General features: G+C 46.0%; 86 protein-coding genes and 1 pseudogene (1 of these 87 running past the window's edge). 69 read left to right on the top strand and 18 right to left on the bottom strand.

Features of this window, described 5'->3' with window-relative positions; genetic code table 11:
* Positions 1 to 571, top strand: partial view of a beta-glucosidase gene (locus tag ABIC22_RS21540; protein WP_354483633.1) — the 3' portion only. 1,700 nt of this gene lie to the left of the window's left edge; only the last 571 of its 2,271 coding nucleotides appear in the window; its start codon lies beyond the left edge, outside the window; it ends in the stop codon at positions 569 to 571.
* 98 nt (positions 572 to 669) lie between these two features.
* On the opposite strand, the gene ABIC22_RS21545 is transcribed toward ABIC22_RS21540, so the two are convergent.
* Positions 670 to 1,611: a DMT family transporter gene (locus tag ABIC22_RS21545; RefSeq protein ID WP_354483635.1), complete on the bottom strand. Its 942-nt coding sequence runs from the start codon at positions 1,609 to 1,611 to the stop codon at positions 670 to 672.
* Between the two features lie 170 nt (positions 1,612 to 1,781).
* On the opposite strand from ABIC22_RS21545, the gene ABIC22_RS21550 reads away from it, so the two are divergent.
* A complete protein-coding gene (locus ABIC22_RS21550) occupies positions 1,782 to 2,270 on the top strand; it encodes an NUDIX hydrolase (protein ID WP_127536793.1) in 489 nt (162 codons plus the stop codon).
* 568 nt (positions 2,271 to 2,838) lie between these two features.
* Here ABIC22_RS21550 and ABIC22_RS21555 read toward each other — a convergent pair.
* The gene (locus ABIC22_RS21555; protein ID WP_127536795.1) at positions 2,839 to 3,390 is read right to left on the bottom strand and encodes a TetR/AcrR family transcriptional regulator; all 552 of its coding nucleotides are present in this window, start codon (positions 3,388 to 3,390) and stop codon (positions 2,839 to 2,841) included.
* 215 nt (positions 3,391 to 3,605) lie between these two features.
* Here ABIC22_RS21555 and ABIC22_RS21560 point away from each other — a divergent pair, with 215 nt between their 5' ends.
* The 4 genes from ABIC22_RS21560 (at position 3,606) to ABIC22_RS21575 (ending at position 6,164) form a co-directional block, all read left to right on the top strand.
* Positions 3,606 to 4,370 (top strand): carboxymuconolactone decarboxylase family protein, encoded by a 765-nt coding sequence (locus tag ABIC22_RS21560; RefSeq protein ID WP_354483638.1) that lies wholly within the window; start codon positions 3,606 to 3,608, stop codon positions 4,368 to 4,370.
* 29 nt (positions 4,371 to 4,399) lie between these two features.
* Positions 4,400 to 4,813 (top strand): cupin domain-containing protein, encoded by a 414-nt coding sequence (locus ABIC22_RS21565; RefSeq protein ID WP_336781910.1) that lies wholly within the window; start codon positions 4,400 to 4,402, stop codon positions 4,811 to 4,813.
* A gap of 175 nt (positions 4,814 to 4,988) precedes the next feature.
* Positions 4,989 to 5,528 carry a GNAT family N-acetyltransferase gene (locus ABIC22_RS21570; RefSeq protein WP_354483640.1) on the top strand — a complete coding sequence of 180 codons (540 nt, stop codon included), beginning with the start codon at positions 4,989 to 4,991 and terminating at the stop codon, positions 5,526 to 5,528.
* 48 nt (positions 5,529 to 5,576) lie between these two features.
* The gene (locus ABIC22_RS21575; protein WP_127536799.1) at positions 5,577 to 6,164 is read left to right on the top strand and encodes a GNAT family N-acetyltransferase; all 588 of its coding nucleotides are present in this window, start codon (positions 5,577 to 5,579) and stop codon (positions 6,162 to 6,164) included.
* A gap of 18 nt (positions 6,165 to 6,182) precedes the next feature.
* Here the strand turns inward: ABIC22_RS21575 and ABIC22_RS21580 are convergent, their stop codons facing one another.
* Positions 6,183 to 6,968 carry a helix-turn-helix transcriptional regulator gene (locus ABIC22_RS21580; RefSeq protein WP_127536800.1) on the bottom strand — a complete coding sequence of 262 codons (786 nt, stop codon included), beginning with the start codon at positions 6,966 to 6,968 and terminating at the stop codon, positions 6,183 to 6,185.
* A gap of 86 nt (positions 6,969 to 7,054) precedes the next feature.
* On the opposite strand from ABIC22_RS21580, the gene ABIC22_RS21585 reads away from it, so the two are divergent.
* Together ABIC22_RS21585 and ABIC22_RS21590 are read left to right on the top strand one after the other, a co-directional pair.
* Positions 7,055 to 8,239: a DUF2264 domain-containing protein gene (locus ABIC22_RS21585; RefSeq protein WP_483312558.1), complete on the top strand. Its 1,185-nt coding sequence runs from the start codon at positions 7,055 to 7,057 to the stop codon at positions 8,237 to 8,239.
* A gap of 240 nt (positions 8,240 to 8,479) precedes the next feature.
* A complete protein-coding gene (locus ABIC22_RS21590) occupies positions 8,480 to 9,556 on the top strand; it encodes an ABC transporter substrate-binding protein (RefSeq protein ID WP_354483645.1) in 1,077 nt (358 codons plus the stop codon).
* Positions 9,557 to 9,675: 119 nt separating this feature from the next.
* Here the strand turns inward: ABIC22_RS21590 and ABIC22_RS21595 are convergent, their stop codons facing one another.
* Entirely contained in the window at positions 9,676 to 10,149 is a 474-nt protein-coding gene (locus ABIC22_RS21595) for a hypothetical protein (RefSeq protein WP_354483647.1), read from the bottom strand.
* 324 nt (positions 10,150 to 10,473) lie between these two features.
* Between ABIC22_RS21595 and ABIC22_RS21600 the strand changes: the two genes are divergently transcribed.
* The 4 genes from ABIC22_RS21600 to ABIC22_RS21615 all read left to right on the top strand — a co-directional run bounded on the left by ABIC22_RS21600 (position 10,474) and on the right by ABIC22_RS21615 (position 15,610).
* The gene (locus ABIC22_RS21600) at positions 10,474 to 11,214 is read left to right on the top strand and encodes a LytR/AlgR family response regulator transcription factor (protein WP_154893894.1); all 741 of its coding nucleotides are present in this window, start codon (positions 10,474 to 10,476) and stop codon (positions 11,212 to 11,214) included.
* A gap of 1 nt (position 11,215) precedes the next feature.
* On the top strand, positions 11,216 to 12,514 hold the full coding sequence (locus ABIC22_RS21605) for a GHKL domain-containing protein (protein WP_354483649.1): 1,299 nt from the start codon (positions 11,216 to 11,218) through the stop codon (positions 12,512 to 12,514).
* Between the two features lie 113 nt (positions 12,515 to 12,627).
* Positions 12,628 to 14,679, top strand: coding sequence for a serine hydrolase domain-containing protein (locus ABIC22_RS21610; protein ID WP_354483651.1), 2,052 nt, complete (start codon positions 12,628 to 12,630; stop codon positions 14,677 to 14,679).
* Between the two features lie 175 nt (positions 14,680 to 14,854).
* On the top strand, positions 14,855 to 15,610 hold the full coding sequence (locus tag ABIC22_RS21615) for a class I SAM-dependent methyltransferase (protein WP_354483653.1): 756 nt from the start codon (positions 14,855 to 14,857) through the stop codon (positions 15,608 to 15,610).
* A gap of 441 nt (positions 15,611 to 16,051) precedes the next feature.
* Here the strand turns inward: ABIC22_RS21615 and ABIC22_RS21620 are convergent, their stop codons facing one another.
* Positions 16,052 to 17,677 (bottom strand): PucR family transcriptional regulator, encoded by a 1,626-nt coding sequence (locus ABIC22_RS21620; protein ID WP_354483655.1) that lies wholly within the window; start codon positions 17,675 to 17,677, stop codon positions 16,052 to 16,054.
* A gap of 204 nt (positions 17,678 to 17,881) precedes the next feature.
* On the opposite strand from ABIC22_RS21620, the gene ABIC22_RS21625 reads away from it, so the two are divergent.
* The 8 genes from ABIC22_RS21625 to ABIC22_RS21660 all read left to right on the top strand — a co-directional run bounded on the left by ABIC22_RS21625 (position 17,882) and on the right by ABIC22_RS21660 (position 26,921).
* Complete coding sequence (locus tag ABIC22_RS21625) at positions 17,882 to 19,102, top strand: amidohydrolase family protein (RefSeq protein ID WP_354483657.1); 1,221 nt, start codon at positions 17,882 to 17,884, stop codon at positions 19,100 to 19,102.
* Between the two features lie 61 nt (positions 19,103 to 19,163).
* Entirely contained in the window at positions 19,164 to 20,360 is a 1,197-nt protein-coding gene (locus ABIC22_RS21630; protein WP_354483659.1) for an amidohydrolase family protein, read from the top strand.
* Positions 20,361 to 20,712: 352 nt separating this feature from the next.
* Positions 20,713 to 21,645 carry an ABC transporter permease gene (locus ABIC22_RS21635; protein WP_354483661.1) on the top strand — a complete coding sequence of 311 codons (933 nt, stop codon included), beginning with the start codon at positions 20,713 to 20,715 and terminating at the stop codon, positions 21,643 to 21,645.
* Positions 21,646 to 21,654: 9 nt separating this feature from the next.
* Positions 21,655 to 22,545 (top strand): carbohydrate ABC transporter permease, encoded by an 891-nt coding sequence (locus ABIC22_RS21640; protein WP_430197119.1) that lies wholly within the window; start codon positions 21,655 to 21,657, stop codon positions 22,543 to 22,545.
* 56 nt (positions 22,546 to 22,601) lie between these two features.
* Positions 22,602 to 24,086 (top strand): ABC transporter substrate-binding protein, encoded by a 1,485-nt coding sequence (locus ABIC22_RS21645; protein WP_354483665.1) that lies wholly within the window; start codon positions 22,602 to 22,604, stop codon positions 24,084 to 24,086.
* Between the two features lie 16 nt (positions 24,087 to 24,102).
* Positions 24,103 to 25,062 (top strand): amidohydrolase family protein, encoded by a 960-nt coding sequence (locus ABIC22_RS21650; RefSeq protein WP_354483667.1) that lies wholly within the window; start codon positions 24,103 to 24,105, stop codon positions 25,060 to 25,062.
* 192 nt (positions 25,063 to 25,254) lie between these two features.
* On the top strand, positions 25,255 to 25,905 hold the full coding sequence (locus ABIC22_RS21655; RefSeq protein ID WP_354483669.1) for an HAD hydrolase-like protein: 651 nt from the start codon (positions 25,255 to 25,257) through the stop codon (positions 25,903 to 25,905).
* A gap of 83 nt (positions 25,906 to 25,988) precedes the next feature.
* Positions 25,989 to 26,921, top strand: coding sequence for a copper amine oxidase N-terminal domain-containing protein (locus ABIC22_RS21660; protein ID WP_354483671.1), 933 nt, complete (start codon positions 25,989 to 25,991; stop codon positions 26,919 to 26,921).
* Between the two features lie 111 nt (positions 26,922 to 27,032).
* Here ABIC22_RS21660 and ABIC22_RS21665 read toward each other — a convergent pair whose 3' ends face one another.
* Complete coding sequence (locus ABIC22_RS21665) at positions 27,033 to 27,884, bottom strand: helix-turn-helix transcriptional regulator (RefSeq protein WP_354483673.1); 852 nt, start codon at positions 27,882 to 27,884, stop codon at positions 27,033 to 27,035.
* 173 nt (positions 27,885 to 28,057) lie between these two features.
* Here ABIC22_RS21665 and ABIC22_RS21670 point away from each other — a divergent pair, with 173 nt between their 5' ends.
* Both ABIC22_RS21670 and ABIC22_RS21675 read left to right on the top strand, forming a co-directional pair.
* Positions 28,058 to 29,464, top strand: a complete 1,407-nt coding sequence (locus ABIC22_RS21670) for a family 4 glycosyl hydrolase (RefSeq protein WP_354483674.1) — start codon at positions 28,058 to 28,060, stop codon at positions 29,462 to 29,464.
* Positions 29,465 to 29,782: 318 nt separating this feature from the next.
* Entirely contained in the window at positions 29,783 to 30,706 is a 924-nt protein-coding gene (locus tag ABIC22_RS21675; protein ID WP_354483676.1) for a bifunctional helix-turn-helix transcriptional regulator/GNAT family N-acetyltransferase, read from the top strand.
* Positions 30,707 to 30,812: 106 nt separating this feature from the next.
* Here ABIC22_RS21675 and ABIC22_RS21680 read toward each other — a convergent pair whose 3' ends face one another.
* From ABIC22_RS21680 to ABIC22_RS21700, 5 genes are all read right to left on the bottom strand, one after another.
* Positions 30,813 to 31,382 carry a class I SAM-dependent methyltransferase gene (locus ABIC22_RS21680; protein ID WP_354483678.1) on the bottom strand — a complete coding sequence of 190 codons (570 nt, stop codon included), beginning with the start codon at positions 31,380 to 31,382 and terminating at the stop codon, positions 30,813 to 30,815.
* 26 nt (positions 31,383 to 31,408) lie between these two features.
* A complete protein-coding gene (locus ABIC22_RS21685) occupies positions 31,409 to 32,509 on the bottom strand; it encodes a sensor histidine kinase (protein WP_354483680.1) in 1,101 nt (366 codons plus the stop codon).
* Positions 32,502 to 33,182 carry a response regulator gene (locus ABIC22_RS21690; RefSeq protein ID WP_336781888.1) on the bottom strand — a complete coding sequence of 227 codons (681 nt, stop codon included), beginning with the start codon at positions 33,180 to 33,182 and terminating at the stop codon, positions 32,502 to 32,504. Before ABIC22_RS21690 ends, ABIC22_RS21685 begins: the two co-directional genes overlap by 8 nt.
* 83 nt (positions 33,183 to 33,265) lie before the next feature.
* Positions 33,266 to 33,832 carry a class I SAM-dependent methyltransferase gene (locus ABIC22_RS21695; protein ID WP_354483682.1) on the bottom strand — a complete coding sequence of 189 codons (567 nt, stop codon included), beginning with the start codon at positions 33,830 to 33,832 and terminating at the stop codon, positions 33,266 to 33,268.
* A 65-nt stretch (positions 33,833 to 33,897) separates the two neighbouring features.
* On the bottom strand, positions 33,898 to 34,389 hold the full coding sequence (locus ABIC22_RS21700) for a DedA family protein (protein ID WP_354483684.1): 492 nt from the start codon (positions 34,387 to 34,389) through the stop codon (positions 33,898 to 33,900).
* A 611-nt stretch (positions 34,390 to 35,000) separates the two neighbouring features.
* Between ABIC22_RS21700 and ABIC22_RS21705 the strand changes: the two genes are divergently transcribed.
* The 10 genes from ABIC22_RS21705 to atzF all read left to right on the top strand — a co-directional run bounded on the left by ABIC22_RS21705 (position 35,001) and on the right by atzF (position 45,602).
* Complete coding sequence (locus tag ABIC22_RS21705) at positions 35,001 to 36,203, top strand: glycoside hydrolase family 5 protein (RefSeq protein WP_354483686.1); 1,203 nt, start codon at positions 35,001 to 35,003, stop codon at positions 36,201 to 36,203.
* 216 nt (positions 36,204 to 36,419) lie between these two features.
* A complete protein-coding gene (locus tag ABIC22_RS21710; RefSeq protein WP_354483688.1) occupies positions 36,420 to 36,959 on the top strand; it encodes a GNAT family N-acetyltransferase in 540 nt (179 codons plus the stop codon).
* A gap of 338 nt (positions 36,960 to 37,297) precedes the next feature.
* Complete coding sequence (gene biuH, locus ABIC22_RS21715) at positions 37,298 to 37,981, top strand: biuret amidohydrolase (protein ID WP_354483690.1); 684 nt, start codon at positions 37,298 to 37,300, stop codon at positions 37,979 to 37,981.
* A gap of 48 nt (positions 37,982 to 38,029) precedes the next feature.
* A complete protein-coding gene (locus ABIC22_RS21720; protein WP_354483692.1) occupies positions 38,030 to 39,037 on the top strand; it encodes an ABC transporter substrate-binding protein in 1,008 nt (335 codons plus the stop codon).
* 11 nt (positions 39,038 to 39,048) lie between these two features.
* Complete coding sequence (locus ABIC22_RS21725; RefSeq protein ID WP_095357492.1) at positions 39,049 to 39,873, top strand: ABC transporter ATP-binding protein; 825 nt, start codon at positions 39,049 to 39,051, stop codon at positions 39,871 to 39,873.
* On the top strand, positions 39,870 to 40,622 hold the full coding sequence (locus ABIC22_RS21730; protein ID WP_354483694.1) for an ABC transporter permease: 753 nt from the start codon (positions 39,870 to 39,872) through the stop codon (positions 40,620 to 40,622). The genes ABIC22_RS21725 and ABIC22_RS21730 overlap by 4 nt, the downstream gene beginning before the upstream one ends.
* The gene (gene atzD / locus ABIC22_RS21735; RefSeq protein WP_354483696.1) at positions 40,619 to 41,692 is read left to right on the top strand and encodes a cyanuric acid amidohydrolase; all 1,074 of its coding nucleotides are present in this window, start codon (positions 40,619 to 40,621) and stop codon (positions 41,690 to 41,692) included. Before ABIC22_RS21730 ends, atzD begins: the two co-directional genes overlap by 4 nt.
* Positions 41,693 to 41,733: 41 nt before the next feature.
* Positions 41,734 to 42,168: a cupin domain-containing protein gene (locus ABIC22_RS21740; protein ID WP_354483698.1), complete on the top strand. Its 435-nt coding sequence runs from the start codon at positions 41,734 to 41,736 to the stop codon at positions 42,166 to 42,168.
* Positions 42,169 to 42,184: 16 nt separating this feature from the next.
* Entirely contained in the window at positions 42,185 to 43,792 is a 1,608-nt protein-coding gene (locus tag ABIC22_RS21745) for a PucR family transcriptional regulator (protein ID WP_354483700.1), read from the top strand.
* Between the two features lie 31 nt (positions 43,793 to 43,823).
* A complete protein-coding gene (atzF, locus tag ABIC22_RS21750) occupies positions 43,824 to 45,602 on the top strand; it encodes an allophanate hydrolase (protein ID WP_354483702.1) in 1,779 nt (592 codons plus the stop codon).
* A 280-nt stretch (positions 45,603 to 45,882) separates the two neighbouring features.
* On the opposite strand, the gene ABIC22_RS21755 is transcribed toward atzF, so the two are convergent.
* The gene (locus tag ABIC22_RS21755) at positions 45,883 to 47,037 is read right to left on the bottom strand and encodes a glycosyltransferase family 61 protein (RefSeq protein ID WP_354483703.1); all 1,155 of its coding nucleotides are present in this window, start codon (positions 47,035 to 47,037) and stop codon (positions 45,883 to 45,885) included.
* Between the two features lie 438 nt (positions 47,038 to 47,475).
* On the opposite strand from ABIC22_RS21755, the gene ABIC22_RS21760 reads away from it, so the two are divergent.
* The 13 genes from ABIC22_RS21760 to ABIC22_RS21820 all read left to right on the top strand — a co-directional run bounded on the left by ABIC22_RS21760 (position 47,476) and on the right by ABIC22_RS21820 (position 67,268).
* Complete coding sequence (locus ABIC22_RS21760) at positions 47,476 to 49,002, top strand: response regulator transcription factor (RefSeq protein ID WP_354483704.1); 1,527 nt, start codon at positions 47,476 to 47,478, stop codon at positions 49,000 to 49,002.
* 47 nt (positions 49,003 to 49,049) lie between these two features.
* Positions 49,050 to 50,873, top strand: a complete 1,824-nt coding sequence (locus tag ABIC22_RS21765) for a sensor histidine kinase (protein ID WP_354483706.1) — start codon at positions 49,050 to 49,052, stop codon at positions 50,871 to 50,873.
* Positions 50,863 to 52,404 (top strand): response regulator transcription factor, encoded by a 1,542-nt coding sequence (locus ABIC22_RS21770; protein ID WP_354483708.1) that lies wholly within the window; start codon positions 50,863 to 50,865, stop codon positions 52,402 to 52,404. Before ABIC22_RS21765 ends, ABIC22_RS21770 begins: the two co-directional genes overlap by 11 nt.
* Positions 52,405 to 52,582: 178 nt before the next feature.
* Entirely contained in the window at positions 52,583 to 54,259 is a 1,677-nt protein-coding gene (locus ABIC22_RS21775; protein WP_354483710.1) for a type 2 periplasmic-binding domain-containing protein, read from the top strand.
* A gap of 128 nt (positions 54,260 to 54,387) precedes the next feature.
* Entirely contained in the window at positions 54,388 to 55,353 is a 966-nt protein-coding gene (locus ABIC22_RS21780; RefSeq protein WP_095286681.1) for an ABC transporter permease, read from the top strand.
* 112 nt (positions 55,354 to 55,465) lie between these two features.
* Positions 55,466 to 56,305 carry a carbohydrate ABC transporter permease gene (locus ABIC22_RS21785; RefSeq protein ID WP_354486048.1) on the top strand — a complete coding sequence of 280 codons (840 nt, stop codon included), beginning with the start codon at positions 55,466 to 55,468 and terminating at the stop codon, positions 56,303 to 56,305.
* Positions 56,306 to 57,862: a glycoside hydrolase family 43 protein gene (locus ABIC22_RS21790; RefSeq protein WP_354483712.1), complete on the top strand. Its 1,557-nt coding sequence runs from the start codon at positions 56,306 to 56,308 to the stop codon at positions 57,860 to 57,862. It abuts the gene before it with no gap.
* A gap of 60 nt (positions 57,863 to 57,922) precedes the next feature.
* Positions 57,923 to 58,957, top strand: a complete 1,035-nt coding sequence (locus ABIC22_RS21795) for an endo-1,4-beta-xylanase (RefSeq protein WP_483312559.1) — start codon at positions 57,923 to 57,925, stop codon at positions 58,955 to 58,957.
* A gap of 69 nt (positions 58,958 to 59,026) precedes the next feature.
* On the top strand, positions 59,027 to 60,013 hold the full coding sequence (locus tag ABIC22_RS21800) for a glycoside hydrolase family 43 protein (RefSeq protein ID WP_354483714.1): 987 nt from the start codon (positions 59,027 to 59,029) through the stop codon (positions 60,011 to 60,013).
* A gap of 460 nt (positions 60,014 to 60,473) precedes the next feature.
* A complete protein-coding gene (locus ABIC22_RS21805; RefSeq protein WP_354483716.1) occupies positions 60,474 to 62,009 on the top strand; it encodes a glycoside hydrolase family 43 protein in 1,536 nt (511 codons plus the stop codon).
* Between the two features lie 146 nt (positions 62,010 to 62,155).
* Complete coding sequence (locus tag ABIC22_RS21810) at positions 62,156 to 63,856, top strand: extracellular solute-binding protein (RefSeq protein WP_354483717.1); 1,701 nt, start codon at positions 62,156 to 62,158, stop codon at positions 63,854 to 63,856.
* A gap of 43 nt (positions 63,857 to 63,899) precedes the next feature.
* A complete protein-coding gene (locus ABIC22_RS21815) occupies positions 63,900 to 65,642 on the top strand; it encodes a sensor histidine kinase (RefSeq protein WP_354483719.1) in 1,743 nt (580 codons plus the stop codon).
* A gap of 3 nt (positions 65,643 to 65,645) precedes the next feature.
* Complete coding sequence (locus ABIC22_RS21820) at positions 65,646 to 67,268, top strand: response regulator (RefSeq protein ID WP_354483721.1); 1,623 nt, start codon at positions 65,646 to 65,648, stop codon at positions 67,266 to 67,268.
* A 194-nt stretch (positions 67,269 to 67,462) separates the two neighbouring features.
* Here ABIC22_RS21820 and ABIC22_RS21825 read toward each other — a convergent pair whose 3' ends face one another.
* The gene (locus tag ABIC22_RS21825) at positions 67,463 to 68,218 is read right to left on the bottom strand and encodes a helix-turn-helix domain-containing protein (RefSeq protein WP_354486052.1); all 756 of its coding nucleotides are present in this window, start codon (positions 68,216 to 68,218) and stop codon (positions 67,463 to 67,465) included.
* Positions 68,219 to 68,501: 283 nt separating this feature from the next.
* Between ABIC22_RS21825 and ABIC22_RS21830 the strand changes: the two genes are divergently transcribed.
* From ABIC22_RS21830 to ABIC22_RS21875, 10 genes are all read left to right on the top strand, one after another.
* Positions 68,502 to 69,857, top strand: a complete 1,356-nt coding sequence (locus ABIC22_RS21830) for an ABC transporter substrate-binding protein (RefSeq protein ID WP_354483723.1) — start codon at positions 68,502 to 68,504, stop codon at positions 69,855 to 69,857.
* Between the two features lie 112 nt (positions 69,858 to 69,969).
* Positions 69,970 to 72,867, top strand: a complete 2,898-nt coding sequence (locus ABIC22_RS21835) for an extracellular solute-binding protein (RefSeq protein ID WP_354483725.1) — start codon at positions 69,970 to 69,972, stop codon at positions 72,865 to 72,867.
* A 58-nt stretch (positions 72,868 to 72,925) separates the two neighbouring features.
* Entirely contained in the window at positions 72,926 to 73,843 is a 918-nt protein-coding gene (locus ABIC22_RS21840) for a carbohydrate ABC transporter permease (RefSeq protein ID WP_376035425.1), read from the top strand.
* 2 nt (positions 73,844 to 73,845) lie between these two features.
* On the top strand, positions 73,846 to 74,721 hold the full coding sequence (locus ABIC22_RS21845) for a carbohydrate ABC transporter permease (protein ID WP_076288847.1): 876 nt from the start codon (positions 73,846 to 73,848) through the stop codon (positions 74,719 to 74,721).
* A 15-nt stretch (positions 74,722 to 74,736) separates the two neighbouring features.
* Positions 74,737 to 76,200: a hypothetical protein gene (locus tag ABIC22_RS21850; protein ID WP_354483728.1), complete on the top strand. Its 1,464-nt coding sequence runs from the start codon at positions 74,737 to 74,739 to the stop codon at positions 76,198 to 76,200.
* A complete protein-coding gene (locus tag ABIC22_RS21855) occupies positions 76,184 to 76,819 on the top strand; it encodes a Yip1 family protein (protein WP_354483730.1) in 636 nt (211 codons plus the stop codon). Before ABIC22_RS21850 ends, ABIC22_RS21855 begins: the two co-directional genes overlap by 17 nt.
* Positions 76,820 to 76,835: 16 nt before the next feature.
* Complete coding sequence (locus ABIC22_RS21860; protein WP_354483732.1) at positions 76,836 to 79,418, top strand: DUF5696 domain-containing protein; 2,583 nt, start codon at positions 76,836 to 76,838, stop codon at positions 79,416 to 79,418.
* Positions 79,419 to 79,471: 53 nt separating this feature from the next.
* A complete protein-coding gene (locus tag ABIC22_RS21865; RefSeq protein ID WP_095357516.1) occupies positions 79,472 to 80,317 on the top strand; it encodes a carbohydrate ABC transporter permease in 846 nt (281 codons plus the stop codon).
* 17 nt (positions 80,318 to 80,334) lie between these two features.
* The gene (locus ABIC22_RS21870; RefSeq protein ID WP_110823077.1) at positions 80,335 to 81,279 is read left to right on the top strand and encodes a carbohydrate ABC transporter permease; all 945 of its coding nucleotides are present in this window, start codon (positions 80,335 to 80,337) and stop codon (positions 81,277 to 81,279) included.
* Positions 81,280 to 81,490: 211 nt separating this feature from the next.
* Entirely contained in the window at positions 81,491 to 83,185 is a 1,695-nt protein-coding gene (locus tag ABIC22_RS21875) for an RICIN domain-containing protein (protein ID WP_354486053.1), read from the top strand.
* A 128-nt stretch (positions 83,186 to 83,313) separates the two neighbouring features.
* Here ABIC22_RS21875 and ABIC22_RS21880 read toward each other — a convergent pair whose 3' ends face one another.
* Complete coding sequence (locus ABIC22_RS21880) at positions 83,314 to 84,456, bottom strand: family 8 glycosyl hydrolase (protein ID WP_354483735.1); 1,143 nt, start codon at positions 84,454 to 84,456, stop codon at positions 83,314 to 83,316.
* A 283-nt stretch (positions 84,457 to 84,739) separates the two neighbouring features.
* On the opposite strand from ABIC22_RS21880, the gene ABIC22_RS21885 reads away from it, so the two are divergent.
* From ABIC22_RS21885 to ABIC22_RS21910, 6 genes are all read left to right on the top strand, one after another.
* Positions 84,740 to 86,032, top strand: coding sequence for an SGNH/GDSL hydrolase family protein (locus ABIC22_RS21885; RefSeq protein ID WP_354483737.1), 1,293 nt, complete (start codon positions 84,740 to 84,742; stop codon positions 86,030 to 86,032).
* A gap of 60 nt (positions 86,033 to 86,092) precedes the next feature.
* On the top strand, positions 86,093 to 86,860 hold the full coding sequence (locus ABIC22_RS21890; protein ID WP_354483739.1) for an alpha/beta hydrolase: 768 nt from the start codon (positions 86,093 to 86,095) through the stop codon (positions 86,858 to 86,860).
* A gap of 87 nt (positions 86,861 to 86,947) precedes the next feature.
* On the top strand, positions 86,948 to 87,583 hold the full coding sequence (locus tag ABIC22_RS21895; RefSeq protein ID WP_095357522.1) for a glycoside hydrolase family 11 protein: 636 nt from the start codon (positions 86,948 to 86,950) through the stop codon (positions 87,581 to 87,583).
* A 123-nt stretch (positions 87,584 to 87,706) separates the two neighbouring features.
* Positions 87,707 to 88,546, top strand: a complete 840-nt coding sequence (locus tag ABIC22_RS21900; protein WP_127536854.1) for a formylglycine-generating enzyme family protein — start codon at positions 87,707 to 87,709, stop codon at positions 88,544 to 88,546.
* Positions 88,547 to 88,792: 246 nt separating this feature from the next.
* Positions 88,793 to 89,506 (top strand): beta-glucanase, encoded by a 714-nt coding sequence (gene bglS, locus ABIC22_RS21905; protein ID WP_354483741.1) that lies wholly within the window; start codon positions 88,793 to 88,795, stop codon positions 89,504 to 89,506.
* Positions 89,507 to 89,870: 364 nt separating this feature from the next.
* Positions 89,871 to 91,508 carry an extracellular solute-binding protein gene (locus ABIC22_RS21910; protein WP_483312599.1) on the top strand — a complete coding sequence of 546 codons (1,638 nt, stop codon included), beginning with the start codon at positions 89,871 to 89,873 and terminating at the stop codon, positions 91,506 to 91,508.
* 118 nt (positions 91,509 to 91,626) lie between these two features.
* On the opposite strand, the gene ABIC22_RS21915 is transcribed toward ABIC22_RS21910, so the two are convergent.
* Positions 91,627 to 93,267, bottom strand: a complete 1,641-nt coding sequence (locus ABIC22_RS21915) for a response regulator (protein WP_354483743.1) — start codon at positions 93,265 to 93,267, stop codon at positions 91,627 to 91,629.
* A 9-nt stretch (positions 93,268 to 93,276) separates the two neighbouring features.
* Positions 93,277 to 94,986 (bottom strand): sensor histidine kinase, encoded by a 1,710-nt coding sequence (locus ABIC22_RS21920; RefSeq protein ID WP_127536858.1) that lies wholly within the window; start codon positions 94,984 to 94,986, stop codon positions 93,277 to 93,279.
* A gap of 145 nt (positions 94,987 to 95,131) precedes the next feature.
* On the opposite strand from ABIC22_RS21920, the gene ABIC22_RS21925 reads away from it, so the two are divergent.
* Genes ABIC22_RS21925 through ABIC22_RS21935 form a run of 3 tightly spaced genes read left to right on the top strand, consistent with a single transcriptional unit; the run spans position 95,132 to position 101,515 of the window.
* Complete coding sequence (locus ABIC22_RS21925) at positions 95,132 to 96,082, top strand: ABC transporter permease (protein WP_371859924.1); 951 nt, start codon at positions 95,132 to 95,134, stop codon at positions 96,080 to 96,082.
* Positions 96,083 to 96,100: 18 nt separating this feature from the next.
* The gene (locus ABIC22_RS21930; protein ID WP_095286604.1) at positions 96,101 to 96,979 is read left to right on the top strand and encodes a carbohydrate ABC transporter permease; all 879 of its coding nucleotides are present in this window, start codon (positions 96,101 to 96,103) and stop codon (positions 96,977 to 96,979) included.
* Between the two features lie 42 nt (positions 96,980 to 97,021).
* Entirely contained in the window at positions 97,022 to 101,515 is a 4,494-nt protein-coding gene (locus tag ABIC22_RS21935) for a carbohydrate binding domain-containing protein (RefSeq protein ID WP_354483746.1), read from the top strand.
* A 65-nt stretch (positions 101,516 to 101,580) separates the two neighbouring features.
* Here the strand turns inward: ABIC22_RS21935 and ABIC22_RS21940 are convergent, their stop codons facing one another.
* Positions 101,581 to 102,486: a LysR family transcriptional regulator gene (locus ABIC22_RS21940; protein ID WP_354483747.1), complete on the bottom strand. Its 906-nt coding sequence runs from the start codon at positions 102,484 to 102,486 to the stop codon at positions 101,581 to 101,583.
* A 132-nt stretch (positions 102,487 to 102,618) separates the two neighbouring features.
* Here ABIC22_RS21940 and ABIC22_RS21945 point away from each other — a divergent pair, with 132 nt between their 5' ends.
* From ABIC22_RS21945 to ABIC22_RS30150, 4 genes and pseudogenes are all read left to right on the top strand, one after another.
* Complete coding sequence (locus ABIC22_RS21945; RefSeq protein WP_095357531.1) at positions 102,619 to 103,365, top strand: acetoacetate decarboxylase; 747 nt, start codon at positions 102,619 to 102,621, stop codon at positions 103,363 to 103,365.
* Positions 103,366 to 103,378: 13 nt separating this feature from the next.
* Complete coding sequence (locus ABIC22_RS21950) at positions 103,379 to 104,410, top strand: ketopantoate reductase family protein (RefSeq protein WP_354483749.1); 1,032 nt, start codon at positions 103,379 to 103,381, stop codon at positions 104,408 to 104,410.
* A 229-nt stretch (positions 104,411 to 104,639) separates the two neighbouring features.
* Positions 104,640 to 110,732 (top strand): S-layer homology domain-containing protein, encoded by a 6,093-nt coding sequence (locus ABIC22_RS21955; RefSeq protein ID WP_354483751.1) that lies wholly within the window; start codon positions 104,640 to 104,642, stop codon positions 110,730 to 110,732.
* A 304-nt stretch (positions 110,733 to 111,036) separates the two neighbouring features.
* Positions 111,037 to 113,092: pseudogene (locus ABIC22_RS30150) on the top strand (serine hydrolase domain-containing protein).
* Positions 113,093 to 113,259: 167 nt separating this feature from the next.
* Here ABIC22_RS30150 and ABIC22_RS21970 read toward each other — a convergent pair.
* Positions 113,260 to 114,618, bottom strand: coding sequence for an alkaline phosphatase (locus ABIC22_RS21970; protein ID WP_483312560.1), 1,359 nt, complete (start codon positions 114,616 to 114,618; stop codon positions 113,260 to 113,262).
* A 287-nt stretch (positions 114,619 to 114,905) separates the two neighbouring features.
* Between ABIC22_RS21970 and ABIC22_RS21980 the strand changes: the two genes are divergently transcribed.
* Positions 114,906 to 115,304 (top strand): YkvA family protein, encoded by a 399-nt coding sequence (locus ABIC22_RS21980; protein WP_354483757.1) that lies wholly within the window; start codon positions 114,906 to 114,908, stop codon positions 115,302 to 115,304.
* Positions 115,305 to 115,343: the final 39 nt, after the last annotated feature.

Below are 115,343 nucleotides of genomic sequence, written 5' to 3' on the forward strand. Positions count from 1 at the left end.
TGTTACGGTGTCCTTCCAATTGAAAAATACCGGTAAGCGCAAGGGGAAAGAAGTTGTTCAATTGTATGTTCACGATGAAGAGTGCACATGGACCCGTCCAGAGAAAGAATTGAAAGCTTTTGCCAAAGTTGAACTGGAGCCCGGTGAAAAACGCAAGATTACTTTTGAACTGGAAGAGAGAGATTTTGCATACTACAACACCAAGTATAACCGTTGGGTGGCAGAGACCGGCTATTTCCAAATTTCACTTGGCAGCTCGTCCAAAGATCTCCGAATTACAGAACGTTTGCATTGTGACTTTGGTAAGGAAGAAATCACGTTCCACAAATTCAGTCTGCTCAGTGAGTGGATGAGTGATCCTGCAGCGAAAAAGGAATTGGAGCATTGCCTGAATGAAATGAACGAGCACGTTACGGACAAGGTATATCTTAATGAGGAGTTTGTGGGATTCTGGGCAGATTTCCCGATGATCAAAGTATTCCAAATGTTCGGTCAACAATGGATGGATGAACGTTCGCCTGATGAAATTATTCATGAACTTATCGCCAAGGTTAACCAGGCACGGAAATAATAGATAAGGTAAAGAAAAACCAAGTTCGATCCCGTAAAAAGGACATGAACTTGGTTTTTCTATCGTTCCGGGACATACCGTTTACGAGCAGCCGAATGTTATGCAGAGCTTGCTCGATTCACAATGTAAATGCCGATGGATACGAACAGGAGGGCAATCAGATTCTTCAGTTCCATAATGCTTTCGCCCAAAAATGCAGCAGATAGTAATGCGCCAAACACGGGGATCAGGAAGTTATACACCGACACTTTTCCTACTTTGTTGTATTTCAGAAGCAGATTCCATAGACAGAATGCCGCTGATGACAACAGAACCAAATAAACTAAGTTACTGGTGGATTCCAGGGTGAAATGTGTAACCTGTCCGCCAAGCAAGAGGCCCAGCAGACCAAGCATCAATCCGCCGACAAACAAGCTGAATCCCGTAACGACCAATACATCAATGGAAGATGTTAGATGCTTTGCGTAGATGGCAGTAATGGAAAATATAAAAGCAGCCACAATCACGAAGCCTTCACCTGTAAATGTAAAAGAAAATGCAAATAGATCTGCATTGAAGTTCACAATGATGACTCCGATAAATCCAAGCACACAACCTATGACTTTTTTATTGCTTAGCTTATCATTTTGATACAGGAAATGGGCTAGCACCACACTGAAAAAGGTAGCTGTTGCGTTTACAATGGAGCCTTTAACACCGGTCGTATTGGATACACCTATGTAAAAAAACATATACTGCAGTCCTGTTTGCATGACGCCCAGCATAGAGAGGCTGGTCCATTGTCGTCCAGATAGAGCAAACTTTCGTTTTCGAATCAAGCGGTATAGGGTCAGGAGCAGCAAGCCTGCAAGTACAAATCGATACCCTGCAAATACAAACTTGGAGGCAATATCTTCTGGCAGGATGTCAAAAGCAATATACCCTAGTTTAATGGATGGGAAAGCACTTCCCCACAACAAGCAGCATAGGCTTGCGATTAGGGTTACAACCAATGGATCTGTTAACCTGTTCGGTTTCTCAATTGCGTTACTGTCGTTCACGTTTAATCTTCTCCTCAAATTGTATTGCGTATGTGATGCAACAAATACATTCTAGACCATATCACATTTCCTGCGGCTTGTATCCAAAATATGAATGGACTCTGTTTAAGCAGGAGGCTGTATGAAGGATGTGGAATATATATACAGATTACTGTAAAGGAGGTGGTTAGATGGTCTTTCCAACGCATATTGTATCGGCAGGCGGAATTGTAGAAGACGGACACGGAAATGTCCTGTTAGTAAAGGCCCATGACGATGGCTGGGTCTACCCAGGAGGGATTACTGAAGTAGGAGAAAACCTGATTGATGGCGTGATCCGTGAAATCAAGGAAGAAAGTGGGATAGAGGCCAGTGTTAGTCATTTGATTAGTGTGGTCTCGAATACAGCAGTACATAAGTGGTATGACGGTGTGACGGATGTCCCGACAAAGGTCATGTTTGATTTTGTGTGCAAATTAGAAGGTGGAGAATTAGCTGCATCTGAGGAAACGAGCGAGTGCAGGTGGGTTCCCAAGGAACAGGTGCTGGATTATATTACACTACCTGCTATCCGCATGCGTTATGAAGCGTATCTGAATTTTCAAGGTTCAGTGAATTACGTGGAGTATGTCACTGCGACAACATCGGAGTGCAACACCAAGCTTCATCGACATGTTTAGCTGTACGGGTGCTTGCAGTTGAATAAAGTTATGTGCAGGTGCTCAAGCGTCAATTGGTTGGACAGCTGTTGATTGGACACAGGAGAGCAGTCGATTCGTTGGATCGACTGCTCTTATTCATACGGCCGGAGACCGATGTGACGATTTGAACATTAATGATAGATATGCAGTTTCATAAAATTCAAAAAGTCGCTCTGCATCGAGCCCAGCGTAAGGATCTTCCTGGGAATCATGAATTTCCATCGCCGGCCTTGAACATGGAATGACCATGTTGCAGACAATAAGGCTCCAGAATGATAGGTTTGATCTTGTAATTCAGCTGTTTGGAATTCAACGTTATGAACGACTTTAGTCGAAAAAAAATTGAGGAAAAGAATAATTAATTTATCCTCATTCATGAGCAATATAGCCCGGCTTGTCTTCGCTGACCAGCTCTGCGGAGTGGAATAACATATGAACATGTTAGGTTCTCTATGAGATTGAGTTAGTCGATCCAATAGTTTTTTGGTAATAAAGATCATGATTCAATGCCCCTTCTGTTGTGATATCTCATTTCTGTAATCCGTTCCTAAAAGTTCCGATCTAACAAAACCCCTACTTGTTCTGCAATAACCTGAGTAGGCTCAGAAATTCCATTGGTAAGCCACCCTTCGACGATCTCCACGATTGCCGCTCCAAAGAAATTAAGAATGATCTCCTTGCTTAATCCCTGATTTATTCCTTCGGTTATATTCACTTCTCCCTCTAATTCTTCAATAACAAATGCAAGAAAATGATGACGAAATACAGAGGCGCCCTTGCTTGATAACATGGCTGAGAAGAAGGGGTGATGATGTTCAAAGTATTCAAACCAGAGGAGATTTCCCTCTGCAAAACTTAAGTCAGATGCGGCTTCGCATATTCTTCGTAGCTCGTTAATGTGTTCCTCAATAATTTTGTCGAGCAAATCAAATTTATCCATGTAATGATCATAGATCGTTCTTCGACCGACGTTTGCCCGATGGGAAATGTCCTGAATCGTAATCTGATCCAGATTTTTCTCAGACATCAGTTGGGTGAATGCATTCTTAATGGCATCTTGAGATTTTTGTACTCTTCGATCCAATTTCAATTTGGACATGGGGTTCGCACCTTTCCTGAGGGTAATCGCACATTATTTCAAATTTGTGCAATATCGCACGAATGAAGACGGTTTGTTTATTGAAGCTGAATCACTTTGCATTTATATTATACACATGTGCGGTAACGCATCAATATGTATTATCTCAATCATTGATGTTTCCTTTACTGAAATAACTGAAATAATAGAAGAGAAGATTAAGGGAGGCGAGACGCATGGATCGAATCGAAAAGAGCAAGGAAAAATACCAGGAACTATTTGGTGAGGGCGCACCTTCTTCCTATGCAACAGATCCTGAATTTCAGGACATCCTAAACCGTTTTATCTTTGGAGAAGTGTTCGATCAAGGTACGCTGACGGACATTCAGCGGGAGCTGCTGACACTGGTGGTCCTTACGGTCAATCAGACATTACCTCAGCTTAAGGCTCATGTAAGTGCGGCATTGAATGTTGGGGTGACTCCGGTAGAAATTAAAGAAGCCGTTTACCAGTGTGCCCCATACATCGGTTTTCCGAAAACATTAAACGCCATTCATGAAGTGAATGAGGTGTTCACGTCCCGTAATATTGCATTGCCTATTGAAAGCCAAAGCCAGGTCTCAGAACATAGTCGTTTGGAAAAAGGGCTTGCTGTTCAGATAGAGATTTTTGGTGATGTCATTGAAACAATGAGAGCAAGTGCACCTTCGAACCAGAAGCATATTCAGGAGTACCTTTCGGCTTTTTGCTTCGGGGATTTCTATACTCGTGACGGACTTGATTTGAGAATCAGGGAATTGTTAACACTGGCTATGGTTAGTGCATTGGGAGGAGCCGAAGGCCAAGTTAAGGCACACGTACAGGGGAATATAAATGTGGGAAATGACAAGGAAACACTGATTGCGGCGATCACACATTGTCTTCCTTATATGGGTTTTCCAAGGACACTCAATGCACTTGCTTGCATCAATGAAGTGATTCCGGCAAATGAAGAGAAATGATTTTAATCAACAGATTGGAGAAATCAGATATGACGAAACATGAAGAGGTAAAGAACGGCGTTATATTTCCGGTAGGAGAGAAGAATGAAGCTTATGCCCAATATTTTGTGGGACAAAGCTATCTTCAAGCTCTGGTTGCAGATCCGAAAGTGAATGTTGGCGTAGGGAACGTGACCTTTGAACCGGGCTGCCGAAACAACTGGCATATTCACCGTGACGGATTCCAGATATTATTAGTTACGGGTGGGGAAGGGTGGTATCAGGAGGAAGGCAAGCCTGCCCAATTCCTGAAAGCTGGCGATGTTATTGTTACGCATGATGGTGTGAAACACTGGCATGGTGCCGCAAAAGACAGCTGGTTTGAACATATAGCGATCACTGCAGGTACACCTGAATGGCTTGAACCTGTCACGGATGAAGTTTACGATAGTGCGACGAAGTGAACCACCAGATTCTCATGAACCACAAGTTTTGAGTAAACAAAAAAGACACCCGTAAGGGTGTTTTTTGTTGCTTTTATAGAAATCTATTGCGTTAATATAAAAGGGTTTTAGCAAACCAGTGTAGAAAGGCAATGGATAAAGGTTTATATCCATATTTTCGTTTAGGAGGAGTCATTTGAGAATAGATCAGGTATTAGAATTCGAAATTGGTGTGGAGCTTAGCGAGAAAATACAAGCGTTATTAATCAAAAGCTTTCCTGAAATTTATCCTGTGGATCGAATTTACTTCAAGCAAGTACCGCAGTTTAGATTCTTGGCTTTTAATGATGAGAATGAACTTGTAGGACAAGTAGGTCTGGATTACAGGGTGATGAATCTAAATGGTAAACGCATTAGAGTCCTTGGTGTGATTGATTTGTGCGTCTCACAAAACGAGCGCTCTCAAGGGCTGGGGTCCAAGCTGCTAAAGGAAATTGATACATTCTCAATTGGTAGGAATATTGACTTTCATCTTCTGTTTGCAGATAACATGGCTTTGTATCTAAAGAACGGTTATAAAAGAGTTGAAAATCGAGTAAAGTGGTTGAAGATTAATGACGAATTACTAATGACGAACGGAATAGGTCACGAGCCGATAAGCGAAATCATGATCAAGGAAGTAAGTGAGATGAGTTGGGATGAAGGGGAGCTGGACTTGCTAGGCTATCTTTACTAGAATTGCGCTCGCAAATGGATATCGTACATAAAATTATAGGAGGATATAATGCAATCTAATGACACCATAAATAACAGACTCTCCATTACATGTGAAGATATTATCCTTCGGGAATATCGACTTTCCGACCTTGAGGGTATTCATGAACTCACATGGCAACCTGAAATTCATGGCTATTTACCAGGGTGGAATGTTCCAAAGGAAGTTCGCCAAGAATGGCTGATAAATTACGAAATCCCAACCAACAATGAATTTATTCAACGCGTGCAAGAGGGCAAACCTGTGGAGGAACTCATTTTAAGATTAGGGATTGTTTTGAAAGAGACAGGAGAACTTATCGGATGGTGTTGTTCTGGTATAAAAGATGAACTACCGAATCCGAACAGAGAAATCATGTACGCAATATCGAAAGAACATCGAAATCGAGGTTATGCTTCTCAAGCTGTTAGAGGGATTGTTCAATATTTATTCGAAAATACAGAAGTTGAACAATTAAATGCAATTGCACTCTTAGAGAACGGGTCGTCTAATAAAGTCATTCTGAAAAACCATTTTCTCTTCATTGCTGAGATTGAAATTGAAGAGGAGAAGTACAACCATTACCAGCTTCGCAAGGCAGATTGGTTAAATCTCTGAAGTCTAACAAAATCGTTTTCAACTGGGCTCGATTCTGAATCTGTATTTCCTGGGCGAAACACCAACAAATTTCTTGAACTGCCTCATAAAATGGGTGTCATTTTCATATCCACATGCATCCGCAATCTGATTAACGGAGAGCTCACTGTGATCCAAAAGATATTTGGCATGATCAAGCCGTGCATGAATCATATCCGTCATTACGGAACAACCAAATAGCTCTTTATAGATGTGTTGAAAGTAGGATTTGCTCATATTTAATCGTGAAGCTTGTTCTGTTACGGTTACGTTTTGCTGAGGAGAGCGATAGATATCGTTGCGGAGTTCAGTAAATTGGATGTAATAACGGCTAAGTTGGTGGGGAGTAGTTCTTGCTCGCAAGTCACTCAATTTCATGAAGAAAGACTGAAGGTCACAATCGATAATTTTCTCACGCAGCTTTCCATCCAGTCTGTAACAATTCTGAAGTTCCATGATGCTTCTGGAGATCAACAAGGGATCTGAAGCTTCCATAAGCGTGTCCACAGGAAATTGAATACTTAGGAGAAATTCGTGGAAATCGCTGCCGTTACAGTGGAACCAATCATTAATAAATGGACTCTCCAGCTCACGGTAATAATGAGGCGTTTGAGGTTGAAACAAAATGAAGGTATTCTTCTCCACCGTGCTTGTATTGTCATGCAATCTCACTTCTGCTCTGCTATTAAAAAACACAAAGGTGTAATTTCCCGAGCCATTTGGCCGGTTTCTCACAATCCCTTCATGGTGAATGGTACGATAGCCGCAAGAAAGTAACGTAAGCATGCCTTATCCTCCTCAGCACAATAGGTCAGTTTTTGATGATTATAGTTTATTGTTCACGTCTAAACAACCATCTATAATTTCTAAAAATGTTTATTTTGAAGGAGGAGGAGAAAGTGTCGGTTGACAGAAAGTATTGGGTCGATACGTTGGTTCGCATAGCGCATCCTGTGCTCTGTTCCTTATCGGAAAGCAGACTGGTTATCGATATGCCTGTCGAATCAAAGGGGGGAGATCGTACCGACTACGCCTATTTGGAAGCTTTGGGGCGGACTTTGGCAGGAATTGCACCATGGCTAGAACATGGCCCTCGTTCAGGTGAGGAAGGGGAGATTCGAGCCAGGATGGCAGATCTGGCCAGGCGTGCAATCGGAGTAGCGACAGATCCCGCTTCGCCCGATTTTATGAATTTCACGCAAGGCGGCCAGCCTGTTGTTGATGCTGCTTTTCTTGCGAATGCGGTGCTTCGGGCTCCACATGAGCTGTATGAGCTGCTGGACGAGAAAGCAAAAGATAATCTGAAATCAGCCCTGCTCGCCACACGGATTATACGCCCTGTATTCAGCAACTGGCTGTTGTTTAGTGCCATCATTGAAGCGGCCCTTGCCCGAATGGGTGCAGAGACTTGGGATCGCATGCGAGTGGATTATGCGGTAAGGCAACATGACCAATGGTACATGGGTGATGGTGCATATGGTGACGGGCCTGACTTTCATTGGGATTACTATAACAGCTTTGTGATTCAACCCATGCTCGTGGATACATTGGACGTGTTAGGAGATCAATTCGACGATTGGAAGGCGATAAGGATCAGGGTGTTAGACAGAGCAATTCGCTATGCTGCCATCCTGGAACGAATGATTTCACCAGAAGGCACCTTCCCGCCCATTGGGCGATCACTTGCCTATCGTTTCGGAGCATTTCAGCATTTATCTCTCATGGCACTCCGAGAGGAACTCCCGGTAGAAGTGGAGCCAGCTCAAGTTCGCTGTGCCCTTACGGCTGTGATCCAGCGGCAGATTCAGATGCCAGGGACGTTTGACGATGCCGGATGGCTGCGAATTGGATTCGCCGGAAGCCAGCCGGAAATCGGTGAAGCTTACATATCAACGGGCAGTTTGTATCTGTGCACGACCGTATTCCTTGCGTTAGGACTCTCGCCTGAGGCTGATTTCTGGCAGGGAGAGGCCGAGTGGACTTCACGGAAGGCATGGTCCGGAGGAGAGGTCAATCTGGATAAAGCCTACCATGATCAACAGTTTAAATGGGGTTGAGGAACGTTTTTGGCAATCATATTGATCATTTGTTCGTGCAGCCTCATGAACGGATGTCATGTAGAGGGAAGAATAGAACTGTATGGTGAGTCGCTGTAAAGCGGCTTTTTTGTTCTCAACAGAATGATATTGATTATTGTTCTCATTTACACACTCCTACATTTACTGTATACTGACAATAGTTATTTTACATATTGGTCAAAAAGACAGGCGAGAATGGAAAAGGGAGAGGTTATTTACATGTTGGTGTCCGTAAAAAAAGGGATGTTTCTTTGTTTGATTACTGCAATGATTCTGGTGCTTGCTGCGTGTTCAAGCGGTGGCAGCGACGGTGCCAAGGGCAGCTCACAGCAAGCTGCGGAGAGCAGCGCCACGAATGCGGCGGCAGATGGGGAACAGACTGATGCTGATGCTTCAGCTGCAGCTGAAACAACTTACCCGGTAACCGTGTCGAATTATACAACAGAGAACGGTACTTGGGTCGCCAAGGAACAAACATTTGACAAGGCACCTGAACGCGTTGTTGCCAATACCCAAGGTGCAGCCGAGCTGATGATTCGCCTTGGATTGACGGACAAGCTCGTGGGAGTAGCGGCTTTGTTTGGCAGTGTGCCTGAAGATATTGCTGATGAGTTTAAGAAAATCCCTGTTCTGGCCGAAGGATATGTTGGGAAGGAAGTGACCATTGGCGCTTCACCTGACCTGATTATGGGTCGTGGCGGGCTGTTTGAGGATGCCGACTGGGGTGTGGGTACAGTCAACAGCTTGAATGATATGGGTATCAAAACGTTTGTGCAGAGCACGAGTGTTACTGATGCTTCGTTGGATAGTCTGTATAAGGATATCACCGAGCTAGGCGAGATCTTTAACGTACAAGCTAACGCGGCGGCCTATATTGAGGAACTTAAAGTACGCGAGGAAGCATTGAAGGCTCGTGCTAGCGCTGAAACGATCAACTATGCATCCTTCTCTGATAATGGTGATGGAACCATTGCGGTTTACAACGGAAATGGAGATACATTTATCGAAAGTGCAATGTCATTAATCAACGTACATAATATGTTGATCAATGAAACAGGCACACTCAGTTTGGAGAAGCTCATCGAGATCAATCCGGATGTGATGATCATTTCCAAATATGCTGGCGGTATTGATCCGCAAGAAACGATTGACAAGTTGCTAGCCAACAAGCAGGTGCAAAGTATTAACGCAGTGAAAAACAAGAAAATCTATGTTATTGATTTCAACAATTTCTGGGGTTACGGAGATTCCATCTTCACAGGTGTTGAGAACCTTGCTGATGATATGGGGTTGTAAAATAACCTAATTTATATGATTCATGTGTTACTAAATTATATCTTCACATTCAAGTAGGAGCCAACTTTCGGAGTTGGCTCCTTTTCTTGTCTCATTATGAGTACGATTAGCAATCAAATTCAATTGAATGTATTTGCTATATCAATTAAGGTTTGGTAATCGTATAACGGTTCAAGATTGTTATTTTTTCCTGAAATAAGAGAGTAAGTTAGTCCCCCGTTTCTCCAATAGATGGCACTCACATGTTCGTTTCCTTGGTCCCATGTTTGCGAACCGTTAGTTAATTTCAAACCTTTCTTCCCAGTCGGAGGTGTATCAATCTGTGAGTTTGTAATCATCATGATGAGATTCATTCCTTCGTCGCTATTTGCATACGTAATTTCAATTGCATCAAATTCTCCATTGGTATCTAAAATCCTTGCTGATTGTTGAGTAACATGGAAAGGAACTGACGGTTGTTTAATTTCAAACGGAATCTTAGCTTCCGCTTCTTCAAATGAAATATTAACCGGGGACTTCAGATCTGAAGTATTAGTCGGTTGATTCCTTTCCGAGTTTTTAAGCAGGCGGACAAGAACAGAGGAATCATACATAGGAACAGTAACTTCGTTACAGCCTTCATTTGAATCACCTCGATATCTGAATAGTTACTTCTATTACGCACTACTAGCTGGGACGGTGCATAATCTAGCCTATTTAATCCATAGAAAAAATGTTTCTCAAAGTTGATCAATGACACGGGTAGCAAGCAATAGTGGTTCGATAATATAAAAATTTCAACGGATCTAACCGGTCTCCATGCAGTTTAGGGTTTGAAACATGCGTTTCATCCCATTTCCCCCTGAAATGTATGATAAAGTAGTATATTTGAGAGTGAAACTCAGAATTGTCGTCAAATGAAGGGCGGATGTTCAATCATGTTTAATGTTGCCATTTGTGATGATGAGGAGAAACAAAGAGAGCTCGTGAAAGCGATGCTGATCTCCTTATCTCTGAAAACGAATATTGATTTCCAAGTTACATTATTTGCATCCGGTGAAGAGTTGATTTCACATTACAAAACGGCTGGGGATACCTTCCATATTCTCATTATGGATGTGGAGATGAATGGGATGAACGGCATACAGGCGGCCAAAGAAATCAGAACGATGAAATTTCTGGATGTGCAAATCATGTTTCTGACCAGCTATCCGGAGTATATGGTAGAGAGCTTCGATGTGGTTACTTTTCAATATCTGATCAAACCGATCCAGACACATATCTTCGAGGAGAAAATGATTAAACTATGCCAGTACTTGAGATCAATGGACAAAAAGTTTGTATTAATCAAATCAGCTTATGAAGAATTGCTGTTGAAATACGATGATATTCTCTGGATTGAAGTGATGAAGAGTTTAACGATCAAAAACAAACTGAATTTTGTGACCAACGAAAGCACGCATGAAAGTAAAGGCATTATTTCGAATTATGCGGATGCGTTGAAGGATCATGGCTTCTTGCAAATTCATCGCTCGATTATCATTAACCTGTTGCATGTCCAGAAGTTTAGCGGCTCCCAGGTCGTCATGTTAAATGGTGCTGAATTGCCCATCGGCCGTTCCAAAGTCAAGGAAGTCAAGGATGCTTACACCAAATATATGATTATGAGGATTCAATGATATGGAACCATTTACGATCTTGTCTGTCATCGTCGTTACGCTGCTTATGGCATTCCAGGTGAATTTTTATTTCAATTCGGTACTGGGCAAGTCCAGGCAAAAGCCGAACAGAGTGGTCTATTTTGTCCTGTTTATTGTCTTATGTTTTTTCTATCTGGCTTCTACATTGCCTTCGCTCATCTCGTCGTTGGTTGTATTAATATTTATCTTCAGTCTGGCGCAATCCTATGACGTGGAGTTGAAGCTAAAACTGGTTTTCACGGTCCTATATGCCGTACTGGTCACCATGGTGAATTATATTGCTGTATATATTATGAGTGTCTGGGACGCTACGGATTACACCACATGGGATCACTTCAACGAGGGTTATCATGGGGTGTTCTACAAGGTCATGCTGCTTGGCTGCAGTCTCATGTTTATTGTCATTCAGGTCGTTCGTCTTATTGCCAAACGAAGAAGTTTCGCCCTGCACTATCGCTATTATCTTTTATTTCTCATTGTACCGATCATTACGTTATATCAGATTAATGTGGCTTCGAACTACAGTGAGAAAAACATCTACTATATCATTTCCGTGATGGGCTCGCTGTTTCTCAATGTGTTCATTGTCTATGTATTCGATAATATGGTGGAGAAGGTTCAGCTTGCGAATGAGAATGCCCAGCTGCAGCGTCAGATGGATTATCAGGATGCCAACTACGAGAAGACGGTGCACAGTTTCAAAAATGTGAAAGGCATCATCCATGATATTCATCAGCAGTTTCTGTACATTGAAGAATGTATCAAGCAAAACAAACATGAAGCGGCTTCTGATCATATAAAGCTTACCTTGAATAAGATTGAAGGCGTGTACCAGCGGGTGAACTCCGGCAATCTCGTGATCGATGCGCTTGTCACGAATACCATAGCCGTAGGACAGGCAAACGGGATCAAGATTGACGCCCGCATTCAGCTTCATTCTCAACAGGTCCATATCGATCGTTATGATCTCTGCGTTGTACTTGGCAATATGCTGGATAATGCCGTCGAAGCTTCCAAGAAAGTCAGACAGGCTGAAGACAGATATATCCTGATCGCGATTCACTCTACTGCCTCTGCAATTATCGTCCAGGTGTTGAATCATGTAGAGCATTCATTAACACATTTGAAGAGTGAGAAGCCCAATCCGGAGTATCACGGAATCGGCCTTACGAATATATCAAGAATGTGCGAAAAGTACGGTGGGCATATGACGATTGAACATCATCATCGGACATTCAATAATATGGTCGTGCTACCTTTTGAAGTAAACAGTCTCTGAACATGCCGTTCAGGGATTGTTTTTTTCCATTCAGGGTGTATTCACGTTCAGAGTGCTTCTTCCAAGATATGATGAATTCATCCTATAGAAAGTACTGAGGGAGGAAGCTGAGGATGAAGAAACTGTTCAGTGTGTTATTTACAGCGGTGCTTGTGATCACTCCAATGACAGACGTCATGGCAGAGGCGAATAAGAGCACTTCAATTGAAAAGCAGGCAGAACGAATGGCCGCAGATTTGGTGCAAAATTATGGAGTCACAAGTCTGCAATATGCCATTAGGGAACAAGGGGAAATCATATTGTCGGGCAGCACGGGCTTTCAAGACAAAGCATCCCAGACACCAGTCACCAGGGAAAGTATGTACGGCATTGGCTCGGTGAGCAAGATGGTTGTCACCGCTGCCACCATGATGCTGGTGGATTCCGGTAAAGTCGATCTGGATGAGCCTCTTACTACCTATATTCAAGACTTTGAGATGGCGGATGCCCGGTACAGTCAGATTACCCCGCGGATGCTGATGAATCATTCATCGGGTCTCTACGGTTCACATTATGGGAACAGCATGCTGTTTGACGACAATGATACGCGCAACCACGATGAACTATTGCTCAAACTCAAAACCGAAAAGTTAAAATCGAAACCTGGCTCATATTCTGTCTATTGTAACGATGGCTTTCAATTGCTTGAAATCCTGGTTGAACGCGTGAGCGGTTTAAGCTACAGCGATTATGTTGCCAAGTATATCAGCAATCCGTTACAGCTGGAAGCAACCAAAACACCGCTGGATTCATTCGATAGAGATCAATTGTCTGAAGCGTATTGGCCCACGATTAAAACCAAAATGCCAGTTGAAAATGCGAACATTCTTGGTACAGGTGGGATATACTCCACATCCGAAGAATTGACCGAATTTGCTGAAGTATTGATGGGTAATAGACCGGACATATTGTCCGAATCCTCGGTCAAGTCTATGCAAAATCATGAATATCGACAAGGAATATGGGTATCAGATGAGCGGAATACGTTCAATTATGGCCTGGGATGGGATGCTGTGGATCTTGCCCCGTTTAGCGATCATGGTATTACTGCACTTGCCAAAGGTGGTGACACCATGATGTATCATGCATCACTAATCACTATTCCTGAGCATGATATTTCAATGGCCGTTCTGTCCTCAGGTGGGTCCTCCATCTACAATCAGATGTTTGCGAGCAAAGTATTGCTGGAGGTATTGGAGGATCAGGGTGTCATCAAGAAAATCAAGGAAGATCAGACATTCTCTCCACCCGTAAAAGTGAAGATGCCTACGGAGCTCAATGCGTATTCGGGTCTATATGGTACAGTAGGTACAACACTGGATATTGTAGTCAAAAACGACGAACTCACACTGCCAGCTTTGCAGGGCGGAATCATTCCAGAGCAGAAGTATGTCTACACTGGAGAGGGCCAATTCACAAGTACGGATGGAAGTGTGAAGGCCAGTTTCGTGAAGGAACAAAACGGTAAAGTATATGTTAAGGTGCAGGCAGTGATTACATTGCCGGGTTTAGGTCAAACGGTGATGAACACGTATGATTATCAAAAATTGGATACCAACCCTTTGAACACAGCCACAGAAAAGAAATGGACAGATCGCAGCGGCTCCAAATATTACGCACTAGATGAAAAAATCACATCGATTTTTTATCTGCTTCCTTCGATGCTAATCAAAAATCTGAGCGTGGATACGGAGAACGGTTATGCAAACGGCACTCAAATTGTAGATTCAGACCATGCAGTGAATGTGGCAGAGATTCCCGTGATGAACGGTAGAGATGCTTTCGATCTGCAATTTTACACCAAGAATAATGCTGAGATTTTGATTCAGGATGGACAGGAATATATTGCAGAGGATGCGATTACACCGATCTTTGGCGGCAAGACAGGTAAGGCCACCATACCGGCGAGCGGTCAAGCCCGTTGGTTTGCTATCGATTCTCGTTCTGCAAACAAATCGTTGACGGTAGATTCGCCGAATGGCGGCGGTTACGCTGTATATAATGAGCAGGGTGAAGTGGTTCACTTTTCCGTCGCTACCGATCAACAATCCATTGAGCTTCCCAAAGCAGGCTTTATCGTTTTTGGTGGTGAAGCTGGAGATGTCTTCAAGATCCATTTAAAGTAAACGCGGGTTACATCATACGAGTTCAATGGCAATAACAGATCGCGAGCACACGCTGCCCGTGGTCTGTTTTTTTATAGGAACAATATGGAATAAACAGGAGGGGTTTCTGAGGTGAAGAGAGAAGGTAGTGATATGGTGCTTAAGATATCTGAATTCAAAGGAGACCTGATGACAGATGAAAAATGAAGAACGGTTTTCAAACCGGGTTGATTCCTATACGAACTACCGCCCGAGTTATCCAAAAAAGGCCATTGATTATCTATACAACTCCGTTGGTTTGCATTCGAACAGTAAGATCGCAGATGTTGGTTCAGGGACAGGGATTTTCTCGAGATTACTTCTGAAACGTGGAAGCTATGTTATAGCCGTCGAGCCGAATCAGGCCATGCGCGCAGCCGCCGAGCAGATGCTAGAGAATGAACCGAACTTTCAGACGATATCAGGCTCTGCAGAATCTACGGGATTACCTGATCATTCGGTAGAATTTATTGTGTGCGCACAGGCGTTTCACTGGTTTGACCGCTTGGCAGCACAGACCGAGTTTAGGCGGATTTTACAGCCGGGAGGTAAAGTGGTATTAATCTGGAATTCCCGTCTTACTAGCGGTAACTCGTTTCGTGTAGAATACGATCAGCTGCTGCATGCGTACGGAACCGACTATGAAAAAGTGAATCATAAGAATATTTCTGAGACTGTGCTTCATTCCTTTTTCAAGGAAGGCACGATGCAGAAAGCGAACTTTCAAATGAGTCAGGAGTTCGACTTCGAGGGCTTGAAAGGCAGATTGCAATCATCTTCCTACAGTCCTGTGCCCGGTCATCCCAATTATACTCCGATGATGACTGAGCTTCAGAACATATTTGAGCGAAATAAACGGGAGGGTACTGTTCTTTTTGATTATGAAACGGAGATATTTTGGGGAGAAGTGTGATCAGGTTGTGTTCATAAGAACTGACAAAACTGAAATTAGAGGTGCGGTTCATGATGAGAAAAATGGCATCACAATCCTTACTTGTGCTTGGAGCAATTTTTATTATCACTGCAGCTCTTCCTCTATTTTTTAATTATCCATATCGTGATGGACCTCAATCTGGCCCTTCAAACGTATGGGAGCTTGTTCAAATGTTTGCTCATGACTCGTGGGCGTCACTTTTAATAATGGGCCTCCTTTTGTCGATAGCTTCTCGTTTCGTGTTTCGGCCATAAATGTATATATCGTTCATGTCAATGATAGCGTTCGTTGAAAAAAATAATTTGCAGCCGATCACAGAGATCCTGAGAGCGGCTGTTTTTTTAGTGAGATACCGGTAGAACAGCGGGATGCATCGCATAGGAATTTGACGAAACAAGAACCTTCATGAAGATGTGTCTCTTAATCTTTTTGCAGCAATAAAGGTTCAATCGCTAGCGCTATACGAATTCGTAGACTTTCAGCGGGATCTTTGAGTTTAACATCCAGGAGTCGTTCGCACTTTTCCAATCTGTACACCACCGTATTCCGATGCACGAAAAGCTGTCTGGATGTTTCGACAAGCTGGCATTGTGTTTCATAAAACGCATTCAAGGTACGGAGCAGCTCTTTTCTTTCGGATTCGTCGGCGATTTGCAATAATCCATCTAGAGTCGATTCGTAAAATTGTTTTAGTTCGTCATGGGGAAGCATATGGAATAAATATCCGATATCCTTGGCTTGGTAGGATTGGACAAATTGTTTGCGTTTAAATCGATAGCCGAATTGCAACGCATTGACTGCTTCTGTGTAAGAATGGCGAACGCCGAGCACATTCATTGCAGGTTTGCCGATGCCAACTGACATGCTCATTCCATTCTCATAATGGAGGTGTTTAAGCATTCCTGTGAGATGCTCGGTGAGCTTCACCTCGTCCCAGCCTGACTCCGGGATGGATAGCAGAATGCAGTAGGTATCATGTTTGGTAAACATGGTGAAAGAATGCTCCAACGCACCAAAATGACGTTTAATGTGCTCGTATTGCTCCTCTTGTTCGGTCAAGTTGTCTCCCTTTAGAGCCGCCGCCTCGTCATTACGAATAGCCAGCACGACACAAGAATAACCCTTTCTAAGCCCGTATTTCTTGCCGCGGTTCAGCGCTTCCTGCTCGAAAGTAATATACCCCTCGATCAAATCGGAAAAAAACTCGTTTTTATGCCTGCGGGAACGTTCCTTGACTGCTTGGGATTTGGTCAGCTCCATTCCAATGACGTTGGAGGCTTGTTCAAGCGTTAAACCGTACAGACCAGTCCATTGATCTGGCGTATGAAAAGATAACAAATAGCCTTCGTGACGATACGTTTTTACAGGATATACTAGCATGCAGCTGCGTTCCCGAAGGGATGAGTCGATTAAGCACAATGAAGTCGGGCTGGAGGTATCGGACAAGTTGTGAAGTGCAGTAACTGCAGCTGCGGTAAGCTCAGTAATATTTGCATTTTGATTGGTGGCAGCAATGGTTTTCCATTTGTTGTTTAACAGGATGACTGGGGAGGAGAGTAGTTTGGACAAGGACTGGATAATGCCGGAAATTCCTTTGCCTCGCATGATCATTTCGGAGAATTTTTTGTGAATGCTAAGTGCATATTGGAGTTCGTCGCTCTTATTGTTCAGAATAACACTGGTCGATCGTTGCAAAATCTCACCAAGGGATAGACATACATCGGAAATTTCAATGATAGGAAATTCGATACGGTCGGCTTCATGTAATATTTCATCAGGGATCGGAAGTTCAAAACGCTTGGTTTTGATGGCCAAACCGGAGCAGCGAAGCCGCTGCATGTCCCTGATCAGGTGAATGAACACCTCAGGTTGCTGTTTCATGAAATAGCCGTTGGTCAGCAAGAGCTCGTTGGGCCTTAAAAACCGTATGATATCTGGACAGTCCATAATGTTAACGGTTTGAACCTCGCGCGTAAGACCCTTGTGCCCAGTAATCACTCTGGCATCATCGTAAATGCCGTTATTGAGCAAATCTATCAGCAGCACATCGACCCATCCCTTTCTGGAACAAGTTAAACTATTGTTAAGTAATATAACATTATGATCCTTGCGAGTAAATATCTTTGGCTTGTTCGTCCAATAATCCAAATTATTTTTATCTTTATCATCCAATGACTTCCCCCTGCAGAGTGGAATATGCTTGAATTGTTTTTAACGTGTAACCAAAGCGTACATGATTGGAGGGCTGTCATGGTTGATTTGCTTATCACCGATACCGTGTTGTCCAAGGATGGAAGGCGAATGGATGTGGGGGTATCCTCAGGTAAAATTGCATTTATCTCACCAACCGGTGAAGGGATATCGGAAGCGATGAATGTCGTTCAAGCCAAAGGAGGCTTGCTGCTGCCCGGCTTTGTCGAGCCGCATATTCACCTGGAAAAAGCCTATTTACTGGATGTCATGGATCGGGATGCAGATTCTCTCCAAGACGCAATTCAGATAACGGCTAAACTGAAAAGTTCTTTTACAGACGAGGACATGTACGAGCGGTCGCTTGCTGTCATTCGTCAAGCCGTCAGCAACGGTGTTACCCATATGCGCTGCCATGCTGAGGTGGATCCGATTCTTGGTCTCAAGGCAATGGAGTCGGCTCTCCATTTGAAACAATCTTTAAGAGATCAGCTGGATTTGCAGGTGGTTGTCTTTCCGCAAGAAGGCGTATTCAGAAGTCCTGGGACGGAAGAGTTAATGGAAGAAGCGCTGCGTATGGGGGCTGACGTCGTCGGAGGAATCACGTATCAGGATGAATGCCTGGAAGATCACTTGGATTTTGCATTTGGTCTGGCAGAAAAATACGGAAAACCGCTGGATTTTCATACGGATTTTTCGGACAATCCCAAGGACCGTGCCATTGCGGACATAGCCAGAAGAACACTCATCACAGGAATGCAGGGACAGGTATCTGCCGGACATGTAACCTCGCTCGGTTCTCTGCCTGAGCATGAAGCCATGGATATCGCGGAACTTCTGCATCGTGCCGGGATCAGCGTTATTACGCTGCCGATGACCGACCTGTTTTTGAATGGTCGAGGAGATGCGGAAGGGCCGCGCAGAGGCTTGGCGCCAGTGAAATTGCTGCAGGAATGCAGTGTGAATGTAGCAATTGGCGTCAATAATGTCCGCAACGCATTTACACCGTTTGGCAAAGCGGATCCGTTAGAGGTCGCCTGGCTTCTGGCAGTCACTTCGTATATGGGCGGGGAACGGGATGCCCTTGCGTTGATCAGGATGCTGACGTATAACGCAGCTCAGGCTTTGGGTATTAAAAATTATGGAATGAAGGTAGGCGCTACGGCAGATATGGTATTGTTCTGGGAACGATCAGAAAGGGATGTGCTGCTGGATAGGCCGGAAACAAGAATGGTTTGGAAATCGGGTGTGCAGGTGGGTAGTATGGTTCAAAAGCAATAGAATGGCTGCGGAAATCACATGCTATGGATACCATTGAAACACGAGTGAAGGGGATGAAGCTATGGAGAAACAGTTAACCATCATTAAAAACGTAAAATGGGCAGATGATCTATTCGATCTAACGATTGATCGAACGACGGGAACAATCATCAGCATTGAAACAGCTGCAACCGATGCGGAGTTTGCATCTGGAGGTACCAACCATGACGGGGCAAATGTCTTCGAAGCGGGAGGTCTGCATTACGTTCCACCCATGGCAGATATGCATATCCACCTGGACAAACATTTTCTTGGCGAGCCGTGGAAGACACTGCAGCCCTTTGTCACCCTGCCTGGCCAATTGGAATTCGAGAAACGCATGCTGGGAGAACTTCCGACCGGAGCAGGCGAACGCGCTAAACGGTTGCTCGATTTGATGCTCGCCCAAGGTACGGCCAAGATCCGAACGCACGTTGACGTTGATCCGCAAATCGGTCTTTCGCATCTTGAAGAGATATTGGAAGTTCGTGAATTATATCGGGGCCGCATGGATATGGAGATCGTTGCGTTTCCTCAACAAGGACTACTTCGATCCGAATCTGTAGCCGTCATGCGGCAAGCACTCCGCGCTGGAGCCGATTATGTAGGCGGTGTGGATCCGGCCGGGCTGGACCGCCGAGTGGACGCCAGCCTGGAAGCGATGTTTGAGCTGGGGGCTGAATTTGCTGCGGGAATCGACTTACATCTGCATGACCCGGATCACCTCGGAACATACACGATCGATCGTTTCGCTGATTTAACGGAACAAGCAGGCATGTCCGGCCGCACTTCAGTGAGCCACGCCTATTGTTTGGGTCAGGTTACTGAAGCAGAGGTACGTACATTGGCAGAAAAGCTGTGTGCGACCGGCGTATCCATCATGACAAGTGCACCTATCGATAGACCTATGCCGCCCATTAAGCTATTGCTGGAAGCGGGAGTAGCTGTACATGTCGGTTCGGATAATATTCTGGATTCGTGGAGTCCATTCGGCAATGGCGATATGCTCTCACGTGGGTCACGTCTCGCTGAAGCCTCCGGTTGGGTAGAAGACCACTGGTTACTTGAGACATACAAGCTGATTTCCAATGCGCCGTTAACTCCAAAAGTGGGTGATCGCGGCGATTTCTCCTTAGTACATGCCTTGAATGCGATGCATGCGCTGGCAGCGGTACCTCCTCGAGAAGCGGTATTCTCGGTGTGGTGTGCTTGTTGGAGGCCGTGCGTTCCCAACCAGTAGGCAGATGGCAGAAATTCATTCATAACTATTTTCTGCTAGGAGTAAGAAGCAGCGCGTCCTTGATGCGCTGCTTTTTTTGTTTGCTGAAGTAGGATGTATGAAAAACTAGACATGTTGTGCTTTTACGTAATCATTGTTGACACGGATATCGGGATAGTGAGTTCCTTTTGGTGTATCAGTCCAAGATGCGTTGAATTTTTTAGACGATAACACCAATGACTAGGGGGTGTTTACAGCGTATTATTCTTGTAAGAAGAAAATAACGTTAGATAAACTTACACGAAGAAGAAAAGGAGGGATATATTTGATTTACGACACCAAGTATCGTTACGTAGAAAAGGGGGAGAAGGGCATGCGTCGTAGTACCTTTGCATATCGCATCCAAAACATAAAAAGGCATTGGTTGCTATTGGTCATGATTCTACCAGGTATCATCTATCTGTTCATCAACAACTACTTGCCGATGCTTGGCATTATCATTGCATTTAAAAATGTTAATTTCGCAAAGGGGATATGGGGAAGCGACTGGGTAGGTCTTGATAACTTTGCCTACCTGTTCCAAACGCAGGATGCCTGGGTGATTACCCGAAACACATTATTGTACAATGGCGCGTTTATCGTGCTCGGAACGATACTCTCTATAGCCGTAGCGGTGTTGCTAAACGAAGTAAGAAAAAGATTCGTCTCCCGCTTGTATCAGAGCATTATTTTACTGCCTTACCTCATCTCTATGGTTATAGTCGCTTATTTGGTACTAGCCTTGCTAAACGAGGAGAACGGGTTCGTCAACCATTACGTGCTTCCTTGGCTGGGGATCGATTCGGTGTCGTGGTATGCAGACGCTGGGAAATGGCCTTACATATTAAGTGTCGTGTACCTGTGGAAAAATGTTGGTTATACCTGCATCGTCTATCTGGCCTCCATCGTAGGCATCAGCGAGGAGTACTACGAATCAGCTACGCTGGATGGAGCTTCCAAGTGGAGGCAAGTTTGGAGCATCACCCTTCCATTGATTAAACCCACAATGGTTATTCTGGTTCTCCTTTCGGTTGGACGCATCTTCAATTCCGATTTTGGACTGTTCTATCAGGTTCCGTTGAATTCAGGTGCACTGCAAACTACTACGGATGTCATTGACACTTATGTTTACCGCGGATTGATGACTTTCGGGGACTTCGGGATGTCATCTGCAGCAGGACTGTACCAGTCCATCGTCGGATTTGTGTTAGTCTTGACGACCAATGCGTTTGTTCGCCGAAAAGACAAGGATCTGGCTCTGTTTTAGTAAAAGGGGGTGGTCAACTTGTATTCAAATCGAATTTATCAAATAACGGTTCACTTCGTGCTCATCGCGATGGCAATTGCTGCAGCATTTCCGTTCCTGCTCCTCATATCCGCTTCGCTTACCGAGGAACAAGCCATCATTAGAAATGGATATAGCTTGATTCCAGATCAATTCAGTTTCGACGCTTATGTATACTTGTTCAATCAGTATTCATTGATTCTGCGCTCGTACGGAATTACCACGTTCATCACGATTGTGGGAACCATTCTTGGCCTTCTGATTACAACCCTTATCGCTTATCCATTATCGAGAAATGTGCTTCCGTTTCGTTCGTTCCTGTCCTTCTTTGTATTTTTCACCCTGCTTTTCAATGGCGGGCTCGTGCCCATGTACCTGGTGTATACGGACCTCTTCCATTTGAAAGACACCATCTGGTCCTTGATCATCCCGAATCTACTGACTAATGGCTTCTACATTTTATTGATGCGCAGTTTCTTCTCCACGTCAATTCCCGGTGAAGTTGTGGAGTCGGCTTACGTGGATGGTGCCAATGAATGGGTTATTTATTACAAAATTGTTCTCCCGCTAGCGCTTCCCAGTCTGGCTACGATTGGTCTGATGCTCATGATTTCGTACTGGAACGATTGGTTTAACGGTCTGATCTTCATCAATGATGGAAGCCTGTACAGTATTCAGAACCTGCTTAACCGGATGTTGTCGGATGTTCAGTATTTACAGCAGAACAGTTTGTCCGGCCAGACGGCTGTCGCTTCATCCGTACCTCTTGCAAGCGTGAGAATGGCTATTGCCGTCATCGGTGTACTGCCGCTTATCGCAGCCTATCCGTTTTTCCAGAAGTTCTTCGTTAAAGGGTTGACCATTGGAGCTGTAAAAGGCTAACAGCGCTCGGCATCCAATAGGTTGTTCCAATAGCAAACATGGGGGAGTGAAGAAAGATGTTTACAAAAAAAAGGTTTGTAGGTTTCACGCTGGTGGTTTCCTTGTTTGGTGTTTTACTAACAGCATGCGGAAATTCGGGCAGCGAGGAAGAATCGGTACGCGGAAATGATGCAGAAACCGGCTTGTACGAAGTGGTCATGACGTATCCAGCTTTTGGTGACGTGACGGATGTCAAGGAGGTCCAGGATGCCATTAGTGAAATTACAGCTGAGAAAGTAGGTGCAACGGTAAAGCTCCTGCCTGTAAATGGCTCCAATTATGCGAATCAGATGAACTTGATGCTGGCTGGCAGCGATAAACTGGATCTGGTGTATACCAGTGTGTGGTTTGGTCTGGAGTCTCAGATCAGCAGGGGGCAGCTGCTGCCTATGGACGAACATTTGAATGAATTCGGCCAAAAGATTCTGGAGACCATTCCGGGAGAAGCGGCGGAAGCCGGAAGAATGAATGGTGAAACCTATGGCGTTCCAAGCATCAAAGCCTGGGCACTATCTCCAAGTTTTGTGATGAGCAAGGAGCTGGCTGATAAGCATGGTATCGACCTTGAGTCCATAAAGACATGGAGCGATATCTCGGGTGTGCTGCAACGTATCAAGGATGAAGAGCCGGGAGTCACACCAATCGTCAGCTATACCTCGCAGGAAACTCCCGGACAGGCCATGCTGAATTTCGATCCATTGGGAACAGCGCCTGGCGTACTGGATTTCAATGGAACAGATTACACCGTGCAGAATCTCTTTGCCACCGAACGCTTCTCAACGATGACCGATCTGATGCGCGAGTGGTACGAGAATGGTTATTTTAGCAAAGATGTTGCAACATCCCAGGAAACGGGATCCAACCTGATCAAGGCGGGCAAAGCCTTCTCCTATATCCGGAATATCAATGAGTGTTACTCGGAATCACTGGCGGCAGGGACAGAGCTTGCATGTGTTCCCCTGGAGGATTCCTATATGACGCGAAATAGCGTTGCTTCCAACATGATGTCTTTGGCGAGAAACAGTGAGCAGCCGGATAAGGCAATTCAGGTGTTGGAACTGTTCTACTCGGACGAAGCGGTTATTAATCTGTTCACGAATGGCATCGAGGGCAAGCACTATGTTAAACAGAGCGATGGCCTCATTGCCAAGCCGGACGGCGTGAGCTCATCAGGATATGATTCCAATCAATACGCAGTTGGCAACAATTTTCTATCCTATATCTGGGAAGGGAATGACCCTGATATGTGGGAGGTGTTAAAGAGTGAAAATGAAAGTGCCGTAAAATCAAGGGCGATGGGATTCAGCTTCGATATCAATCCGGTCAAAACGCAAATTACATCGGTAACCAATGTCCAGAATCAGTATGACGCTGGATTTCAGACAGGAACGTTTGACCCGGCAGAATTGCCAGCTTATATCGAAAAATTAAAGAGTGCAGGCGTTGACAAAATATTGGCAGAAAAGCAAAACCAGTTAAACCAATGGCTTGAAAACAAATAAAAGGAGCTGATCATATATGTTTAATCCCGTTATTGATGTGCATCATCATATCATTTCTAGAGAAATGCAAAGAAAACAGAAGGAGCTGGGCATGGAGATTCCGAGTTTTATGCCGAAGTGGACGCCCGAGATTGGACTTGAGAAAATGGGTGTAGCCGACATTTCGTTTTCGTTTCTTTCGGCCCCGTCAGATCTGACTTTCATTGACCAGCCATCTGCCAATACGCTTGCGCGGAAAATGAATGAAGAGCTTGCTTCGTATGCTCAGCAGTATCCAGAAAAATATGGTGCATTTGCTACGCTGCCGCTCCCTGATGCCGAAGCTGCCCTGGAAGAAACCATATATGCGCTAGATACTCTTGGATTGGATGGAGTTGCAATGCTCACTAGTTATCAAGGGAAATATTTAAGTCATCCAGATTACGCTGAACTGCTAAGCGAGTTGGATCGACGTAGTGCGGTTGTGTTTCTTCACCCGATTCTCATTCCCCAGAAAATTGCCGGACTGAGTCCTGCGCTGCTTGAAGGAACCTTTGATACGACGCGTGCTGTCACTACGATGGCGGTTCATCGCATTTTCGACCAATACCCTTCAATTAGGTTTATTCTTCCTCATACAGGAGGCATGGTTCCGTACATCAAATGGAGGATTGCCCTTGCAGCCATTGGGCAGGATTCCATCCAAGTGGAAGCAACGCCGGAACTGTTCGAAGCCGAAATGGCCAAATTGGACCATCTCTACTATGATTCCACGCTGAACCTCGGCACAATTCAAAAGTTAATTGGGCCTGATCGGATTCTATTTGGTGCGGATATACCCTGGCCGGCAGACAGCGTACTACGCATGCAGCGGGAGTCGGTACTCCATGAAGCCATGCAGATTAGCGAAGATAACATGAAGGCTATTGCTTACGGCAACGCATTTCGTCTCTTTCCCCGCATAAGTAAGTTTTACGAAAAAGTGACACTGAACTAACTACAGAACGACTCTAAACTGTACCGAATGAAGAATAGAGGGGTATATCTGTTGGAAATGAAAAGAGCAGCTTGCCAATGGGCAAACTGCTCTTTTTCAATAGTTATTAAGAGAGATCATTTCAGTCACACCGTAAGAACCTAATATATGTATAATAATATATAATGTAATTTAACCGAGGGAGATGCAGCTATGTCACAATCACTTATATTTGATATGGATGGAACGTTGTTTCAAACAGATAAAATTTTAGAATTATCACTTGAAGATACGTTTAATCATTTAAGAGCACGACATGAATGGTTTACTTCTACACCTATTGATCAATATCGAGAAATTATGGGGGTGCCGCTGCCCAAGGTATGGGAAACGTTATTACCCCATCATTCTGCAGAGGTGAGGGAATTAACGGATGCGTATTTCCTAGAAAGATTAATACATAATATAAGAAATGGTAAAGGGGCTCTATACCCTAACGTAAAAGAAATATTCACCTACTTTAAAAAGAGAGATTTCTCAATTTACATAGCAAGTAATGGTTTGACTGAATATCTAAGAGCCATTGTTGCGTATTATCGCTTGGATCATTGGGTTACGGAGACGTTTAGCATTCAGCAAATTCAATCGTTGAATAAATCAGATCTTGTTCAGCAGATTATCGTAAAATATGGAATTTCGAATGGAGCCGTAATAGGGGACCGCCTATCGGATATTCTTGCTGCTAAAGACAACGGTTTGGTAGCGATCGGATGTAATTTTGATTTTGCCAAAAGTGACGAACTTTCACAGGCTGATATCGTTATCGATGATTTAATCGAGTTAAAAGAGTACTTTTCTCACTGATGGTGTTATAAACTCCCTATCGAAACGTATGCATTCTGCCGATAATGAAGGTGCATATATTTTTACTTCAGGAGGAATCATCGATGAAAAAAACGGTCATCTTGTTAACAAGTCTAGCGCTAATGTTAGGCACCGCTGCAGGCACAGCCTCAGCCAAACCGGGAAACACTCCACCCGGAAAACCAAGTAAAGAAGTATCATCAAAAGCACCTAAGGACAAGCAGCGGCAAGTGGAGGAGAAACAGACCGATGAAATCGCCCCTTCTGAAACGGCTAGCACGGAAGAAGATGAAGTGAAGGAGCCTTCAGGATCAGAGGCAGAGAATACAGAGAGCCCTACAACCGATTCATCAGAACCCGGTAAAAAAGGACCAAAAGGATACAAAGGGTTGTTAAAAGCCATTCAAAATGTAAAAGATAAGCCGGCGGGTACCGTTTTAACTGATATTTTGCTCACAAAATATGCAGCTGAATTGACGGACGAACAGAAAAAAGAACTGGAAGCTATCATGGAAGAGGATAAGGCATTGGAAACCGCAGCAGAGATGCTTGAGAATAATGGTAGTGTGACGGATGCTGTGTATTTGCAGGAAGAAGCCATAAAGGCTAATTTCAAAAACCTGGATCTGTACAAAACATTGGGGAAACTGAATGAAAAGGTGGGTAAAAAGAATGGAGTGAAGCTGTATGTGAATGGTGAAGGGACAGATGCCGAACCGTTCATCAAAAAAGGTAACACATTCGTTCCTTTTCGCGCCATTGCCGAGACTTTGAACGCCGAAGTCACCTGGAACCCTGAAGAACGCTCCATAACTGTCACCAAGGATGGAGTAAGCATCAAACTTGTGGTTGACAGTAAGAACGCAACTGTCAATGGTCAAAACGTATCATTGGATGCGCCAGCCACCATCACCAAAGGGAGTACTTATGTGCCTGTTCGTTTTATAAGTGAGGCATTGAGCGCAACTGTCCTATGGGAAGAGCAAAGCAGAACCGTTGTAGTCTATGAAGAATAAATAGGGTAGGGACAGAACGATTAGAATACAATGGGAGCACATCTAGGAGAAGAAGCCGCCATGAGGCGGCTTTTTTGCGTTTTTCCTGCACACTACATCAATGTAATCTAATCATTCAAACTTGGATGGAGGCACGTTATAGTATTTTTTGAAAGCTTTCGAGAAGGTAAACGGATCCGGATAGCCCAGGAAGCCGGCGATTTGTTGGATCGTATACTTTTTTTCGTATAGATAATCCCTCGCGCGATTCATTCTGATCTGGGAAATGTACTGACCCGGGGTGATCCCGACGGTTTTCTTGAAATAGGAAATAAAATACTTCTCGGAGATCCCTGCTATCGCTGCGAGATCGTTCATCCGTATGGGACGATGCAGGTTCGCATCGACATATTGAAATACGTCTTGTAATATGTCCAGGCTACCTTCGGATTTTCTGGGTCTCTTGCCGTTCAGGAATTGACCCACATAGGCGCCCTGACCGTAAAGCTCGATAATTTTTGCGATAACGGCAAGAAGAGAGGCTTTTAAGTAGAGTTGGTTCCCTGACGTGCCGTTCTCCTGTTTCAATCGACGAAATGTTCTGGTGAACAGCATGGTTTCCTCTTGAATCAGGTTGCCCGGCACAATTCCCGGAAGTTGAAAACCGCCCAGAATTCGCTGCTGCTCGCCGATGCCAAAGTCGAAATGGATGTATATGAATCGGCAAACGTCCTCGGACGTCGAGGCGATATAGGGCATATCCGGATAAAAAAATATAGCATCCCCCGGGACTGCCGTATATTCGAACCCATCGATCATCATTTTAATGGAGCCCTCTTGAATGAACCAAAGATCGTAATCAGGATGCGATTTGTGTTCAGTCCAGTCTTGATTGTGAGTCTGTTCTAGATAGGAACTCATCCGGAGATGAATATATTCCGAAAGTTCGTTAAGGATGCTCATATTCAATCTGTTTTCACTCATCCGCTTTCCTCATCCACCTTTACCACATGACATCTTTAAAATTAATTCATTATATCAAAGGTTTTACACGTTGTTAAATATCGTACGATATGACATGTATTGAAAACTATTGCACATTCCGATTATTAGCCACTCTTCTATAATGAACTTATATCACATGAGGAGGGTTATTCATGAACACGACGAACATGCCGCAGCCTAAGGTTGTCGTTATCGGAGCAGGGAGTCTATTTTTTGGTCGTCAGTCCATATGGCAGATGGTTCATTCCCCTTACTTGAACCAGGGAACGCTTGCTCTGGTGGATACGGACGAAGAGCGGCTGGCAAAAATGGTGAAACTTGCGGAGATGGTTGCTCGGGAGAACCATGTATCCTTGAAGATTGAGGGCTCGACAGACCGAAGACAGGTGCTTCCGGGGGCCGATTTCGTTGTACTCAGCTTCGCAGAACAATCGGTGAAATATCGGGGGATTGATTGCGAGGTATCGTTGAAATACGGCATCCGTATGTGCTCAGGGGATACAATCGGTCCAGGAGGAATTTTCCGTGCGATGCGGGAATTGCCGATCATTATGGAATGTGCCAAAGACATTGAGGAGCTCTGTCCCGATGCTTGGGTGATTAACTATATCAATCCATCTACCGTCCACGGTATAGCGTTACACCGTTATGCACCGAAGCTGAAATCGTTCGCGCTTTGTGACAGTCATCATATGCCTCATAAGAAAGCTTATTATGCTGTGCGAGCAGGGATTATTGGCGACGGAAAGGAGTTCACCGAGGAAATCGATCGGAAGTTTGATTTCCGCATTGCCGGGGTCAATCATTTTACGTGGCTCCTAAAGGCGGAGTTCGAAGGCAAGGATGTCATGCCGACGATTGCGGAGGCTATGCGGAAATCCGCCGGTGAGGAGAACAACGGTGGTGATCAAGGTGCCAAAGCTCTCCATAACGACGCCATTACGTATGAGTTGTACGATATTTTTGGATATATCCCTACATGCACTGCACATACGAAGGAATATGTCCGTTATTGGCAAGGTCATGGTAAATCGCCGGATCGTATCCCGCCGTTATCGATTTGGGAGACAGAGGACCGTTATCAGCGTCACGACGAGATGTGGAACCAAGTCGACGGCTTCCTTTCGGGGAACATTCCCATTGCCAATTACATGAATACTTTCGGCCCGGATCATGCAACAGACATTATTGAAAATATGGTGGGCAATCTGGGGAAACGCTTCTTCGTGAATACGCTCAACAATGGGGCAGTGACAAATATGAATGATGATTCGTTCCTGGAGCTGTTATGTGACGTAAGCATGGAGGGAGCGAAGCCGGTTCATGTGGGTGAGATGCCGAGAGGAATTCGGGGAATGCAGGAGCTTGTACTGGATACTCATGAGCTTACGGCAGAGGCCGTTGTGGAGCAGAGCTTGGAGAAGCTAAGAAGAGCGATGTTGACGGATCCGCTTGTCAGTTCCATCGGTGACGCGGACCAGATCATCAAAGAACTTCTGGAATTGGAACGTGAGATGATCCCAGGTGTCTGGTATTCGGATGGACTGATCAAAATCTGAATTCTCGGATAACTCATAGAAAAGGGTCTGGTTTTTAATCCTAAATTGTTTACGAACTACCGAAGAAAGTCGCTCATGTGGCGGCTTTTTTGGTGTGGTCTGATTCCAGAGGCATATGGACCTTCGTTATTTATCAAGTAGGTAGTTACAAGAAACTGAGTTGTGTCCTCAATTTGGCAACAATTCGGTTTTTCTTTATTTGGGAGGAGCATCATCATTTGTTTGACTAAGTCAATTAAAATAGGGTAAAGTGTATATAGTTGACTTAGTCAAGTAAATGAACCCAGTAAATTATGTTCTGTGTGTCAGGAGGAAACTATGAAATCACTAACATCGATCATTCCAATTATTCGCGAATTTAACCGTTTTTACACCAAGATACTGGGGTTGCTGGACAAGCATCTGCTCGACAGTGACTTTTCTCTCTCGGAGGTCCGGGTTCTTTACGAAATAGGCAATGCCGAACACTGTACCGCAAGTGTGCTCACGGAGCAACTGGGACTTGATCCAGGGTACCTGAGCCGTATGTTGAAGAGGTTTGAAAAGCTCGGACTAACCTACCGTGTTCAATCCAAGGAGGATGCAAGATCGTCCTTGCTGTATCTCTCGGAATTCGGAGAAGAAACCTTGGCTCGAATGAACGCCTTATCCGATGATCAAATTCGTAACATGATTATCAATTTGCCTGACAAGAGCCGGTTAGATATCGCCCGAAGTATGACCGCCATTCAGAATGAATTATCTGGCCATTCCGCAAAACCGAGAATACAATTCCGGACCGAACTAAAACCCGGGGACGCCGGGGCATTGATTCATCTTCACGGTTGGGTATATGCGGAGGAATGCGGCTATAATCATATTTTCGAAGCATATGTCTGCAAGACGTTTTATGAGCTGCTGCAAACCTACAGCCCGGACAAAGATCGGTTCTGGCTGGCAGAAGCCGATAACGAAATTGTCGGCAGTATTGCGGTGATCGGTCATTCAGATAAAAGAGCTCAGATTCGCTGGTTTATCTTACATCCGGATTGCAGAGGCATGGGGATCGGAAAGAGGCTCATCCAGGACGCCATTGCTTACTGCAGAGAAAAAGGGTACCGGAGTGTCTTTCTGGAAACGACGGAGGACCAGGAAACGGCCATAGCCATGTATACCAAGCAAGGTTTCGTCAAAATAAAGGAACAAGAGAACGATGCCTGGGGAGTTCGCCACATTGAACAAACCTATGAACTTGAGCTTTAATGAAAATAGCCGCTGAATTAAGCGGCTTTTCTTGATTGAAGGAAACACGAACGAGTTTGTATGAGTCAGGGGGATTTTAACTTAGTTGATCATGTGTGGATATTTTTCAGGTGTCGTTGTCTTTCTTGCGGCATGTATACACGAAGACGGGTGGGAAATTGTAGGGGACAAACTGGATGTTCTCAATAATCACCTCTTCAGCTAGAGTTTGCTTCATATGAAGTGAGTACTGATATAAGACCAACCTGCCGCCTGGCCGGAGAGCTTGTGTCATTTGAGCAAGAATGTGTTCTCTCATTGTCTTGGAAAAATTAAAAAAAGGTAATCCGCTAATAATGCAATCCAACTGTAGAACTTGCTCCTGATTCATTTTCTTTACTAAAGAGGAGGCATTGGAAGCGAGCTTGAAATGAGGATATTCTTTTTTTAGAGCTTTCCTCATTCTTCGGTCTCTTTCAAATAAAAGTACTGCTGCAGAGCTCGGTAAATGGGCTTCCATGATGCGTGTTATAGCACCCGTTCCTGCCCCAAGCTCTGCTATGGCTTGAACATCATTCCAATACACGGACTGAATAATTTTACGTGCCAGAAATGCAGAACTGGGGAAGATGCTTCCTACTCTTTTCGGATTCTTAAGGAAAGCTAGCAGAAAAAGAAGAAAGTTGGGTATTTTCAATCATTCATCCTCCATTGTTGTAAAATCTACCGGTTGCCGGAAGGCAACCTTAGCCGAAACCTAAATACATTATCCTCATGCTGAAGGGTTAGGGTGCCATGATGCAGCTCTGCAATATTTCTCGCAATTGAAAGGCCGAGCCCGGATCCCGATTGAATGCCTTCGCTGCTTCTTGAATAATCCACCTTATAAAACCGGTCAAACAGCTTGTCCATCTGTTCTGCCGTTAGGGGAGTTCCTTTATTTTCGACTTCAATGATTACATGCTCAGGCTGCATGGCCATTCGGATATGAATAGTACCCGGTTTGAGGGAATACTTCAGGGCATTCATCAACAGATTATCGATGGCACGAGCCATCTTATCACTGTCGATATAGGTCATCATTGGTGAATCGCCAATGTCTTTCTCGATGTGGATGCCATTTTCCATGGCGAGAGGTTCAAACTCGAATAACATCTGGTCTAAAAGTTGAAATAAATCAATTTTTCTCAGATCCAATTGGGTATCAACGGAGGTAAGACGAGTATATTCAAATAGATCATCCAGCAATTTTTTCAAGTGCGTCGCTTTGTTATAGGTGTTTTCTACGAATCGTGTATATTCAGCCTCGTCTTGAAAGGAATTGGTCCGCAGAAGCTCAATGTAGCCAATAATACTCGTAAGAGGCGTACGAAGGTCATGCGAAATGCCTGTGATTAAGTCCATTTTGGATTTTTCCAATTCGCGTTCCTTCATGATTTGTTGTTGCAGCTGCTCCGTCATGAGATTAATGTTGGTGGCGACCCGTCCCAATTCGTCTTGGCGATTAACGGCTACCCGATAATCCAGATGGCCCTCCGATATGAATTGAAGACCTTGCTCCAAAGAGACCAAATCTCTGACTATTTTTCGCGTGGCAATCAAAAAAGTGAATGTGAAGATCAATATAAAAATAGGCGTAATGACATAAGGGAAAAAGTTAAGAAGCCAGTGCCATTCTAATCCATCACTGATTTTGGAAGCCGTCATAATAAGAATATTATTCACGCAAACGGAACCAACAATTGAAATAACAAAACTGATCACCAATCGATTGAGGATGTGGAACTGTATCTTTTTCGTTTGCTTGGATTGCGGCTTAGTCAACTTTGTAACCTACTCCCCATACCGTTTTAATATATTGAGGCTCTCTTGGGTTCACTTCCAGCTTCTCACGCAGATTGCGGATGTGGACCATCACGGTATTATCCGAATATCCGTAAGGTTCTTTCCACACGGTTTCGTATATCTTCTCGGAGCTGAATACCTGTCCGGGGTGGCTGGCAAGCAGCTCAAGAATTGAAAACTCCAGCGGTGTAAGCGGAATATCGTTCTCTTTTAACTTCACGGAATGTTTACTTTTATCGATGACAAGGTCTTTAACGAGAATTAAAGAGTTATATTCAGCTTTTCCAATCAGGGTTTGACGCCGCAGCTGAGCCCTGACACGAGCGAGTAATTCCAATGGATTAAACGGTTTGACCATATAGTCGTCGGCTCCGGTAGTCAGGCCAGTGATTTTATCAATGTCTTCTTCTTTGGCTGACAGCATGATGATCGGAGTGTTGGATACTTCGCGAATTTTAAGACAGGCTTGAATTCCATCCAAGACGGGCATCATAACATCCAGAATGACGAGTTGAACCGATGTTGTTTTTATAATATTGAGTGCTTCCAGACCATCGGCTGCTTCAATGACGTGATATCCTTCGTTACGTAAATAGACATGAATGACATCGCGGATATCGGGTTCATCATCGACAACGAGTACGGTGTTCATAAATCTAGCTCCTTTTTAGTCCACTCTAAAATAAATATAATGAATTCGTGACATCTACCAGTGTAATCCATCGTCCAGAATGTTTAAATTGTTTCCTTTTTGCGACAGACATAAACAAACGCAGGAGGGATATTCAATGGCACGATATCGATGTTCTCGATGACAAAATGTTTGGAAAGTGTCTTTTTCATCTGAAGCGAATATTGAAAGGCGATGAATAAACCTCCAGGTTTGAGAGCCTGATCGATTTGGTCTACCAACGTGTTTCGGAGCTCAGGCTCAAAGTTAAAAAACGGCAATCCGCTAAAGATACAATCTAATTGCTGAACGCCTTCTTGCTTCATCGAAGCTACTAATTGAGCAGCATTCGGATAGAAGGAGAATGTGGGAAATGCCTTTTGTAAATTGGTCCTCATAATCTGATTCGACTCAAACACGAATACCTTGGTAGAATCCTGCACCTGTTTTTCAATATAACGGGTGATGGCCCCTGTGCCTGCACCGAGCTCTGCGATGGCCTGGAATTCAGGCCATGGTGCATGACTGACCATTTTGCTAGCCAGGAAGCGAGAACTTGGTATGATGCTGCCTACATGTTTGGGATTCTTTACAAAGCTTTTCAAAAACAAAATCGTTTCATCTGAATTCATGAATTAAGTTCCTCCAAGGGTTTCATATCGATTTTTGCAAATACAAGACGGACTCAAAAGCGTAATCACTGAAGCACAGACAGAAGGGGATCTCCAAAGTAAATGCCTGCAGCAAAATACGTTAAGGTCCAGAGTAGAGCACTGGAATAGGTTATCATTGCAAATCTTCTAAAATGTACCCCGCTCAGCCCGATCACCAGAGGAAGAACATATCGTACGACTGGAATAAACAAACCGATCGACATCGCCCAATGGCCCCATTGGTTCAGCATTCGTTCGGCCTTGATAAAATGTTTATTATGTTGAAATCGGTATAGGTTCTTGGCGCCGTACAATTTACCTGCAACATAGGCAGCAGTGATCGCTGTTAAAAGTCCAGATAGAATACAGAAGTAAGTGATCCCGGCATTGATTGCACCGGTGTGGCTCAGGATGGCCCCGCTGATAATCGTGATCTCATTCGGAATGGGAATTCCGAACGGACCCAGGGAGAAGGCAAAATAAAAAATCAGATATCCATACTGATGAAGCAGCTCTAAGATTGTATTACTGACCATGGTTTTACCTCCTCGCTTGTCGATAGCAAAATCATAATGAAATAAACTAAGGAATTAATGAGTATATTTCTAAAGAAAATCTAAAGATTGTTTAAGTAAGTTAACAACTTATCTCCATTCAACCTAAAAAAGCCTTGCCAAAAAGTTGGCTAGGCTTGATTTGTTTTAATAGAAACGATGGTCATTGAGCAATTCTCGCAATTGATATGCTGCTGCATAAGTTTCGTGTACGAGCTGGATGTATTCTTCCTTGTATTCGTAGGATTCCGATTGCTCAATGTTCCGAAAAATAAGTTGAATGGTATGTCTAATTGGTAAATAGGTCACAGCAATAATAGAGAAAAACTCTGAATATTTGGGCAGGATTTTTCTAAAGAATTTCTGAGTATGACGGGATATAGCCAAGATTGGGACAGATTGTTTTCGTCGAAAATTCCATGCAGAATATTGTTCTTTATTTTCCATATTTGTGTTATTCTGTGGATGATAGGCGACCATTTCATTGGTGTGATCGATATAGAAGGGAGGGACATCTGCTCGATTCATTCAATTGCTATAAAGAGAGTAACGGCACTGCTTGTAAAATAATGATAATAAGCGGAGGTTTGGTTATGCTCAAAAAAATGAAGAAATATGGCGTTTGCAGTTTGGCACTTGTATTGTTTGTGGCTGCGGCATTGACCGGGTGGAGTACTAAAGCATCGGCAGCGGATTTCAGATCATTGAACGCTTCACAGATTGTATCGGAGATGGGTGCAGGATGGAATCTGGGGAACCAGCTTGAAGCAACGGTGAATGGCGTCCCTAGTGAAACGGCTTGGGGCAATCCTGTCGTTACTCCAGAGTTGATTAAAAAGGTAAAGGCAGCAGGCTTCAAGACAATTCGCATTCCTGTATCCTATTTCAATCATATTGGAAGCGCTACCAATTACACAATTAACGCGGCGTGGTTGAATCGAGTCCAAACCGTTGTTGATTATGCATATAATGAAGGTTTATATGTCGTTATTAACATTCATGGAGATGGGTATAATTCCATCCCGGGCGGATGGCTTCTTGTGAATGGCAGCAATCAGGCTGCAATTAAAGAGAAATACCAAAAGGTGTGGCAGCAGATTGCTACCAAGTTCAGCAATTATAATGAGCGTCTTATTTTTGAATCGATGAATGAAGTGTTCGACGGAAATTACGGCAATCCGAATGCTGCATACTATGCTAACTTGAACGCCTATAATCAAATCTTTGTGGACACGGTCCGGCAGACTGGGGGCAACAACAACGCCAGATGGTTACTGATTCCAGGCTGGAACACCAATATTGACTATACGGTGGGCAATTATGGCTTTGCTCTTCCAACAGATCATTTCAGATCCTCGGCAATCCCGAGCTCTCAGAAGAGAATTATGATCTCCGCTCATTACTACTCTCCGTGGGATTTTGCTGGTGAGGAGAACGGAAATATCACGCAGTGGGGCGCAGCGGCAACAAATCCTTCGAAGAAATCAACCTGGGGTCAGGAAGACTATCTGAATGAACAGTTCAAATCGATGTACGATAAGTTTGTAACACAGGGCTATCCGGTTGTTATTGGAGAATTTGGCTCCATTGATAAAACGGCGTATGACTCCACCAATAACGTATATCGTCAAGCTTATGCGAAAGCGGTAACGACAACTGCCAAGAAGTACGGGGCCGTGCCGGTGTATTGGGACAATGGAAATAACGGTCAGCATGGTTTCGCTTTGTTTAACCGCTCAAACAACACGGTTACCCAGCAAGGCATTATTAATGCCATTATGCAGGGGATGCAGTAATCAAATCATGCTTTTCATCGTACGAAAGGCATGTCCTCTCACAAGAAAGGACATGCCTTTTTTTATGTAGTACTCGTTCGGTATCGTTCAAACACAAATACAATATTGCCAATGAATTTTACATAAGCCATATACAGAATTCATTAAACGCCACAATACCTTTTATATACTTAATTTGCTTATATAGCGAACTAAAAGGACTAGGTGGTAGACAGAATGTTAAAAAAACGCGATTTGCATGAATGCCACGCACTGTACAGCTTATTGAACGACCCCTCAGTGTCACCTTATGTTCGTTACCAATGTCATTCACCTGAGGAATATGTATTCCTGACCAAACAGTTGATGGACGAGGAAGAACAGAAAACCACGATTTCCCGTACAATTTTAAACGAAGCGGGCCAGCCCATTGGAACCATTGATTTGTATCATATCGTAAACCATACAGGGTTTCTGGCCACATGGATTGGAGCACCTTACTTCGGTAACGGATACAGTCAACGGGCGAAATCCATCTTTTTGAGTGAACTATTTCTCGAACATGCCATAGAAACGGTGTTTTTGAAAATTCGCAAACAAAATATCCGGTCGGGCAAAGCTGCACAAAAACTACCCTATGTAAAACTGGCCAATGATTCGCATTCTGAATTATATGGATCCATTGATGCAAGGAAGCAGATCTATGATCTGTATCGCGTGGAACGGATCGACTTTATCGAATGCAGTATGATCCTGAACCAAGGAGTGGCTACATAACTGCACAGTAAACCTTATGAATTCTATTTATGGTCAAAGATAGGTGTTCATCTTAACAACTCATACCAATCAAGAGTCGCTGAATCAGCGGCTTTTTTTGTTGCTTTTTAGGCCAGGGGATAAAGGATTATGTAATAATTTATAACACATGGATTGAATGGTTGTGAAAAATAACAAAAAATAATGAAGCTTTTTTATGGAAAACTACAAAGACATCCAGAAATGTTCGTAATATAATATGACACAAGAAGAATAAATCAAGAAATAAGTCAGGTTATATAACATCTTAATATATCAACACAGGGATCTCAGTTTCTGTTCTGAAAGGAGAATATTCTATGCAAATTACAGCAGCACCTTACAGTTGGCCTTACGACGGGAGCATCGATCCCGGTAAAACCGCATTAGTCATTATTGATATGCAAATCGATTTTTGCGGCAAAGGAGGGTATGTGGAACAGATGGGGTATGACTTGTCCCTGACGGCCAAACCCATTGAGCCTATTCGAAAGCTCTTGCATCGGGTCAGACAGATAGAAGATTTTCACGTCATTCACACGAGAGAGGGACATAAACCGGACCTATCCGATCTGCCTGCAAACAAACGATGGCGCAGCAAACAGATCGGGGCCGAGATCGGTTCTTCCGGACCGGCAGGACGCATTTTGGTTCGAGGTGAACCGGGCTGGCAGATTATAGAGGAGCTTACTCCCATCGAAGGTGAATCGATCATTGATAAGCCGGGTAAAGGCAGTTTTTATGCTACAGACCTGGATCTAATCCTCAAGAATAAAGGCATCACTCATCTGATCTTAACGGGAATTACAACGGATGTTTGTGTGCACACAACCATGCGTGAAGCCAATGACAGAGGATATGAATGTCTGATCCTGGAAGACTGCACGGGAGCAACCGACCCTGATAATCATCACGCAGCGCTCCAGATGGTCAAAATGCAGGGAGGCGTGTTCGGCAGCGTCAGTAACTCCAGCGAGGTTTTAAAGGCGCTAGCTGCCTTTTAAGCAACACTGCCACAGCAATAGAAAAACAACAACATGGGAGGAAATCATATGTGGAGATGGTCCAGAAAGTCACTGCTTATCGTAATGTCGGTTTGTTTGCTCGCACTAACAGCTTGCGGGTCGAACGATGTGCCTAGCTCTGCTTCAGGAGATGGAGAATCCGGTGGATTGAAAAAAGTGGTTCTGCGTCTAAAATGGGTTCATCAAGCACAGTTTGCCGGATTCTATACTGCCGTAGAGAAGGGATTTTACAAAGAAGCGGGTTTGGATGTTGAGATCAGACCAGGCGGCGCGGATTTTCCTTCCGTACAGATGATTGCATCAGGTGCAGAGCAATTCGGCGTGACGGGCGCAGATCAAATACTGATGGCCAGGGAGAAAGGGGTTCCCGTGAAGGCGCTGTCCGCCATTTACAGAAAAACGCCATTTGTGTTGTTTAGTCTCAAGGATTCAGGGATCACAAAAATGGAGGATCTGGTCGGCCAGAAGATTGGTGTGAAGCTTGGAGGGAATGAAGAGCTGACTTACCGAGCGATGGTAAAGAATGCGGGCATAGACGGAACCAAGGTGGAGGAAATGCCAGCAAAATACGATCTCAGCCCATTACTCAGCGGACAGGTAAAAGCATGGCCAGGTTATGTCATCAATGAGGTCCTCGCCGTACAGGAGCAGGGGAATGAAGTCAATATTATTGAGCCGAGCGATTATGATATTAACTTTTATGCGGATACGTTGTTTACGACAGAGGACATCATCGAGCGTGATCCCGAAATGGTGAAAAGCTTCGTACAAGCTTCCATGAAGGGCTGGAGCTACGCTATTGAGAACCCGGAAGAGGCTGCCGAATTTGGCTTGAAATACGGGGATAAATTAACGATTGATCACGAGGCGAGCATGATGAACGCAAGCATTCCTTTGCTGGAGCCGGAGAATCTTCCCCTCGGCAAGATGGAATCAGAGGCATGGGACGTGCTGCAACAGAACTTGATCGATCTGGAATTTTTGAAGGAAGAGCAAAATCTTGAAGACGTATTTTCAAACGAATTTATCGAATAGGGTGTGATTTTATGCTAACAACGGCCAGTGGTCTGGAGAAAGAAGCTTCAGGGCTGCATGAACAACAGACAACCATTTCTTCCAAAAGCGACATCGCGGTTACGTTGAAAAATTGCTCCTTATCCTTTGGTGACGTCAACGTATTGAATAATGTGTCGATTGATATTTATAAAAATGAGTTTGTATCCATTCTCGGTCCAAGCGGCTGCGGGAAGTCAACGCTGCTTCGGTTAATGCTCGACCTGCTTCAACCCAATGCAGGAGGAGAGATCGTTTATCCATCGAAGGATCTCTCGCTCGGCATGGTGTTTCAAAAGCCTGTATTGATGCCCTGGCTAACCGCAATCCAAAATATATCCCTGCCTCTCACCATCGGAGAGAAGAAGTTCACCAAAAAAGAGATCAAGGAAAAAGCGGAATCCTCGCTGCGGCTGGTTGGACTTCAGGATTTCATGAATCATTTTCCGCATCAGCTGAGCGGCGGCATGCAGCAGCGGATTGCGATTGCAAGGGCACTCGCTGCAGATCCGACGGTATTGCTTATGGATGAGCCCTTTGGGGCGCTCGATGAATTTACGAGAGAAAAGCTGAATTTCGAGCTGCTGCGTCTATGGGAGAGTCCCGAAACGAGCCTAAGTACAGTTGTTATGGTTACCCACTCGATTCAGGAATCCGTGCTGCTATCCAACCGCGTGATCATGATGTCACCAAGGCCTGCCGGCGTGGAGGATATTATTTCGGTTCCCCTGCCTTCACCGAGGGAGATTGGCATGGATGAACTTCCGGCCTTCCATCAGACTGTCAATGAGTTAAGAAAGCGGGTCAAACACCTATGAAAACCAAGATCAAAGATGCCATGTATCCTGTCGTATTCGCCCTTGCCTTTCTTATATTATGGGAACTCATTGTACGCCTTTTCGACATACCCCTTTATTTGCTTCCATCTCCCACAGGAATCTTATCGGTAATGGACAGCTCCTTATGGTCACATATGCTGGTCACGCTGCTGGAAGCATTGGCAGGCTTCGTGCTTGCCAATGTCCTGGGATTGATTACCGCAGTGATCTTCGTGCATTCCAAACCCATTGAAAAGGGAGTGTTCCCGCTGGCGATTGCACTCAAAACGACCCCGCTCGTCGCTCTGGCTCCGCTTCTGGTCGTATGGATGGGGACGGGATATTCCTCCAAGGTCGTAGCCTCCATGCTAATCTGTTTCTTCCCTATTTTGGTCAACAGCGTAAAGGGTCTGAAAGCCATTGAGCACGAAGCATGGGAGCTGTTCTCCACATATAAAGGCACCAAGTCGGAAATTTTCTGGAAATTACGGCTGCCTGCAAGTTTACCTTACGTGTTTTCTGCGTTGAAAATCTCGACCTCGCTGGCTATCGTGGGTGCCATTGTCGGTGAATTTGTCGGCGCTAACAAAGGGCTCGGCTATGTCGTCCTGGTATCTTCATACCATATGGATACACCTGTGATGTTCTCCGCAATTATTGCATCCGCACTATGCGGACTGGTTCTCTTTTGGGCCATCAGCTTACTTGAGAGAAGAATTATATTCTGGCAAAGGACGGATGACCTATGATGAGATGCACTGTGAACCGTATTCCAAGCCGTTCGCCTAACGATACGGCTGCGATGGAGAAAGCGATCCAAGAGGGAATCATTGATCCTCAAGATGTGGTTGCAGTATTAGGCAAAACAGAGGGCAATGGCTGCGTGAACGATTTTACGCGCGGTTATGCTGTGCTGGCGTTAAAGCAATTTTTTGGCGAATACCGAAAAGAATCAACTTCGTCCATATCCTATGTCATGTCTGGAGGAACTGAGGGCATATTGAGCCCTCACTTTACAGTGATTAGCCGCAAGGGTGCTTATAACCAAGATGGTCAGAGACAAGATCAGAAATCGCTGGCCATTGGCGTCGCGAAAACACGTGATTTCCTTCCAGAGGAAATAGGAAGGCTGGCTCAAGTGGACGAGGTGGAAGCTGCCGTTCAGCGAGCCATAGCGGAAGCTGGCATCGAATCTTCGGCAGATGTACATTTTGTGCAAATTAAGTGTCCGCTGTTAACGTCCGAGGGCGTGCATGATGCTTTGAGCAGATCACAAACCACTGTGACAGAAGATACTTACAAATCCATGGGATATTCACGAGGAGCCTCCGCACTAGGTGCGGCAGTTGCTCTCGGTGAGGTGGAACGAGCTGGACTTCAAGTTACAGATATCTGCGATTCATGGCATCTGTTCAGCAGTGTAGCCTCCACGTCGGCAGGCAGCGAGCTGGCGTATTGTGAGGTGATCGTCTTCGGCAATTCTGACTTTGCGGAAGGTCCGTATTTTATCGACCATGCTGTAATGAACGATTCTATTGACGCTCCTGCACTCAAGCGCCTGCTGGATGTTCATGCAGATGCTGAAATGGTGCAGGTGATGGCTAAGGCAGAGGCTGATCCCACCGGATTCATCCGGGGTCACCGGCACACGATGCTTGATGATTCGGATATCAACCATACGAGACATGCGCGGGCTGTCGTCGGAGGTGTGCTTGCTTCGGTGTGTGGTGATCCAATGATCTATGTGTCTGGTGGAGCCGAACATCAGGGACCGGCAGGCGGCGGGCCGGTGGCTGTCGTTTTTAAACGTAGGGAATAGACGGGATACATCCATAAAAAAACAAATGGAGGAATGACACGATGATTACAGCCAAGAAAACTGAGGTTATCACTGGAGAAGACATGCAATGGGGATTAATGCCGAATCATATTCACCTGTATCACCGCGAGATTGTGTCTGCGGAACAGGCGGATCAGATGGGGTTTCGTGCCAGCTCTGTTTTGTGGGAAAAGATTGGAGTCGGCGGTCAGGTATTGCCTCACTATCATGATGTAGCTGAAATCATTCACATCACGGTAGGTAAAGTGAAACTGCTGTGCAATGGAGAATGGAAGAGCTACCAGGCAGGAGATACATTCCATGTCCCTGCAGGCGTTATTCATTCGGTAGCCAATGACGATGTACAGCCGACAGAGCAGATCAGTATTTTTTTGCCGGTTGAAGAAGATGCTCCGGTTAACTCCTTTTTTAATACGACATTAGTGGAAGATGTCTTTTCCACCAAATTGAAATAGTCAGGCGGGATGGGAGATGGCAGATCACAAGAAGGCAGGATTCACGTGCAGTGATGTTTTGTTGATCCCCGACTTTAAGGAAGCTGTCGTCTTGGCTGGAGCAAGTGGCATGCAGCGAATGATTAACCGTGTCAACGTGATGGAAGTGCCGGATGTGATCGATTGGGTGCGCCCGGGGGAGTTTCTGATCACCAGTGGATTTCCATTTCGTGATCAGCCGGAGGCCATTGCGGATATCATACCGCAGCTGGTGGAGAAAGGTGTATCAGCGCTGGGGATCAAAACCAAACGATTCATTGATCATATTCCTGCCCGTGCACTCGAGCTGGCTGACCAATTGGGCTTTCCGATCTTCGAGCTTCCGGCCGCGACCGTTTTTTCGGATGTTGTCCGGGATATTATGGAACGGGTCCTTGTGCAGGAGGCAAGAGAGCTATCGCTGCTGCAAAGCCGCTTTCACAAGCTGTCTCAACAGCTCCTGTACGGGAAAGGATTAGAGGAATTTTTGCAAACGCTGGATGGCATATTGAACAATCCCATTGTATTGCTTGATGACTCCAATCATCTGTTCCTCTCTCCCCAGGCAGAGGAGATTGTGGAGGCAGATAATCCGATGCTGTGGTCCGGTCTGCGGGAGGAGAGCAGCCTCGGTGTGAGTTTCATAACACTAGGCGAGCGCCGAATTCGTGTATATGTATCAGCCGTTAATGACAAGCAATACGACAAATGCTTGCTGGTTCTGCTGGAATGGAATCAGGAGCACTCGGTTGTCGATCGGCTGACGATTGATCGCGTAGGTGTTTTGGTAGGACTCGAGATGATCAATACCAACGCCAGGCGGGAAGTAGAGCTGAAGTACGTCGATCAGTTTCTGCAGGACTGGGTTACGGGCCGAATTGTAACCATTGAGGATTTGAGGCTGCGAGCGGAAGCGTGCGGACATCCACTTGATGATGATCAAACGCGGCATGTCGCGTTAGTGCGATTTCTGAACGTCAAACCTAGCATCAGGACCATGCAGCAGGCGATTAAAAGATTGAGAACCAAATCCAGATGTGTAGGGCTTCAGGCAACCATACTGGAGGGAGAGCTTGTCCTACTTTTCGCAGAAGAAATGCATGGAATTCGGAATGTGGCGATGGAAGCCATTATCGCTGATATGAAAGTGGTTTTCCCTGCTGAGAGCTATTCTCTCTGTATCGGCAATCGAACCGAAGCTGCGGAGAAGGTATACGAAAGCTATAACGATGCCAAAAAGATTCATCATATCAGCTCCATTTGCGATTACCGTGAACCTTATGTGGACTATATGAAGCTAGGCGTGTTTCAGCTTTTATACCATCTGCCTGATACGGAGGAGGTTCAGGAGTATCGTGATCGATTCATTCTGCCCTTGATTGCGTACGATGCGAAGCATAATTCCCAGCTGTTTGAAACGTTGAAGGTATACTTTAAGCATAATCGTAATGTGAAAAAGACGTCAGCGGAGCTTTTTACCCATTATAATACGGTTTCCTATCGGGTAGAGCGGGTGTGTGAATTGCTGGGGATCAGCATGGATAATGGCGATGATGTGCTTCAGCTGCATCTAGCGATGAAGCTGAATGAAATGAGACCAGCCTGATTGATATGTACGCGTCAAGGAGGGATGACGGATGAGTAAGCTGGATATGAAAATACCGCGCGAACTGACAATAGACTGGCTGCAAGCGCAATATGGAAGCGGGAAGCTCAAGCCGGAGCAGGTCATTGAAGAGATCATCCGCCGTTCCCGTGAGGACGAAGGGATGAATATTTGGATCACCCCGCCTGTGCTGGAGAGAATCAAGCCGTATTTGGACCGTCTCCAAACAATGGATACTTCCTTGCCGCTGTGGGGTGTACCCTTCGCCATTAAGGACAACATCGATTTGGCTGGAACACCAACAACGGCTGGCTGTCCCGAATATGCATATGTTCCAGACAGGCCTGCTGCAGTTGTAGAACGATTGTTAGATGCCGGAGCGATTCCTGTAGGTAAAACCAATATGGATCAATTCGCAACCGGGCTTGTAGGCACCCGGAGTCCTTACGGTGAGACACATAACGCGCTGAGCGCTGAATGGATAAGCGGCGGGTCCAGTTCGGGATCGGCTGTAGCGGTAGCGAGGGGACAGGCGGCATTCGCCCTGGGCACGGATACAGCGGGCTCCGGAAGGGTTCCTGCGGCGCTGAACCGTCTCATCGGCTATAAACCGAGTCTCGGAGCCTGGTCGACAAAAGGTGTTGTTCCCGCTTGTGCCAGTCTGGACTGTGTGACTGTATTTACCCATTCAATACACGAAGCAAGGATTGTCGATATGCAAGTACGAGGCCTTGAATCATCAGACCCATGGTCCAAGGAAATGCCGCGATTGGTCGATAAGCTTCCCAAAAAGTTGTATCTGCCTGAAAAACCATTAACGTTTTTTGGTCCGTTGGCTGAGGAATACAGCAAGGCATGGGATTCAGCCGTCCAGAGGATCAAACGATTGGAGCTGCCAGTCGAGTATATCGATTACGCTCTCTTTGAGGAGGCTGCCGCACTTCTGTATGATGGACCTTGGGTAGCTGAGCGCTGGGCCAGTGTAGGTGAATTCATTGAATCAAGTCCAGGAGTCACTTTCCCGGTGACGGAACAAGTCTTGCGATCAGGCGGATCAGGCAAGCATGACGCAGCTTCCGTATTTACCGCGATGCATAAGCTTCAGGAGCTGCGAATGATAAGCAACAAGCTTCTCCAGGAAGCAGTTCTAATCATGCCGACCTGTGGAGGTACATGGACGAGAGGACAGGTTGAAGCCGATCCGATAGCTACGAATTCGGACATGGGGCGGTATACGAACCATTGTAATCTTCTAGATTTATGTGCGGTGGCTGTACCAGCGGGTGATGCCGCGTCTCAGATGCCTTTTGGAATTACGTTATTTTCGCTGTCTGGCAATGAGCACTTGATGGAAAACGCTGTGGCCGCGTTTCTTGAAGTAAATTTGCCGCCTCTGGAAGCAAAGAGGCAAGAAACGATCCTGGTTGCCGTCTGCGGCCTGCACATGAGAGGTTATCCACTGGAGAAGCAGATGCTGGAACACGGGGGTCAATTTGTTCGTGAGTCGCATACGGCGGAGAAGTATCAAATGGTGAAGCTGCCTACAGTTCCGGCTAAGCCCGGGTTGTTGAAGAAAAAGGTAGGAGGCAGTGCTATTGCGCTTGAATTATGGGAGCTGCCTGTAGCATCTTTTGGCGCGTTCGCTGCATTAATTCCGGCCCCGCTTGGTATAGGCAAAATTGAATTGCAGGACGGGACAGAGGTGTCTGGTTTTATATGCGAGGGCTACGCTGAAGAAGGGGCAGAGGATATATCCGCCTGCGGAGGATGGAGAAACTTAGATAGGTATGAAGAAAGCGGGTTCGCTTAAACGATCGTCCTTCGAACCCAAGAACCGAATATTGTGACAAGGGAAAACAACTATGGGAGCATAAATTCTTTCCCATTCATGCTGTCACATGAATAGTCCATGATGGTATATGCAAATTCATCGGTCCATAATCATCAGTCTGATGCATGTCCCGAGTTCAATAAAGGGTTACTGACTTCCTAGTCAGTAGCCCTTTATTATTATTTTATGTAACCACGATATAGAAACCCGCATCCTTACCGACTAGTGATGAGTGGCTCTAAGGGACATGAACGGCTGTTCAGGTAGCCCGTTTATTCAGTCCAGCTATACGCAGCGTTTGCTCCAGTCGATTCAGATCTACGGTGAAGTCCTCTAATCCCGGAAAAAGGTCCGGTGTCGTTCCGTCATCTTGCCCATACATCATATAATAATCAAGTTTGTTATGGTTGCTGATCATCCAGTAAGTAGGCACTACATGCCGGATATGAAAAATTTCTACGACAAGGGTGTCCTTCATGCAGAAAGCGAGATTGGCCAGCCCGGCTCCGTGCGGTGAAACGATCGCTTTTGAGGAAGCAAAGAGCTGAATCTGCTGGGCAACGCTCCAATCTTCCAGACAGATCGGAACAAACCCGTACGTCTCCAAAAGCCGGATGACTTCACCCTCGTTAGCTATCCGTCGTGCAGCGGCTTTGCTCCGGGAAATGAAAATGCGTTCCGGTGAATATAGCGTTGTGTCGCGTCCAGGCAGCATAAACATACGAAGGACAGATGTAGCCCAAGGGGGATAGTGGGAATTCATCATTAAGGAAGGCACGACCAACCTGTCAGCCTGAAGTTCCCGATTGTCTCCAGTACGAATCACGGACGATTTCGATACGCCAAACATCAATAACGTTTCTTCCACAAATGATGCATAAGGATTCGGATTCATGATCAGCGATTGAAAAGGAATATTTAGATTTTTAAGCATACCCAATCGAGGCAGCACATCATATAACCAATGAAAATAATTATGACTCCCGCAAAAAGTCAAAACGGCAGAAGTCCCATGGAGATAAAGTTGCTCCTGTGTCTTACTCCGATACAAAGCAGGGTGTTCTTCCAGTGTCAGCATTCTATTAAGTCTTCCATCGTATTCGGGAGAAAGGTCGAAGATCAGTTTTTCATCTGATGTCAGGACAGAACCTGATCTTCCCCAAACTCGCCCATTTGATATGTATGCAACATACCCACCTTCAGGATGAGCGGTATAGGGCGTCAAATAACGGTGAATTTCCGTTTCAAGGGTTTTCGGTACCTCGTATTTAGCGGCTTCACCAAAATCAAAAGGGTAGACTTTTTCATCCCCGCCGGAGGAAACGGAAGCTCCCCATTCCCAAATGTCCCTGTAGAAAGCGGACTTATTTGAATTTGTGCCTGTCGAATTGGCATTTTTACATATTTCACTCATTTTTCATCCCTCCATAACCATGTGTTGCTATGAAGCTAATTTATGCATGCAGGCCTCAAAGTGATTAGGGCTGATCATATCCTTTATTTCTTATGTACAATTTACATGCAGATCTCTTCATTACCGCTGTGAACATGTCGCAGTATCATTATTTACTATTAAATAGTAAAGCTTTGGATGCTAAATCAAGTATTGTATGTTGTATATGTGCTAAAAGCTCTGGATAATTAGAATGTTACACAGTTATTATTGTAGTCAGTTAGACCTGAGGATAGTGCCAGATGTGTTGAATCTCTCTCCATCGGGAGAGAAGATCGACGTATTTTTTAGGTTTAATGATGCTAAGCATATGATAGTATTGGTTGAAAGAAATGAAACATTATAAGTTCGCTATCAAACACGATACGTGCTTCATTTAATGGAGAGGGGGAAACATAAATGATGAATGTTTTGTTGGTGGATGATGAGCCGTGGGTGCTCGAAGGCCTGAGAACCATGGTGAATTGGGACAAATACGGTTTTCGCATCTGTGGTGAGGCGGAGAATGGCAATGCCGCCTGGTCCATGATCGAAAGTCTTCAACCGGATCTGGTGTTTACAGATATTCATATGCCCTCTGTGAGTGGCCTGGAACTGATTGACCGTTCCAAGCATGAGCTGGCCAAAGCACCCCGATTCGTTATATTAAGTGGATATGACAGCTTTGAGTATGTAAAAACAGCGCTGGAGCAGAGAGTAGAGGACTACTTGCTCAAGCCTATTGATGAGATCGAGATAGAAAATGTACTGGAACAGATGGGCCGTAAAATTCAGGAAGAACAGATTTCGGCAGAAGTACACCAGCGTGATCGTGCCCTGTATGTGAATTGTTTGTTTGATCGCCTGATTCAAGGGGAAGACAGCATGGAGCTGCAGGACGAAGTGAACACCTTGCTGCAAATGGAAGGTCATGAGGATATGGCCTGTCTTCTAATTGCCGCGGATATCAGTAAAGATGACGTGAAAGGGCGAATACACGCTTTTGGTGGTGTCCATTGGTCGGAACCTTTTGTGGATGCTGAAGGAAACCTAGGTGTGTTCGCTGCCGATATCGATAATTCTTTGAACCTGCTTGGGTCAATGGGCAGAAATATCGTGGAGACCTATGCTGGTCATTCCTCCATGATTGTGGCCGTTGGACATCATTCGGGCACACAAATCGGTATGCGGTCAGCCTACGAGAAAGCTTTGTTCGCTCTAAAATGGAAGCGTTATCAGGGAGGGGGCGGATTTGTTCATCATCAGGATCTGCCGCAGAGTGACCCATTGGCCAGCGTAAATCAAAAAGCTTTAGCCAATCTGATGGAAGTCATTCTTTCTGGTGAACAGGATAGGTTGGAAGGGAAGATTCAAGCACTTCTTGCTGATCCTGACTTAGGATTGCCCTTCTCCAATATGGAATACGTCCGGGTTCAATTGCTTGCCCTTGAAATGAGTGTTCTCAAGGAGTTGAAAGAGCTGGATGGAGATATGGGCAGTTTTATGCTTCACGTTCAAAATAAGGCAGGCGGCATTACTAAAATCGACTCCTATCCAGCATTTCGGGATTATGCACGTGTGTTAAGTTTGAACGCTTTGGAGGCGCTGCAGGAGCAGAGAAAAGAAAAGGAATGCAGCACCATTTTTCGTGTGGTGCAATATGTCAATCAGGAATTCCGTAAGAAGCTGCAGCTTCAGGAGCTCGCACATCAATTTCACATGAACGCCAATTATTTGGGGCAGGCATTCAAGCAGCAGACGGGCAAAACGTTTCGGGAATATTTAAACGATAAACGGATTGAGGAAGCAAAAAGACTATTACGCCAAAGCTGCGCATGCGTTGCTGACATTGCGGTTCAGTCTGGTTATCCGAATGCAGACTATTTTGTAAGTCAGTTCAAGCGAATGACGGGCATGGCGCCTTCTGCATATCGTAAGCAGCAATAGATCCCCCGAGAGATGAGAAGTACGAATGAAGGATGGCGATAGCAAACATGTTCAAAACATTCCGTTTTCGCAGCATCGTGAACGATATACCCTTGAATTACAAATTTATCTTGATATATGTCATTGGTATTTTGCTTCCTATCTTTGTAAGCAATGTTTTGTTTATGGATCGTATGTCAGGGTTGATCAAGGAACGGGAAGAGCAGAATTTACAAATCTCACTGGAGCGTGCAAGAAAGGATATTCATACCATGATTGATGGTGGCGTCGCCGTCAGTCATGCCTTGATTACGGACAAGTTGTTGACCGAATCCATGGATCGGGTGTATAACAGTCAGCTGGATTTCTATAACACACTTGATGATCAGCTTCGTCACCGGGTGACTTCCTATATTCCTGTGAACAACCAAATTCAGCGAATAGGGGTTTACACCGAAAATCCGACCATTGTGCCTGGCGGGGATTACTATGTTCTGGACAACGACGTACGCTCAGGAACCTGGTTCGAGCAGTGGAAGGCCGCTGGGGAAACCCTAAAAGTGCTTGCATACCGTGATCAGGCAACGAATGATCGTGCAGCAACCTCTTCGTATTTAAGCGTGATCGAAAAAATGGATTACTACAACACCGACAACTCTTATCAGAAATTGGTACGCATCGATTTCTACGTTAGTCGCTTCTATGATGTGATTGCCAGAGAAAAGAGTTCTCTGGATCTGTATCTGGTGAATGCCCAGAATCAAATTATTGTATCTGCGGATGACAAGTATCAGGGCGAGATGGAGAGTAGCTATGCTTTGTTTGATATGAGCAAAGCGGCAGACAAAGACTTGCATATCGTTCCAATCGGTAGTGCTAGTTATGTGAAAGGTTGGAAGCTGATTGGTGTTCCTCAGGAAACACGTGTCAAACAAGCAATGTTATCCATGCAGCTTTATTTTGGAATGCTGGCCGGGATTATTACCCTGATCACTTCCATTTTCATTTATGTCATGCTCCGTTCCTACAATTATCGTGTCAAGCGGCTGTCGAGACATATGCAGAAGGTGGGTAACGAGAAATTCGAACTAATCAACATGGATGGCGGACATGACGAGATTGGGCATTTGATTAGCAATTTCAATATGATGACGGCACGAATCCATTCATTGATCAACAACGTGTACAAGCTAGAAATTCAGCAGCGAAGCCAGGAGGCTGAGCGCATTCGAGCAGAGCTTAATCTGCTGCAAAGCCAGATGAATCCTCACTTTCTATTCAATACGTTGAATGCGCTGCTTGTAGTTAGCACGAAAAATAACTATGCGGACGTGAAGGATATTATCAAGGATCTGTCCAAGCTGCTTCGCCGTCTGTTGAACTGGAAGGACGATGTGGTCACGCTGGAGGAGGAAATGAGCTTTACGGTCATGTACCTGGGTATTGAGAAATTCCGTTTCCGGGACAAGTTTGAATACTATATTGACATCACTGAAGAGGCAAGGCGATATAAAATACCCAAAATGAGTATCCAACAGTTGGCGGAAAATGCTTGCAAACATGGCATTCAGGCCATTGAGGGGCTTGGCTATGTGAAGATTCAGGCTGAAATTGTGAACGAGCATTTGCGTGTTGTCGTATCTGACAATGGAAAGGGTATGGACAAGGAACGGCTTCAAGAGGTTCTGTATCACATGCGAAGCAAGGAAGAGAGCGGCGGATACAATATTGGAATACGAAATGTGTATCGCCGTCTTGAATTGTACTACGACGATAAAGTGAATTTTAATTTGGTAAGCAGGATCGGGGAGGGGACTGAGGTATCCTTTGAAATCCCGTTGCAATTGCTGGAACGTCAGGATGTAAAAGGAGGCGTGGACGATGGCATTTAAAGTGTTGTTGATTGACGATGAGCCTTTGGCGCTTGAGGGTCTGCAGTTATGGATACCATGGGAGAACCTTGGCTTTGAGGTGTGCGGTGTCTGTGGAAACGGTTCGGAGGGCCTGAAGCAAATGGAGGAGCTGAAGCCCGATCTGGTCATGGTTGATATTCATATGCCGGTGATGAACGGACTGGAGATGATTGAGGAGTGGAGACGCAGGGGCAACGAGTCTACCAAATTCATTATCCTGACAGGGTACAGTGATTTTGATTATGCACGAAAGGCACTCAAATATAGAGTTTCACGCTATTTGCTTAAACCGCTGGATGAGGAACAGGCCGAGCTAGAGATTCGTCAGGTGGGACAGGAACTGGCTAAGGAGCGGGAACAACTATACGTCGGGCAGGTGGCACAGAGAGAGAAGGAAAATCTGGCGATAAAGGAGGCTCTACTTGGCAAAGGATTGTCCACAGAAGCTGCTGGTGTACTGGAGTCCTTGTCTGGCTCCTCTCATGTTTGGAATGTATGCCTTGTTCAGATCGCGGCAGAGGATTATTGCAGGTGGAGCACGGTTGCTGCGGAATTTTTGGACAGGTCAAAAGCCATGTATGTGATTCGCTTGCGAAATGATCTGGTTTCCATCGTGTTTGGCAGTGCTGAATCAGCCTCCCATGGTTCGAGCTGCACAGCCAGACACCGATTGGAGGAATTGGCACGCCGTTTGGCGAACTTTCGCGCATTTATGGCCATTGGTGAAGCGGCGTCTTCACTTCTTTTCATAAATCATTCCAGGGTCACAGCAGAAAAAGCGCTCCTGCATACCTTTTATGAAACGAATAGGAACAGCGTGATGGACTATGAGAGCCTTAAGGATCTTACGTTCCAAAGACATGATGATCAGGTAGAACTCACAGCGAGAATCTTGGGGGCATTTCAACTCATTGATCACGATGCTTACAGGTCAGCAGTGGATTATATTGAGCGATCTTTTCGCCAGTTACGAGTTCACCCGGAGGAGGCCCGCAAATACGTGATCTACCTACTTCATGAGATTCGAGCATATATGAGATCCGAACTGACAGAGGATACGGGCGCTCCAAATCGTCTGTTCGATATTCCCAATCTGGATGAACGCCTGCTGACATGGATTGATCTGATCGACATGCTGCAGTCGTGCGGGCGAGTCTGTTTTGAACTTTTGCTTAAGGAGAATGCTTCCGAAGCGCAGGGTATAGTACAGGACATCAACGATTACATTCATGAGCATTACCGGGAAGGCTTGAGCATTAAAATGCTTGCCGAGCGTTTCTTTTTGCATCCAGCCTACCTGGGACAGCTGCTTATACGAAAAAATGGCATTGGTTTCAATGAACTGCTACATAATTTGAGGATTGAGGAAGCTTGCCGTTTACTCCAAATGAATCAATACAAAAATAGCGAGGTCTCGGAAAAAGTTGGATACTCCACCTACCATCATTTTTTGAAGCAGTTTGAGAAAAGGCTGAACATGTCTCCGAATGAATATAAGAAACATGTCTAACAAAATACCTTTAGAAAATCGCGTACGGTTGAATCTATAGATTATAAAATGAAAACCTGAGTTTTTCTCGGAAAGAGCTATAATTCGGGTGTATTTTCCATTTAACATTAAATTTATAATGAAATTATTCAAATGAAAGGGCTTTCATGAAGGCGTAATCAAACTTTGGAGGTGCTTTATGGGGGAAAGTAAAAAGAAGTTTTTCCGTATGGGGGCAACCATGTTGTTGTCACTGAGCGTTGTACTGGCTGGTTGTTCCGGCGGTACAAATGACCCAGGCAGCGGAGAAGAGGGAAGTGGTACAGAGGTAGGGCCTGACAATCCGATAGAAATCTCGGTATTCCTTAACGAGGCCGGACAGCAGCCAACCGCTGACAACAAGATTTACAAGAAAATGAAGGATGAGCTTGGCGTATCATTCAAGTTCGAATTTCTGGCCGGTGACAAAAACCAAAAGCTTGGCGTTATGATTGCTGGTGGGGATTATCCAGACCTGATCTCAGCTGATACCAAACTGACAGCTGCAGGTTCAGTCATTCCGCTTGAAGATCTGATTGAGGAACACGCCCCGAATTTGAAAAAACATTACGAGAAGTACTGGAATCAAATGAAGGATCCAAATGATGGACATATCTACTACCTGCCAAACTATGGTGCATATAACGGCGAAGTAGCTGACACCTATTACAGCGGTCCCGCGTTCTGGATTCAAAAAGCCGTACTGAAAGAGTTCGGTTACCCGACTCCAAAAACACTGGATGAATACTTCGACCTGATCGCGAAATACAAAGAGAAATATCCGACGATTGACGGCAAGCCGACCATTGGTTTTGAGGTCCTGAACTATGACTGGAAAAACTGGGGCTTGTTGAACCCGCCTCAGCATTTGATCGGTCATCCGAATGATGGCGGAGTGGTTGTCAACGATGGCAAGGCGGAGATCTTCGCCGATAAGGATTATGCCAAACAGTACTATCAGAAGCTAAATGAAATCAATGCCCAAGGCTTGCTTGATAAGGAAGCGTTTGCACAGAACTACGACCAATACATGGCCAAATTGTCCAGTGGTTCCGTACTCGGCATGTTTGATCAACATTGGAATTTCCAAAGCGCGGAAGATTCACTCATAACGCAAGACAAAATTGAACGCACTTATGTAGGTTTCCCGCTCGTGTATGACAGCAGCACCAAAGACTATTATCGTGACCGCGCAGCACTGAATCTTAACAATGGTTTCGGTATTACCGTGAGTGCCAAAGACCCTGTAAAAATCCTCAAAGTGCTCGACAAACTGATGGAGGAAGAATGGCAGAAAACACTCACTTGGGGCATTGTGGATGAAGACTATTATGTCAATGAAGAAGGCCGCTTCATGAAGACACAAGAGCAACGCGACAATGCATCGGATGCTGCTTGGAAGCTTGCCAACAAAGCTGACGCATTTTATGGAACTGCGCCGAAAACGGAAGGGTACTTTAGCGATGGCAACGCAACTTCGGCAAGTAATCAGCCAGAAGAATACCAGGCAAGCTTGAAACCGTTTGATAAGGAAGTTTTGGATGCATATGGTTTCAATAGCTATGTCGATTTCTTCAGTGCTCCACCAGAGAATCCGGTAACTTACCCTGCTTGGTCTGTCGATGTGGTAGAGGGATCTCCAGCCAAGATTGCCAATACGAAGTTGAACGAATTGTCGACCAAATATCTGCCAAAAGCAATCTTGGCCGGTACATCAGAGTTTGACAATGTTTGGAACGAATACGTTTCCGAGATTCAAAAGCTTGACATCAAGGCATATGAAGATCGTATCAATGAAGTGTTGAAGTGGAGAATTGATAACTGGTCTGTGAAATAAAAACAACTTATGTCAGGAAGGAAGATAACCTTCCTTCCTGATTCTTTTGAAACATGGTTATGGCAGATGTGTTCTGGTTGTTTCGACGTTTTCCTTTGATTATAAAGATGGATAGGGAGCTTGATATTATGGAGGAAATTGTAGTGGGTACCAAGCCGCTCCGCCCGAAGAAAAAACCGAAAATCAGGCGGATTACTTGGCAGAATATTAAAGCACAGAGACAACTCATTTGGATGTCTGTTCCTCTGCTTGCGTACATTATTGTCTTTGCGTATGTACCTGTATGGGGTTGGACGATGGCCTTTCAGGATTATAAACCGGCCCGGAGTTTCTCGCAGCAGACGTGGGTAGGATTTAAGCATTTCCAATTTTTATTTACCGATGACAATTTTTTGCGAGTGCTTCGCAATACGCTAGCCATGAGTGTCATCAACATGATTCTGGGTTTTGTAACCGCTATTGTTCTTGCATTGCTGCTTAATGAGATCAAGAAGGTCCTGTGGAAGCGGACGGTACAGACGATCTCGTATCTGCCTCACTTCTTATCATGGATTATCGTTACCGGAATCGTAGCGACATCGCTTGCTTCTGACGGTATTGTCAACGATATCCTGATGAAATTGCATTTAATTGATGAGCCTATCCTATGGCTGACGGAAGGTAAGTATTTCTGGGGCGTTGTTGCAAGCTCCCACATTTGGAAAGAGGTTGGATGGAGTACCATCATTTATTTGGCGGCCATGGCCTCGATTGACCCGGCACAGTACGAAGCTGCCGACATTGATGGAGCTAACCGTTATCAAAAAATGTGGAATGTCACCTTGCCTGGAATCAAGCCTACCATTGTCATCCTGTTGATTATGTCGATCGGGCATATTCTAGAGGCCGGTTTCGAGGTTCAATATTTGCTGGGTAACGGATTGGTTGTTGACTGGGCAGAAACGATTGATATCTTTGTGCTCAAATACGGGATTGCACAGGGTAACTATTCGCTTGCGACTGCAGGCGGTATATTCAAGACCGTGGTCAGCATTACGATGTTGCTTGTAGCGAATTGGACAGCCAAGCGGCTTGGGGAAGAGAGGCTCTTATAAGATGAAAAAAACACCATTGTCCGGTTTAGGAAATACATCGGCGCTTTCTGTACGCCGTCCAGGTGCCAGAGGACTTGAACCGTTTCTATTCGGCACCTTTAACACGATCTTCATGATCGTGCTCGTAATTGTGACGCTGTATCCATTTTTAAACACCATTGTAGTTTCGTTTAATGCAGGGAATGACACCATTCGGGGAGGCTTATATTTATGGCCTCGTGATTTCACCTTGCAGAATTACAAAGCAGTTTTTGCTTCGGGCACGATCTATAATGCGTTTTTGATTTCAGTTGCGCGGACCGTACTTTCTACTCTGCTTAATATTTTCTTGACCACCATGCTGGCCTACACGCTGAGCCGGCGCGATTATATCTTCCGTAAGCTGATTACAACTGTTTTTGTACTGACCATGTATTTCAACGCCGGTCTGATTCCGGGATACTTCCTTATGAAGGATTTGCATTTGATTAACTCCTTCTGGGTGTATGTCCTGCCATCACTGGTAAGTGCGTTTAACCTGATCGTCATTCGTACTTATATTTACACGATACCTGAAAGCTTGATTGAATCTGCGAAAATAGACGGTGCAGGAGATTTCCGGATTTTCTGGAAAATTATTTTCCCGCTATGTAAACCTGTGCTGGCAACCATTGCGCTCTTTGTTGCCGTGGGTGCGTGGAACTCCTGGTTTGATGCTTTTCTGTACACGTCGTCTCGTCAAGAGCTCAGCACGCTGCAATATGAATTGATGAAATTGTTGTCTTCCAGCATGAACGCCAACAGCAATCCTTCCGTAGCCAATGGTGTAGGGGCAGAGCATTCGACTCAGGTAACACCAATTTCCATTCGTGCAGCCGTGACCATTGTGGCTTCCGTTCCGATTTTGCTTGTATACCCGTTCATGCAAAAATACTTTGTCGTAGGACTTAATGTAGGGAGTGTGAAGGAATAAATGTCACAGCTTCAAGTACAACAAATTCGCTATGCGAACCCGATTCTTCCTGGTTTTTATCCGGATCCTAGCATTGTGAAGGCAGAGGATTACTTTTACCTTGTTTGCAGTTCGTTTGAGTATTTTCCGGGGGTTCCGATTTTTCGGAGCCCGGATCTGATTCACTGGGAGCAGATCGGCAACGTATTGGATCGGGTAAGCCAGCTTGATTTGACTGGTCAGAAGAGCTCGGACGGGATTTATGCCCCTGCGCTGCGATACCACGAAGGTACGTTTTATATGATCACGACAGATGTTAGAGGTATCGGGAACTTCTATGTTACGGCAACCAACCCTGCCGGACCATGGTCTGATCCAATTCGCATTCCGTATGGGGGAATCGACCCCTCTCTGTTTTTTGACGATGACGGAAAAGTGTATGTTACGGCGCAGCAAGGAGCGGACTACGATTCTCATGCCATTCAATATGAGATCGACATCACGACAGGAGAGGCGTTATCCGAACCGCAGGTGGTATGGCACGGAGACGGTGGACCGTGGACCGAGGGGCCGCACTTGTACAAAATCAACGGGATGTACTATATGATGTCTGCTTCTGGAGGGACAGCCAAGGAGCATCGCGAAATCATCGGTCGCAGCGAACATCCGTATGGTCCATTCGAACGGTATCCAGAGCCGATTCTGACTCACCGCCATTTGGACCACCCTATTCAGTATTTGGGCCATGCCGATCTGGTGGAGGATCATCACGGAGAATGGTGGGCTGTATTCCTTGGCGTCCGCTTGACAGAAGACGGATATAGCGTGCTTGGACGCGAAACATTCCTTGCACCGGTTGTCTGGAATGAGGGCTGGCCGCACATTGACAACAATGAAGGTACGGTAAGCCTGGACATGGCGATTCAGCGTATGCCGATGTCAGTTCCTTCTCAAGCGGATGGTAATGCAGCAATTGTTGCAGGCCGGGATGACTTTAATGAAGAACTGGGTCCGCAGTGGATGTTTGTGCGCAATCCGTCAGAAGGAGTATGCTCCGTAACGGATAATCCGGGTTCTTTGACACTTTACGGGCAGGAAGCAAATCTCAGCGACGTTGGTCAGATTACGTTTATTGGCCGTAGACAGCAGCATCTTCAGGCCTGCTGCACAACCAGCATGACATTTGTGCCGACTGCTGATGGAGAAGAAGCGGGCATGTGCATTCGCCGAGATGAGGATGCGCATTATGAGCTTGGTGTTAAAAGGTCGGAAGGACGCAACCTCATTTTTGCCCGTCTGACGGTACGTGGAGAGTCGAAAATCGTGTACCAGAATGAGACTGAAGCAGAGCAGCTGTTTCTTCGCATTGAATCAACGGAGACGGACTATAAACTGAGCTGCTCCTTGGATGAACAGGACTGGGTAAGTCTTGGCACGGGTTCGGCACGGGCCATCTCTCCGGAGGACTTTGTGCATAAAATGTGCTTTACCGGAGCGGTGGTTGGGTTATATGCCACTGGCAACGGCCAGGCAAGTCATACACCTGCACGCTTCGATTGGTTTGATTATGAAATCTAGCTAACTGATCTAACGAGACGAACTAATATTACTTATTCGGTAATCAGGAGGAGGGGAATTATGGAATCCAGGCGTGAAGAGGAATCATTGAAGGCTTTATATGAGGATGCTTTTCATATCGGTGCAGCGGTTAATCCCCTGACGATCGACAGCCAGCGCTCGCTGCTGGCCTACCACTTCAACAGCTTGACAGCAGAGAATGAAATGAAATTTTCAAGCCTACACCCGGAGGAGAATCTGTACACGTTCGAGAACGCAGACGTCATAGCGTCATTTGCCAGAGAACAAGGTATGGCACTGCGAGGACATACGCTGGTCTGGCATAATCAGACTCCCGATTGGTTGTTCGAAAACGAAACGGGCGGAAAGGCGGAGCGGGATGTACTGCTTGAACGGCTTCGCTCGCATATTCAGACTGTCGTCGGCAGATATAAGGATGTGATCTACTGCTGGGATGTTGTGAATGAGGTCATCTCTGATGAGAATGATGAAAGTGCATTTCTGCGGCCTTCCAAATGGCTGGATATTGCCGGGGAGGACTTTATTGCCAAAGCATTCGAGTTTGCTCATGAAGCAGATCCACAAGCTCTTTTGTTTTATAACGACTACAACGAGTCCAACCCGCATAAGCGGGAGCGCATCTACCGACTTGTTCGTTCACTGCTGGATCAAGGCGTACCGATTCATGGGGTAGGTTTGCAGGCACACTGGAATTTATACGACCCCACGCTGGACGACATGCGTGCTGCCATTGAGCGTTATGCCCAGCTTGGCCTTCAGCTTCAGCTCACTGAGCTTGACGTATCGGTATTTCGCTTTGAAGACCGACGTACAGACCTGACTCGTCCTGAGAAGGGGATGCTGGAACTGCAAGCCGAGCGTTATGAATCCATTTTCCGTCTCCTTTACGAATATCGTGAACACATCAGTGCTGTCACATTCTGGGGAGCAGCCGATGATTATACCTGGCTTGATCATTTCCCGGTCAGAGGCAGGAAAAATTGGCCATTTTTGTTCGATGAGTCGCATGCTCCCAAACCGGCTTATGAGCGCGTCGCGCAGATTCCGAAGCAAGCTGCAATGGAGAAAAAGTGATACTTATATCGTTAAAGCGTCCGAAAAAATGTTGAAATAGAATCATCTTTTTTGAAAGGGAGTATTTGAATGTCTGAAGTGCCTAAACCGCAGCAACCGTTAGTTACCCACATCTATACTGCAGATCCATCAGCTCATGTTTTTGAAGATCGAATCTATATCTATCCATCTCATGATCTGGATCATGACGGTCCGGTGAATGACAACGGAGACCAATACAAAATGGAGGATTATCACGTATTGTCCATGGCCGATCTGAATTCACCGGTCGTGGATCATGGTGAAGTGCTGCACGTTAAGGATGTCCCGTGGGCATCCAGTCAGATGTGGGCGCCAGATGCTGCATACAAAAACGGAAAATATTATCTGTTTTTCCCCGCACGTGATCATGACGGCATCTTCCGGATCGGCGTAGCAACAAGCTCTTCTCCCCAAGGTCCATTCCAACCTGAGGAGCAGTACATCCCAGGCAGCTTCAGCATTGACCCTGCCGTATTCATTGACGAGGACGACGCGGCCTACATGCTCTTTGGCGGGCTGTGGGGCGGACAGTTGGAGAAGTGGCAGACGGGAAGCTACGCGGAAGATGCTGAAGGTCCTGCTCCGGATGCGCCTGCCCTTGGCCCACGAATTGCCAAGCTCAGCGAGGATATGCTTTCTATGTCTACGGAAGCATTGGAAATTGTAATCGTGGATCAGGAAGGCAAGCCGCTTACCGCCAGCAACGAAGATTGCAGATATTTCGAAGGCCCATGGATGCACAAGTATAATGGCAAGTATTATTTGTCTTACTCCACGGGAACAACGCACAAGCTGGTGTATGCTACAGGGGACAATCCTATGGGACCATTCACGTTCCAGGGCACTATATTACCGCCTGTTTTGGGATGGACAACACATCATTCCATTGTTCAATTTGAGGATAAATGGTATTTATTTTATCATGACTGTTCCCTGTCCGGCGGTGTCGATTACAAGCGCTGTGTCAAATTTGCCGAACTGACGTATAACTCCGATGGAACCATTCGCATGATTGATCCATACCCGGAAAAATAACAAGTTTAAGGGGGGCCTCGCGGGCCTCCCTACTTATATAATCATCCCTTGAAGCCGCCCTTTAAAATCTTTTTTTTGGGCATGTATTTGGTTTTAAAGAGAAGGTCATATTAGCTTATCTATTTATGAAAGCGCTTAAATATTGATTTTATTACTCCACCTTTTACTATAGGATGTGATTGTTCTTGCATCCACAAAATCACATAATCAGTTGCTCAAGCGGGCTAGCACTCATAGTCAACTCATGATTAATCTTCTTGTCATATAACGATTGCATGGGAATTTATTATGCTGTATGCGGAAGTGTCATCAACCTTCATTATAATGGAGAACGATGTTATTTTTTTCTGTTGCTTCTGGATTAAAACATGTAAAATGGGTTTGACTGAGGAGTCAGTGTTTGAATTCTATTTTTAACGATATTTTTACAATATTCAAAATAAGCGGGGTGTATTAAGGAATGGTTCATCACAATCCGATTCTATGGGCCGATTATCCGGATCTCGATGTCATCCGCGTAGAAGATACGTATTACATGGTGAGTACTACGATGCATATGATGCCAGGATGTGTCATCCTGCGTTCATATGATCTGATGCATTGGGAAGTGGCAACTCATGTGTATGATAGACTGGATGACACACCCGCCCAAAGACTGGAAGACGGCAAGCAGATTTATAGTAAAGGAATGTGGGCAGCTTCACTTCGGTATCATCAAGGGACTTTTTATGTAATCTTTGTAGCCAATGATACGCGAAAAACGTATTTGTACACATCTTCATCTATATTGGGGCCATGGAACAAACGCATTGTTGAGGGCTTTTATCATGATTGCTCACTTTTCTTTGACGATGACGACCGGGTATATCTGGTACATGGCAATACCGAAATTCATCTGATCGAGTTAGAGGCTGATCTGTCAGGACCCAAACCGGGGGGATTGCAGCGTTTAATCGTAAAAGAGCGAGAGCCTTACCATCTGGGATACGAGGGTGCCCATTTCTATAAAATCAAAGGGAAGTATTATGTGTTCCTGATTCACATTTCGAAAGAGGCGGGACGAAGAACTCAGGCTTACTTCATGGCGGATACGATAGAAGGTGAATTTGTCGGTGGGGAAGTTTTTAACGATGATATGGATTATTTCAATTCAGGTGTTGCGCAAGGTGGGATTGTTGATACACCGAATGGAGAATGGTATGCTATGCTGTTTCAGGATCATGGTGCGGTGGGTCGTATTCCAGTACTTGTTCCCGTGCATTTTGAAGGCAGTATACCCGTTTTTGCAAGCAAGGCACCAAAAGAAATTGATATTCCTAGCACAAGGCCGGGTTATCAATACAGCCCACTGGTAGGCAGCGACGATTTCAGTTATCACATTGGAGAAGACGGTAGAGTACGCCTGCGTGATTTTTGGCAGTGGAATCATACGCCCCATGATGAGCTTTGGACTGTAACCGAGAAGCCTGGTACATATCGTATTCGGAGCGGTCAGCTCAGTCCGAACTTAACGTTTGCCGTAAACACATTAACCCAGCGCGCGATGGGACCTGCATGTACGGCTAACGTGACACTGGACGGCAGCGGATTAAACGATGGTGATTATGCAGGCATATGTTTTTTAATAGGAACTTACGGTCTGATTGCGTTAACTAGGGATAAAGGACAGTTCTACCTTGTCATGCATGCACGGGAAAGTGAGGATTCCAGCATATTTGGGAATTTGATTGATCAGGAGCCTGCCACGGAACATGCACGAATCCCCGTAGCCGGGCCGGTCGTTACGCTCCAGGCGTCAGGTCATTTTGTGAACAATCGGGATGAGTGTTCTTTTGCCTATCTTGATGGTACGGAGTGGAAGCCAGTTGGCATCCCTCACAAGATGTTCTATAAATTGGACCATTTCATGGGCTGCCGGATTGGCTTATTCCTCTACTCAACGAAGGTTATTGGAGGTATAGCCGATTTCTCCAATTTCGAATACCGGGTAATCTAGGCAACGAACACACAATGGTATGCATAAAGTCGCCTGGTGGCGGCTTTTTGTACGCCTACAGATCTTTGGATATAGAATGATTGAATTCCGGATGATCCTTAAAATAAATGGCATGATTCATTCCAATAGAAATGGGGCAAGTTGTCGTGTCTAATCGATGGAAGTACAGAACAAGATGGACCTTAATTATGCTCCTTGCGGTGCTCATGCCTGTAAGCCTTATGCAAGGAATGTCTGAGCAGACGCAACCGTTACCCGCGGGGCAGCAGGGAGAGCCTTCTGAGGAGGAAGGGAAATATGTTCCGTCCATACAAGTCACTTTTGTCAGGGAAACAGAGGAGGAACTGGAGCGAATGGTTGAGGAGTTACCGGGTGAAAGTCTGATAGATAATCGCTGGACACGCTTGTATGAAGAAGAATTGGGAATTCAGATTCGTTATGACTGGATCGCAACGGGTGATGTTTATAATCAGAAGCTAGGGGTAGCCCTTGCTTCAGGCCGTTTCCCTGACGTTGTCAAAGTAAACCCATACCAGCTCAGGCAGTTAAGCAATGCCGGATTGATTGAAGACCTGACCGAAGTGTACGAGACGCAAGCCACTCCTCTTACCAAAAAAATATTGGAGGCTGAGGGAAGAGGTGCGTTCGACGCTGCTACCATAAACGGTAGACTGATGGCCATCCCTGAATCGTCATCTTCCATTGAAACGGCGCAGTATCTATGGATCAGAAAGGATTGGTTGGAAAAATTGGACCTAAAGCCGCCCAAAACGATGGAGGATGTCCTGAACATATCGGAAGCGTTCACCAAAGGGGACCCTGATGGTAACGGGAAAAACGACACCTACGGAATGGCGATGACGAGTTATTTGTGGGATCCCGTCATGGGTGTATCCGGATTCATGGCGGGTTACGAGGCTTATCCGAATATCTGGATCAAGGATAAGAAGGGGAATCTCGTTTACGGCGGCATACAACCTGAGGTCAAACAAGCGCTTGAGATGCTGCGAAACTTATACCTTAATGGCCAGGTGGATCCCGAGTTTGCCTACAAAAACGGAAGCAAGGAGTCTCGACTGGTTCAGGACGGTAAAATAGGCATGCTGTATGGTGAACAGTGGACCCCATTCATGCTTCAGACTACGCGCGATAAGGACCCGGGCGCAGAGTGGCAAGCATACCCTCTTGTGGCCGAGTCTGGAAAAGACATACGGGTCCCGCTGCGTTCCAATACAGGACAATATTTTGCCGTAAAAAAAGGATTTGCCCATCCTGAGGTCATCGTTAAGCTTATGAATCTGCATTTGGACAAAAACTGGGGTGAACAAGCTGAGTATGAAAAGTACTACAATGATGACTCACTTGCCGTGTGGAAACTTTCGCCAGTAACTCCGTTCCCAGGAACCAAAAACATAGATGCTTACAGAGATATTCGTGACGCCACAGAAAAAGGAGACTACTCCAGCCTGGAGAATGAAGCACTTGCGATCCACAAACGAATAGTTGCTTATGACTCCGAAGGCGTAAAGAGTGGATGGGGATGGAAACAGACCTATGGCCCTTCGGGTGCTTTTAGCATTGCCGATGCCTATGACTTGAACGGGCAGCTGATGTACGACGAATATACGGGTGGGATAACTGAAAGCATGGTTGACCGGCAAATTATTCTTCGAGATCTCCAGCTTGAAGCCTACATGAATATTATCCTTGGTTCACCCCTCGAAGAGTTTGATCGGTTCGTCGACGATTGGTACAAGTTGGGTGGGGAAGAAATTACATCGGAGGTGAATGCGTGGTTCAGAACCAATGGTGGAGGGGATCACGGCTCGTTGGCATCTTCGAATTAATTCACAAACCTTTTCGCGGTTTGGCTCACAGGAGGTGAAAAGGTTGTTTAGGATCCCTGCCCAGTCGTGGCTCAATAGCATATTTGCAAGACTAATTATGACCTACCTGGCTTTTGTCATTCCGCTGATTCTTCTCGGCGTATATCTATATCACTGGAGTTACGATACGGCAAGCCAGGAAATATCCTTGTCGACAGATCGGCGTTTGAACCAATTTGCCATGGAGCTGAACAGGGAAATCGAATGGATGGAGCTGCAGCAGTTCGACATCGCGGAAGACCGCAAACTGAACCGGCTTGCCATTCTATGGAACATGATGGATCAAGTGGAGCGACGTGAAACGTTGAATTATTTATCGGAACGATTGGCTGCTTTCAAAAACAGCAGTGCTTACATCAGGAACGTTTACGTACATATCCCTTCAGTCAACAAGAGCGTATCGGCCATGCAGGGCATTGATGACTTTGATCAGGAATCCTTTAGCTACTTTAGCTCAACTCGAGAAGAAAAAGGGATTCGCTTTACTGTGAAAGGTGACAACCTGAATCTTAGCGCTGTAAGACTAACTGGTCAAAGAGGTGAGGATCCGCTGTTTGTTGTCCAAGTGGAACTGGATAACGCGGAAGTTCAGAACGAATTGTCACAGCTGAATCTTTATCCCGAGAGCGCAACATTGCTGATTGAGGACAAAACGGGGCTTGCCATCTCGGACCAGCGGCGTGATGCCATTCTGTCCAGTCACCGCAAGTCCAGTCTTACAAATCCGCAAAGCAACTTTCAGGTGAGTGTGGAGGATACCGTGTATCATGTGAACCAGCTTCATATAAGTACGCTGGGCTTGTCCGTAGCCACCTATTTGCCGGAGGAAATCGTAACCAAACCTCTCAGCAGATTTGTTCAATGGGCCTGGATTTTTGCCATCACTTCATTCATCGCCATTGCGGCGTATCTGTATTCCAGCTACAAGCTGATCCATATGCCGCTGCTGCTGCTTGTCAAAAGGTTCAAGAAAATGGAGGGAGGCGTGCTGGACATCCCAATCAACCATCATCGAAAAGACGAATTCGGTTTCTTGTACAGCCGTTTCAATCTTATGATCGAAAATCTTCAGCAGCTGATTGACCGTGATTTCAAAATGACCATGATGATGCAGCGGGCAGAATTAAGACAGCTTCAATCCCAGATTAATCCGCATTTTCTGTACAATAGCTTCTTTATTTTAAATTCCCTCGCCAGAACAGGAGATACGGATCGCATTGAACAATTTACGAACATGCTTGGCGAGTATTTTCGCTTCATCACCCGAAACGGGACAGATCATGTCCCCTTGAAGGAGGAAGTGGAGCATTCGAGAATCTATACGGAAATTCAGCAGCTGCGATTCTCCAGACGTATCAAGGTGGACTTCGGGCAGGTACCCCTGGAGATGGAACATATTCAGGTGCCCAGGCTGATTATTCAGCCGATTATTGAGAATGCTTACGAGCATAGTCTTGAAAAAAATACAGATATGGGTCTCTTGCGCGTACATTTCTATATGGAGGAATCCTTTATCGAATTTGTCGTGGAAGACAACGGAAACGAGCTGCGCATGGAAGATATTGAGCTCCTCCAAGAACGGCTGCTGAATGAAACAAGTACAGATGAAATGACCGGATTAATGAATATACACCGGCGCCTTAGACTGACCTATGGGGAAAAAAGTGGTCTTTTTCTCTCCAGGAGTGAGCTGCAGGGGCTAAGGGTCGCTGTTCGGATTCAGGCGGAAGGAAGGGGAGTCGAATAACGAATGTATAGACTTTTGATCGTGGACGATGAGGAGATTATCACGGATAGTCTGTATGAGACGTTTGCCAGATATATGCCAGACAATCTTGACGTGTGCAAAGCCTATTCTGCTGCGGAGGCGTTATCTTGGATGCGGCGCTCCAGGATAGACATTGTACTGACGGATATCCGTATGCCGGGAACGAGCGGCCTGGAGCTGACCGAGGAGATTAAGGCCCGATGGCCGCAATGCCGCGTTATTTTCTTGACGGGACACAGTGATTTTGATTACGCCTACAAGGCTTTTCAAATGGGCAACGTAAGGTATCTACTCAAAACGGAGGGCTATGACAAAGTAATGACCGTCGTCGAACAGGTAATCGAAGAGATTCGGCAAAGTCATACCATGAATGAAGTGCTGGAACAGTCTGATGAGATTACTTCCAGATTAGCCGCGCTGCAGCAGGAGGAATATGTGCGTAAGCTTCTTCAGAAGTGTAAGCAGGCCGGTTCAGCAGATGAGATCCAAGCTGAGCTGACCCGAAGAAACATTGAATTGCAAGCCGATTCCCCGGTGTTCCTGGTGCTTGGACGATTCAACACGATGCCTGTAAACCCGGCTGATCTCGAACATGTTCAAGCATCCATTCGAGTGATCGGCTCTTCGCTTATTCGTGAACATGCGATATCTGCCAGCGTAACCGATCATTATGGCGATGCGGTCTGGCTGATTCAACCGAATAGAGAGAACATCAGCTCGGACGATCATTTTGTCACCTATGTCGAAGGGACATTGGAACTTGTACAAGAAGCTTGCCAGTCCTCATTAGGTGTATCCATTGCATTCGCATTAAGCGGACAGGGCTGTCCATGGTCCCAAATTCCAAGACAATACGAACGTTTGCGTCTCCTGCAGTGGATGAAGATCGGGGACGGGATATCCATGGTGTTAACAGATAAAACCGAAGAACCTGCAGTAGGGGCTTCCAAGGATTATTTGCGCATTTCAAGCCGGATCGAAATAATGATCGGTTATTTGGAAACCGGCAGGTTCCAGTCTTTTTATGACGTCTTTGAAGAGCTGATCAATGAATTGCTGCATCAGGACATGATCATGGAGCGAGCGATGGAGACGTACTATCACTTGGCACTGATGCTGTACACCACATTCAATCGTTGGGGGCTTCCGCATGAGATCCCTGATCAGCGAAGCCTTCTTCATCTCGGAGATTACCGAAGTATACGGGAGGCCGTACACAACCTGTACCAGGCAGCTGATCAGTTGGTTCAATTCAAACAGGCCAATGAAGCGGAACGGGCTAATTTGGTAACCCAAACGATATGCACATACATCAAAAATAATCTGGAGAAGGATTTATCCTTGGTCCGACTGGCTGAATTGAATCATTTCAACCCATCCTATCTCTCCCGATTCTTCAAGCAGGAAACCGGGATCAACTTATCCGAGTTTATTGACGATTGCCGCATTCGAAGAGCCAAGGAGCTGCTGGCCCATACGGATCTTATGGTACGGGAGATCGCGCTGCAAGTTGGTTATGAAGCAGCTCATTCGTTTACTCGTCTGTTCAAGAAGCTGACAGGTATGACGCCGCAGGAATATCGCGAATCCTTGCTGGTTCGATAGGGGAATGCAATAAAACAGAAATAATTGGCTGACACAGGTTACATGAGTCAAGTATGCTTCCGTACATTTACGATAGGTAAACTGTCTTCATCAGATGTTAAAAGAATCCGGATATGATAAAAACGCAGGAGCAGATGCTCCTGCGTTTTTGGTTTGACTGGAAGAGTTCCAAATAGCAAACAGATTCATTCATCCTATGCCGTATGGGTTTTCTGTCTCCGGTAGGCATTGGGACTTGAACCGGTATACGATTTGAACTTTTTGTAAAACCAATCAATATCCTTATAACCGACCTCTATAGCTATCTCGTATATTCGCAAACGGGTTGAGGATAGAAGCTGCTTGGCTTTTTCCATACGCTGTTGAAGCAAGTAATCCGTGAAAGACATACTTTCCTCCAGCTTGAACTTCTGGCCCAGGTAGGCGCAATTGAAATGCAGCATATCGGAAATTTTCCTTAACGTGATTTCATCCCCCAGATGATCCCGGATATAGGCTTTGACAAGGCGGATGACATGACTCGAGTTCATTGCTTTTCCGTAGATTGGAATAGGGGATTTACTAGGCACACTTTGTTTGACTGGTTCAGAGCTCAGCCTGCTCTGCATTCCAAGTAAACTGTTCAGCAGATCCGAGGGACGGACTGGACCAGACAAATAGTCATTTACCTGATAAGCCAGTGCTTTCCGCACAAGTCGGTAGTGATCTCTTCCACCCAGTAGAAGGATTGGAATATCACTGGTTTTCCTTATGTGGTGACATAACCACAGCCCAGCCGTATCATACTGCTCCGTAAATACAACAACAATGGCAAATTGCCTTTCAGACAAAGCAGTCAGGGCTGCAGGAGCAGAATGGACACATTCACTGATCACATACTGCGATTTGTTATGGTTCAGCAGATGCTGAAGTTCTCTGCACCAACGGCGACTGTAATCGACAAGCAGCATATTGTACAAGAAGCATGACCTCACCTTCCTGAATTTCGTTCGGGCGGTTCATCTCTGGATAAAGGCATATTTTTATTATGGGAATAAAAGAAAGCGCATACAATGTGCAACTTTTTTCAGACAGTGCATTTCTTTACCAATTCACATTAAAAAGACAGCGTATCTCTTTCAAATCCTGCATTTCTATAATTTGACAGGGTAAATATCTAAGTTTCATCAGGTTGTTTGCGCTTTCATCTGAGAGATACACTGTGGGAGCAAACGACAATCAGGGGGGAAGACGATGAGAAAAAACAAGTTTATGCTGCTGAGCCTGGTATTCGCGGTCATGCTACTAATTGCTGCATGCAGTTCTACGCCAACCGCGCAACCTGAACCGGAGAAACCGGCACCTCAGGAGGAACAACAACCTGCCGAAACGGAGCCCGAGAATGCAAACTCCACGCCGGAGATGGATTTTGATATGGGCGGCCGGACCATCAAAGTGGTTGCTTGGTGGGATATGGAGATTCAGGACAATAACCCGGACAATATTCAGCGCCTCGAAAATCTGGAAGCACTGAAGAAAAAACACAACTTTAACATCGAATATATTTCCATCGACTTTGGTGAGTATCAGGAGAAAGTGGTGGCTTCCCTGATGGCAGGTGAACCGCTTGGGGACTTTGTAAGGCTCGGTAAGGATTACGCCATCCCCGCATTGACCAAACAGGATCTTTTGTGGCCAGTGGATGACTATATCAAAAACGACAAGGTATTCAACCAGAAAACGACCAAGGAATACATGCAGTACGAAGGCAAGGGCTACGGGTTTACCGAAGATCAATCTTCATTTATTAACGGCATTTTCTACAATCGGACCCTTATGCAGGAACTGGGCTTGAAGCCATTGCAGGAATATGTGGATGCCGATGAATGGAACTGGGATACATTCCTCAGCGTCGCAAAAGAAGCAAACAAGGATCGAAACAATGATGGCAAGCTGGATACGTGGGGACTTGCTCAGACAGGTCTTCTTGAACCCGTTTTGTATTCCAACGAAGCTTCTCTGACCAAAGAAGATAAGCAGAACCTGGAAGATCCGAAGACCAAAGAAGCGCTGAACTTCCTGTCCAAAATGGCAACCGAGAAAGTCGGCAGAGCTTCAGAAGGCGGCGACTGGACAGAACCATCCACCTTCTTCCGTCAAGGTAATACACTGATGTACGCAGGAGCAATGTACGAGGTGGAAGGCATTATGACGGATATGAAGGATTATGATATCGGCTTTGTACCTTTTCCCAAAGGACCAAGTGCTTCGGAGTATCACTCCGGTGAATCACGCTACCAGGCAATTACAATTCCTAAAGCGGTGGAGAATCCGGAACAACTGATGTACATCTGGGAGAAAATTAACGAGATTGATTCGATCTACGAGTATCCTGGCCAATCCACGCTGGAGACACACCTGACGGATGAGGCGGACATCAATAACGCTAGAGAGGTTGCAGAGGGAATGCTTGTACTCGACCATAATACATTCCCGTCCTTGCCATTCTGGGACTTTGATGCAGAGCTTAAAGAGGGCGTATCCGTATCTACGCTGATTGAGAAATACAAGGCTCCCTTCCAGGCAGCGATTGATGAGGTATATAAATAGGCACCTACACTATACACGGGCAGAACGCATCAATATCGGTGTGGTCTGTCCGGGTTAGTTAGTCAACCGTTTTATGGTCGCTATGCTTACAGGAAAGGGGATACATTCGAACATGCGGTCACGTAAGAAAATGGGGCTGATTCTGGTGCTTGTCCTGGCCTTAGTGTTCTCGATCTGGACGATCTATCCATCGCGTGATCAAGGCACGGGAACGGTACATGCGCTCGAAGATTTTGAAGCGGTCTCGAACACGGACGATGAAAGCAGCTATGAACATTATCTGAGTATGCATGCCAGCAGCGCCAAGCCGGACAACGTCATACGAATTGAAGGCGAGTCTTATGTTCAGGCGGAAGGCGGAGCGTTTGAAGTTGTACAGGGATATGAGGGATTGGATGGCAAAGCCGTCATTACACCTGAAACCGGAAGCATTCGCTGGGATGTGCCCGTTCAAGCGAGTGGTCTATACCATGTCCGCATCCACTATTATCCCGTTGAAGGCAAGAGTTCAGGAATTGAACGCAGGCTGGAGCTAAACGGGCACGTTCCATTCAGAGGTGCTGACGTCTTGCTGTTCGACAGGGTGTGGGGCAATCGGGAAGAAGACATCAGGCGGGATGACCGTGGCAACGATCTCAGGCCGAGACAGGTGGAACAGCCCGAGTGGCAGCTCGCTTCCTTCAGGGATAGCGCAGGTTACTTCGAGGAGCCGTTCCAATTTTATTTTGAACAGGGTACACAGGATTTAACGCTCACCTCGCTAAGAGAGAGCATGGCCATTGATTATATCGAACTGTATCAGGAAGAGGACGTCCCTTCCTATGCGGATTTGCAGGCAAGTTATGAGACACGTGGCTTGAAGCCGGCTGAGCCTGTCATGTTGAAGGTTCAGGCAGAGCAGGCAGTGAGCAAGTCCTCGCCGACACTGTCACCCATCTCGGATCGATCCAGTCCTTCACTGGAGCCATATCACGTTTCGAAGATTCGGATTAACGCCATTGGAGGAATAAACTGGAAGCTGCCTGGTGAATGGATTGAGTGGGAGATTGACGTCCCGGAAGACGGGTTATATCAGCTCGCGCTGAAGGTGAAGCAGGACCAACTGCGTGGCATTTATGCTACCCGCAGTCTGACCATTGACGGCAACGTACCGTTCAAGGAAATGAAACGCATTCGTTTTAATTACAGTCCTTCCTGGCAAACGCAAGTGCTTGGAGCCGAAGAAGAACAGCCCTATCAGTTCCATCTTGAAAAAGGGAAACACCGCATTCGGATGACGGTCACACTGGGTGATATCGCTCCGCTGCTTCGTACCGTGGAGTCCAGCGTGCTGGAACTGAACGAGATGTACCGCAAAATATTAATGATCACCTCGAACCAGCCCGATCCGATGCGGGACTATCAGCTCGAACGGCGTATTCCGGAGATGACCGAGGTGTTTGAACGACAGGCGGATACACTTAGCTCGGTAGCAGCCTATCTGGAGCAGGCCACGGGTGAGCAGAGCGATAAAGTTGCGATTCTGAATGCGATGGTCGTTCAGCTTAAGGATATGGTGGCCAGACCCGAGACGGTACCGAAACGATTGGATACATTCAAGATTAACGTGGGCGGACTTGGCACCTGGATTCTGACCGTGCGAGAGCAGCCCATTACAATGGATTACCTTGTCGTATCCCAGCCAGGTGGTTCGCTGCCGGATGCAAATTCTTCGGCCATCCAGCAAGTAAAGCATGAACTGGGTGCCTATGTCGCTTCCTATACGGAAGATTACGACAGTATCGGCAACGTGGAGCAAAAGAAAGACGCGATTACCGTCTGGATTACAACTGGACGGGACCAAGCCCAGGTGCTTAAGGGTCTGATCGATGATTCGTTTACCCCGGATACCGATGTCTCGGTACAATTGCGCCTTGTTCCGCCTAACATTCTGCTGCCAGCAACGCTTTCGGGGGAAGGACCGGACGTGGCCATGCAGATGGGCGAGGACATTCCCGTGAACTATGCGATGAGAAATGCAGCAGCGGATCTGAGCAAGTTCCCGGACTTCGAAGAGATTTCCGGACGTTTCCGTGAAAGCGGACTGACGCCTTACCGTTACAATGATGGGGTCTACGCGCTGCCGGAGCAGCAGCACTTCCCGATGCTTTTTTACCGTAAAGATATCCTGAATGAGCTGGGCCTTGAACCGCCGAAGACATGGCAGGACGTCTATAACGCCATCGCGGTGCTGCAAAAACACAACATGGAGTTCTATCTGCCGATCGAGGATACGCTGAACAATGCAAACCTTGTACCGAATTCCACTTTTGCCATGCTGTTGTATCAAAATGATGGCACCTTCTATACGGAAGATCAGAAGAAGAGTGCACTGGATTCGGAGATTTCAATGGATGCATTTAAACGCTGGACCCAGTTCTATACCAATTACAAATTTCCGCTCAAGGCAGACTTTCCAAACCGGTTCCGTACTGGGGAAATGCCGATTGGCATCGCCGATTATACCACGTACAACATGCTGACGGTTATGGCACCGGAAATTCGCAACCTCTGGGATTTTACCATTGTTCCGGGTACGGAGCTTCCGGACGGTACTATACGGCATGAGGTAGCCAGTGCGACCAGCGCCGTAATGATGCTCGAAAATGCAGGCAACAAGGAAGCTGCATGGAAGTTCATGAAATGGTGGACCGATGAGCAGACCCAGATCGAATACGGAAGAGAAATGGAAGGCCTGATGGGGGCAGCTGCCCGCTATCCGACGGCCAATATTAAGGCACTTCAGCAGCTGCCTTGGCCCGTGAAGGATTATCAAAATCTGGAGAAACAATGGAAATGGGTACAGGGTATCCCGCAGCTGCCGGGAGGTTATTTCACAGGCAGGCATCTGGACAATGCATTCCGTAAAGTAGTCAACGCCAACGAAAACCCGCGTGAGGCCCTGTCGGACTATGTCCTGTATATCGATGATGAAATCGAGTTGAAGCGCAAGGAATTCAATCTGAAGTAGAAGGAAGGGAGGGTAACGGTTGCAAGCCAAAACAGCCAAGACAGCAGCCGCTCCTGCCATCCATACGCGTCCAGCGGGCAGGTGGTCCCTTTTGAAAAGGGATCTGTATCTCAGCAGACACTATTACGTATTGATGGCACCGTTTATGTTGATCTTTTTCATGTTTACTGTCATACCGGTCGGCATTTCGCTTGGGCTCAGCTTTTTCCATTTTAATATGCTGGAGCTACCGCGTTTTATCGGCTGGCAAAACTATTCACGCCTGTTCCTGGGGGACGATGTCTTTTTAATTGCTCTGAAAAATACGCTGCTGTTTGCCGTTATCACCGGCCCAGTCAGTTATATTGCCTGCTTTTTGTTTGCCTGGATCATCAATGAACTGTCGCCCAAAATCCGGGCGGTCATGACGCTGGTATTCTACGCTCCATCCATATCCGGTAACGTATTTTTCATCTGGCTGATCATCTTCTCCGGTGACAGCTACGGGTACATGAATGGTTTCCTGATGCGTCTGGGCGTCACCCTGGAACCCATCCAATGGCTTGCAGATGAGAGATACGTGCTGGCCATCGTCATTATAGTTCAACTATGGCTCAGTCTCGGAACCAGCTTCCTGGCTTTTATCGCAGGTTTGCAGACGATTGACCGCTCTCTGGTAGAAGCCGGTACCGTGGATGGGATCAAAAATCGCTGGCAGGAGCTCTGGTATATTACCCTGCCATCGATGAGACCCCAACTCATGTTTGGCGCGGTCATGCAGATTACGGCTTCATTTGCTGTAGCCGAAATTTCGATTGCCCTGGCCGGTTTCCCAAGTGTTAACTATGCAGCGCATACGGTCGTTACTCACTTGATGGACTTCGGCACCATTCGCTTCGAGATGGGATATGCCTCGGCCATTGCAACGGTGCTGTTTGCACTGATGCTTGGTACGAACGTCTTGACGCAAAAAATGCTGAGAAAGATAGGTGAATGACAATGACCAGCAAAGTACGTGCCGTGTTCGGCATGCCCAAAAGACTGAATCGGTCATTTACCGTCAGCCTGATGCTGTTTGCCCTGCTGGCCGTGTTTGGATCATTTATGGTGTTACCTCTCATCTATGCTGTTAACAACGCATTTAAGCCACTGGATGAATTGTTTATTTTTCCACCGCGCTTCTGGGTGAACAATCCGACAACGGAGAATTTTGCGGATCTGATCAATCTGATGGGCAATTCGTGGGTACCGTTATCCCGCTATATTGCCAATACATTGCTCATTACAATCCTGGGAACAGCAGGACATATCCTTCTGGCCTCAGCGGCGGCGTATCCACTGGCGAAATATCGTTTTCCGGGTTCTAAGGTGCTGTTCACGATTGTCATTCTGTCCCTCATGTTTTCGCCGCATGTCACTGCCATCCCGAACTACATGGTGATGTCCTGGCTCGGCTGGATTAACAGTCATGCTTCGATTATCGTGCCATCCCTAGCGTTCTCGTTGGGACTGTTTCTAATGAAACAGTTCATGGAACAGATCCCGGATGCACTGCTGGAGGCAGCGAAAATTGATGGCGCGAATGAATACCGGATTTTCTGGAGTATTGTGATGCCTAATGTGAAGCCGGCTTGGCTTACTCTGATGATTTTGCAGTTTCCGGCCCTCTGGGGAACAGACGGTGGAAGTTTTATTTACAGTGAAAATCTTAAAACATTGCATTACGCGCTCAGCCAGATTGTTCAGGGAGGAATAGCGAGAGCGGGGGTTGGTGCAGCGGTTGCACTGCTGCTTATGATCGTACCGATTACGCTGTTCATCATCTCCCAGAGCAGTGTCATGCAGACGATGGCTACTTCGGGCATGAAAGAGTAGAAAGGAGGCAGCGAGGTGCGGAAAAGCACATGGAACAAGCAGGGCTGGATCATCATGGGCATGGTCTGCCTCCTGTGGTTCAGCCAAGAAGCAGTACCCGCGAGTGCAGATGGCAAGCAGGATGCTTACCAATATTCCTACTGGGGCGATTCCGTTCCGGCTCCTGCAGCATACGAGGCCACGTCTATCATTACGGGAAAAAAAGTGAACGCTGGTGCATTCAAAGAACCAAGTGACATGCATGTCACAGCGGATCAGCGAGTGTTCGTACTGGATTCCGGCAATGGTCGCATTGTGGAAATGGATCGTAATTTGAAGCTGGTCCGGACGATTGATTCCTTTGAACGTGAGGGAAAGAAGGAGCAATTCAATAATCCGCAAGGGCTGTATGTGAGTGAAAAAGGGGATCTTCTCATTGCGGATACCGACAATCAACGGGTCGTTCATCTGAATGAACAAGGCCAATTGGTCAAGGTTGTGGATGAGCCGAAATCGGATCTGTTACAAGCGGATTTTCAATTCAAACCCGTTCGGGTTGTCATGGATAAAGGAGACCGCATTTACGTCATGGCAGCGGGTGTATTTGACGGATTCATGGAGTTCAGTGCCGACGGTACATTTTCCTCCTTTATCGGAGCGAACAGGGTTCAAGTTGACCCGGTAGAGTATTTGTGGAAACGGTTTGCCACGCGCGAGCAGCGCAGTCAGATGGTCATGTTCACCCCGACGGAATTTACCAACCTGGATATGGATGAAGAGGGATTCATCTATGCCACAAGCGGTGACCGCGGCAAAGATCCAATCAAGAAGCTGAATGCCCAGGGGACCGATATCTTGCGCAGACAAGGCTATCATTACCCACAAGGTGATCTGATGTACACAAATGAAGCAGGGCCATCGCGCCTGATTGATGTAGACGTGGGAGACAGTGACATGTATTCGGTGCTTGACTCCAACAGAGGGAGAATATTCACCTATAACGGTGATGGATACCTGCTCCATATTTTTGGGGGGATAGGCAATCGGTTGGGACAGTTTAACACAGCAGTTGCACTGGAACGTGCAGGAGACCGAATGCTTGTGCTGGATAAGGCGCTCGGTGAGATTACGGTATTCGAGATCACGGAATACGGGCGCACGCTGCACGAAGCGGTGCGCAGTTATTACAACGGGGATGAAGATCAATCCTCGGTGCTGTTCGCCAAGGCCGCCGAGATGAATGCGAATCTGGAGTATGCCTATGCGGGTATTGGCAAGTCGCTGCTTCGCCAGAAGGATTACGCCGAATCTGCGCAATATTTCAAACGGAGCATGGAGCGGCAGGGTTACTCCAAAGCTTTTCTCTTGTTCCGCAAGGAGCTGATGCGTGAGCATTTTTCGTGGATGATGTCCGGTCTATTCCTTGCTGTTGCTGCGTTTGTTACCGTCGTCATCGTTCGCAGGCAGAAAAGGAGGACAACAAATGCAAGCGCCAAGTAAGCAGCTTTACCAGTATCCGATGCACCTCATCTTTCACCCGTTCGATGGGTACTGGGAACTGAAATATGAACGTAATCAACGAACGACATTGCTGATTGCCTGTATGATCATGCTGCTGCTGACAGTTACCAAGATTTTGCATGCCCAGTACAGCGGATTTCTCATTAATTTTAACAATCCCAAGTATCTGAACAGCCTGCTTGAAGTGTTGTATGTCATGATCCCGGTACTGTTCTGGTGTGTGGCCAACTGGTCGTTAACGACCCTGATGGATGGAGAAGGCAAGTTTTCGGAGATTTTCATGTCGACGTGTTTTGCACTGGTGCCGCTGCTCCTGATTCATTTCCCGTGGATCTGGCTGAGTCTGGTCATTTCCGCGCAGGAGACAGCCTTTTATTATTTCTCCAATGCACTTGCTGTGGCTTGGACGGTGTATCTGTTATTCGTGGGCAACATGACCGTTCATCAGTACACACCGGCTAAGACGGTGCTTACGATGCTGCTTACCCTCGTAGCCATGGCTTTTATGGCTTTTCTGTGCTTGCTTTTCTTCAGTCTTGTGCAGCAGATCATATCGTTTGTCGTAACCATCTATCAAGAAATCGTGCTTCGGGGCTAAGGAAGGAGGACATCCAGTGAAATATGCTGTAGCAAAAAAAATAACCGGAATGCTGCTGATTGGCAGTCTGCTTCTAAGTGGCTGCCAGTTCTCGCTATCACCGCAAGCTCGTGAGGCAGCAGCAGCTGTAGATCAGGCCGATCTTCCCTCCCTGCCTCCCGGAGAACAACTGAAATCTTCTTTCAGCGATCCTCGCCTGCAAGGCATGATTGGTATTGCCCGGAATGAAGCCTTGCAGCTGTTTATCGATGAAAAGACGGCAGAGATTGCTGTCCTGGACAGAAAGGGCGGACAGATCTGGCGCAGCAATCCGGCAGATCGAGAGCAGGACGGGATTGCGGCTGGGATTAACAAAGATCTTCTGTCATCCCAGGCCAGACTTAGCTTTTTCAACAACCAAGGTCAGAGCAGTACGGTGAACTCTTATACGGATAGTATCGGTCACAAGCAGGTTAGCTTTGAGGCTATGCCAAGCGGGGTCCGGGTTCACTATCAGTTCGGGAGCACCGAGCGCTCCATTGAAGATTTGCCGGTCAAAATCAGCAAGGAACGATTTGAGCAAAAGTTGTTAGCACAGCTCGACAAGGCAGGAGAACGCGCCTTGAAGATCGGGTATACCGAAGACAAAGAAGAAGGTGTTTATGTTCGAATCGACAAGGCCCTGCAGGGACTCCAGTTGTCCCGTGCCCTGAAGGCATTTGACACGGCTGGTTATACGGAAGAAGACCTGGCACAGGATCATGCCGAACACGGAATTGATCAGGAGCGCAGTGGACCGCGGCTCTTCATGATGACTTTGGAATATGAATTGGATGGAGAGAATCTGCTGGTGCGTGTTCCAGCATCCGGCATTCATTTTCCGGAAGAATATCCGATCAACACCATTTCCGTACTGGAATATTTCGGAGCCGGAGGGATGAAAGAAGAGGGGGCGATATTTGTACCGGACGGCTCGGGAGCACTGATCCATTTTAACAATGGGAAGCTCCAATATCCAGGGTATCAACAAGATATTTATGGCCCGGATTTGACGATGAAGCTGCGGGAAGCCGGATCGGCGGAAGCCAAAGCCCGGTTGCCGGTCTTTGGACTGATTCGCAAAGAGGGAGCTTTCCTTGGCATTATCGAGGAAGGGGACGCTGTGGCAACGGTGAATGCGGATATCAGCGGCAAGCTGAACAGCTATAACAACGTATATCCAAGCTTCTATGTCATGAATAAGAGCGATGTAACGCTTCAGGCAAGTGACATGGTACGAACACTTCCCAAATTCCAGAAAAAACCGACAGCGTCAGACTTTGTTGTCCGTTACTCCTTTGTCGGCGGGGAGAAGGCTTCCTATTCAGGGCTGGCGGAACTCTATCGGAATTATCTGCTGCAAACCGGCGGACTTCCCGAGCAGCAAGCGGGTAAAGAACAGGCGGGCATTCCATTTTATCTGAAATTGTTCGGCGGGATGACAACCCGGCAGCATATGCTGGGTATCCCTTATGATTCTACTGAGGCGCTTACGACCTTTGAGGAAGCCAAGCAGATTCTGTCCACGCTGACGGAGAAAAATGTATCCAACATTCAGGTTCGCTACGCCGGATGGTTCAATGATGGACTGCACCATCGGCTGCCGGATTCCATTTCGGTGGACGGAGCCATTGGTGGCAAGAAAGGTATGCGTGACTTTAGTGATTACTCACGGGAAGCGGGTATCGGATTTTATCCGGACATAGCTCTCCTGAATGTGCAGTCGAAGAAAGGATTCAAACCGAATAGAGAGGCTTCACGAACGTTAACCCAGGAACCGGCTGTCGTGTATCCGATGAATCAAGCCTTACAGCGCCGTGATCGGGATAGGTCACCATCCTATGTACTTTCGCCCAACAAGCTGGATCAAGTTACCACAGATATGCTGGATGAGATGAAGTCTATTTCAAAAGAAGAGCAAGCGCAATCACTGAGCCTGAAGGATCTGGCTGAACAGCTGAACAGCGACATGAATCCCAAGAAGCAGCTGGATCGAACGGAAGCGTTGGGCGTGGTCACCAAAGCCCTCGAACAGATCAAACAGCAGGCAGGCTCCGTTGTGGCCGAAGGTGGAAATGGCTACGCGCTGCCGTATGTTACCGGACTGACGGATGCTCCAATGAGCAGCAGCCAGTTCAAACTGGAGGATGAGGAGATTCCATTCTTTCAATTGGTGGTTCATGGAAATATTAGTTACACGGGATCTCCATACAATCTTTCGACGTATACGAACCCGAGACAATATGTGCTGAAGCTGATCGAATACGGTGCAAGTCCGTACTTTGCCTGGTTTAATGCGCCTAATCATGTAGTCAAACAGACCGATTATGACGATCTGTACGCGGCAAATTACAAGCAGTGGGTGGATCTGGCTGCCGAGATGTACAACGAGGTCAATCAGACCAATCTTCCATTTGCCGGGCGTTTCATGCAGTCGCATGAAGCATTGGCGGAAGGTGTGTACCGAACAACCTATGATGGCGGTGGCTTCGTGATCGTGAATTATAATGATTTTCCTGTAGAGGTTGAGGGCCAATCCGTGGAAGCCCAAGGTTATGTGACTGGTGGTGAGCAGCTCTGAAGACACTCCTGAAAAGGAAATCGGGAAGTCGTACGTACGCTCAGCAGAAAGCCATGTGGGGCGTCATCTACGTGCTTCCATGGCTGGTCGGATTTGTATTATTTTTCTTCATCCCGCTGCTCGCGTCACTGCGTTACAGCATGAGCACGATTCAGGCCAATGCGGAAGGCATTGCCATTCAATTCACCGGGGTCGCCAATTATATTCAGGCACTCACCGTCAATACCAGTTTTAACCGAGCGTTGATCGAGTCGATTACCGATGTGCTTGTCAATGTGCCTCTTATTGTCATATTTAGCCTGTTTCTCGCCGTCATCCTGAACCAGAAGTTCAGAGGCCGGGCAGTGGCACGTTCCATATTCTTCTTGCCCGTTATTTTGGCATCCGGTGTCATCATGTCACTGGAGAGCACCAGCTTGATTGATGCTGTTAACCAGAACAGTACTGGAGGAAGCGCACTAGGTACATTTGAGCTCGAAAATCTGATGTTGGATGCCGGGGTGAGCGAATGGATCGTGACGTATCTGAGCAGTGCCGTGGATCGGATCTATCAGATTGTCAGCCAGTCGGGCGTGCAGATTTTGATCTTTTTGGCTGGCATCCAGACCATTTCTCCTCAGCTCTATGAGGCATCCAAAATGGAAGGTGCTACCGGGTACGAAGCATTCTGGAAGATTACATTCCCGATGGTCAGTCCGCTGATCTTTGTCAATGCGATCTACACCATTATCGACTCGTTTGCCAATAACGCCATGACTGAACTGATCCGGGATACCGGATTTGTGAAATTTGACTTTGGCCTCAGCTCGGCGATGGCATGGGTGTATTTCCTGGCGATTGCCATCATTCTCGTGATTGTATCCATTATTTTCTCGAAACGAGTCTTCTATCAAGATTAGAAAGGAGGACGTTCAGCGTGACGACTTCTCGATTATTATCGCTGGAACACTGGAAAGGCTGGCTCTGGTCTGTGATTCGGTTCGTACTGATTACTGGACTTTCCTTTGTTATCCTCTTTCCAATATTTCAGAAAATCTCAACGTCCATCAAAGATAAGGGTGACCTGTATTCCGCAGTGGTGGTATGGATCCCCCAGAATTTCTCGATCGATAACTTTCAGCAGGCTATCCGGGTTATGGATTACTGGGCGACGCTGTTCAATACCTTCGCGCTGTCAGCGACAACAACACTGTTAACGACAGCGTCCTGTGCCCTTGCAGGGTATGGTTTCGCCCGGTTGAAGTTCAAGGGGAGCAATTTGCTGTTCGCAGGTGTGATTCTCACGATTCTCGTTCCACCCACGACGATTTTGATTCCGGTGTATCTGAATCTGAAAAGCTTCGACCTGATGGGCTTGATGACACTGATTACCGGCAAACCGGTGAACCTGCTGAATACCTACTGGCCGTTCATTCTGACCGCCATTACGGCCAATTCGCTTAAAGCCGGGTTGTATATTTTCATCTTTCGTCAGTTCTTCCGCGGCATTCCGAAGGAAGTGGAAGAGGCTGCATATGTGGACGGGGCAGGCATTGGGCGGACCTTCGCCCGAATCATGCTGCCGAATGCAATTCCATCCATGGTGACCGTGATGCTGTTTTCCTTTGTATGGCAGTGGAATGATAGCTTCTACACGACCACGTATCTGACTTCAAGTAAGGTCATGTCGACCCAACTGTCATCGCTTCCGTATAATCTAGCCCAACAAGTAAGTGATGGAGCCTCTAAGGCGGATCCTTTTTATCTAAGTATGATTCAGGATACGGGAATATTGCTCGCCATTCTGCCTTTGATTGTCATCTATCTCTTCGTGCAGCGTTATTTTGTGGAGAGTGTAGAACGTACAGGAATCGTTGGCTAAAACGCTAGGCTTACCCGTGAAGAAAGATCCGAGACAGCTCGATACGATCTGAAGAGAGGAGGAGGAGGAGTCTTGCACCTGAACGTATGGAACGGGTTGCGGAAGCGTGCGCCAACTGAAGCTTAGTCTACTCGTAGATTTTGCTGCAATCATCGGATATTGCATTGAGGAAAAGCAATCGATCATGACAGGAGGATATAAAGTGAAAAAGATGTGGATGTCTTGTAAACTTTTACTCGTTTTGGCTTTACTGATTACGATTGCTCCATGGGGAGGAAGCCGCGCAGAGGCGTGGGTTGGCATGCCTATGGGCAAGCTTCACGTAAGTGGCAAGAATCTGGTGAACAGCAACAATCAGCCTGTGCTTCTGAACGGTTGGCATCAACCTTCAGGTGCCTACTGGACGTATCAGAGCAGCAATTATTATCTTAATCTGCACGGCAACAATCGTCATGCGGCTACACTGGCCTACCTGAAAGACATTACCGATACATTTGCGGACACAAGTCCGAAGTACGGCAGCAATCATGGATGGAACATGAATCAGGTTCGTCTGTTCATTGATCGTGAGGACATGGGTGATGTGGCGGCGGGTACATACAATTTTGCCGGGGTGCAGACCGTTACGCAGAACGTCATTATCCCATACATTCAATATGCCAAAACCAAAGGTGTGTATGTCGTCCTGGGACTCGACTTTACGTTGAAGGATGACCAGGCAACCACCGCTTCCAACCTGCAGAAATTCAATCAAATCTGGGGATATCTTGCATCTCGTCCCGAGATTAAAAGTGCCGATAACGTTCACTTTGAGCTCATTAACGAGCCAGTAAAATCGTATGCGAATGGTCATTGGGGCGGATACAACGGGGAAAATGATTTTGTGGATCACTGGAATGACCTGCGCAATTTCCAGAACTCCATCATCTCCACGATTCGTAACCAGGGTGCCGATAACGTAATCTGGGCTGCAGGTTTGGGGTATAACCAGTTCTACAGTCTGACGGCAAGCCATCCATTGACGGATCCCCTGAACAACTATGGATATGCAGTTCACTGGTATCCGGGTTACGGCGCATACGATAACTTCTCCATATTGCAAGATCAGTGGAATACCAATGTGAAAGCAGCTGCAGACAAGTATCCGATCAATATCACGGAAGTAACCTGGTTTAAGAACAAGCCTGGTGATTCGGCCTATTGGAACCTGTTTAATGGCAGCAACGAAGGTTTCGGTACCAATACCAAAACCATCTTCAACGCGGCTGGAAACGTTAGTATTGCGGCTCACATGAACGGCTTCATTCTTGAGCCGGGGCAGCGCAGCTCTTTTGCCGATCCAACGGCTGGACTGAAATGGGATGGCGATGCTTCACGAAGTGCCATGGGACGATTCCTGTTCAACTGGTACCATGAACGTGCTCAATCGTACCCGGGTGGAAATGGTGGTGGACCCACAACCGGGCTTGTGTCAGGTGCAACCTACAAAATTGTGGCCAGACATTCCAATAAGGTCATTGACGTTCCTGGGGGGCAAAATCAAAACAATCTTCAGCTTCAGCAATGGAGCGATCTGGGCGGCAATCCTCAGAAGTGGGTTCTGACCTCCATCGGCGGTGGCAGCTATACACTAACCAGCGTGAACTCACCGGACAAAGTAATTGATATTCGCAACGGTACTCTCACGAACGGTGAAGCGGTTCAGCTCATGAGCAATCTGAACACGACCGCACAGCATTTCAAAGTCAACGATCTGGGCAATGGATATTGGAGCATCATTAACGTGAACAGCAACAAAGCGATTGAAGTGGAAAACGCTTCCACATCTGATGGCGCCAAGTTGCAGCAGAATACGTACACGGGTGCAACGAATCAACAATGGAAATTTATCGCGGTTAGCAATTAACGCTATTGCACAAGAGGACCTCCAAGGCTGTTATCGCCGGAAAGGTCCTCTTTACGTTGAGATTCAGTCTGCGCGATGCGCTGTGATGCATAGGAACTCCGTTTGTACGATGACTCATTGTAGAGTGATTAATATATCCGATATCTGCCGCTTAAAGCCAGCAAGCTGAAAAAATACAGACAGTTATCATAATAGCGGCGCTCACCCTGGCGCAGGGGGGTGTTCCAAAAGAGGCTAACGAAATGTTCCACATGTGGACCATCTGCAGCCAGTGAGGCCATGGCGTTGGTAGCGAGCAGACCGATCGGATGCAAGGAAGGTTCATCGAACGGTTCACCCTCAATGGTATATCTGCGATATTCTGCGACATCAATGCTGCTGAAGAAGGACTGAATTCGATTCGATTGTTCCACCTGCCAGGGATCCTTGCGGAACCATTCCCAGTCCAGAGCAATATTCGCGGCAACCCGGTAAGCATCGCTGTAAAAGTGTCTAAAATCTCCATGCGGCTGAACAGGAGCGGGTGATCCGTCATAGTTCGCATATTCAGGCGAAAGCCCGGTTATAGGATGACAGGCGGTATGCAGATAAGCTCGACTTGCCGCCGCTGCTTCTCTCCAGAAGGCTTGATCGTCTTCATCCGCGTATAATGCAAACAACTCATAGAAATGGGGGAGATGGTAGGATGGATCACTGAATGGTGATTCCGGTACGAATTTGATCAGCTTGGTTTCCGGGTCCCACATGGGATCTCCCTCGCCATTTTCACCTTGATGAATGCATGCGCGGAGGATTCTTCTGGCTTGTTCCTTATAGTTAAAAGGCGCATCCCCATCACCCCAGCGGTTAGAAGCAAAGAACAGAGCCATCGCGAAAAACTCCTCACCATCAGGTGCAGGACCTTGAGATAAGCGGGTTCCATCAGGTTTGCAGTGCCAGGCAAAATAATCCTTGTATCGACCTTCAGCATGCTGCATGAATGTATGGGAATAATTCCAGAGCCGATCGAATTCTTCTTTTTTGTCCATCTGCACAGCCATCATCATGCCATAAGACATGCCTTCGGAGCGAACATCGTTATTACCGGTGTCGAGTAAATAGCCTTTGTCCTCACCCATCGGGTAATAGATTCGCGTATTCTCTTCTCCATAAAACAGCTCGTTCCATGACGCCTCCAGCCGTGCGTTTATTTCCTGTTCCTCATAACCAAACTTGTGAAAGAGATTGTTATATGTATTTGTATCATAGGCGCCTTGACCGGTGATATTCATGGGTTTTCCTCCTTTTAATGCAAACGTTAAACCCATTATATCACGGTAAATGTGTATAAATTAAAGCGTTTACATTGGAAATCTTAGTTCTTTCCTTCTTCGGATTATCATGGCCAAATTGAAATGATATGATTGCTGCAAGTCCTATACTTTATCGGGTATCTGTTAAATTATGTAAGTGTTACACTCGTGAAGAAGGACCCATTCAAGCATAAAGTTCTACCGGTTTGGATTCCTTCAAATGACTATGAACTTTATGATCGAAGAAAGGATGGTGGTAAACATGGTTCGCGATGCAGGAGATACACCAGAAGCAGATATACACCAAGGGATGACTGCACCGCGTGATCCCGTTGGAGTGAAGGAGACGAATAACGAGACAGCGTTCGATTACAGCTCCCCTGAATATCACAACATGATTAGCCAATCTCTTTTGAACAAAGGTCACAATGCCAGATTAAAACGGGCGATTCAGAAGGCTGGGCAGGGTGAACCTGTTGTTATGGCTTATATCGGTGGTTCGATCACCCACGGCGCTGGCGCAATTCCTATTCATCTCCGTAGTTACGCCTATCGATCGTATGAGCGGTTCAAGGCGATGTTTGCTCCATCAGACAGCCGTTCCATTCAGCTGGTTAAAGCCGGAGTAGGCGGAACGCCTTCTGAACTGGGAATGATACGCTATGATCGTGATGTGCTTGGAGATGGCCAAATTCAACCGGATATCATCGTTATTGAGTTTGCAGTTAATGATGCGGACGATGAAACCCGGGGGAACTGTTACGAAAGTTTAATATTGAAAGCGCTTGCTGCAGATAACAAGCCTGCAGTCATCCTTTTGTTCAGTGTCTTTGAGAACGACTGGAATCTACAGGATCGCCTAGCTCCGGTGGGCTGGTATTACAATCTGCCCATGGTGAGCATGAAGGATGCTCTTGTCGAGCAATTCCACAAGACCAAGCACGAAGGTAACGTCGTAACCAAAGAGCAATATTTTCATGATATATATCATCCGACCAACCTGGGACACCAGATCATGGCCGATGCACTGGGTCACCTGTTTGATGCAGTGAATCATGCCGAACTGGACCAGGAAGATCATGATCTGAGAAGGCCGCCTCTGATTGGGGATGATTTCGTCCACGTGAAACTGCTGGATCGGAAAAACGGCAATCAACTTGCCAAAATCAACCCGGGGTGCTTCGCGCAGACGGATACCGACCTGCAGATGGCCGAGATGGATGATCACGATTATGCTACGCCGCTCTTCCCGCACAATTGGATGTATACCCGCGGTGAGAGGGCCGAAACGCAAAAGTTCAAGCTGCAAATGCGTTGCAGATGTCTTCTATTAATCTTCAAAGACTCCGGAAGCGACGAGTTCGGAACAGCCCTTATCAAAGTGGATGGTGTTCTCACGAAACAAGCCAATCCGCGTGAAGTAAATTGGACACGCTGTCATGCCATGCTCCTGATTCAAGATAAGCATGCCAGAGAGCATACGATCGAGATTGAAATGGCAGAAGGACATGAGGATAAACGCTTCACGATTCTTGGTTTTGGCTATGTCAGTTAACAAAACAAAGGCCGGAGATTAATCCAATAGCTAAATGCACCTATGAAGGGAGTACTGTACATGATATCTTCAGCACCGGCTGGATTTGACCAATACCGCAATGATATACCTCGCGGAGCAATAGAGACGATAGAGTATGATTCCACTACGGTAGGGAATACACGGAAAGCGTTGGTGTACACACCTCCAGGATTTTCTTCCGAAAACACATACCCTGTTCTTTACTTGCTTCACGGGATCGGTGGAGATGAGATGGAATGGCAGCAGCACGGTAGCCCGCAGATCATCTTGGACAATCTGTACAACGATAACCTGCTGGAGCCCATGATTGTTGTTTTGCCCAACGGTCGCGCCATGCCCAACGATCGAGCCGAGGGAGATCTATTTGACCCGGAGAAAATAAAAGCCTTTGAGCGATTTGAATCCGACTTGATTCATGATCTTATTCCTTATATTGAATCCAATTATTCCGCAAGTACAACCAGGGATAATAGGGCAATCGCCGGCTTATCCATGGGCGGAGGACAGTCCTTGAACATCGGGCTGGGCAATCTCAACCATTTCGCTTGGGTCGGTGCCTTCTCTCCGGCTCCAAACACCAAAGCGCCAGAGCTGCTCCTTCCTAATCCGCAGGAAGCAATCTCGCTTTTGTCGCTCCTTTGGATCTCCTGTGGCGATCAGGATAATCTTATCCAAATTAGCGTTGACGTACATCAATATTTGGAACAGCAGGGCCTACCGCACATCTGGTATGAAGAGAGCGGAGGTCATGACTGGCCAGTGTGGAAAAATGATTTGTATCTGTTTTCCAAACGTCTTTTTAAATAAATACCAACTCAACTCCAACTCCAGTGTCTACCCGAAAAAAGTACCGAATTATTCAAAACCTAATCCAAATATCAGGAGGTTTTTACCATGTTTAAATTCGGAAAAAAATTGTTAACTGTTGTCCTTGCCGCTTCCATGAGCTTCGGAGTATTTGCCGCTACATCCAGCGCAGCAACAGATTATTGGCAGAACTGGACAGATGGAGGGGGTACTGTTAATGCCGTGAACGGTTCGGGAGGAAACTACAGTGTAAACTGGCAGAACACGGGGAACTTTGTTGTCGGTAAAGGGTGGACGTACGGTACACCTAATCGTGTAGTGAATTACAATGCGGGTGTATTCTCTCCATCCGGCAACGGATATTTGACGTTTTACGGGTGGACACGGAATGCACTTATTGAATACTACGTGGTGGACAACTGGGGAACATACCGTCCAACCGGAACATACAAAGGCACAGTAAACAGTGATGGCGGCACATATGACATCTATACCACCATGAGATACAATGCACCTTCCATTGATGGCACGCAGACCTTCCCTCAATATTGGAGTGTGAGACAAACCAAGCGTCCCATTGGTGTGAACTCTACGATTACGTTCAGCAATCACGTGAATGCATGGGCAAGCAAAGGCATGTATCTGGGCAACAGCTGGTCTTATCAGGTGATGGCAACTGAAGGATATCAAAGCAGCGGAAGCTCCAACGTGACCGTTTGGTAACGTCCTAGCTTCTGGTCATCATTCCCAGGGAATGGTTCAATCGTAATTTCTGAACAGGAGATCTAGCAAGACAGGTCCAAGGCCTGTCTTGCTTTCAATCCAGGAACCAGAAGGAGACATAAAATGAAAAAGTGGATGCTATTTCTGTTCATTACAGCTGTGGCTTGCCTAAGCGCTTGTACATCAACGAATGCTGATGTAGGGGATCATTTTGTTTACGTGGAGGGTGGAACCTTTAAGAGCACCAAGTCGACGTTTAGCGGTAAGGACGTAACCGTTTCTGATTTTTACATTGGGAAATACGAAGTTACGCAGAAGGAATGGATGGAGATCATGGGAGAGAATCCATCCGGTTTCAAGGGAGATGACCTGCCCGTTGAAATGGTGAGCTGGTACGATGCCGTGGAATACTGCAATCAGCGCAGCATCAAGGAAAACCTGAAACCCTACTATAATATCGACAAGAATACGACCGATCCAAGCAACAAAAACGAAAACGACAATCTCAAATGGACGATTACTGTAAATGAAGGCGCAGACGGTTACCGCTTGCCGACTGAAGCAGAGTGGGAGTATGCTGCAAGCGGAGGCCAAAAAAGCATGAACTACGTCTATAGTGGAAGCAGCAATCCTGATGAAGTAGCCTGGTACTGGATCAATGCAGGGGACAAGATATTGACTGGCGACTGGAGCTGGCCTGCGATTGAGAGCAACCGAAATCAAACCCAAAAAGTGGGTACCATGAAGGCCAATGAACTGGGTATCCATGATATGTCAGGGAATGTGAGAGAGTGGTGCTGGGACTGGTACAGCCATCCCGAGAGCCCGGAGAATACCTGGCGTGTGGTCAAGGGGGGCGGCTGGATTGGCGGTGTTAACAACAATGAGATTTCCTTTCCGGGTAAATTTGATGCCAATGGATTTGGCCCCGATCAGGGGTTTCGAGTCGTACGTGGAATATAAGAGGTCCCTTCCTAACAGAAGGGCCTTTTTTATAGAAGACGACAGAGAACATGATCTTAAAAAATGAATATGTTTTCTTTAAACTTTGCTATAGTTCACCGATTATGAACCATATAAAATGGAAATACCAACCAATGTAAGCGCTTTTATGAAATAATTAAATCAAGCACTGGCTGTTGAATCTAGGATCGAAGGGAGTTTCAAAAATTCGTTTACACGGTTGGAATAAGAAATGGAGGTGTATTGATGAAGAGGAAGACTTGGTTCACATTAATGGTATCTGGAGTGGTTTCATTATTTATTTCGGTAAGCGCTTTTGCTGGGTGGGTGTTTTGGGAACCGCTGACGTATCACAATGCAAGTACCTGGCAGAAGGCAGATGGGTATTCCAACGGTTCCATGTTCAACTGCACGTGGCGGGCGAATAATGCTAATTTTACGAGTGATGGCAAGCTGCGCTTGAGTCTGACAAGTCCTTCAAACAACAAGTTTGATTGTGGAGAATATCGGTCAACGAATACTTACGGCTATGGTCTCTATGAAGTAAGTATGAAGCCTGCTAAAAATACAGGAATTGTATCCTCTTTTTTCACCTATACCGGTCCTTCTGATGGCACACAATGGGATGAGATTGATATCGAGTTCCTTGGCAAAGACACAACGAAAGTACAATTCAATTATTATACAAACGGCGTTGGAAATCATGAGAAGATCGTAAATCTGGGCTTCGATGCGTCCCAGGGATTCCACACGTATGCGTTTGATTGGCAACCCGGTTATATCAAATGGTATGTGGATGGTGTCCTGAAACATACGGCCACCACTAACATTCCCAGCACACCTGGGAAGATTATGATGAACTTGTGGAACGGAACCGGCGTTGACAGCTGGTTAGGGGCATATAATGGAGCTAATCCGCTATACGCAGAATATGATTGGGTGAAATATACGAGTAATTAACAGAAACTCACGAACGGGTCCAACTAGTGCAATAAACTGCAAGAAACAGAGGAGCGGATTACTTCCGCAATCCTCTGTTTTTTTATGATCATTTTCAACCTTTACAGAACAATCGAAACGTAAGATGATGAGGGAAAAGGGTGGAAATGAACGAGAGACAAGAGTAAGACGTTGTACTAATACAACATCCGTATTCACTTTTTAATATCCTAAATTAATACAATAAATGTTGCAATATTAGTATGGGCATTCATATGGTTCATTCATTATGATGGACTCTGTAGACAACATCACTACATACAGGGGGACTCACAAGTTGAAAACAATCAAGAAAAGAAAGATTGGCGGTTTGGCTTTGGCAGGAATGTTGGCGCTTACAGCAGTTCTTAGCGGATGTAACAGTGGAGCAAGCAAAGAGGCTGCACCGAGCACACCGAGTACTGCACTGGAATTGAAGGATGGGAAGTATGATCCGCCCGTAACACTTACTTATTTACGTCCCTGGGGACCCGAAATCAAATTCAAATCTGGTGAAGATCAGGACAATAACGTGCACACCAAATGGGCAAAAGACAAGCTCGGCATTGAATTAAAAAATCAGTGGGTATCACCGTCCACCAACAATGCGTTTGAAACGAAGCTGCGCTTGTCGCTGGCTTCCAATGCAGAAATGCCGGACATTATTTCGTATCGCGGCGATTTCAATCTGGCACGTGAGTTGATTGAAACAGGCAAGTTCGTTGATGCTGGTGAATTGTTTGATCAATATGCAAGTGATACCTGGAAAGCTGCCGTGAATGAAGATCCTTCCGTATGGTATCCGTACATGCAGGATGGTAAACGGATTGGTATTCCGATTCTGGATTACTCCTACAATAGTGATCCGGTGATGTGGATTCGCGAGGATTGGATGAAGAAGTTTAATTTGAAAGCACCTGAAACGCTGGCTGATCTTGAAGTGATTATGGAAACGTTTACGAATAAAGACCCGGATGGCAATGGTAAAAAAGACACCTACGGTCTGACCATCGGATTCAAAAACTGGCTCAGCACATGGATGTCTGATGCTGGTTGGGTCTTCGGAGCCTACGGCACGATGCCAAATCAGTGGAATCTGAACGCAGAAGGCAAACTGGAGTACGGTTCTGTAAATCCAGGAGCTAAACAAGCTTTGGCAACACTGGCTGACTGGATGAAAAAAGGGTATATTCCAGAAGAAGCTGGGGTATATGATGAAACCAAAGCAGCAGAAGAGTTTACAGCAGGTAAAGCCGGGATTGTTGTAGGTCCTCACTGGATGCCGTCATGGCCGCTTGAAGATGTGAAGAAAAATAATCCGGAAGCGGAGTACAAAGCTTACCCGATTCCATCCGGACCTGATGGAAAGGCAGGCAGACGAGGTACCGCGAACGACAACGGTGTAATTCTGATTAACAAAGATATGAAAAACCCAGAAGTCTTTTTCACTTATCAAAACTATCTGTTTGATCACTATGCTAATCCAAAAGCAGGTGATGAATTCGAAAATGGCTTCGCTGAAGGATATGACTGGGCAATGAAAGACGGCAAAGTAACAACGGATGCTAGTGTGACAGGCGGTTATGCACCTGAGAAATACACATTAACGTTTGATGGTGCACGTATCCCAAGTCTGAACATGGCTACGCTTGCGAAGTTTGCTAACGGTGAAGAAGCAACAACACCTTTCGAGAAAAAACTTAAGTCTGGTGTACCGGTACCCATGGTGGAAGCGGCCAAGATTGTTCAGGATCAAAAAGATATCGCTTTAAAACAGATGTTCACAGGTGCACCAACGATGTCAATGCAAATGAACAACGACATCTTAACCAAAATGGAGAAGGACCTGTTCTCGCAAATCATCTATGGTAAAGCTCCGATTGATGCTTTTGATACGTTTGTAGAGAAGTGGAAGTCTTCCGGTGGAGATCAAAATACGAAGGAAGTTAATGAGTGGTACCAATCCGTTACGAGCGGAAAGTAAGTACGAGCTAAGCAACGAAATCTTATCCGTTATTTCGTTCTAACCAAGCTGCTAAAGCAGGTGGGAAAGTACAAAGAAAAGGCCTTGCTGGAAATCATTCCAGCAAGGCCTTTTTGCTTCAAACCGGCAGATTCTCTCTATATTCCTGCGGTGTCAGATCGTAAAATTTTTTAAATACCCGAATAAAATACGCCGTGTTGTTGTAGCCGACAAGCTCCGCAATTTCGAATACCTTGGCACTTGAGGATCTCAAATAGTAAGCTGCTTTTTCCATCCGCAAACGATAGACATAAGCTGTCAGCGCTTCTCCAGTCTCCGTCTTATACACTTTGGAAAGATACACAGGGTGCAGGTGGACATGTTCGGCAATAGCCGGTAAGGAAACATCGGAAGCCAGATGCAGGTCCACAAAGCTTTTGACACTGCGAACGATGGTACTGTGATTGTCCTTCAGCTCCTGTTCCGCGTCTTCACTGATGGAATAAAGTGTGCGGATCGACCAGTCTTTCAACTGCTGGGCAGTAGCATAGCTTGGTGCCTGGAAGTATTTGTACGTTTCGGCAGGCAGGACAGAAGAGATCTGTTTTCCGTTTTTGTGGATGATATAAGCAAAAGCCCCTGCCAAGGCATGATACACCTCAATCGTCGTTTCCGCGATATCATGATGCTGCGCGGATTCGAGCAATTCCTCGAAAATGACCTCAATCTTCTGTTCCACATCGTCAAAGCGGCCAGCTTCCAGAAGACTGATTAGGGTTGGAGGCTTGTACAGAGAACGGATGGCAGGAAGGGGGTGTACATCCTTATCGTCTGAAGCAGTGATGAACAAACCCTGCGCATGTCCCATACGCTTCCGCATGGATCTGACAGCACTCTCATAAATCTCACCAATCTCATTAGGGAATTTGCCCCAGTGAGAGACTGCGATTGAAATAGCCCCTTTTAAATATAACTGAACGTTGGTCTGAATTTGGGCAGCGTAATGTTCCAGCAGCACTTGAGGTTTTTCCTCTTTGCTCACACTTGGTGTGCCGCCTTTTTTGACACTAACCAGCACAACCAGATAATCATGGACATCCCGCGTATGCCAAATATGAAAATGCTGCTGCGTCACCTCGCTGATAATGTTGCTAATGGCATACTGCATCAGCGAAAGATCATGGTCAGCCATCTCGGATAGATGCTCTTCCATTCGAATAACAAGCATGCCCAGCTCCTCACCAACCGAATAGGGCAGATTTAGTAATTCGAGCTTGTCTGCGAGCGTTGAGGGAGAATAGGTTTTGCCTGTCAGCAATTCATGGAGCATCGTAGATTGCAATAAAGGTAAGTTATCCTGGAATGCATGTAAGGCACGTTGATAGGAGGCCGCCGCTTCCCATTTTTGTTTGATCCGGTCAACAAGCCGCTGTACGGTTTCGATTAGATCCTCATCACTTACAGGCTTCAGCAAATAATCAAAGCTTTCTTGAGCCATCGCTTGTTTGGCGTATTCGAAGTCAGCAAAGCCCGAGAGTAAAATGGTCTGCACATGCGACCATTTCTCGTGAATTGCCGTGATTAACTCAATACCAGACATCTCCGGCATGCGAATATCAGTGATTACAATATCAATATCATGATTCTCCATAATTTCCAGCGCTACGGCACCTGACAAGGCTTCGTGTACAGTGCCGATCCCGCAGCTTTCCCACGGAATGGTTTCCGCCAGCGTTTCTACAACGGAACGTTCATCATCAACTAACAAAATTTGTAACATGTACTTCACCTACTCATTGATATTGTTGTGCCATGTAATGCTTACCTTAACGCCTCCGCCAGGCGTATGTTCATAGCTTAGACCCGCGTCTTCACCATACAAAAAAGACAAACGCTGATGAACATTCCAAGTTCCGCATCCCATATTGCCATCGAGCGGTTTGTTAAGATTATCAACCAATTCTTGCATCTGATTCTCCGTCATACCCAGCCCGCTGTCCTCGACGGTTATCGTACACAATTCATCCGTATGATAACCTGTTATGTTGATATGACCGTCTTCAGTACGGGGTTCAATGCCATGAATGATAGCGTTCTCAACGATAGGTTGTAAGCTTAAACGGGGTAACGTTTTATGAAGCATATCGTCCGGTACATCGATGGTAAAATGCATGCGTTCCAGCCGGAGTGCCTGGATTTCCAGGTAATTTTTTACCATGTTCAACTCTTCTTTGATGGAGGCCTGATCATTCTCGGATCTTGTGATGTACCGATAATACTCACCTAAATTAAGCGCCATTGCCACAACGGCTTTCTCATTTTTCATCCTCGCCATATTTTTGATGTAGAAGAGGCAATTGTATAGGAAATGCGGATTAATCTGTGATTGTAACTGCTTTAGTGTGGCCTCACGTCTTCGGAGTTGTTCTTCGTACACGTTCTCAATCAACTCCTGAATTCGCTGTGCCATGATGTTAAATCGTGCAAACAATAAACTGAATTCATTACGTGAAGAATGATGTAATCGAACAGAGAAATCTCCAGTCGACAAACGGTTCGTTCCCTTTACGAGCTGAAGCAATGGAAGCTGCACACTTCGATAAAGCACATACAACACCACAACACTCATAGCAATCAAAACGGCTATGGAAGCGTAGAAGAGATTACGACTATTCGTGATCGGCCCTAGAATTTGCTGCATAGGCACGTAGTCTACGTAGTACCATCCCAGACTGTCTGAATGTATGTAAGAGACATAGTATTCTGTACGGTCAAGCGTCGTGGTGAATCCGCCTTTCCCCTGCAAAGTCATCTCTTTCAGCTTGGACTGAATCGCAGTCAATGTGCCATTTCCACTAGTGTTGCTTATTAAGCCAAACTCGGGATGGAACATAAAAGGGTCACCTTTGTTATTCAATTTGTTCTGATCCAGCATGCTGGTCAGATGATACACTGGAAAGCTGATCTTGGTAATCAGTCTCGACTTCCCAGGAGTGTCGATCGCTGTCGTTGGATCGGTCGTGTACCACTCAAATTGATTATGCTTATATGCCCATGATTTCGAAAGTGGCTTGGAAAATTCATCCTCTTCATACGGGATATAAGCATAATAATCCGTGGAAATGACTTTTTGCAACCTTGGAAAATAAAGGGTGATGGTGGAATGCCATTTGCTGGCTGCATTATACAGATTCATTTTTTCAAGAATGGCACTTCCAACTTTGACCCGTTCATATGGCACATCTTTGTAATCCGGGCGCTGATATTCCTGTATGCTCGAATCTTGCCCAATGGACATCCCATAGAGAGATAATTGGTAAATGTTGGATTCTACAGAGTCGGCAAAAGTGGACAAATGATTCATGGTATTGTTCTGAATTTCGTGTTCGATCACCCGTACACTTTCCCGGTTTGAATAGGTGTACAGAAACAAAACCAGGACAAGCAATGCTACAAACAACAGTGTAATTTTGGTAAAGACATTCAGACGAGCGAACAATGCGGGGCCTCCTAAACTCATTAAAATATTGTTATCGTTGTTGCAATATTAGGATATAGATTGCTTATAACCGTTGCTATAATTTTAATATACAAGTTCATATGCACTTGTAAAATACAAATTTTAGAACATGGGGGATGTAGGGGTGAAGGAACATACGTTAGAAACGCCTCGCAAGGGGCGTGCCATCAAGGCGAGACAGCGCTGGAACATGCAACGAAATTGGTCCTTGCATTTGATGCTCGTACCAGCGGTTTTGCTGGCAATTGTTTTTCAGTACATACCAATGGGCGGGATTGTGATTGCTTTCCAGGATTTTAAACCATACCTCGGATTTACCGAATCCAAATGGGTAGGTTGGGATAATTTCAAGTATTTATTCTTATACCCGGACGTAGGGCAGGTCATCTGGAATACACTGGTGATTGCATTTTTCAAAATAATCGCAGGTTTAATTGCTCCATTCCTGTTTGCGATTTTGTTGAACGAAGTTCGTTTATCTGCTTTTAAAAGGGTCAGTCAAACACTGGTGTATCTGCCGCACTTTCTGTCATGGGTTATCCTGGGCGGAATATTGCTTGATATTCTTTCGCCGCAGGGCGGTATGGTGAACAAACTGGTCGTTGCACTAGGCGGAGATCCGATCTTTTTCCTGGGGGATGGAACTTGGTTTCGGATAACACTGATTGTTAGTGATGTGTGGAAAGAATTTGGCTTTGGCACGATTGTATTTTTGGCTTCTCTGTCCGGTATTAACCCGGCACTGTACGAAGCTGCGGAAGTGGACGGTGCAAACCGGTTCAAACAAACACTGCACATTACAATTCCAGCCCTGATGCCGATCACGATTGTACTCATGACACTCTCCATCGGAAACATTTTGAATGCAGGGTTCGATCAGGTGTTCAATCTGTACAATCCGCTAGTTTATGACAAAGGTGATATTATCGATACCTTCGTATATCGTCTTGGTATCTTGAATGGCAAAATGAGCTTCGCAACGGCTGTAGGATTGTTCAAATCGGTCGTGGCAACCATTCTGATCGTTATCTCATATCGCATGGCTTACAAATTGGCGAATTACCGCGTGTTCTAGTAGAGAGGAGAAAAGGGCTTGTATTACAAAACAAAAGGCTATCGAATATTCAGCGTTGCGAATTATATTTTTCTGGGCGTACTATCACTGCTTTGCATTCTGCCTATCATTCATATTTTAGCTGTTTCGTTCAGCAGCATGGCACCGGCCTCAGCCAATCTTGTCGGCTTCTGGCCGATTGGCTTTACGACAGATGCATATGTCAAAACGTTCGGCAATTCAAATTTCATTAATTCCTTGCTGGTTTCGGTTAAACGAACCGTCATTGCTACGGTGATCGGTATGGTGATTATGCTTCTGACAGCATTTCCACTGTCGAAGGAAGATATTAATTTCAAAGGCCGTTCGATCTACACCTGGTTCTTTGTATTTACGATTTTGTTTAGCGGAGGTTTGATTCCAAGTTATATCTTGGTCCAGAAACTAGGACTGATGGATACGATCTGGGCACTGGTGCTGCCAGGTGCATTGTCCGTGTGGAATGTTATCCTGATGATGAACTTCTTCCGTGGTCTGCCTAAAGAGCTGGAGGAAGCAGCTTATCTGGATGGAGCAGGTCACATTAAAACGCTGGCACTGGTATATGTACCGCTATCCATGCCTGCGATTGCAACATTGTCCTTGTTTACCATGGTAGGTCAGTGGAACTCTTGGTTCGATGGCATGATCTATATGTCAGATGTCAAAAATTACCCACTGGCTTCCTTGCTACAAACCATTATCGTGCAGCAAGACCTCAGTAAAATCAACGTGGACCCATCCATGCTGGAGAATGTTTCCCAGCGTACGGTTCGCGCAGCACAGATTTTCATCGGGGCATTGCCGATTTTGGTCATATATCCATTCTTACAACGCTTTTTCGTTAAAGGTATCGTCATTGGGGCAGTAAAAGAGTAGTACTGCCCTGAAAGTGACCACACATTCTAGGGAGGAATATGAGTGAAAAAAGGGTTGGCTTGTCTCGTAGCAGGAAGCATGATCGCTTCACTGGCAGCTCCGGCCGTAGTCGGGGCAGAACAGATGAAGCAGAAAATGGTAACGGAGCAGGAGCAGGCGTCAGGCCTGCTTCGGGCACCGTACAAAGATTTGCAGGGACATTGGGCTGAAAATGCAGTGATGCGTATGCAGGATATGGCGCTCACTAAAGGTTATACGGACGGCACATTCAGACCGAGTGAACGTATCAGCCGTGCCGAATTTGTTGTAATGCTCGATCGGGTGTTCGGATTTGCTGGAGGTCCCCGAGCGGCGTCATACACAGATATTAGTGAAAAAGACTGGTACTATGATGCGATCACACGAGCAAGTGGATCTGGCATTATTCAGGGAACTGATGCAACACATCTGTCCCCCCAGCTTCCGATTACCCGGCAGGATGCTGTCGTAATGGCAGATCGTGCGTTTCAGTTATCGACAGGCAGTGAGAATAAATCGCTCGGTTCTGCGTTTAAAGACGACAAAGATGTAGCTGACTATGCTAGGAATGCGATGAACTACTTTGTAAACAATAAAATTGTAAACGGATACAACGGAAATCTTGCACCTGAATCCAACATTACGAGAGCAGAAGCTGCTACCATCATGTCTACGTTGATAGCAGATATTAAAAGTAACCCAGGTACCTATGAATCTAATGTAGATGGAAATCTGATCGTTCGCTCAACCGATGTGACGCTGAAAAATACAACAATTAACGGCAACTTGCTCCTTACAGAAGCCATTGGAGAAGGTACAGTGGCGCTCGACGGAGTAACGGTCACTGGAAGTGTAATCGTGAAAGGCGGAGGAAGCCACTCTATCGATATTCATAACTCCAAACTAAATCGAGTCGTGGTAGACAAAAACACCAGTCCGGTACATGTGAAGATCACAGGGACAACTCAAATTGAAAACATGTTTGTTGAACGCAGAGCTACCGTTGAGTTGTCTGCCGAGAGTACGATTAATACATTAAAAGTAAGCAGCAAAGCCCGTAATACCATGATTGACAGCAAAGGTAAAATCAATCTGCTGGACGTAGATGCAGACAACGTATTGCTTAATGGGAAAGCGGTTGCACCAGGACAATACAAGGATAGCATTACGCCTGGGACAGGACAGTCCGAGCAACCAAATGCTGCTACACCAGGTACTTCTAACGGTGGCAATAATTCTAGTACAGGTGGGGGCGGCTCTTCCAATTCAGGCGGAACGACACCATCCGTACCGGGCAATCCTTCAGGAGAAAAACCGATTCCTGCAACGACGATTCCGGATGAGCATTGGGAAATGGTCTGGAATGATGAATTCAATGCGCCTTCCGTGGATGCATCCAAATGGACCGTTCAGGATACGGAGCTTGTGTACAACAATGAGTTACAATATTACAGCCCGAATAACACACGTATTGTTAAGGATGGCAACCGCAATGTATTGCAGATTGAAGCAAAGCGGGAGCAGAAGGGCAGCAAAAATTATACTTCTGGTAAACTGATTACGAAAGAGAAGGGTGACTGGACGTACGGAAAAGTGGTCGTACGAGCGAAATTGCCCGCGCAGCAGGGCATGTGGCCAGCAATCTGGATGATGCCTACAGATGAAGCACATTACGGAGGATGGCCCGCTTCCGGGGAGATCGACATTATGGAGTTGATTGGCGGTAAAAACAAAGATCATGAAATATACAGTACGATCCATTACGATTCCCCAAAAACAGACGGTTCACACGGGCATGACCAAGGCAAGTTTAGCTTGCCACAAGGTGAATCGTTCGCAGATGATTATCATGATTTTCAGGTGGAATGGCTGCCTGGCATGATTCGTTTCTATGTTGACGGCAAACTGCATCATCAGGTAAATAACTGGGAGACGACCGCAGCGGGACAACCGGAAAGTTATACCTTTCCTGCTCCGTTTGATCGTCCGTTCTATCTGATTCTCAATCTAGCCGTTGGAGGAGACTGGCCGGGATCGCCGGAAAGTGATTTTGTCTCTGAGAAGATGAGTGTTGATTTCGTTCGGGTTTACGAGTACAAGAAATTGAGCGAATGGCCTGACGTAACTTCTAATCCTATCGAACCTGAATGGCAGCGGGAACCGCAAGCGGATGGAAACCAGATCTACAATGATCGCTTTTCTGAAGGTGTGGATGTAGATGGTGTGCCGAACGAATGGAACTTCATCACGAATGCAGGCGGGGCTGGTAAGGTAGAGGTAATTGATGATGTGCAGGAGGGCAAGGCAGCGAAAGTAACGATCTCACAAGCCGGAACCGAAAGTTATTCCGTACAACTGACACAAATGCCGATGTATATGAAGAAAAACAGAAAATACAAGGTGCAGTTCGATGCCAAGGCATCTGCTGATCGTGTCATTCATTCGAAAGTGACGCAGTTTGAAAAAAGCTGGACAAATTACTCCGACGATAAGAGCTTCTCATTAACTACAGATTGGCAACCGTATGAATACACCTTCAACATGCGGAATGGGGCAGACAATAATGCAAGGTTTGAATTCAATCTTGGATTAAATGAAGGGGAAGTTACGGTGACCAATGTGCGGTTGACAGATATCGGTGAAGCCGACTCTCTTCCGGTGGAACGCAAAGCACTGCCGGATGGAAATTATGTCTTTAATGGCACATTTGATCAAGGGAAGGATCGCCTCGGCTTCTGGTCCAAACAGGTTCAGTCTGATGCTGAAGCGCAGATTACCGTGAACAACTTCCTGAAGTTCCCGATCATGGAACGGCAGCTCGTGGTCGACGTTCTACGAACGAACGGCCATTCTGATCAGGTGGCTGTGGTACAGCCGGGAATGAAGCTGGAAGCGGGCACTACCTACGGATTCTCTTTTGATGCAAAGGCAGATACGCCACGTACGATGGATTTGGATTTGTCTACCGCAGAGGGGCATGATGTGCAGGTGAATCAAGGGCAGCAGATTCAACTTGGGCAGGAACTCAAGAATTATTCGGGTGAAATTGTGATCGGACAGAACGCAACGACAGCAGCAACGGTAACAGCCGAACTGAAGCTTTTGTTCGGCAGTTCCGAAGGGAAGGTCTACATTGACAATGTGAAGCTGACCAAACGCGGAAAGCCGGTTACGATCCAGGGCTATACTCATATTCCTGCTACGGATGCATGGATGATGCAAGGTCTGCAGCTCGAAAATTCCGATGAAGGCGGCAAACATGTCAGCTACATGGACGAAGGTGATCTGCTGCAATTCAAAATCGATGCAGCAAATGATGGCGTATATGCATTCTCTACAAGGTTGGCAAGTGCAGAAGCTGATTCAAAAGTCCGATTCAGTGTGCAGGATGAACAAGGCACAACGGTGGCAAGCTCCGAACTTCTGCTTGGAGATACGGGGGGATGGCAATCCTATAAGACGGTATATCTGCCAGCAGTTTCTCTGAAATCCGGAACATCGTATTATGTGAATTTTGAAGGAAACGAATATAATACACGTTGGTTGGACGTTTCACAGAATAAAGTAAGGAATGGCGAACTGACCGCAGATGGAACGGATTGGACGCTAATTCCCGACGTGCTCTCGGCTACGTATGGGAAAGACCATGGAATTAGTATTACGTTGCCGGCTGCAACCGACGATGGGTGGGATTCGTTTTTCCAGCAGGGTTCAATTGCTCTTGAGGCTGACAAGACCTATCGTCTGAGCTTTGAAGCTTCAGCATCTGCATCTAAATCAATACAGGCTGTGGTCTCGCAAGGTAATGGCGGCGAAGCCAAGTATATGGATGAAAAGGTAGATCTAACTGAAATTAAGCAGCCATACACCTTCACATTTACAATGGGAGAAACAGCGGATGCGGCGGCCTTACTGAACTTTGGTCTTGGCAGACCGCTAGCGGAAGAGCACAGTGTATCCATTCAAAATGTGATGTTGTTCGAGGTGAACCCGGGTGCGGATCAGGGGGGACAGCCGGTACACGTCAATCTGATCCCGAATGGTGACTTTGCCAAAGGAAGTGAAGGCTGGTTCAAATATGCAGCCGGTGTTGAATCTGACCTTGCGATTCATGTTGAGAATCAGCAGCTGCAAGCTGTGATCGGTCAGGCGGGAACGAATCCGTGGGATCGGCAGGTTATTAATGAAGGTTTTGCAATGCAGCAGGGAACCAAGTATAAGCTGACCTTCAAGGCCAAAGCGGATAAAGCGCGCAAAATGGGGGTTGGTATCGGCTGGGTGGATGTTCCGGCTGGATACGCGTGGCATGGATTTTATGGGCAGCAAGTGAACTTATCCACGGAAGAGCAAGAGTACACCTTCACATTCGATACAACCGAGCCAAGCTATGCAAACAGCCGTATCGTGTTTGACATGGGTAATATTACAGGTGCCGCCGAAGATGGTAACACCACAATTACGTTGTCTGGTGTCAGCCTGACCAATCTTGGCCCTGTGCAGACAGCAGTAGCTGATTAAATCATCATTAATGGAAGATGGGTAAAGATGAAGAAGGCAGCCGGGTGAATCCCGCTGCCTTTTTGTCATGAATTCTTTCTGTTCTTAACCACCGTAAAGAGGTCAGCATTCAATTCATAATACATAGAGATAAAATCACGAAAATGTTGAACCGAAGGAGACAATGATTTTTGTTTGGTCCAGGATAAGCTAATCGGGTAGATCGCTGAATCATCAGCAATTTTTATATAGTGCAACCCCAGCTTTCTACATACGGAAACAGGTAACAAAGCAACTCCCTGATCAAGCTTGATGATTTCAAGCAGTGTGTGTGAATCTACTTCAAAGGCCTGATTGGGTACGAAGCCTGCTTTCCCGCAGAGCATGGTGGTAAAGTTGCTGTACTCCACATTATCGGCAAGAGATATGAAGGGTTCGTTTGCAACAAGATGTAACGAGATGTTTGTCTTTCCAGCGTACGGATGATGGGAAGGTACAACAAGAACAATATCCTCATTAACCAGCACACAACTCTCAATCTCCTCATCCTGGATCGGATGACCTGTTATTCCTACATCGATGTCCCCTTTTTGCAAGCTTGTGATGATTTCGTTCTTCGTTCCAATGCCTTGATGAATCTGGGTTTGCGGGTTGCTATTAATATATTCGCTAATCAGCCCGGTAAGGAATCTTGGATTCGTGATCGAGATTCGAATGGTTTTAGAAACGTGTTGTTCTTCCGATTGGATCTCCAGTTGTGCATTTTCAATTTCGGTAAAGATCCGATTAACATGCTTCAACAGAATTTTCCCTGACGAATTCAATTGAATGTTTCTCCCTTTTCGATCAAACAAGGTTGTACCAAGCTCATCCTCCAGTCTTTTGATCGTCAGGCTTAAGGAGGGCTGAGCAATATTCAGTTGTTGAGCTGCTTTGGAGATATGTTCGGTATAGGCAACGGTTTGAAAATATTTGAGCTGAAGCAATTCCATTCGTTTCGCACTCCTTATTTATTTCAATAAATATATATAGAACTTATTATGTATTATATTAAATTTAATTATTAATGTAGAATTTTATTTGTGAGAGAGATAAAAACATAACATAAAAGGTAGGTGTCCTTCATGAAAATCGATGTGAATAACATAGCCAAAAATCTGAATACACCCCTAACGGCACCGGCTTACCCCATGCCACCCTATAAATTTGTGAATCGGGAATACTTAAACATTATTTATCGAACGGATGAAAAAGCTCTGCGGGCAGCGGTGCCAGAACCACTGGAAATTGTTGAGCCGCTGGTTAAATTTGAAGTGATGTGGATGCCAGATGTCTCCGGATTAGGTGCATATACCGAAGCTGGGCAGGTTATCCCTGTGCGATTCAATGGTGAGGATGGTGACTATGTGCATTCCATGTACGTGGATAACTTTCCTGCGATTGCAAGTGGTAGAGAGCTCACGGCGTATCCAAAAAAGTTAGGTGCACCCAAACTATACATTGATTCAGATACACTTGTGGGTACGCTTGATTACGGAACGCTTCGTGTTGCAACTGCAACGATGGGATATAAGCATGTTCCGATGGATAAGGAACTCGCCAAAAGTGAAATCTGTCGGCCTAACTTTATGATGAAGATTGCTACGGATTACAGTGGGAATTTAAGAATATGTGATTTGATTCGAACCCAAATTACGGATATCGAAGTGAAGGAAGCATGGACGGGACCAGCACGGCTTCAGCTTTTTGAACATGCACTCGCACCCCTTGCCGACTTGCCTGTATTGGAAGTTGTTTCAGCTTCACATATCCTGACAGACCTGACCTTAAACGCAGCACAGCCTGTATATAACTATCTTGAGCAGAAATAAGGAGGAAATTACAATGAGAATTGCAATACTAGGAGCAGGCTCTTTAGGAACCATCGTAGGAGCATACCTGGCGGATGGCGGCATGGATGTGGAGTTAATTGATGCATATCAAGAGCATGTCGATGCCTTGAATGAAACGGGAGCTAAAGTGGTCGGTACAACGGAGTTTCATGCAAAAGTTAAAGCCATTACTCCTGACCAAAAATCTGGGACATATGATCTTGTGCTGCTATTGACCAAACAATTATCCAACGGTACCATCCTTCGGGAGTTGCTTCCGTTTTTACATGAGGAGAGTATCGTGTGTTCATTGCAGAACGGGATTCCTGAAGAAAACGTGGCTTCCATAGTAGGTGCAGCGCGCGTAATTGCCGGATCCGTTGAGTTTGGCGCCACGTTCATGGAACCAGGTGTATCGAGCCTCACCACGGAGTACACACAATTCAAGAAGTATGCTTTTCAGATTGGCGAATTAAATGGAGAAACGTCCGATCGCATTCAGCGTGTAAAATCGGTTTTGGACCTGGTGGGTGGAACACACATTTCCGACAACTTAGTGGGAACCAAATGGTCCAAGCTGCTGATCAATAATGCATTCAGTGGTCTGTCTGCGGCATTGAACGGAGAATACGGGGACATTCTGGATGATGAAGTAGGTATTGTGAGTGCCGTTCATATCGCAGACGAAACGATCAAGGTCGGACATGCGAGTGGGGTTGAATTTGTCAAAATGAACGGATTCGATATCGCCTCCCTTGAACTCCAAAGTGAACAAGATATTCCTGAACGGATTAAAACGTTACGATATGTGATGGAACCTTCCCGGCTGCTCAAAGCAAGCATGCTTCAAGATCTGGAGAAAAAACGCAAAACCGAGATTGATTACATTAATGGAGTCGTTTCGAGCAAAGCGGAAGGTACAGGAATAACAACACCGTATAATGACTTGGTTGTGAAGCTGGTCCAAGCTGCTGAAGAGACACAAACGGTTCCTGATTTTCAGACAAATATTGAAGAATTTAAACATCTGGTAGACGGACGTTAATTTGTTGATATAAATTCCTTGCCTGATAGAGAATAGAATTCCATGAAAAGCCGCGATTTGCGGCTTTTTTTGTTGAGCCTGTTCAACTCTAGTTAATCGAGAAAGAGTACTATCGTTAACTTTCCATTTACTTAGGGAGCGCACTCTCCTAACAAATCCCACTTATGATAAAACAATGTTTGTCAAAGTGGAGCAAGCAAAAATGGAATAAAAGGAGATGCGGGTTAAATTGAACAGAAGAAGGATTCTTCAGCGAAGTATTGCAATCGCTTTATTAAGCAGCATGATCTTGACAACCGGGATGCCTCACACATCACTGCCAGCAGTTTATGCAGAAAGCCTGCCGCAGGGAGACAGCCAGGACAAGACACAAGTCACTCAAGCTGAAAACGTTCAGGTAGACCACGCCCCGGCGGATTGGATTTACGAAATGCAGGATTACACGGTTACTGCAACGGTATATGGCACTGACCAGTCATGGACCGGGCGTATCTCTTATTCGGTAGACGGACAAATGTATGCTCCGGTGGAGCTTGTACCCTTAGAGCAGAGTCCGGAAACCTATGTGGGGAACATTCCTGGTAAGAATTTGATCGGCAGTGAGTTAAACTATGCCATTGACATCATGGATGAGGAAGGAAAAATCATTCAATCGACAGGATTCTCGACTTCCATTAGACCATCCATGTCTCTAGTGCAGCAGTCCACAGGACCTGATCTGCTGATTACCGAGATGGTACCAGACACGACCAATCTGCCCAACCTCAGTACGGATGCGTATGAGTTTGTTGAGGTGTATAACAACACGGATCATGAGATTAATTTTAAAGACTACACTTTCTTCTACAATAATAAGGATACCTGGAAGACAGAAGAAGATATGGACATTCGGATTCCTGTTCACAGTCCGGTCGTATTCTGGATTTTGAACGGAAGCAATAACGATCTTACGGCTGAGCAATTTAATCTAAATTATGGAACATCTCTGTCCGAAGGGGAGCACTTATTCCGTATACAGGGTGGAGCTGGTATGGCGAATGGAAGTGCCAGGTCACTTGTGATCAAAAATCAAGCCAACGAGAGTATCGTTTCAGCAGCTTATGAACCGGCTCAGGTTAAAGCGAATATGGGGATTTTCTTCAAACATCCGGCAGCTGGAAGCACGCAGATGAGTGTTATGGAGAATTCCGGAAAAGTCTCAGCCACACCAGGATCCATTGATCCGGCACAGGCTGTTCCGCCAGTTGTGGAAGAAGGGTCTCAAATCGAAATTCTGCATACGGCTCCAACTGATGCCTTGGCCATTCAGGATGTTGAGATCAAGGCGCAGATCAAGAATCTGGGTACAAATGCAGATGGAAGCAAGCCTGCGGTCAAGCTATTGTACAAGACGCCTGCCCAGCACAGATACAGTGTAACAGTCATGACGAATATAGGTGAAACAAACGAGTATACAGCAACGATTCCCGCGTCGGCACTTACCGAGCCTGAATTGCAATACCGAATACAAGCAGGCAATATGGACAAGCCGTATTCGGCACAGGTTCAAGGGGATGCATTCGATCCGAGCAAAGCACCTACGCTGCTTATAACTGAGCTTGTACCGAATACAACGAATGTACCGGGTACGTCCTCCGATGCCTATGAGTATATCGAGATATATAACAATACAGACCAACCGGTTAACTTTAAAAATTACAGCCTGTACTATCGTTATCCTGACAAAGGACCAAGCGCGGATGTAGAATGGGGGGCAGTTCGTCCCGATTTTGTTATTCCTGCGCAGCAATCGGTTGCATTTTGGATTAAAAATAGCACCAACACTGCTTATAGCGAGGAAGATTTCAACTCATTCTATCAAACCAACCTCATCCCCAATGTTATGCTGCACTCGATCCAGAGTGATGGCATGGCGAATTCTGGCCGCAGAGCACTCGTGATCAAAACGAATACCGGCAAGGAAATATCCTCTGCCTATTACGATGCTGATCAGACTTATGAAAATGGAACCAAAGGTGATGAAACGAAGGAAGATAAAGCGATCACTTACACCTATCCTAGAAACGGCAGCACAATGATGATCAAATCAAGTTCGGGTGTGCAATCTCCATCGCCAGGCGGCATCACGCCGGAGCAGGTTCCTGCCGTACCCGTTCATGTGGAGGCGGACGCAGTCCCGCCAACGGTTCAGGACATGACGAACATGACAGAAGTTGACCAATCCGAGGGATTGGAACTCATCGTCGATGCCAGAGATAACCGCGAAGTGACGTCTGTGGAAGTATTCGTCCGCTCTGACAAACAGGCTGAATTCACGGCGCATCGTTTGACGGAAGATTACGATGACCTGAGGTATCACTATAACATGTCACCGGCCGATCTCATCGGACGCAAAACTATGGAGTATTACTTTGTCGCTTCTGATGGCATTAACGAAACGAGAACCGAGCCAGCTGTTATATCCGTGACCGGAGGAGTAAGCGATGAACCGCTTCGACTGAATGTGAAGGAACTGGATACCATTCGTGGTGTGCACACCATTAAAGGAACCTCGCAAGCGGTGGGAATGGACGCCAGCCTCAGTATAGACGGTGAAGTTCTGCCTGATGGCAGTACTTATGCTGCGCTTGAACATGATGCATACTTCGTATTCGAAGCCGTTAATGTCGATTATTATTTTAAAAACGCAGTAACCATGGGACCACCAGAGCTGGAGGACAAATCGATTCTCTATACGTTCATGAACCCCATTACGAGCTATACGACGTTGTCTTTTCCTATTGATTCGGAACGTTTGCTTCAGGGGAATAATGTGATCTACATCCGGGCAGGTTCCAAAACCTCGCCGTTTGATCAGCGACCAGAGGAAAACAAAGATGATTTTGAAGTCAAAAACGTACGCTTGCTTCTGGCTGACGGGACCGAAATATGGGATCCTGCCTACGCTGAAAAGGAACAACAGATTAAAATGGGCGATTCTGCCGGGAAAAGCGAATCAATCGGCTTCCATTTTGAGTTGAAACCGGAACATCTTACGGCTAAAGCCTATGAATGGGACACCACCCGCATCAGCGATGGAGCACATCAAGTCGCTCTAACCGATGGTCAAGAGCAGTTAACGGCCAAAGTCATGGTGGACAATACGCCACCAGATATCAAGCCAACCGTGGAAGAAGGCAAAACCTATCGTGGTGATTTCATCATCGATGCTGAAATCCAGGATGCGATAGCCGGCGTAGACAAGGTTAATGTGAAGCTGGATGGCAATGTAATTACTCTTCCATTAAGAACCTCATCGGGAGAGATGCAAGGTGGGAATCATGTCCTGCAAATTCAGGCAACGGATAAGGTGGGTAACGTTGCGGAGAGAACGGTAAAATTTGAAGTACCCGATGAGAACCCGCTACCACCGAAATTGGTGGCGCCTAAGCAAAATCAAACGAATGTTGGCACAGATGCCAACCTGACAGTTACAGTTCAGGACCCAAGCAAAGACGACATGAATGTGACCTTTTACAAAGGTTATAAATACGATGCAACCCGAGCCGAAGGTTTTGCAGGATACCTGAATACTTCCGTTACGGAGCCGCCTAGAGAAATGGTTCCTTCCGGAGAAAAGGCCATGAATGCAGAGGATTACAAAAAAATTGATGCGATTGATGGAACATATCTCGTCAATGATTCGGTTGAGCAGTTTCCTTATCAACGCTTCGAAGTGAAGCTTGATCCAACCGTGAAAAGTACAGATCGTGTTGAAATCGAATGGCAGGGCAAGTCGCTTGAAGGAAGGAAAGTAAGCTTGTATGCGTGGAGCATAAGCGAGCAAAAATGGAATCAGCTGGATCAGGTTATTGCTGGAACAGAAGATTTTGAATTAAATGCTGTGGTCCAGGCGGGGGATTATGAAAACGAAGATGTCATCCAGATTATGGTGCAGGACGAATTAGCGGAAACAGCTGCTGCTGCAGGCAATAAGCCTACACCGGAGTCACAGGACCCGTACGATTTTTCATTTGTTTGGATGTCGGATACACAGTACTATTCCCAGAGCTATCCACTAATTTATCAAAACATCGTCAACTGGATCGCCGGGCAAAAAGAAAATATGAACATCAAATACGTTATTCATACCGGGGATGTCGTTGATAAGGCAGATCAGGAATACCAGTGGATTGAAGCAGATAAAAACATGAAAGTACTTGAGGATGCTTCGATACCTTATGGAGTATTGGCAGGAAATCACGACGTGGGTCACCAGGATAACGATTATGCGAAGTTCCAGCAGTATTTTGGAGCGAACCGGTTCATCAATAATCAGGTATATAGCGGTTCATACGAGAATAACCGTGGACACTATGATTTGGTTTCAGCGAACGGTAATGATTTTGTCATTGTGTATATGGGATGGGGACTCGGTGAAAAAGAGATTGAATGGATGAACGACATCGTTTCCAAATACCCGGAACGTAAAGCAATTCTCTGTTTGCATGAGTATTTGCTCGTATCCAATAACCGTTCACCGATTGCAGATCAGATTTTTGAGAAGGTTGTAAAACCGAACAAAAACGTGATTGCTGCCCTTTCCGGGCACTATTACGATGCCGAGCTTAAGGTCGATCAGCTGGATGATAACGGAGATGGCATTCCTGACCGTAACGTTTATCAAATGCTGGCAGATTATCAAGGTGCTCCGGAAGGAGGACTTGGTTATATCCGGCTTATGCAGTTTGACATGGCAAACAACAAGCTCCATATCAAAACGTATTCACCTTATCTAGATGACTACAACTATTACGATCCAGAGACCGAACAAGGCAAAGATGAGTTTAGCCTGGATCTTGGTTTGGCACCAACAACAAAGCGAGTAGCCACTGATTACATCGGTGTTCATGTTTACACAGATGAGAAGATAGGCTCAAAAACGAACGTAGCGAGTGGACGAGAAGCCTCTGTGGTATGGAAGGGACTATCAGACGAAAGCTACTATCAATGGTACGCCAAAGCTGAAGATCAGCATAGTGGAAGTGCACTATCCGATATTTGGGGATTCTCTACAGGGGCCACTGCTCCAGGGGGACAGACTCCGGGTAATGGAGGAGGTACAGGTAACAGTAATCCGGCAGCTCCTGCCGAAAATAATAGTGTGACGAAGCCAGCAGCGCCGATCAGCAATGGTCAAATTACGCTTAATCCATCTTCGGATGGTAGTTATCGTGCTGAAGCACAAGCGCTGGAGCAAGCCGCCAGTTCAGCGAGTGGAGGGGAAGTAGTCATTACACTTGCTGGCATACAAGAGCAGAACAAGAACGGGGAGTTTGATGTATATCTACCTGCCAGTGCGGTGAAAAAGGTGAAAGCAGACGGGCTCTCCATAGAGATCTCATCACCTGTATTAAAAGTCACTCTCCCGGCTGGTTCCCTGCCGCAAGAATGGGGAGAGACAGACCAGCTGCTGTTGCGTCTCAGTACTGTATATGACAATAATGCGAAGCAGGTATTGGATAACAATCTATTGGAGGAGCAGCATTATTCCCGCACGGAGTTTGTGCAATCGCTTCGTATGTTCTTGATCCAAGGAGAGAACGAGACGGAGGTTACGAAGTTCGGCAGTCCGGTCGAGATGGATCGAGTGTTGACGGCTGAACAGCAAAAACAGATTCAATCTGAATATGCAGGCGTATATTTGCTTGGGCAAGGAATGGAATATCAAGGTGGTCGCTTCGTAGCTGGAACGGTGACGTTTGAGGCGGAGCAGCCAGGCTTGTACGCAATCCTAGAATATCATAAACCTTTTAAGGATATGAAAGACTCCTGGGCTGAACGTTACGTTCATACTTTGGCTGCAAAACATCTGATTCAGGGGATGGACAGTGAGAACTACGGTCCTGCCCTGCAGGTAAGTCGAAGCGACTTCATTACCCTGATCATGCGTGCTGCAGGGGTGAATTCTTCGGGGAAAACCGAGGTATATGCAGATGTACCAGCGAATGCATATTATGCAGCAGCCGTTGCTCAGGCGACCGAACTTGGTATTGTACAAGGAAACGGTAATCTCTTCAGGCCGAAGGATTCAATCAGCCGCGAAGAGGCAGCCGTGATGCTGATGAAAGCTCAGCAAGTGTTGTTTATGGAGAAGCAGGAATCCACGGTAAGAGCAGAATTCTCTGACCAAGGCCAGGTATCTGCTTGGGCTCAAGATGCTGTAGAGCATGTGAATGCTCTTGGACTGATGACAGGCAAAGCGAACCTACGCTTTGATCCGAAAGGTAAAGTCACACGGGCAGAAATGGCTAAAATAGTGTATATGCTGATTCATGAATAAACATCGTGCAGAGCAACTCGCACATGTAATTCACACAGAGGAAGTCGCCTGAATGGCGGCTTTTTTTGTTTTATCTGAACAATTATTTACCCTCACTCAGCCTCTAGTCGGGGAGCTTTAAAATCAAACGAGCGATAGGCAAGCCCAGTTCATCTTCTGTTCATCATCACGTCATATTCAATACATTTTTATAGAATATACTTGCAGATGATCCAATTGGAAGTAGTGATCTTATCTAACCAGACAGGAGATGATGTGATTGACATTGAAACAGAGAACTTCCATAGCCGTCATTACGCTCGCGATGACCATGCTGGCCCCCATGTCCGCAATGGCAGCACCAGCCTCCGGCACCGGAAGTGATTTAACGTACGATGCGACCAAGGCCACCGTAATGGAAAAAGCCAAAATGTTGACCGCAGAGTATGGCGTGACAAGTGTGCAGTATGCGCTTATGGATGAGGGTGAGATCGTAATTTCCGGACAGACAGGGAAAAACGACCTAAACGATGAGGTGCCTCTTACGGCAAACACGATTTACGGTATCGGTTCCACCAGCAAAATGATGGTTACAACTTCCGTGATGAAGCTGGTTGATGAAGGCAAGCTCGATTTGGATAAGCCTGTGGTGAGCTACATTCCTGAATTCAAAATGAAGGACGAGCGTTACAAACAAATCACACCAAGAATGCTGCTGAATCATTCCTCCGGACTTCTTGGAACCTCCGGTCATAATGCCACTTTGTACGGAGATAACGATACAGAGGCGCATGATACCTTTTTGGACCGATTGGCGACTCAAAACCTGAAGGCAGACCCCGGAACATTCTCCGTGTACTCCAACGATAGTTTTACGTTAGCCGAGATTTTGGTTGAGAAGGTTAGCGGCATGACTTTTACTGCTTTTATTCATCAACATTTCACTGAACCGCTCGGAATGGAGCATACCAAAACACCACAGGATAACGTGGACCCTGCCCAAATGGCCGCAGTGTATTCTCCACAGGTAGATGGGCAGCTTCCGCAAGAAAATTACAATATCATTGCTTCAGGAGGCATTTACTCCACTGCCCAAGATTTGGTCAAGTTTCTCGCAGATTTTCACTGGAGAAGTGGAAGGCATTCTTTCGCCTGAATCGGTCGAAGCCATGGCACAAGAAGAATACAGAAGAGGCATGTGGCCCAGTGAGGCTGATTCCTCCATTGCTTACGGGCTCGGCTGGGATAGTGTAAACCTGTTTCCTTTCAATGATTACGGCATCCAAGCTGTAACCAAAGGCGGAGACACGTTATCGTATCATTCCTCGCTCGTTGTGCTTCCGGAATACAACATGGCAGCGGCAGTAACCTCTTCTGGAGGTTCGAGCTCAACGGATCAATTGATTGCAAGAGAGCTCTTGCTCGGTGCGCTTGAGGAGAAGCAGATCATTGCAGAGCGTAAGCCGGAGAAGTCGTTCGGTACTCCAGTAAAAGCAAACATGCCTGAGGAACTAAGGCATTTTGCAGGAAACTATGGTGCCAGGGACAGGGCCATATTGAAGTTGAACATAAAGGAAGAAGGACAATTAACCCTTTCAACCGTTACGGCGCCGAACAGTCAGGAACAGTCGTATGTGTATACCTCCGATGGTTCATTTGTAAATGAAGCAGGAACGGAGAAGTTATCATTCATTAAGGAGGAGAATGGAAAAACCTACTTATGGTCCCGTTCTTATTTGTCAGCGAAAGGCCTGGGACAGCTAGCGACCTCTGAATACAAGGCCGTAAAGCTGGATACCCCCGAAGTGCCCGCAGATGTAACAGCTTCATGGCAAGCGCGTGAAGGGAAAAAATATGTTTTGATGAACGAGAAGTACACATCCATGCTGTATATGAATGCATTGCCGATTGTCTCTCTGCAAATGTTCAATGAGGCACCGGGCCGTGTGTACACCAACCCCATCATGGATGCCAATCTGGCTGTAGGAGATCTGCAGATTCCGGGTATGGCCGGCAGGGACTTAATGAACTTCGAAGTGTCAGAGGTAGGCGGCGTGGAGTACATTTCCGCAGGAGGAAGTATCTATGCCAGTGAAGACATCGTGAAACCGCTCTATGCGGGAACCCAATCGAAGACCACGATTCAGGCGAGTGGCTATGCGACATGGTATTCAGTTCCGAATTTAGTGGCAGGAAAACGCATGACGGTCAAACTGCCATCACATGGCGCTTTTGCTGTGTATGATCAGGCTGGTCGCTGTATTAACCACTCTGTGGTCAGCGGTACCAATGAAGTTATTCTTCCGGAGAATGGGAGAGTTGTTTTTGCAGGAGATACTGATTCACAATTTGAAATTACATTAACTAGCAAGGCAGATTGAGTCGTGGGAAGCTTAAGATAGACAAGAAGTCGCGAGAAAACCAATAATATCAGCTGCATATTTCTTCTTATAACCATTCTTTTACTAAGGTAACTTAGAATAAAACAGAAAAGCCCTCTCCTTTTCCTGTGGGATAAAGAGGAGGGCTACTGGTGAAAGGCAGATTATTATTTATGCTTCTTTAAGATATCAAAAATGATCTCTGCATTATTCGTATTATCAATCAGGCCGGAGAATCGATGACTTGCCGGACCGTAAGCGTAGACTGGCACGTCGTCTCCCGTATGTCCGCCTGTCGTCCAGCCAGTGAACGAGCGGTTATCAATAATCGCTTCGATGGCATTGTCGATCGTCGTGACATCTGCGTCTTTAGCTGCGGTTTTTACCGATTGAATCTCCTCGGAAGTTAACTCAAGTTTGAGATAGCTCTTAAGTGTTTCTTCCACCGAAGCCCCTTTAGCGATTTGAGCTGCCATGAAGTCTGGAGTGCGTACAGCGGCTTTGATCGGATCCACGAAAAAGTTATATTCTCCGTCTTTCCCGAGCGTAAGTCCACCAGTGGAATGGTCAGCCGTTGCTACGACAAGTGTCTCTCCATCTTCTTTGGCAAAATCAATAGCCGCCTCGAATGCTGCAGCAAAATCCTCCATTTCGCTCATAGCCCCAACGATGTCATTATCATGACCCGCCCAGTCGATCTGGCTTCCTTCAACCATGAGGAAAAACCCATTTTCGTTTGAGCTCAGGCGATCAATGGCTGTATCTGTCATCTCGGCCAGCGAAGGCGTTTCACTAGTACGGTCAATCAACTTGTCCATACCTCCGTCAGCAAATAGTCCGAGAATCTGTTTATTTGTATCCATGAGAAGGGCACTGCGATCAGTCACGTAGCTATAACCGGCTTTTTCAAACTCATTGGTCAAGTCACGATCTTCACGTACAAAATTGGTTTTTCCTCCGCCTAAAAGCACATCAACTTTGTGCTCCCCATTGATCAATTCATCATAATAATCATCTGCGATTGCATCCATGTTCTTCCGGCTTATATCATGAGCACCGAAGGCAGCAGGTGTAGCATGAGTGATCTCAGACGTAGCTACAAGTCCGGTGGACTTTCCATTTTCCTTGGCTTGCTCCAAAACCGTTTTCACTTCAGTATGGTCATTATCAACAGCAATAGCTGCGTTATACGTTTTCACACCAGCAGACATTGCGGTCGCCGCGGAAGCCGAGTCAGTTACGTTTTGTGTGTCGTCATCCGGATAGGTCATTTGAGCGCCCACAAGATAATGATCAAATACCGTTTTCTCCATGATCTTAGTCGAAGGGTCATCCTTCATATAACGGTAAGCGGAAGTATAAGCCGTTCCCATGCCGTCACCGATGAGGAAGATGATATTCTTGATTTTTTTTGTCTCTACACTAACGGCTTGTACCGCGTGGGCTTGACCGGCAGACAAGACGGTAGAAGCAGCAAAGACGAGGCTGAGTGCAGCTGCAGGTAGTACTTTTTTTGATAATTTCACGATAATTCCTCCTTTTATTATTAAACATGAACATATGTATCTTTATTCATTTGTCCGTCAATATGAACATTATCATTCGACTGTAAAAGTAGTCCTAGTCCTCTGTAATCGTTGTGTAAAAAGTTTACAAAAAAAGAGGACCAGCAAGTACAGACAGGGAGTGGAAGGAAGCCCTGTGGATAAATGTTGTGAGTGTGATGCCTGAAGTATACTCATAATTTGCTATCAAACCGGAGGTGAATGGTTTATGATCAATTCATTACGATGACAAGCGGCGAGGGCAGAAGATGAAACAAATAAAATGGATCGATAAAGTAAAAGCCATGGCAAGAGAGATCAAAAGGAATGTATTCGTCTTGTACCTGGCGTACAAGGATCCTCGGGTATCTTGGTATGCAAAATTATTTGCGGTCGGCGTAGTAGCTTATGCCTTCAGTCCAATAGACCTGATCCCTGATTTTATACCTGTACTTGGGTATCTTGATGACCTGATTATAGTGCCCCTCGGCATTACAATAGCTTTGAAGCTGATTCCTCAAGAAGTCATCCGGGATTGTAGGGATAAAGCGGAGGAGATCCGAAAGAAAGGTAAACCCACGAATTGGATTACAGGAGGATTGTTTATCCTTGCGTGGATCGTCTTTGCCGTCTGGATTGGTTCGATCTGCTATAAACTTTTCACCTAAATGAAGAGGCCCACCTGAACTAGCAGATTCAGATGGGCC

Origin of the sequence: Paenibacillus sp. PvP094, assembly GCF_040546835.1 — a bacterium.
Classification (GTDB): domain Bacteria; phylum Bacillota; class Bacilli; order Paenibacillales; family Paenibacillaceae; genus Paenibacillus; species Paenibacillus illinoisensis.

Bases quoted from the DNA above. Each gene is read 5' to 3' on its own strand.
- ABIC22_RS21550 (WP_127536793.1), top strand. From the start codon at position 1,782: ATGGTCTTTCCAACGCATATTGTATCGGCAGGCGGAATTGTAGAAGAC.
- ABIC22_RS21555 (WP_127536795.1), bottom strand. From the start codon at position 3,390: ATGTCCAAATTGAAATTGGATCGAAGAGTACAAAAATCTCAAGATGCC.
- ABIC22_RS21560 (WP_354483638.1), top strand. From the start codon at position 3,606: ATGGATCGAATCGAAAAGAGCAAGGAAAAATACCAGGAACTATTTGGT.
- ABIC22_RS21565 (WP_336781910.1), top strand. From the start codon at position 4,400: ATGACGAAACATGAAGAGGTAAAGAACGGCGTTATATTTCCGGTAGGA.
- ABIC22_RS21575 (WP_127536799.1), top strand. From the start codon at position 5,577: ATGCAATCTAATGACACCATAAATAACAGACTCTCCATTACATGTGAA.
- ABIC22_RS21580 (WP_127536800.1), bottom strand. From the start codon at position 6,968: ATGCTTACGTTACTTTCTTGCGGCTATCGTACCATTCACCATGAAGGG.
- ABIC22_RS21585 (WP_483312558.1), top strand. From the start codon at position 7,055: ATGTTTATTTTGAAGGAGGAGGAGAAAGTGTCGGTTGACAGAAAGTAT.
- ABIC22_RS21590 (WP_354483645.1), top strand. From the start codon at position 8,480: ATGTTGGTGTCCGTAAAAAAAGGGATGTTTCTTTGTTTGATTACTGCA.
- ABIC22_RS21595 (WP_354483647.1), bottom strand. From the start codon at position 10,149: ATGTATGATTCCTCTGTTCTTGTCCGCCTGCTTAAAAACTCGGAAAGG.
- ABIC22_RS21600 (WP_154893894.1), top strand. From the start codon at position 10,474: ATGTTTAATGTTGCCATTTGTGATGATGAGGAGAAACAAAGAGAGCTC.
- ABIC22_RS21605 (WP_354483649.1), top strand. From the start codon at position 11,216: ATGGAACCATTTACGATCTTGTCTGTCATCGTCGTTACGCTGCTTATG.
- ABIC22_RS21610 (WP_354483651.1), top strand. From the start codon at position 12,628: ATGAAGAAACTGTTCAGTGTGTTATTTACAGCGGTGCTTGTGATCACT.
- ABIC22_RS21615 (WP_354483653.1), top strand. From the start codon at position 14,855: ATGAAAAATGAAGAACGGTTTTCAAACCGGGTTGATTCCTATACGAAC.
- ABIC22_RS21625 (WP_354483657.1), top strand. From the start codon at position 17,882: ATGGTTGATTTGCTTATCACCGATACCGTGTTGTCCAAGGATGGAAGG.
- ABIC22_RS21630 (WP_354483659.1), top strand. From the start codon at position 19,164: ATGGAGAAACAGTTAACCATCATTAAAAACGTAAAATGGGCAGATGAT.
- ABIC22_RS21635 (WP_354483661.1), top strand. From the start codon at position 20,713: ATGCGTCGTAGTACCTTTGCATATCGCATCCAAAACATAAAAAGGCAT.
- ABIC22_RS21645 (WP_354483665.1), top strand. From the start codon at position 22,602: ATGTTTACAAAAAAAAGGTTTGTAGGTTTCACGCTGGTGGTTTCCTTG.
- ABIC22_RS21650 (WP_354483667.1), top strand. From the start codon at position 24,103: ATGTTTAATCCCGTTATTGATGTGCATCATCATATCATTTCTAGAGAA.
- ABIC22_RS21655 (WP_354483669.1), top strand. From the start codon at position 25,255: ATGTCACAATCACTTATATTTGATATGGATGGAACGTTGTTTCAAACA.
- ABIC22_RS21660 (WP_354483671.1), top strand. From the start codon at position 25,989: ATGAAAAAAACGGTCATCTTGTTAACAAGTCTAGCGCTAATGTTAGGC.
- ABIC22_RS21665 (WP_354483673.1), bottom strand. From the start codon at position 27,884: ATGAGTGAAAACAGATTGAATATGAGCATCCTTAACGAACTTTCGGAA.
- ABIC22_RS21670 (WP_354483674.1), top strand. From the start codon at position 28,058: ATGAACACGACGAACATGCCGCAGCCTAAGGTTGTCGTTATCGGAGCA.
- ABIC22_RS21675 (WP_354483676.1), top strand. From the start codon at position 29,783: ATGAAATCACTAACATCGATCATTCCAATTATTCGCGAATTTAACCGT.
- ABIC22_RS21690 (WP_336781888.1), bottom strand. From the start codon at position 33,182: ATGAACACCGTACTCGTTGTCGATGATGAACCCGATATCCGCGATGTC.
- ABIC22_RS21695 (WP_354483682.1), bottom strand. From the start codon at position 33,832: ATGAATTCAGATGAAACGATTTTGTTTTTGAAAAGCTTTGTAAAGAAT.
- ABIC22_RS21700 (WP_354483684.1), bottom strand. From the start codon at position 34,389: ATGGTCAGTAATACAATCTTAGAGCTGCTTCATCAGTATGGATATCTG.
- ABIC22_RS21705 (WP_354483686.1), top strand. From the start codon at position 35,001: ATGCTCAAAAAAATGAAGAAATATGGCGTTTGCAGTTTGGCACTTGTA.
- ABIC22_RS21710 (WP_354483688.1), top strand. From the start codon at position 36,420: ATGTTAAAAAAACGCGATTTGCATGAATGCCACGCACTGTACAGCTTA.
- biuH (WP_354483690.1), top strand. From the start codon at position 37,298: ATGCAAATTACAGCAGCACCTTACAGTTGGCCTTACGACGGGAGCATC.
- ABIC22_RS21720 (WP_354483692.1), top strand. From the start codon at position 38,030: ATGTGGAGATGGTCCAGAAAGTCACTGCTTATCGTAATGTCGGTTTGT.
- ABIC22_RS21725 (WP_095357492.1), top strand. From the start codon at position 39,049: ATGCTAACAACGGCCAGTGGTCTGGAGAAAGAAGCTTCAGGGCTGCAT.
- ABIC22_RS21730 (WP_354483694.1), top strand. From the start codon at position 39,870: ATGAAAACCAAGATCAAAGATGCCATGTATCCTGTCGTATTCGCCCTT.
- atzD (WP_354483696.1), top strand. From the start codon at position 40,619: ATGATGAGATGCACTGTGAACCGTATTCCAAGCCGTTCGCCTAACGAT.
- ABIC22_RS21740 (WP_354483698.1), top strand. From the start codon at position 41,734: ATGATTACAGCCAAGAAAACTGAGGTTATCACTGGAGAAGACATGCAA.
- ABIC22_RS21745 (WP_354483700.1), top strand. From the start codon at position 42,185: ATGGCAGATCACAAGAAGGCAGGATTCACGTGCAGTGATGTTTTGTTG.
- atzF (WP_354483702.1), top strand. From the start codon at position 43,824: ATGAGTAAGCTGGATATGAAAATACCGCGCGAACTGACAATAGACTGG.
- ABIC22_RS21755 (WP_354483703.1), bottom strand. From the start codon at position 47,037: ATGAGTGAAATATGTAAAAATGCCAATTCGACAGGCACAAATTCAAAT.
- ABIC22_RS21760 (WP_354483704.1), top strand. From the start codon at position 47,476: ATGATGAATGTTTTGTTGGTGGATGATGAGCCGTGGGTGCTCGAAGGC.
- ABIC22_RS21765 (WP_354483706.1), top strand. From the start codon at position 49,050: ATGTTCAAAACATTCCGTTTTCGCAGCATCGTGAACGATATACCCTTG.
- ABIC22_RS21770 (WP_354483708.1), top strand. From the start codon at position 50,863: ATGGCATTTAAAGTGTTGTTGATTGACGATGAGCCTTTGGCGCTTGAG.
- ABIC22_RS21775 (WP_354483710.1), top strand. From the start codon at position 52,583: ATGGGGGAAAGTAAAAAGAAGTTTTTCCGTATGGGGGCAACCATGTTG.
- ABIC22_RS21780 (WP_095286681.1), top strand. From the start codon at position 54,388: ATGGAGGAAATTGTAGTGGGTACCAAGCCGCTCCGCCCGAAGAAAAAA.
- ABIC22_RS21785 (WP_354486048.1), top strand. From the start codon at position 55,466: ATGATCGTGCTCGTAATTGTGACGCTGTATCCATTTTTAAACACCATT.
- ABIC22_RS21790 (WP_354483712.1), top strand. From the start codon at position 56,306: ATGTCACAGCTTCAAGTACAACAAATTCGCTATGCGAACCCGATTCTT.
- ABIC22_RS21795 (WP_483312559.1), top strand. From the start codon at position 57,923: ATGGAATCCAGGCGTGAAGAGGAATCATTGAAGGCTTTATATGAGGAT.
- ABIC22_RS21800 (WP_354483714.1), top strand. From the start codon at position 59,027: ATGTCTGAAGTGCCTAAACCGCAGCAACCGTTAGTTACCCACATCTAT.
- ABIC22_RS21805 (WP_354483716.1), top strand. From the start codon at position 60,474: ATGGTTCATCACAATCCGATTCTATGGGCCGATTATCCGGATCTCGAT.
- ABIC22_RS21820 (WP_354483721.1), top strand. From the start codon at position 65,646: ATGTATAGACTTTTGATCGTGGACGATGAGGAGATTATCACGGATAGT.
- ABIC22_RS21825 (WP_354486052.1), bottom strand. From the start codon at position 68,218: ATGCTGCTTGTCGATTACAGTCGCCGTTGGTGCAGAGAACTTCAGCAT.
- ABIC22_RS21830 (WP_354483723.1), top strand. From the start codon at position 68,502: ATGAGAAAAAACAAGTTTATGCTGCTGAGCCTGGTATTCGCGGTCATG.
- ABIC22_RS21835 (WP_354483725.1), top strand. From the start codon at position 69,970: ATGCGGTCACGTAAGAAAATGGGGCTGATTCTGGTGCTTGTCCTGGCC.
- ABIC22_RS21845 (WP_076288847.1), top strand. From the start codon at position 73,846: ATGACCAGCAAAGTACGTGCCGTGTTCGGCATGCCCAAAAGACTGAAT.
- ABIC22_RS21855 (WP_354483730.1), top strand. From the start codon at position 76,184: ATGCAAGCGCCAAGTAAGCAGCTTTACCAGTATCCGATGCACCTCATC.
- ABIC22_RS21865 (WP_095357516.1), top strand. From the start codon at position 79,472: ATGTGGGGCGTCATCTACGTGCTTCCATGGCTGGTCGGATTTGTATTA.
- ABIC22_RS21875 (WP_354486053.1), top strand. From the start codon at position 81,491: ATGTGGATGTCTTGTAAACTTTTACTCGTTTTGGCTTTACTGATTACG.
- ABIC22_RS21880 (WP_354483735.1), bottom strand. From the start codon at position 84,456: ATGAATATCACCGGTCAAGGCGCCTATGATACAAATACATATAACAAT.
- ABIC22_RS21885 (WP_354483737.1), top strand. From the start codon at position 84,740: ATGGTTCGCGATGCAGGAGATACACCAGAAGCAGATATACACCAAGGG.
- ABIC22_RS21890 (WP_354483739.1), top strand. From the start codon at position 86,093: ATGATATCTTCAGCACCGGCTGGATTTGACCAATACCGCAATGATATA.
- ABIC22_RS21895 (WP_095357522.1), top strand. From the start codon at position 86,948: ATGTTTAAATTCGGAAAAAAATTGTTAACTGTTGTCCTTGCCGCTTCC.
- ABIC22_RS21900 (WP_127536854.1), top strand. From the start codon at position 87,707: ATGAAAAAGTGGATGCTATTTCTGTTCATTACAGCTGTGGCTTGCCTA.
- bglS (WP_354483741.1), top strand. From the start codon at position 88,793: ATGAAGAGGAAGACTTGGTTCACATTAATGGTATCTGGAGTGGTTTCA.
- ABIC22_RS21910 (WP_483312599.1), top strand. From the start codon at position 89,871: ATGTTGGCGCTTACAGCAGTTCTTAGCGGATGTAACAGTGGAGCAAGC.
- ABIC22_RS21915 (WP_354483743.1), bottom strand. From the start codon at position 93,267: ATGTTACAAATTTTGTTAGTTGATGATGAACGTTCCGTTGTAGAAACG.
- ABIC22_RS21940 (WP_354483747.1), bottom strand. From the start codon at position 102,486: ATGGAATTGCTTCAGCTCAAATATTTTCAAACCGTTGCCTATACCGAA.
- ABIC22_RS21945 (WP_095357531.1), top strand. From the start codon at position 102,619: ATGAAAATCGATGTGAATAACATAGCCAAAAATCTGAATACACCCCTA.
- ABIC22_RS21950 (WP_354483749.1), top strand. From the start codon at position 103,379: ATGAGAATTGCAATACTAGGAGCAGGCTCTTTAGGAACCATCGTAGGA.
- ABIC22_RS21980 (WP_354483757.1), top strand. From the start codon at position 114,906: ATGAAACAAATAAAATGGATCGATAAAGTAAAAGCCATGGCAAGAGAG.